We start from the raw sequence: 115,343 nt of genomic DNA, 5'->3' as shown, positions 1-115,343 counted from the left end.
GATGACACAGAAAAAAGAAGGATGTCCCGGATGTTGCAGGACAAGACGATAGAAATTGAACAGATTAAAAGTATAGATTTGGATGAACTAAAATTACAGCTTAAGCTGGCATTTGAGGAGCGGTTCGGAATTATCTTCAGAGAACCGGAAGAGGGCTTAATTTCCTTAACTGTTTAATAGTACGGTCAAAATCCTTCGGCACGGGTGCTTCTATAGTGACCTGCTCTTTCCGCCGAAAGTGATAAAAGCGAAGAGATTTTGCGTGGAGGGTTAATCGCGCGATTAAGGGCTTCTCAATTTCACCGGTCTTGATCTTATATGTTTTTTTAATAGAGGAAAGCTTGATACCTTCCGCATGTCCATACAATTCGTCCACCGCCAAAGGATGGCCTATGGCTTTGAAATGAACACGGATTTGATGGGTTCTGCCGGACAGAGGCACTGCTTCGACCAGAGTATAATTCAAATATTTTTCAATGACACGGTATTGCGTGACAGATTTTTTTCCATAAGCCGTATCGATTCTCATAGTTCCGGCCTTGCCGGAGTTCTCACCGATTGCAAGATCAATAACACCTTCCGCATCGTTCAACACACCCTGCACAAGAACCAAATATTTTTTTTGGACCTGATGGCCTTCAAACTGAAGGTTAAGTTCCTTATGCGCAACTGCATTTTTTGCAAATGCGATCACACCGCTCGTTTGCCGGTCGATGCGGTGAACGATAAACACATCTCCATACTTGCTTTTCAGGATATGATACAGATTAGGGATGGCTGGATCAAAACGGTCAGGCAGAGTTAGCGTACCTGCGTATTTATTTATTAAAATATAATCCTCGTCTTCTGATAGAATTTCAAAGGATTTATGCCGCTTTTCCATGCGCAGAACTTATAAAACGAGTTCTCTTATAACAAGCTAAAAAGAATCATTATTGAAAATATTGAAGGATTCAGTTATGTTGGTTCAATGATCGTGTTTTTAATCGTACAAGGATCTTACCTATGACCACTGCAGCCATACCCCATGTTACCATTTATACTGACGGTGCTTGCAAAGGCAATCCAGGTAAAGGTTCGTGGGCAGCCGTTCTTTTGTTTGAAAATGTGAACGGCAAGGTCAAAAAAGAAATTTCCGGAATTCAGATGCAAACAACCAATAACCAGATGGAATTGACCGCGGTGATCGAGGCTTTGCAGTGCTTGAAACAGCCGTGCAAGGTAACTTTGTACTCGGACAGCGCCTATATTGTGAACGCTTTCCGGCAGCGCTGGATCACGAATTGGCAGCGCAATGGCTGGAAAACGAAAACCAAAGAACCGGTAAAAAACAGAGAATTGTGGGAAAACTTGTTAAATCTCTGCGCCCGGCATGACGTGACCTTTGCAAAGGTAAAGGGACATGCCGGAGTTCATTATAATGAACGCGTAGATGAATTGGCCAACCTCGCACTGGAATAGATGTGTCTGTGATTCTTAACAAAATTAATTCGGCATTTGAATATTCGTTTGTATGGATTGTGCAGTTAATGCTGGGTCTGCTTTCCTACAGACGAATTTCGGACGCCGGAGCTTTAGCCGGACTTTTTTTTGAACACATTGGAATTCGTAAAAAAGTAGCGGTTGAAAACATTCTTCGAAGCAGCCTGCCTATCACATTAGACAAAGCATCACAACTCGTTTCAGACAGCTACAAACATTTGGGGCGAACTTTCTTTGAGCTTCTGGCATTGGACCGGATAGACCTAAAACAGGATCGAGATTATGAACTTATACTTCCGGACCGGTTTTACGATCGGATATTGTCAGGCGCTATTTTCGTTTCCGCGCATGTCGGAAATTGGGAATTGATGGGAAAGATTTTATTTGAAAAAAGAATTCCAATAGCCGTAATAGTTAAACATCAACAAAATGAAAAAATCGACCGGCTGATCAATCGCCAAAGAGAAAAAGCAGGCATGGTCGTAGTTTACGAAAATGAAATTATGAAACTCAGACGGCTTATTGAGGATAAATATTGTATAGCCCTGCTTTCCGATCAGGATTTTGGCGACAACACTGTTCCGGTTAATTTTTTGGGACAGCCGTGCTTCGCTACGGAAGGCCCCGTATATCTTGCGAATAAATTTAAGGTTCCTGTTTTTGTTTGTTTTGCAGTCAGGCAAAACAAATATTTTCACCGTTTTGAGGTCAAGGCGTTCGAGCTAAATACGTCGCTTTCCATGGACGGGCAAGTTCAATCCTATACGACAGAAATTGAAAAAATCGTTACGGCGCATCCTGAACAATGGCTTTGGCATCATAGGCGCTGGAAAGTTCATGCTTGATTTAAATTGGCGTATTCCGTATACTCTCATACGATACGCATATCAAGGTCAACACTATCCTAATCTCAGCATGTCACTAAAAAGACTTCCACAGACTGACAATGAATCGGTAACGGAGGAGACTGTATTGCCGCAAAGCGATAAAGTTGAAATACTTATTGTGGATGATGAAGAGAATGTACTTAAAGTCCTTAGCCGAATTCTTGCCGATGAATACATAGTATATGCCGCATCCAGCGGGAAAGACGCGCTTGAAATCCTGGAAGCGAATCAGAATATTTCGCTTATCGTATCCGACCAACGCATGCCTGTAATGTCCGGAACGGAATTTCTTAACCGTTCCATCAGCATCAAACCCGATTGTATCCGAATCATTCTCACCGGATATACGGACGTAAAAGATCTGATTGAATCAATCAACGCAGGACGCGTTTTCCAATACATTACTAAACCGTTCGAGCCTGATGACCTTCGAATCAGCATTAAACGTGGCGTAGATTTCTATTTCAAAAGCAAAGAGCTTGAAAAAGCGCACGCGGAGCTGAAGGAGACTTATCAATCTCTGAAGGATGCTCAGGAACATCTGATCCGTTCCGAAAAAATGTCCATGCTGGGGCAGCTTATGGGGAGCATTGCGCATGAGATTAGGAACCCGATCAATAACATTAACAATTCTACGAAACTACTGACATTTGAGTGGAATGACGTCAAAGAGATTCTGACTGAAGTTCAGGAAGTGGTTAGCGGGAAGCTTTCAGCGGAAGATCTAAGAAAGTCCTTTTCGGAAAGATCCGATGTTGAAGAGTTAATGCAGGAATTCGAGTCCGCCGTGACTATTATTAATCATTCCTGTGACCTGGTAACGGATATCATTGAAGACTTGCGCGGATTTTCAAGGTTGGATGATGCCGAGTTTGTTAAGACGGATTTGCATGCTCAGATTGAACGCGCATTGTCTTTGTTACATTCAAAATTCAAGCACAATGTTGAATTTGTCAAAAAATTCGGCACAATTCCCAATGTTATGGGCCTTCCCGGTCCTATTTCCCAGGTGATGATCAATATCATCAACAACGCCGCGCAATCGCGATCGAACGACGTTAAAGTTCAAATCAACACTTACATTGAAGGCGACGACGTGGTTGTAGACATTGCGGACAATGGGATGGGCATTTCCAAAGAAAATCTTGACAAGATTTTTGTTACCGGTTTTACAACAAAAGACGCGCATGAAGGCACCGGCTTGGGTTTACCTATCACACAAGAAATCATTAAAAAACACAACGGCAAGATAACGGTTGAGAGTGAAGTAGGGAAGGGTTCTTCGTTCAAATTATTTTTCCCGATCATGCAGCCCGCCTTATCAACCAAAAAATAGATTTCGTCCCGTCAGCTTATTTTTACTCATTTGTGAAATTTCAATGCACCGCCAATTTCTCCTGGAAAAATTAGCCTCCTATCGTGCGTCTAATGACGAAGAAAAAAAAATATTAAATGCGACGACACAATTTGTTAAGACGCATGCGAATTGTTTGGAACGACATTTACAAACAGGACATATCACCGCCGCAGCCTGGATCGTCAATGCGGATCGTACGCACGTACTGCTGACGCATCATCGGAAGTTACATAAGTGGCTTCAATTGGGAGGACATGCGGACGGGGATCCGGATGTTTTGCGCGTTGCGATTCGTGAAGCGCAGGAGGAGTCCGGCCTCGATGTCTTTGTTCCGGTATCGAAAGACATATTCGACATTGATATTCATGAAATTCCACCATTTAAAAGTGATCCTTTGCATTTACATTACGATATCCGTTTCATACTTGAGGCGGATATGCGAGGCACGGTAAAAGTAACTCACGAATCTCACGATGTTCAGTGGATACCGCTAAATAAAGTGCAAGATTACACAAGCGAAGCCTCAATAATGCGTATGATAAAGAAAACTTGTTTAAAGTGAGGTTAAGATGATAAGAGAAAATTGGAGCAGGAAGGGAATCGGATCGGAAATTAATTTCAGATGGCGCGGGAAAGAAGTAACGCGGATCGAAGGATTCAGCGATGCTGTTTTCGCATTTGCAATAACCCTGATCGTGGTTTCATTGGAAGTGCCAAAAACTTTTTCACAATTATTCGATACGATGCGCGGTTTTTTTGCATTTGGGCTTTGTTTTACCATACTTATTTGGATATGGTACTCACATTATAAATTCTTCAGGCGTTACGGACTGTCCGACATTTTTACGCTGACGCTCAACGCGTTTCTTCTATTTGTTGTGCTGTTCTATGTATTTCCCCTGAAGTTTGTTTTTTCCTACGTGATCAACGGCCTCCTTTTTCCAAATATGGCAGGACACCATGTGGTGGGCGCTTCCGAAGTTGGAACCATGATGTTGATCTACGGTTCCGGGTTCTTTTTAATTTTTATGATATTCGGCGCGTTGCATTGGCATGCTTATCGTTTGCGTGAATCTCTGGAGCTTAATGTGGTTGAAGTATTCATGACAAAATCTGCAATACAATCCTGTATTCTACTGATGTTAATTGCCATTGTATCGATACTGCTGGCTTGTTTTGAAAGTACTTTTATCAGCGGTTTTCTGGCCGGCATGACCTACGGATTGATTGGACCGACACTTGCCATTCACGGGTGGAGGCGAGGCAAGCGATTGAAGGCATTGATAAGATAGACTTTCGCCGCTGTACGATTTATCAAACCGACAAAATATACATAACATAACGGTGGCGTTAGAATTGCAAACCGGATGTTTGTATTCAACCAAACGTAAGAATTAATGCCTATTATTTGGTCAGATTACGTAGCGCCTCCGTTTTTTGGAAATACGCATATCCAGACAATATTTCCGTCACTATTTAGAAAAGTAAATGGTATTCATTACTTGCGGGAGCGCATCGCCACGCCTGACGATGACTTTCTCGATATTGACTGGTCGAGAATAGGCTCCAAATCGGTCGGAATTCTTTGCCATGGTTTGGAAGGCAGCACGGACAGGCATTATATACGCGGAATGGCCAAGGCGCTGAACGACAGCGGGCGTGATGCGCTTGCGGTAAATTTTCGCAGCTGCAGCGGCGAGCCGAATAAACAAGCCAGATCCTATCACAGCGGAATTTCCGAAGATGTGGAATGCGTTGTGCAACATATTATTCGGCAAAATAAATATGATGAAATGGTGTTGATCGGTTTTAGCCTTGGCGGCAATGTTATTCTGAAGTATCTGGGTGAACGGGGAAAACAAATTCATCCGATAATTAAAAAGGCGGTTTGTTATTCCGTTCTATGCGATCTCAAGGCAGGAGCTATTCGCATGGAGGCGCCCGATTGCAGAATTTATATGAAGCGATTTCTGAAAATGTTGCACGAAAAAATTAAAGCTAAAATGGAAATATTTCCAGGCCAACTGGATGATGATGGATATGATAAAATAAAAACATTTCGTCAATTTGATGATCGATATACGGCGCCGATGAATGGTTTTAGAGACGCTGAGGAATATTGGGCGAAATGCAGCTGTAAGCCATTTATTCCAAATATTGCCGTACCCACGTTACTTGTAAGCGCAAAGAATGACCCGTTTTTTGCTCCGCCTTGTTATCCTATAAACGAGGCAAATGGTAACCCGAATTTTTTTCTTGAAATACCTACATCCGGCGGGCATGTAGGATTTATCAGCTTCGGCCATAACGGAATCTATTGGTCGGAACGAAGAATGGTTGAATTCTTAGAATCAGATTTGGACTCATAAGAGGAGTGTTATTATGAATAGCCCAACAGAAAGTTCAGACAATTCATTTAAGGAATTTCTTGATTCAGAAAAGAGCGGCGGTATTATTTTGTTGGGCTGTGTGGTCATCGCGTTAATTATGGCGAATTCACCGCTTCAAGATTTATATTTTGGAGTACTTAAACACCGAATGGGAATCGTATTCGACGATTTTGTTCTAAAGAAATCCATAGAGCATTGGATCAATGACGGGTTAATGACGGTGTTTTTCTTTCTTGTCGGATTGGAAATTAAACGGGAAGTCATCAAGGGTGAACTGTCCTCTTTTCAGAAATCATCTCTGCCAATATCGGCTGCTTTGGGCGGTATGGCCATCCCGGCAACGATCTTTTATTTGTTAAATGACGGTGAAGAAACCGCACGCGGGTGGGCGATTCCTATGGCAACCGATATCGCATTTGCGTTGGGGATATTATCCCTGCTTGGCAACCGGGTTCCAAACTCGCTTAGGGTTTTTCTTGCTGCGCTGGCGATTGCCGATGATCTCGGCGCTATTATTGTCATCGCTATTTTTTATACAAGCCAGGTTCTTTGGACGAATGTATTCCTATCCGGTATTGTGTTTTTAGTGCTCCTTGTTCTCAACAGGGCGGGCGTGAGGAATCAGTGGGCCTATCTGGTTGCGGGAGCATTCTTATGGTATTTTGTTTACAAGTCAGGGGTTCATGCAACGGTTTCCGGTGTGTTAGCCGCCTTTGCAATTCCAGCTACGGGAAATACCGGCGAATCCCTGCTGGAAGAACTTGAACACTTGCTACACAAGCCGGTTAACTATTTTATAATGCCAATTTTTGCTTTGGCAAATACCGGGGTGATATTAGAAAGCCATTCGATGGATGGCCTTGGCTCGCCGTTATCCATGGGTATTCTTTTTGGACTTGCGATAGGAAAACCAGTAGGTGTTTTGATATTCTCGTGGATTTTAGTCTTAACGCGCATTTCGATACTGCCTGAGAACGCCAACTGGAGACACATAGTCGGGGCAGGGCTTTTGTCCGGCATCGGATTTACGATGTCTATTTTCATAGCTCTCCTCTCATTTCGGCAGCCCGAATATCAAACCATTGCCAAAATTTCCATATTGATCGCTTCCGTTGCTTCAGGCCTTGCCGGATTTGTGATTTTGCGCAGAACAAAAAGTATGGAGCCTAACTAGATACATTAACCCAATCACAGATAACAAGGAAATGCAATGAGCAAATCACTATTCAAAGGCAGCTTGCTGGGTGGATTAGTTTTGTTTGTTTGGAGTTTGCTTTCCCGGACGGTCATGCCAAGCGTGAAATGACAGGTGACTTAAACATCAAGAGATTGAAGTATCGGAATGCTGATTTGACTTTGAAACGCTTGCTCCGACCCAAGCATATCCTGCACAGTAATCTTGTTCAAAACTTTATCAACTGCGATTTGTACTGTTTGCCATAATGACCGCACGGAACAACTGGTGTTGTGTGTACACATTTTTTCAAATCCGGTATGTTTCTCGCAAAAATCAGATTCATAAAGCCTACCGCCCAGCACAGCTAATACTTCGCCAACGTGAATTTGATCGGCTGGACGTGATAAGGTGTAACCGCCTTCATGGCCGCGAGAACTGTCTACAAATCCACCGATGCGCAAGACGCGCAACAATTTTGCGGCATTCGCTTCGCTCAATCCTTCCGCCTGACTGATCTGAGGAATGGTCAAACCACCGGACGCATGATGGCGGGCTATTTGTATTAAGCAACGTAAACCGTATTCTTCTTGCGTGCTGAATTTCATACTTTTCGCTACTTTAATTGTTAAAGAATTTTCTCATAAGAATACAGGAAACAGAATTCAGAAGAATATTCTGAATTCTGCTGCAAGCTACATCATACCCAATTCCAGGCGCGCGACATCCGACATCATCGAAGGATTCCACGTTGGCTCCCACACGACCTCAACTTTTACGTCCGTGATACCCGGAACGTATTGTATCTTATTTTCCACTTCCGGGGGGAGAGACTCCGCGACGGGGCACATAGGCGAAGTCAACGTCATCTTAACATGTGCAAACCCCTTCTCATCGACCTTAACTTCGTAAATTAAACCCAGTTCATAAATATTGACGGGAATCTCAGGATCGAAACATGTCTTCAAAACTTCGATGACCTGTAACTCCATTCCGCTGTATGTCGTTTCTTTATCCATAATTTTCTACTCCGTCGTAACGATCTTATCTTTATTATCAAGCGCTGCCCTTAAAGTATGCCATGCGAGGCTTGCGCATTTGACGCGCGCAGGAAATTCCCGTACTCCCGAAAATACGGCTAATTTTCCTAATTCCTCAATTTGCTGTTCCTCATCCATCGGGGAAGTGACCAGCTTATGAAATTTTTCAAATAATTCATCCGCCTCTTTGACGGTTTTCCCTTTTAATACGGAGGTCATTAAAGATGCGGATGATTTTGAAATGGCGCATCCGTTTCCTTCAAAACTGATATCTCTGATGAACCCGTCCTCTAATTTCAAATACAAATGCAGATGATCTCCGCACAAGGGATTGAACCCTTCTTGTGAACAGGTAGGGTTTTCAATCTTGTGGTAATTACGCGGGTTCTTATTGTGATCAAGAATGATCTCCTGATAAAGTTCGTTTGTGTTCGACATTACTTGAATACCTCCATGACCTTGTGCAGGCCTTTAACGAGCGCATCAACATCCTCTTTGGTATTATAGAACGATAAGGACGCGCGGGATGTGGCGGGAATGCCGTAAAACTGCATGACGGGTTGTGCACAATGATGGCCTGTTCGGATAGCGATACCTTCCAGATCCAATAAGGTGCCGGCATCGTGGGGATGCACATTCTCCATCACAAAAGAGATCGCGCCGGCCTTTTCTTTTGCCGTACCGATAATTTTTAATTTGTTTATCGCGGACAACTTTTCCGTTGCATACGCCATCAGTTCAGTTTCATACTCCGCGATTTTGTGAATGCCGATGCGATTGATGTAATCTACGGCAGCGCCGAGTCCGATACCTCCGGCTATGTTAGGCGTACCCGCTTCAAATTTATTCGGCAATTCAGCATACGTGGTTTTCTCAAAACTCACGGTACGGATCATATCTCCACCGCCATGATATGGCGGCATGCTTTCCAATAATTGCTGCTTGCCGTAGAGAACGCCCACGCCGGTAGGGCCGTACATTTTATGGCCGGAAAAAACAAGAAAATCACAGTCTAAATCCCTAACGTCAACCGGCGCATGTGGAATGGATTGAGCCGCATCAAGCATGACCGGAATATTGCGCTCATGAGCAAGGCGAATGATTTCTTTAACTGGATTTACCGTTCCGAGAGCGTTTGAGATATGAACAACAGATACCAATTTTGTCTTTTCGTTCAGAAGTTTGACATATTCTTCCATGATTAATTCGCCGCTCTGGTTCATCGGTATGACGCGGAGAACTGCGCCGGTTTGTTCGCATAAAATCTGCCACGGTACAATATTCGAGTGATGTTCCATGGCGGAGATAATGATTTCATCACCCGCGCGGATAAATTTTCGCCCGTAGGCGCTGGACACGAGGTTGATAGCTTCAGTGGTGCCGCGAACAAATATAATTTCTTTATTATCTTTGGCATTGATGAACTGGCGGATCTTGCCGCGCGCTTTTTCATATTCGAAAGTCGCTACCTGGCTGAGGTAATGGGTTCCACGGTGAATATTGGCGTTTTGGGCGCGGTAATAATGATGTACGGCATCAATGACAAATAAAGGCTTTTGCGTCGTGGCGGCGTTATCAAGGTAGATAAGCGGTTTACCGTGGATACGTTCCGTCAGAATGGGAAAGTCCTGGCGGATCCTTTCAACATCCAGCGGCGAACTGACACTAACAGGTATTATTTTTTGTGCGACGCTCATAGAGGTTTGTGCTAATGTTCCAGACGATCTAATAACAGGCCGTCCAAATAAGTTCTGGTTGGTTCGTGGCCGATCCGGCTGACAATTTCTCCTGCAAATGCGTATGTCAGCATATTTTTTGCTTGTTCTTTTCCAATGCCGCGCGACCGTAAGTAAAATAACGATTCTTCTTCCAGGCGCCCAATCGTCGCACCGTGTGTACACTTAACATCATCTGCAAAAATCTCCAACTGCGGTTTTGTATTCATGACGGCATCCTGAGATAACAAAATATTCTTATTGGACTGCTTGGCGTCCGTTTTTTGCGCATCGGGATGAACAATGATCTTGCCGTTAAAAACGCCGCTTGACTTGCCGTCCAGAATGCCTTTATAGAGCTCGTGGCTGTTGCAATTGGGCTTAGCGTGATGAATAATCGTACGATTATCAACATGCTGCGTGCCATGGGCCAAATAGACTCCGTCCAATGTACTTTCAATACCTTCATCATCCAAGTGAACCTGTATGACATTACGAACAAGCGCTCCGCCGGAGGTAATCAGCCTGTGAGTAAAGCGGCTATTACGGTCTTGGTGAATTTCGGTTGAACCAATATGAAATGTTTTAGTGCTTTCCTGTTGTATCTTAACATACTCAACTCTTGCATCGGCGCCGACAGCGATATCCGTGAAACTATTCGTAAAAACAGATCCATCTACCAAGCTTGCAGAGTTTTCGACGATCGATACCTGAGAGTTTTTCCCGGTTGTAATAAGATGATACGGCTGGTTGAGGTATGGCTTATTATCGGATGCCGATAAGTGTAGAATATAAATAGGTTTTTCCAAAGCCGCATGGTCTCCAATTTCAATATAAACGCCATTCATTATAAATGCGGAATTCAAAGCGGTAAAAATATTCTTGTTTGTTTTAAGCCTGTCTTGTATTCTGGTTTGAATTTTGTCAGCATGCGCAGACAAAGCGTCGGACAAACGCGTAATTGTTATTCCTTTTGGTATAACACCTGTTTTAGACAATGCCTGAGAAAATTGTCCGTCGACAAAAATCAATTGCACCGCCATATCCGCAATCAAAAACGGCTCAATGACTTCCGATGTAATCTTGCTTACATCGTTACCTGACGATGATTCAAAGGCGCTATTCAGTATGGGCTCAATATTCGTATATTTCCAATCCTCGTTTTTTGAATTGGGAAAATCCAAGGCCATAAACTGGTCAAATGCCAGTTTCCTGAAATCATGAATCGGCAGGGATTTCTGGCCGTTCAGGCTTTCTTCAAATGAGCGAAACTGTTTTTGGTACCACTCCTTATTATTTGTGATCGCTGCCATTATACCGATGCTCCTTCGGTTTCCCGAGTCCAGTCATAACCTTTTTCTTCCAGTTGCAGAGCGAGTTCTTTTCCGCCCGATTTGACAATTTGCCCGTCGACGAGAACATGAACAAAATCCGGTATGATATAATTCAACAAGCGCTGATAATGGGTCACGACAATTGCGGCATTGTCTTTGGAACGCAGTTTATTAACGCCGTGGGATACGATCTTCAGCGCGTCGATATCAAGCCCGGAATCGGTTTCATCCAATATGGACAACTTGGGATTCAATACGGCCATTTGAAAAATTTCATTTCGTTTTTTTTCGCCGCCGGAAAACCCTTCATTCACCGGCCGTTTGAGAAGGTCTTCATCCATTTCAACCAATTTCATTTTTTGTTTTACCAGCGTCAGAAAATCCATTGCGTCAAGGGGCTCTTCTCCGCGGTATTTGCGGATCGCATTCAAAGCCGTTTTCAGGAAATACGTGTTATTAACGCCTGGAATTTCAACCGGATATTGAAACGCTAAAAAGACGCCTTCCGCCGCGCGGTCTTCCGGAGACATTTCCAAAAGGCTCTTACCGTTATAAGTCACTTCACCTTCGGTAATACGGTAGTCTTCCCGTCCGGCTAGAATTTGCGCCAGCGTGCTTTTGCCGGAACCGTTGGGGCCCATGATGGCGTGAATTTCACCCGCGTTAACCTTTAAATTGACGCCGTGCAGTATCTCGTTTCCGTTAACGGACGCATGAAGGTTTTTAATTTCTAACATTTGAAATGTTCCTTTGGTTTTAATCTTGAATAATGATGGGCCAATATTGAATTCCATCATTCCTTAAACCGGATGATATATCTATATTGAATTCATACTGTGGGTATCTTCGTATCAAATTCATTGCTTCACTTTGAGTTAATGATGCGTTCTTAAGTTCCACAGTCTTTAGCGAGGGCAATAAATTCATGTCCAGAACCGCTTGAATATCAATTTCGCCCCAAAAAAACCCAGCCAAAATTAAGTTACTGGTAAATTGTGCCTGTGGAGAGTGAAGGAAAAAGTCTAATCTCTTTGCAGAATTGAAAGACACAGACATATAACGAGACTTTATCGGACGAGAAAAAATATGTTGGTAGATTTTGTCATATACATCTATTTTATTTTGGTATTTTTTTAGATCGTAAGTCATACCTGATAATGGTTTTGTAATAATTTCTTCTTTTGGCAAAGGTCCGATAAAGACATCAAAATTCTCCCATCGGGCATCATCATACACCTTAGTTAGAGATTCGCTCAATTCTGCAATAAAACTCATCTCAAGGTGTTTCAATTTGGGCATTCGCTCCCAAGGGACATTAAAGTTTAAATTAAAGGATGAAATCAAAGCGGGGAATTGCTTCGAATATTTCTTCGGATTATCCGAAATTACCAGATTTAAGCCGTTTAACTTAACGATTTTTAGTTCGGGCATTTCTTCATCACATAAAATAGTCAAGATCTCGTTAGAAAGGGAGTTGTGGCTCAAATCAAGGCTTTGTATATGCGGCCCAATTTTCCAGGATCTAATAATCTCAACATATTCCTTCCATATGAGAGAGTTTGAGATTGTAAGTTCTTTTAATTGTTTTGTATTTTCCTGTGTAAAATTTTTATAAAAAGACTTTCCGAACCCACAATCAACAATGGTTAAAATTTCCAACTGATCAGCGAAGTGGTCAAATTTCGGTGACATCGCAGATTTAATTCCATAGAAAGAGAGCTTTTTGAGTTGTCCCTGTTTAAACAAATCTGAGAATTCTTGGAATGCAGAAGTTGACAGGTCACAATGATCGAAAACAACAGATGAAATTCGACCACGAAACTCAGCTTGGGACAACCATTCAAGTGATTTTTTATTAAATGTATGTTCAACGAATACCACTTCTAGAGGGTCAGTATTTACTTTAAGGCTTGGAAAATCTTTGTTGGAATAAACTGAAATAAATGATTGTGCCATCAAGTTTGGTGGCCCAAGGATGATTCCTAGTAATAAAAAATAAAAGAGTAGTCTCTTCATTGTTTTTTGTCCTGAATTCTTATTTAAATTTTGGCACATTAAACTTTGGGATATTCAATTGATGTAGATTATATTGTTGTAAAAAGGGATTGTTCCACCATGCAGGGTTTTCAGATGGGTATTGGATCGTAATACGATGAACCCTGGTGTCTAAATGATCTCGTACTGTTAATAGTTGATCCGGCCGAATACGTGTGTTTACAAGAAAAACATCTCCGGTTCGCAATGATGATAGAATCTCTGCATGATTCACTACTTCTTGCTCTCCGAACAATGGGCTGGCCAATAATACACTTAGTTTATCTTTGTTAGGATATGAAATTATAAAGCTATCTATGTCGGCAGTCTTTGAAAAAAAATGAGTTTCAAGCGAAAAAGCTCTCGCTACAATCGAAGATGTTTTTATTTTAGACTGATCTGTGGAGCAAAAAAAATAGCCAGGGTTTTTGAGATTCAGCATTTTGTTAAAAAACGTAGTTGAATCAACAATATTATTTCCTCCCATTTTTTTTTTAAAGGAAAATTTGAATGCAAAATCTGAAGTAATATCTTTGGAGCTATATGGTGTACTATTAATCACGACAACAGGAACATGTATTCGCTCAATGTTCTTAAAAAAATCTGTTCCAGAATTTGAGAATAAGTTCTTGCTATCCGTCTCATTGGCATCAGGTACAAAACATGAAAATTCCTTAAGGTTTTTGAATGCTCCATTTTTAACTGAAACCGGGTCCAGTTCTACATAATCCATATTCAATGAACTTAATTCCTGAAATGAATCTTTATGTAACATCAATGAATCAAGGAATGTTGAAGAAATGCCGGTACCGCTTAATTCCAAATGATTTAATTTAGGCCAATCTGTCTTGGTTAGAAAACTTGCAGACATGTTGAACGGTGTGTTTTTCAAAGACAGTGATTCCAAGTTATTCAAAAATTCTTTGCAGTTCTTTATTCGGTTAATAATTTCGAGATTACGTAGATCTTCCTTTTTCTTAACTCTTGCATCAGCCAGTTTAGAATTTATTGTCAGAGTTTTTTGATTTATCCAAAAGAACTTTTTTATGTGACCCGTATTTAAGTTTTCGATAACTTTTAAGAATTCATCAGGCCCCAATTTTTCTTCACTTCCTCCGAAATATACAGTTTCGAGAGAACCAGATTGACTTCTTAATAAATCCAAAAGATTCTTGAAATTAGAATCGGTCTTGCAATCTATGACGCGTATTCCGGAAAGTTCCATTTTGGGGGAATGCGTTACATACAACTTGAAAAAATTTGAAATATCAAGTTGGTCGTCAAGATATAAATGTCTGATTGTGTCTGATTTGTCGGTTAATGTATTCAGTCGATACGGGGTTGTATTGGTTTGTCCCCACGTAAGGCTGTTTGTCTGAATGATTAAAAGTAACATCATAGACATCGTTTTCATCATCCCACGCTTCCTTCCAAACTTACGCCGAGTAATTTCTGAGCTTCGACAGCAAACTCCATCGGCAGTTCTTTAAAAACCTCTTTACAAAACCCGTTGACGATCATATTGATCGCGTCTTCAGTGGAGATGCCGCGCTGATTGCAGTAGAAAATTTGGTCTTCACCTATTTTCGATGTCGATGCTTCATGTTCCACCTGCGATGTATTGTTTTTGATTTCAATGTAAGGGAAGGTATGTGCGCCGCATTTGTCGCCGAGCAGCATGGAGTCGCATTGTGAGAAATTACGGGCCCCTTCGGCGCCTTTCATGATTTTGACGAGGCCTCGATAGGTGTTTTGCCCTCGTCCGGCGGAAATACCTTTAGAGACAATAGTGCTTTTGGTATTCTTTCCAATGTGAATCATCTTTGTTCCGGTGTCAGCCTGTTGAAAGTGATTGGTCAGCGCAACTGAGTAGAATTCGCCAACCGAATTGTCGCCCATCAGGATACAGCTTGGGTATTTCCAAGTTATCGCAGAGCCTGTTTCGACCTGCGTCCATGAGATCTTGGAATTTACACCGGCGCATTTGCCGCGTTTGGTAACAAAATTATAGATGCCGCCTTTGCCTTCTTTATCGCCCGGATACCAGTTCTGAATCGTCGAGTATTTGATCTGCGCGTTGTCCAGAGCTACGAGCTCCACCACTGCGGCATGAAGCTGGTTTTCATCACGCATCGGGGCGGTGCAGCCTTCGAGATAACTGACATACGCGCCTTCTTCGGCGATAATCAAAGTTCGCTCGAATTGGCCTGTATTCGCCGCGTTGATACGGAAATAGGTAGACAACTCCATCGGGCAACGCACGCCTTTTGGGATATAACAGAAAGATCCGTCGCTAAAGACTGCGGAATTAAGCGCTGCAAAAAAATTGTCGGTTGTCGGAACTACCGAACCGAGATATTTTTGAATAAGATCCGGATGTTCATGAACCGCCTCAGAAAACGAGCAAAAAATAATGCCGAGCTCTTTTAGTTTTGATTTGTACGTGGTTGCCACGGACACGCTGTCGAAAACGGCATCTACCGCAACGCCACTCATAATTTCACGTTCGCGGATAGGGATGCCGAGTTTATCGTACATCTTCAAAATTTCCGGGTCAACTTCATCCAGGCTTTTTAATTCTTTTTTCTTTTTGGGAGCTGAGTAATAGATAATGTCCTGGTAATCAATCTTTGGAAAATGAAGATTCTGCCAATCGGGCTCGCCTTCCTCAAGTAACTTGAGCCAATGTCGAAATGCTTTTAATCGCCATTCAAGGAGAAATGGAGGTTCATTTTTCTTTGCGGAGATAAATCGGACCGTATCTTCGTTGAGGCCCTTGGGCGCTGAATCGGATTCGATATCGGTCACAAAGCCGTATTTATACTCTTTGTTAGCTATTTCTTCAATTGTGCTAACTTCTGTATTCATAAAAACTCCCTACGGACATTTTAGTCATTAAATTTTCTAACTGAAACTAAAGTAATCAATCTATACTATTTAGTCAAGATTAAAGTGTACTATTTAATCAAGATTGAAAAAATACAAAGACCTTTCCAGAATTCAATTTCCAACAACGGTTATGAAATTACGCTGACTGAGTTTGTTCGTCTAATAAATTTTCCGATGGATTTGAAACCACCGACGCCGCCTTCCATTTCGCGTTCCATAAGAAGATTGCGCTGCTGAACATCTGAATACGTATAGCGCCGCGGAAGAAAACAAACATTTGGTGTATGATGACTATCAGAAAAATTTTCAATATTCCGTTCGCTATCAGTGCGTTGTCTGCAAGTTTGTATAATGCGAACGCCAAAACAAGCATGATAAAATTAATAAGATAAACTAAGGCAACAGACGGAACATTCTTCATAACCCAAATAAAAGATGAAAAATACGTTTTTGTTACCGCTCCGGAATTCTCTGAAATCAAGCGGATCTTTGTAATATCGGAAGTCATGATCCAAACGGCTATCAAAGCTGCAGTAATAAGTACTGCGTAACCGCCGATCATCATAAAAGCGAACGAAACAAGGCTGAGCAATAGTGTCCAGAGAAATACACGGAAAATCCTGAAAAAGAATTTACCGCTAAAACCAAAGAATGAAGTCAGAAAACTTTCTTGATCCGACGAGTTTTCGGAAACGGTCTGAATGAGCTTACCAATAATGCCTCCGGTTAAGAAGATCGTCACAAGCAGAAACAGCAGTGCTGAACCAAAAAATAGCGCGTTTGTTGTTGGTATGATAGTGGGGAAATCATTAATCATCTCAAGAAGATAAGAAATGTTAAATTGATGCAGCCATTCTGAGGCAACCTGCCGACCTCCGAAAAAAGAATTTAAACTGCGGTGAAGTGTCCAAAACACCGGAAAAGCAAATATAATCGAAAGTGCCCACAATAGGCCCATCATCTTTTTTTGTTGCAGTGTGATCTTAAGCGATCGGGCAAAAATGCTGAATATCATGGTACTCTCCGTTTAAACAATCATAATTAAAGTTTGAAACATACTTTGAAGCCAAAAAAGAAACCGCACTGTATAACGGCTAATACCGGTCAATTCTGGCTCGACAACTTTTGTATTATTAGTCAGTTTAAGATCTAAAACGTTGATTCTATCAGGATCGACACATGCTGAAACGGCTTTCGTGTTCTTATCATACGTAAACTGTTTAGGGCTGTCTTTCCCATCCCACTTTTCAACGATGGAATCGCCGTTGGCAAATCGTATTAATATAGTTGTCGGGAAAAACGCCTCGCCGTTATTTCTCACAAAAATAACGGAACGATACATCTTTTCAGAATTGGTTTTCGTACTGTCGTTTTTGCTCTCTTTTTGATCTTCAACAAATATTTTCTCTTCACTGTCTCCAAACCAACCCATTTGATCATTGATCTCAAAAACGCGAAGACCACTTACTTCAAAATCGATCGTCTTATTGGTATACACAAATTGGTCAAAATACCAATTAAGATCCTGGCCGCTCACTTCATTAACTACGGCAATAAAATCTTTGGTCTGCGGATGCCTGAATTTCCAGCGCTCAAAATAGGCGCGCATAACCTTATTCATAGTCGCTTCACCGAGATAATTTTGCAAAGTTGTGAGCAGCAGAACCGGCTTGCTGTACGCAGCCGTTTGATAAAAGTTTTCCGGAATCTTCCATGCTTTCTCTCCGACGATGCCGTTCTTAGGTCTCGGAAGATAACTCATCCTATGGTAGGCGATGGATGAAAAGTTCAGACCAAAAATATTACCGTATCCGCCGGAAATTTTTCCTTCTTTTTCATATCGTTCCAATGCTCGATGCTCGGCATAAGTCGTGAACCCTTCGTCGAGCCAGGGCTCTTCAAATTCATTATTGGCAACCAAGCTCTGAAAATAGTTATGCGCAAACTCATGAAAGGTCACAATTTCCAGAATGTTAAGCCCGATGAAATCGTTTGTTCGCGCGCTGCCAAAAAAACTTCCTGTAGTGACCAGCGTGGGGTATTCCATACCGCCGGCCGTCATACCCTCTCCCACAGGTGGATCTACTATAGTAAGATTGGGATAGGGATATGTGCCGAACCACTCGTCAAAATAATTGAACATGGCTGTGGAAGCATTGAAATACCTGTCTTTATACACCTCACGCCCTGGCGCCAGAAGATAGGTTACCTCGACTTCACGTCCTGTCGAAGCGATTTTTACTTTTTGCCTTATTTCTGTGAATTTAGATGAGGCGGTCCAAACGGCATCGATCACATCTTCCTGATGGAACGTATAAACCGATAAACGGTCCGTTTCCTTCTTTCCAACAAGCACGGCATTGGCTCCGACTACATACTGTTTCGGAACGGTCAGCTCCATATCGTACACTCCGAAGTCGGCAAAGAATTCGGTTTGTGAGTGAAATTGGTGACAATTCCAGGCGCCGTTTCTCCAAACGCCGATTTTTGGAAACCATTGACCGATCAGAAAAAAATCGTCCTTCTCGTCGCTGAATCCGGTTCGCGCATAGACACGCGGCAGCTTCGATCGAAATTCACATACGATCTGAATACTTTGTGACGGTAAAATCGGATTTGATAAGGGAATTCGGATCACCGTTTGGTCGTCGGCATTGTCATCATCGGGATGAATGAATTCGATCTTAGGTGTAAGGTCTTCACCGTCAAGCATTTTCAGCGACAATACGTCGATAAATCCCCAATCCTCTTTTTCCAGCTTGATTTCGCCGGATCGGTGATGTCCGCCGCTTTCGCGTATAAATGTAGATTTCTCATTTTTGAATGCATTCAGATATAGATGAAATTGTAATTCTCGAATGGTATCATTTGATGCATTCCACCAATTCAGAACATAGGACGCATCCACGATCTTAGTTTCCGGAAATAATCGCGCTTTCATCTCGTAATTTGCGATACGCGGACTAAGTGGTTTATCAAATATCCTAGTTTGAGAAAAAGCCGTTGTTCCGGCTGCGAATATCATCATAAATAAAGAGCATGTTTTTACCATAAAAATCTCCGTTTAGCCCAGTTTATTATTCTTCGTATTGTTGGATTCTAGAGATATTTTAAACATTTCGGACAGCGTTACGAATTCAAATCCTCTTTGTTTCAGCGTGGGTATAATTTCTTTAAGCGCGTCGACGGTTTGACTACGGTCGACTACTTCCGTATTGCCTCCGTCATGTAATATGATAATAGATCCGGCCTGAGTGCGCGAAAGAATTCTTTTTACGATTTTGTCTTTACCCGGGCGATGCGGATCCCGCGGATAAACGTCACCGACAACAGTTCGATACCCGGATTCTTCTATTACATCCAATACCCGTTTGGAAAAGAGGCCCATCGGCGGCCTAAGAAATCGGGGATTCTGTCCATTAAGCCCGGAAAGTAGCTCATGCGTACTTTGAATTTCACGCTTAATTTCATCGTTAGATAACCGCACCAAAAGTTGGTGTGAATAAGTGTGGTTCGCTATTTCATGACCGGAATCAACTATAGACTGAGCTAAGTTGGGGTGATTAGACAGATGCTTACCGATAAGAAAAAAAGTGGCTTGAACAGAATATTCTCTTAGAATCGCTAATATTTGCGTTGTGTAAAGAGGGTGCGGCCCGTCATCAAAAGTCAGCGCGATTCTTTTTTCGTCCGTGTGATTTCTCCACACAACACGCTTGATGAGCAAACGTCCCAATCGTTCAATAGAGGCTTTATAACTCATGTCGCTTAGCGTAGATTGAATAAGTCCGCCATCAAAAAAATTATGGAATCGCGAACGGATGCTCATGGCTTTTTTTGGCCTTGTATGATTGCAACGTATTCGGTTTTCACCGTATTCATCTCATTAATCAAAATGCGGCGTTCACGTCGCATTTTGTTGATCAACCGGCGATTAGTAAATAAGACAAATGAAAAGCTTATAAGTTCCTGTTCTTCCCTGAGATCCTGCGTATAAGCCAGGGCAAATAATCCGGAGGTCGGAAGGCTTGTAAAATACGCCACAGCCCAAGAGGTTCCAAGAAAATAAAACACGGTAAACGTCTGGATCGTATAAAAGAATAAGAATGCAGGCCCACCGGCAAATAACAACGCGCTCAGAATCTTCGTGCGCTCATGCAGAAATTTTTTTGCCGCGTAAATGGCAATACCGTGAGGAACAAAATTGTTAACTATTCCATATAGTGCTATCGGTAAGCCCAGCAGCGCTAATATAAACTTCCTGGCGCTTCCTGCGAGAATCTTGGAGAAAACGGTTTTTTCCTGAAGCATCGCATCGCGCAGATTTAACCTCATGAGTTTTCGTTTATAGGCTGAAATGCGGTCCTGCATGGCCTGAACACGGCCGGGCTCACGTTTGTAGTAATAATCTACGCATTCGGCTATACGCTGAGTTATAATAAATTCTTCTACGTTATCCGATAAATGCGGAGGAATGAGAGAGGCATCGCCAATAAGCTCCTCTTTGAATATGAGTTCTACATCACGAACGAGATCGTCCAGTTCAATATGCTGCAGATTAACCGTGATCTGCTCAAGTTGGTTTTGAATTTCGTTAGTAAGCTGCTGAACGGCCTCCGTAGGATTATTCAGATTGAGATTGCTGTATGAACTAAGATCAATTGGTTTACCGATATTTACCAGCACACGGCTTCGAAACCGGCTTCGCGAAAAAAAATGTAATCCGATCGGAATAACTTTGACGCCCAATTGATAATTGTTTCGCGCTTCCGTTTCCAGGATAATGCGCGCGGCGCCGGTTTTGACCTTCTTAACCTGCCGGAGCATGTCGCTCGTGCCTTCCGGAAATATGCCGATAGTTTGTCCTTCTTCGAGCGCCTGGTAACACGCATCGAAGGAAGCCGTATTGTCCTGAAGTTTGTCCGAATGCTCGCCTTTTCGAACGACGGGAATAACGCCGCAGCTTCGGAGAAATCTATTCGCCAGCGGATGTTTAAACAGTCCTGAGTGGCCTATGTAATTAACTTTACGCTTGATTGCTACCCCGATAACGAAGGCATCCATGATCGAATTTGGATGATTGGCAACAAACACTATAGGCCCTAAATTGGGGATATTTTCGGCGTGCCGTATTTCAATTTTCCTGAAAAAAATGGCCATCACAATCTTACCGATAAGACGGATGAATCGGTAGAGAAAGGGCTTTGGTTCAGGTTTGAAGTTCATAAATACCTATCTTATTTAAAAAAATAACGGACACCGATTGCGCCATTAAATGTGAAATCGGTTTTCGGAATGAGAACAAAAACCGGAACTAACTCGATAAAAATATCAACGGGAGCGGTTGCAAACAAGTAATCCAGGCCTACCGGTCCTCGCATGCCTATAGCTTTTTTGTCGTGAAGCCCGATGAGCCCACCCATGCCAAAATAGACAGGGAGTTTTCCCGACTGAACAGTAATCAAATTGTATTTGTGAATCAAAAAATCTCCATGCACCTGTATGCCACCGTTCTTTCCCAAGTCCCATGCGGCTGCGGCATCAAAGGCAGTGTTTGGCGACATCCACAATTTCCCATTAATACCGGTCGGATCGCCAACAATGATACCAAGTCCAAACCCGTGGTCTTGAGCAGATAAGGAGCGAAGTGACAAAGAAATAAGACATATAAAACAAAAGGTTGACTTTAGCATGAAGAACTCCTGAATGCTTTATAAACAAATAAATTATATCTGCCTTGTTTTTCGAACTATATATTTTTCATAAAAAGAGTATTGAAACTTCATTATTTTTTCTCTATCTTGCAAGCGCTTCTTTAAATACCTGCCGAGGTGGTGAAATGGCAGACACGCTAGTTTCAGGTACTAGTGCCCGCAAGGGCGTAGGGGTTCAACTCCCCTCTTCGGCACAAAGAATTATGATTTTATATTAGTGAAATTAAGAAGGGAACAAAAAGTTCCCTTTTTCTATTTCAGCGTTTTGATCACAACAACGGTAATATCGTCGGATTGGGGAGCATTGCCTTCGAAATCTTTGACAGCCTGCGCGATGAATTCCGTGCATTCTTTTGCGGACAGGCCGGAATGGGTTTGAAGTAATTTTTCCAGGCGTGGTTCTTCGAATTGTTCCTCTTTTTCGTTCATGGCCTCTGTAACGCCGTCGGTGAACATCACGATTTTTTCATTCGGCTGAAGACGGATCGTTTCGAATTCATAAGGCACATCCGGCATAAGCCCCAGCAGAAGGCCGCCCTTGTCCAGTGTTTGCAAAGATCTATCTGCCTTGACCCAATAAGGCGGATTGTGGCCGGCATTAACGTAAGTAAATGTTCGATCCTTGATATTCAGAATACCGCCGAAAAAAGTGATGAATTTATCCGACGTCGTATTGGCATGAATAATATTATTCACTTTCGCTACCAGTTGATCGAACGCCTTGACTTCAGTGCTGAGCGCAAGCAAACTGGCCTGTACATTACTCATCAATAAGGAGGCGGGAATGCCTTTTCCTGACACGTCGGCGATAGCGACAATATAATTTTCCGCATCGACTTTGATGACATCAAAATAATCGCCACCGACCTGCTTTGAGGAAATATTAACGCCATAAACTTCGAATGTTTCCAGGTCGGGGAAAAACTCAGGCAATAGGCCGATCTGGATATTCCGCGCTACAAGAAGTTCCTCCTCCAGACGTTTTCTTTCCAATGAATCTTCGAATAGCCAGGCATTTTCAAGCGAGATCATAGCCTGGTTTCCAAGTGTATAAAGAAAATCCAGTTCTTCTTTAGTGTACGTTTTTTTTGAAATTCGTTGTCCTAATAGCAGAATTCCTTTCGTGCGATCCTGCGAAAGCATAGGCACGACTGCCATGACATCATGCCCTGACAATTCGGAGTTTAACTTATTTGTCTCGGCATCTTCAAGGGTATAGGGTTGAGTTATCTTAAACAAAAGTTCCAACGAAGTCTCTCCAATATCCATATTGGGAAAAGATCTTTTTTCTAATGTTTGCACGGTGTCATGGCGGCGCACGAAGATCACAAATTTATTTAACATCATTTCACCCATCAGGCCGTAGGATAACAAGCGCGCAATCTTTCCTGATTCAAGAGTTGCGTTGAGTTCCTTCCCGATGTCAAAAAGTGTGTTAAGTTCCTGGATTTTTTTATCCAGCCGGGCATTGACTGATCTTAGTTCTTCAAAAACAATACCGTTCTGAATACTGGTTGCGGCGATATTCGCGATAGAGGACAGAAATTCGATTTCGCTCTCAATATAATTTTTGCCGATAAGTTTTTTACCGAATGCCACGAGTCCCAGAACGTCGTTGCGCAGCATGATCGGAACGAATAATTTGATATCAAACTGTGTAAAAAACGAAAGCCACGGATATTGACTGTCTTTTAATTCTTCGATGAGAAAGGGTTTAAGCGGGAGTTCGGAAAGTGCGATTTTTTTTCCGATTAAGTCGCGTGCAAGGCCTTTGAGTGTGAATATTTCATATTGGTCGTCGCCGCGATGCAGAAGAAAAATCCCTTTATTGATCATCATTCTCCCCATCGGGGACAAGAGGATATTGTCCACGATCGAGGTCAAATTGAGCGACGAGTTCAATAACTGGCTTATTTCAAACAATGCAGAGAGCTCAAGCAGTTTCCGGTCGACGTCATCCTGAACTTCGCCTTTGATCAATGCTTGTTTATCGTGTTCTCTTTTTTCGAAATCGTCCATTACAACCGGTCTCTCCACTCGTTTTTAATCTTGTCCTTACGATCGCCCAGCTTCTTCTTCTGACGGCGGCTGATATAAATCATATATGTAAAAATAATTAGCCCAAAAAAGATGGCCACTATGTTAAGAATATCAGAAGTCATATTCAGGCTAAGTGGGATTCGACGTGGTCAATGACCGCTTTAGTTTTTGTGTCAACTTCATCCATGATCGTTGCGGCTTCGAGTCTTATTTTTTCGATGAAGCCTGTATCTTTAAGCGAGGTTAGATTAATTTTTACATTATAGTAGGCTCCACGGCATCCTGCGCGAAGCAAAAGTGCGGCGACGCCCGCATCGCTGAGAGCATTGGTGTTGCCGTTGTGGGCCACATAGTCGCTAAGATCAACCGCCTCGCGGCACACGTTCATCACGTCAAGTGGAACCATCGTAGCTTCTTTGGTGGCCGATTCAATGGCGGATGTACGCGCCGTTTTCTGTTCGTCCGTTTCTTTGGGCATGGCAAATGCGCTCATGACCAGATTAAACGCGTCGGTGTCTTTGTCGATGAGTGCGGTTAATTTGGATCTTAATTTTTCAGAATGATCGAGTGTCGATTTTATATCATTTTCAACCGCTGCGTATTTTTTCTTACCGATCGTCAAATGACTCACCATAGCAATCAAAGCTGTTGCCAACGCACCCGCCAATGCGGACACGCTGCCGCCGCCCGGAGCCGGGGAAGGGGAGGCTAATTCATTCAAAAATGCCGACACGTTCTTTGTAATAAGTGACATAAAACATTTCCCATTTAATTATTCTAAGGCAGATGAATTCATGTAAAACAGAGATAACTGCAAATTTTTAATTTTCTCTTTTTGAAGCTACAGTTTGATTCCGCAATAAGCCGTAACGATACCGAATGACATATCAAATACACGCACGTCTGTAAATCCGGATTGTTTCATTACATTTACGAAATCGCCGCGCTCCGGAAAATTCAACACGGAATGAGGTAAATAATGGTAAGCCTCCTTATCCGATGAGATCATCGACCCAATGCGGGGCAATACATACAAGAAATAGAATTGATACAGTTGCTTAATGACCGGCCATGTAGGCTTTGAAAACTCAAGAACGACTATCACTCCGGAATTGGTCAGCACACGCGCCATTTCATTCAATGTTTTTTGAATATCTTCCACGTTGCGGATACCAAACGCTATCGTAGCTGCATCCATTGATTCGTTTGGAAGGGGTAAATTTTCTCCTTCGCCGCACACCATGGCAATAGAATCTGCCACATCTTTTTTTATTATTTTTTTATTCCCAACCCTAAGCATGTTGAACGATAAATCAACTCCAACAACTTTTCGGGCGCCGCGTTTTACCGCCATGACGGCGATATCACCGGTACCGGTAGCAAGGTCAAGAAGGCGCGGGTTCATATTAAAATTGATCAGCTTTAGCGCCTGATGACGCCAATAAAAATCAATGCCCAAACTAAGGAAATGATTCAGAAAATCATAACGTGAGGCGACCTTGTCGAACATATTCTGCACGTATTTTTTCTTTTCGAACGGCGAAGGCAGGTAGGAAGATTCTGAACTGACTCTATCGGTGCTCAATATGGAAACCCTTTTTGCATAAGCAGTTACAACAGCAAAAAGGTAGTAAAGAAATTACTTTTTTGCCAACGAAAAAAACAAAGAGTAATGAGGCTGCATAATTCAGGCCGGTAAAAAAAATTTGAGCGCACTGCACAGATGTAAGTATTTTAAAAAGGACTGGCAACGCAGTTATTTTATGTCATCGAGCGTTTTGAATTCGTAGCCTTGTTTTCTGAGATCCTTGATTATGGAATCCATTGCCTCGGCATTATCTTTGGATACCGCATGCATAAGCACAATGACGCCGTCACGGGCGCCTTTTACTATTTTGTTGTAAGCAAATTCTTTTCCGCGTTGAAGATTCGTGTCCCAATCGTCATAGGCCAGGCTCCAGAATATAGTTCTGTAGCCTAAAGATGAAGCAACGGCGAGGCTGCGGCGGCTGAATTCACCGCTCGGCGGACGGAAGTAGATCATTTTTTTCTCAAACAAATCAAAAAAATCACGTTCCAGTCCTAGAATTTCATTTTTAGCATCCCGGGCGGATAACTGCGGTTGACTCAGGTGATTAGCCGAATGATTTCCAATAATATGGCCATCCTTGATCATTCGTTCCACGACTTCCGGAGCCTGCTTCAGATATCCTCCAGTAATAAAAAAAGCGGCCTTAACTTCGTTTGATTTCAAAATATCGAGAATTTTGGGAGTGTATCCGTTTTCGTATCCGCAATCGAATGTGAGATACATATTCTTACCCGGTTCCGTATTTTCATAGATTGCGTGATATTGGTTAAGCAGGTCTCTGATAGGTTGCGAAATATCCTGTTTACGCCAGGACCAGCCGAAAGGAATGCTCGGCAGTGAAGCCAGCTTTTTATCTTCTGCTAATTTCTGCGGGTCATCTTCCTTTTGATCTTTAGCATCTAAAGACTGAAGGTAATAAGCAAATGCATCAATACCCTGAACGATAGCGCCGGCGATCTCATTCTTATTTTTAAGCATTTTTTTTAGGTCGGCTTCATTACTGGCAAAACCCAATTCAATCAGGACGCCCGTATCCATTTCCCGCAGTACTTTGTAGTCACGTTCGATAATGCCGGTGATGTTTTGACCCTGACCGTGCATCTGCATGATCTGACCGAGCGTTCCGCGAATAAATTCCGCAAGTTTTCTGCTGCGGTAATTATGGTCTTCCTTAATGTATAGCTCAGTTCCGTGAACGGACGGATGTTCAAAATTATTCCAATGCAAGCTGACAAATAACACCTTTTTATTTACATCGGTACCGAACTTTCGCGCGCGCGCGGCGCGAGTGTGAATAGAAAGCGAGGAATCGTTGGCTGCCGTTTTTGTTAATTTGATGCCTTGATAACCCTCACTGATCAATTTTTTCTCGATTAATTGTGCGTATTCCCACACAATATCTTTTTCAAAATATTCGATGCCGTCCAGCGTTGCCGAAAATCCTTTATCAACGTATTTTGTTCCGCCGTGTCCTGGATCTAAAACGATGACGTAATGGTCATTAATGAATTTATTCGGCAGTTGAACACCGCGGCGAATAGTTCTACGTGCTTCAAGTAAGATATCCTGAATGGCTCCAGTGACCATATTATTCGTGTCCACTCCGACTTGTGTTTTAACGCTATCCTGAGTAATCCGTAGGCTATCCTGATCTAATTGCATCAAATGGCCGTACGCTTCGAGCGGATTAACCGCACTCGTTATGCATACCGATATGGCAAGCATTGCAATGGCTGTTTTTTTAATACCATAATTGTTCGATAAACGACTAATTGTAGAAGAGGGTTGGAGCATCTTGATTGTTAGCAATTTTGTTAATCTCAATTTTTACAAAAATTTCGTTAAACATAATTCATATTCGTTAGCAAATCAATTGAATTTTATTCTCTTGAAAGTTCAAAAATAAATGAACTAATTGTATTTGAATGTAGGCCATGCCAAATTTAAATCAAGGTACACCTTATGCCGGAACACAGAAATAAAAACGATATTCAGCGTCGATGGGATGCCCTAAACAAGATTCCATTTGGTAAACGCATATTTGATCTAATGATAAAACTTTATATCCCGTACACGGGAAGTATGTCGGCGCATGTTCAGGAATTAAGGCCAGGATATGCAAAGGTCTGCCTGCGCGACCGGAGGAAGGTAAGAAATCATCTGAATTCGGTTCATGCAGTAGCGCTTGCCAATTTGGCCGAATACACCGGTAATCTGGCGCTCGTGTGCGGCATGCCGGAAGATGCGCGTTTTATTGTTAAAAATATTTCTATCGACTATTTAAAAAAAGCCCGAGGCACCTTGACGGGCGAGTGCCAGGCGCCGATAGTCTCAAATAATCAGAAACAGGAGTTTTCAGTCTACGTGACAATTAAAGATTCCGAGGGCGATGTCGTGGTCAACGGAAAACTTCTGACGCTGATTGGCCCGATTAAAACTGATTCTAGATAGGATGAAATTATGGCTATCGATACTATTTTTACAAAACAGGCCGGTGTGCAGTTTCCCATTATGTGCGGAGCCATGTACCCGTGCAGTAACCCCGCACTCGTTGCCGCCGTTTCCGAAGCCGGCGGATTGGGTATTATTCAGCCTCTGTCATTGACGTACGTGCACGGTTACGATTATTTGGAAGGTCTTCGGTATATAAGACGATTAACAAAAAAGCCGCTTGCTCTGAATGCAACGGTTGAAAAATCGTCAAAGATATACGAAGACCGTATGCGGAAATGGATTGATATTGGAATCGAAGAGGGAATTCGTTTTTTTGACACGTCCCTGGGAAATCCAAAATGGATTGTTGAAAAAGCGCATGCGGTAGGGGGTGTCGTCTATCACAAGGTGACAGAACGAAAATGGGCACTGAAGGCAGTTGAAGCCGGTGTGGATGGTCTCATCGCGGTAAATGACCGTGCCGGCGGTCATGCGGGCAATCATGATCTGCGAAGGCTGTTGGACGAAATTCGCGATCTGGGACTTCCAGTGATCTGTGGCGGCGGTATAGGCGACGAAAATGATTTTGTGGAAGCTTTGAACATGGGATATTCCGGCGTGATGATGGCAACGCGATTTATTGCCTCGGAAGAATGTACGGCTCACGCCGATTATAAGAAAGCCATTATTAACGCGGATGAGGACGATATTGTTCACACGGAACGCGTTACGGGCGTTCCTTTGTCGGTGATACGTACGGAATACGTTGATAGGGTTGGAATTAAAGCGGGGTGGTTAGCGCGAACTTTGTTGAAGCACCGGCAGCTAAAAAAAATTATGCGCCTGATCTATGCGTTACGTTCACTTCGGCAACTAAAAAAATCTTCTCTGAACGGAAAAATGTCATCGAAAGATTATTATCAGGCTGGCAAAAGTGTGCACGGAATCCATTCCATAGAAAAAACAGAAAAAATTATTCAAGATTTTGTGAGAAAGGCATTGTTGACTAACAGTTGAATTGCCGAAAGTGGATTAAGTCGTTATTGAAGCCGAATACCGTGTTCATTGAATAAAAATAGACCAAAGCGGGTACCGATCCATTTATTGTTTTGCTGATCAACTAGTATTGCTGTGATTTGATTCGACGGCAATAGGGTATTAGCCATATCATAAACCGTCCAACGCTTTCCATCAAAATCAGCAATGCCCCCTTCATAAGTTCCAAGCCAGACATGTCCATTTCTATCAAATGCTAGATTCGTTACATCACTATTTGGAAGGCCGGAATTTAATGTGTTGTAATTTTTCCAGGATGTACCGCTGACCAGGTTTAATCCTCCGCCTTCACCAATCCATATACGATCGTCTTTATCAACCGCAATATCGAATATATAAGGGCTTTGCATTACCGTGTTAGTTGTATTATAAACCGTCCATTTCGATGCATGGTAGACGCCAACACCATTACCCCAAGTTCCAACCCATAACTTTCCACTTTTTGTTAAGGCAACTGATGTTACCGTATTGGATGGTAATTGTGAATTGTCGGTGTTGTAGTTTGTAAAATTCTCACCGTCAAAAAAGGCGACGCCATCAGAGGTTCCAATCCACATGTTCCCTTGCGTGTCAATGGCGATGTCGGAAATTGTATTACTTGGAATACCTGAATTTTCCATATCAAAAACACTCCAATGTACTCCATCAAATCTGACTAAAGCGCTGTTTCCGGCTCCAATCCATATGCATTGACTATCGTCTGCAGCAAGCGTTATAGCATGATTGTGAGGTAATCCTGAATTTTGCGTATCGTAAAGAGTCGTATCGGTATTGGATTTGTCAAAACGTACGAGTCCATAATCTGTTCCAATCCAAATATAGTCGCCAACTTCCAAAATGGAATAAACCTTTAATTGTTGCAATGGGTTTTGCCATTCAGGTTCACTTATCTTGGCGCTATCACAGGAATATCCTGCAACCAATAGAAATAGATACAACGTTGTGATTAATTTGTTCATATGATTTTGAATTAACGGAACTAGGCTACCTACGAGAGCGGAGTTGAAAAGTTGCCTGGGCGATCTTATAACCCAACGTATTCATGGTGCTCAGCATCTTCACAGGCCTTTGAACACGAGCGGCGGTGCGTTTTTTCACATGATTCACACAAAAAAAAGCGGACATGGCAGTCGAGGTGAGCGCAATTAACAAATCGGTCTGTAATGGTGCTGCAGTAATAACATTTTGAAATTAATTTTTCTTCTGCTGTGAAATTAGCACGAACGGCCATGCGTTCGTCAAACACATAACACTTCCCGTCAAATAGCCGGCCTCTAACGTCGGGATCTTTGGAGTAATTAACAATTCCGCCGTGAAGCTGGCACACGTCTTTGAATCCTTCCTTTAAAAGAAATCCGGAAAATTTTTCACAGCGAATTCCACCAGTACAATAGGTCAAGATTTTCTTATCTTTCAGTTCACTTAAATTCTTCCTGACCCACTCCGGAAATTCTTTAAAAGCCTCAACATTTGGGCGAATAGCTTTTTGGAAATGCCCTATGTCGTATTCGTAATCATTGCGGGCGTCAATGATGATTGCTTCCGGTTCCTGCATGGCCAGGTAAAATTCCTTTGGCTCTATATATTTTCCGGTTAGGTCGTTTGGGTCGATCGTGTCCAAACCAAAAGTAACAATTTCTTTGCGCGCTTTTACCGAAAGTTTTTTAAAAACGTGACCCTCCGATCCATCGATTTTGAATTCCATATCTGCAAAACGATGGTCATGGCGCATCAGGGCGATGTACGCATCGGTTTGCTGTATCGTGCCGGATAAAGTTCCGTTGATGCCTTCGGGAGCAACAATAATTCGTCCCAGGAGTTTTAATGAATTGCAAAAATCCAAATGTTCCCGTGCAAAAACATCCGGATTTTCGATTTTAACAAATTTATAATACAATAGAATACGGTACGTGCTCATAAAATTACTTTTTATAAGCTTTGATTATCTTTTGTTGTTCCAACGGACCGTCAGATGCATTGGTTTTTACGTTCTCAATTTTTTGCACGACATCATAACCTGCGACCACTTCACCGAAGATAGTATGTTTGTTATTTAGCCAGGTCGCCGGTGCCGTTGTGATAAAAAATTGGCTTCCGTTGGTTTTTGGTCCCGCATTGGCCATTGCAAATAAGCCTTGGCGATTAAAAGTAGCCGACGGACTGAATTCATCCTCGAAGGGTTTCCCCCAAACCGATTGTCCGCCGCGTCCTGTTCCAGTGGGGTCACCGCCTTGTATCATAAAATTTTTGATGACCCGATGAAAAATAATTCCATCGTAATACCCTTTTTCAACCAGCTTCTCAAAATTTTCGCTGGCCTTTGGAGCGATCTCCGGCATGAGTTTGACCTCAATAGTTCCTTGCGTAGTTTCTAAAACAATAGTCGTAGACATATTCTCTCCTTTTTGTTTGTTTAAGCGACCGCAATATACATGATATTGTGTAACCGAAAAAGTATTTTCTAAAAAAACTTCGTCATTTTCGAATAGAAGCATGCAACAATTTTTAATATATATCGTTCAATTATCCAACATGTAGAAAGGAAGAAAGAACATGGAAGAAAATACCAACCGGACTGAAATGCCGCACAAACTATTTAAATCGCGGCACGATAAGATGATTGACGGCGTTTGCGGCGGACTAGCGGAATATTTTGGAATGAGTTCCGCTCTCGTGCGCGTACTATTTGTGCTCTTTGGCTTTTTTGGCGGCACAGGTATTGTTGCCTATATTACAGCCATGATTCTTGTTCCTGCAAATCCTGACCATTCGCCGGCTCACAATTTATCTGAACAAGAAGCTCACGATATTCAAAACAAAAGAAATGTCAATTATAGCTTATTCTGGGGTATTGTATTGATTCTTCTTGGCGGAGTCCTGTTTTTGGACGTTCTGAACATTTTCGAGTTTAGGCGATTCTGGCGTCATTTTGACTGGGATTTTGTGGTTCCCGTTGCACTGATTGCCGTCGGTATATTCCTGATCGCCTCCCGATCCAAGTTAAGAACTTTTGAAGATAATGTAAAGGAAGCCGGTGCGTCATCTGAATTCAAAAGAAACTCACATGACAAGAAAATATGGGGTGTCTGCTCAGGGTTAGCCAATTACTCGCACATGGATGTATCTATTATACGCATCCTATGGGTTGTATTGACTTTCCTCACATTTCCGATAGGAATCCTCGCGTACCTACTTATTGCGATTTTAACATCGGATGAAAGTAACAATAGGATTTTCGGATCCAAAACAGTTAATCCCTAAAGGAAAAACGCTATGGAAACAAATGTAACGAATTCTGCCTCAGAAAATATTCAATCCGAAAATGCCGGAATGATCGTTCGAGAGAAAAACCCACATAAATATTTGATGCTTGGGTTATGGCTTATCGGACTTGGAACGGTTTGGCTTTTGTGGAATGCGCATCTGATCCGCTGGGCGGAAATCGAACGATTCGGATTTATCATTTTTGGGTTATTTTTATTGGCCAGAACTGTAGTTCTCAAGAAATATAATCTTTTTTGGGGCGGTACTTTCTTGCTTATTGGGTGTTTTCATGTGTATCTCGATAACGTCGGCGATTTTCGTATGCGCGAGCTTTGGCCGATGTACCTGTTGATCGCCGGAGGGATGTCTTTAGCCAATTTTATAGTTAATCTTAAACGGTGGTTTTCGCTCGTAGCCGGTTTGTTTTTGCTCGTATTTGGCGGCGTTTATATGTCGCAGACTTTTTTTATGATGCCCTATGAACTTATTATGTGGACGAAGTTATATTGGCCATTGACATTTGTTGTCGCCGGCCTTATACTTGTCGCAATAGCCATTATTAAAGGCCGCAGAATAACATAGAGGATGTATTTTGGAGTTAACAGGAAAACAAAAAAAATATTTACAAGGGCTCGGGAACAAAATAAAATCTACGGTTTCAGTCGGGAAATCCGGCGTGTCGGATAATACTTTTGTATCTGTTAACAACGCATTTAATACGAAAGAATTGATAAAAATAAAAATTCAAGACGGTTGTGAGGAAATAAAAGAAGACGTGGCTGTGAAGATTGAACGGGGGACGAATGCTGTTCTGGTTCAGATTATCGGCAGGACGTTATTATTTTTTAAACCCAATCGCGATAATCCAAAGATCGAGCTTCCTTGACTATCCTTCCAGTAATTTTTCTTCATCAATAATGATCTGCATGACGTCCGCTCCGGACTTGGAATCAATGAGTTTTTTTCTGAAAGCGGATTGATTCAAAAGGCGGGAAATACGGGACAGCATTTTGATATGAACGCTGGATGATTTTTCCGGCCCGACCAGCATAAAGACAATACGCACAGGTTTGCCGTCCAAGGCGTCAAAATTAACATCCTGCGGAGTAATGCCAAGCGCAACAACTAATTCCTGTACGCCCTGCGATTTTCCGTGAGGGATAGCAACAGAATTACCGATACCGGTACTCATCATTTGTTCCCGTTCCAACACGGCCTGCAATACCTTTTCACGGTCCATGATTTTTCCGGATGCGGTAAGCACGTCGATCATTTCCGTAATAATCTCCTTTTTCTCAAATTTTTGGAGCGGGATCTTGATCAATTTTTCGTTTAGAGCTTCGCCAAGTTTCATTAAACTATCCTTTAATTTTCGTCAAAATGGCTAAGAGACTTAAATGCTAAAACACGTTCATGTATTTGTTCAGGCGTCAATTGTTTCAGGGCGTTGATGCTAAAGTCCTGTACGCAAAACGAAGCCATGGCGCTTCCGTACACAACGGCTCTTTTCAGATTTGCTTCGTTTAGTTCGTTAGTTTTAGCGAGGTAGCCGACAAATCCACCGGCAAAAGTATCTCCGGCGCCGGTTGGATCAAATACTTCTTCGAGAGGGTAAGCTGGAACAACAAAATGTGATTCTTTAGTCACGATGGCCGCGCCGTATTCGCCTTTTTTAATAACGATAATTTTCGGGCCCATTTCAAAAATAATTTTAGCCGCTTTGACCAAATTGGTCTGATGCGCTAATTGCCTTGCCTCGGCGTCATTGATGATAAAAACATCTACTTTTTCCAACACTTTTCGCAATGCCTTTTGACTGCCTTCTATCCAGAAATTCATCGTATCCAGGGCGACCATTTTCGGCTTGTGAACCTGTTCCAATACACTGAGCTGCAATTCAGGCGCGATATTGCCTAAGAAAACAAATTGGGCGTCCTTGTATTTATCCGGGATGACCGGTTTGAAATTTTGGAAGACATTGAGATGCGTATAAATCGTGTCGCGCTGGTTGAGATCGTAATTATATCGCCCTGCCCAGCGAAAGGTTTCACCCGGTTCGACTTGTAACCCTGCAAAATCAACGTTGCGTGATTTTAGGAATTCTATCTCATGCATTGGATAATCATTGCCCACTACCGCAACCAGGTTGACCGGTGAAAAATAGCTTGCCGATGCGCTGAAATACGTGGCTGATCCGCCCACCGCGTCATCTACTTTACCGTATGGGGTCTCCACTGAGTCAAGTGCAACCGAGCCTACAACTAAAATTGACAATTTTCCTCCGGAATTAAATAAAACAGTTTTTTAAATCGGCGTGCAATGTAATACAACACCGTCCTAAAAGTCAACGTTTTTCAAAGCGTATCAATTTCCTCTTCTCGTGTCATGAATGCGGGAGCTGATACACCCAGAATATGGAGCCCCTTGGCGATAACTGCTTTTGTGGCCTGACACAATGCAAGGCGAGCGAGCGTCAGGTCATGATTAGAAGTTATCACACGAAGAGCATCATTCTTTTTTCCTGCCGTCTGATAGCGGTGATAAAGCCCGGCTAATTCTTCCAAATAGGTGGTCAGAGGATGCACTTCCAATACCAGCGCCAGCCGATGCGTTAGATCTGGAAATTCAAGCAGCTTTTGAATAATGTCTTTTTCTTCTTGCGCAGAAAGCAACGTCAGATTTGCCTGCACGGTTTCAGACGGATTGAATCCCTTCGACGAGGCCTTGCTTTCTATCGAGCAAATCCTTGCGTGCGCATTCTGAACATAGAAAACCGGGTTTTCCATCGTTGCTTTTGTGGCAAGCTCTAGGTCAAAATTCAAATGAGAATTGTGTCCCCGCATAATAAGAAAATAACGAAACACATCAGAACCCAGCGTATCAAGCAATTCATCAATCGTCACGTAATTTGCTTTGCGTTTGGACATTTTAAGAATCTCGCCTTCTTTAAGCAAAGTTACAAATTGGTGAATCAAGACACGTACATGGGACGTTTCGTATCCAAGCGCTTTGAGGCCGGCTAAAACATCAGGATATTCTGCAATATGGTCTGCTCCAAAAATATCAATAATAAAATCAAAACCGCGCTCAAACTTCGTCACATGATACGCCATATCAGGCAAGCGATACGTCGGCTCGCCTGTGGATTTTAATATGACCTTATCATTTTCTGCTTTGGAGCCGTGTTCATAGTCAAAAGTTGACGTCTTAAGCCAGAGCGCCCCATCTTTTTCATACGTTAATTGTTTTTTCTTAAAAGCCGTTACGAGCTTTTCAATATTTCCGTTTTTGTAAAGAGTATCTTCGTTGAAGTATACATCAAATTCAATATTAAGGCGTTTGAGAACTTTCTTAATTTCGTCAAAAAGAATTTCCTCCGCAACGCTTTTGAACGGGACAAAATCGAAATTCTTCCATGAGTCTTTGTGTTCATTTAATATGGCCTGAGCAATGTCTCTGATATATTCGCCTTCATAATGCTTTTCCGGAAATTCAATAGTAGCACCCAACAGCTCCAGGTAACGTATACGTACGGACTCACCGAGTTTTTTCATTTGCACACCGGCGTTATTAAAATAGTACTCGCGGGTGACAAGATAACCGGCATTGGACAGAATTCTTGCAATCACGTCGCCGAGAACGGCCTGCCTTCCGTGTCCTATGCTCAGTGGACCCGTGGGGTTGGCGCTGACAAACTCAACATTCACTTTTTTAGACAGACCAAAAGTATGCGCACCAAATTGATCGATATTTTTTTGAATGATGCCCAGTTGAGTGTAAAGGTAATTCGGATTGTAAAAAAAATTGATGAAGCCGCCTCCGGCTATTTCCGCTTTAGTTACTAATTCAGGGTTCAACTTCAAATTAGAAACAATTTGTTGAGCCAGTTCACGTGGATTGATATTTTGTTCCTTTGCCAACATCATGGCGATGTTGGTTGCCAGATGCCCGAACTTCACGTCCTTTGTACGGGTGAAAATAATGTCGCCGTCGAAGGTAATCGAAAGAGAAGTTAAAGCGTTTTTTAGTTGGTCAGAAAGATACGTTTTCATTTAAAAAAAATCTCCGCAGGGGCTTATTGAACTATTTTATTTTTTAAACAGGCTTCGATGAACATGTCAATATCACCGCCCAGAACCGCTTGCGTATTGCTCGTTTCTACGTCCGTCCTGTGATCTTTGACGAGATTGTACGGGTGCAGTACATAGGAACGAATTTGATTTCCCCATGCAATATCCATTTTGGTAGCCTCGATTTTATCCAATTTATCCTGCTCATTTTTTTTCTGCAGCAGATATATTTTTGAGATCAACAGTTTCATGGCTATTTCACGGTTCTTGAATTGAGATCTTTCGCTCTGACACGCCACGACGATGCCCGTTGGAATATGGGTGAATCGCACGGCTGTTTCAACTTTGTTGACATTCTGTCCGCCTTTTCCACCGGAGCGGTATGTGTCAACCCGGAGGTCCGACGGGTTGATTTCGATCTTTGTTTCAATTTCATCCATTTCCGGCATAGCGAATACGGAAGCGAAAGACGTGTGTCTACGCGCGTTAGAATCAAACGGTGATATTCTCACCAAACGATGTACGCCGCTTTCGCATTTTAGCAAGCCGTAAGCGAATTCACCGGTTATTTCCATGGTTACGCTCTTTATACCGGCGCCCTCCCCGTCAAGTATGTCAAGAATCCGTACGCCCATTCCCCGGTTTGATGCCCAGCGCTGATACATACGCATCAGCATCTCCGCCCAATCCTGAGATTCAGTCCCGCCCGCTCCTGGATGAATGGTCAATACAGCGGTTTTGGTGTCTTCCGGATTTGTAAAATAGGCGCGTAATTCCAGATTAGCCAATTCCTTGCCGAGTTCAATGAGCTCCAAGTCAATGGACTTTAGCGTGGCTTCATCGTTTTCTTCTTCAGCGATCTCAAGAAGCATGTGCAGATCTTCGCACTGCGTGTCGAGTTTTTTCCACCCGTCAACCCAGTTTTTTTCGATGGAAATATCCTGCATGATCTGTTGCGCTCGCTGATTATTATTCCAGAAATCGGGGACGGTAGTCTGCGCTTCTAAATTGGAGATCTTTTGCTCTCTTTGAGCGAGGTCAAAGAAACCTCCGAAGGTCGGAGAGTTTTTCGCGGGCTTGTTCGAGTCGAGCGGTAATGTCGGAGATTTCGATCATTTTTATTTCTTGGTTATGTGGTCTTTTAAGCGCCTGAAAATATCAAAATATTCAGCCAAAGTCAAAAAATAGTTGCGGCCACCTCGGAGATTTGACTACAAAAAAATAAAAAAGGCTGAGGAACGACCCTTCAGCCTTGAAGTTAGTAGAACTGCCAAATCTTTTCAGCCGAAGGCTGATGCGCCTCAGGCACAAAGATTTGCAGTTCTGTTTGAGATATTAAATATCAAAGTAAAGTGCAAACTCATATGGATGCGGCCGCAAGCGCAGCGCATTCACTTCCTGTTCGCGTTTATATTGGATCCATGTATCGATCACGTCAGTCGAAAACACTTCGCCTTTAAGTAAGAATTCATGGTCATTTTCAAGCGAGATCAGGGCTTCGTCAAGCGAGGCGCAGGTGGATGGAACTTTCGCCAATTCTTCCGGCTCAAGATCGTAAATGTTTTTGTCCAAAGGATCGCCCGGATGAATTTTATTTTGAATACCGTCAATTCCCGCCATCAACATAGCCGCAAATGCCAGATACGGGTTACACGACGGATCCGGGCATCGGTATTCGACTCGTTTGGCTTTTGGGCTGGACGAATACATTGGAATTCGAACAGCAGCGCTGCGGTTACTCTGTGAATAGGCAAGATTTACCGGCGCTTCAAATCCGGGCGTCAGGCGTTTATAGGAATTCGTAGTCGGATTTGCCAATGCGTTCAATGCTTTTGTGTGTTTGAGTATGCCCCCGATGAAATAAAGAGCCATTTCGCTAAGGCCTGCGTATTGATTTCCTGCGAAAAGCGGCTGTCCGTTTTTCCATAAACTCATGTGAACGTGCATGCCGCTTCCATTATCTCCGAAAATCGGCTTCGGCATGAAGGTTGCCGTTTTCCCGTGTTTGAATGCAACGTTCTTTACGATGTATTTGAAAAGCAGCAGCTTATCCGCGCTCGCTTTTAACGCATCAAACCTATAATCGATTTCGGCTTGACCGCCTGTGGCAACTTCATGGTGCTGGCGTTCGATTTTGATTCCGCATTCCTCCATCACCATCATCATTTCGTTTCGTATGTTTTGAAAACGATCGGTTGGCGGAACGGGAAAATAACCCTCTTTATTGCGCGTCTTGTAAGCAAGGTTAGGATGTTCGTCGCGCCCACGGTTCCAAATTCCCTCTACCGAATCCAGATAATAGAAGCCAAAATTTTGTCCCTGGTCGAAGCGTGCGTCATCGAAAATGAAAAATTCCGCTTCCGGCCCGAAAAAAGCAGTGTCCGCTATGCCGGTCGATTTTAAAAAATTTTCCGCAGCTACTGCAATACCGCGAGGACAACGGACAAAACGCTCTTTGGTTAGAGGTTCATGGATGTCTCCTGTCAAACTGAGGGTTGTGGGTGTTTGAAAAGGATCAATAAATGCTGTGCTTGGATCGGGAATTATGATCATATCGCTTTCATGAATGGCCTTCCAACCCCGTATGCTGGATCCGTCAAAACCTAATCCGTTTTCAAATACGTCGTCGGTGAGTTCATCCATAGGTACGGTAAAATGCTGCCATATACCAATAAAGTCTACGAATTTGAAGTCAACAACTTTGACCTCTTTCTTTTTTGCAAACTCCAACACTTTCTTGATCGCTTCACTGGACATGCGGGGTTCTCCTTTTTGTTAAGTAAATATGTATGTTTAGTTTAGTGTAAAAACTAAAAGCCCCTTTCCTGTATCGGAAAGGGGCTAAAATTCCTATGAAAAAAACTTTAAGCCTGAACTATGTTTGGATCGACCTTTTCTACGCTTGATAGAAAAGTCAAATCGCTTCTTCACCCGATTCTCCCGTTCTTATTCGTATGACATCCTCCAGTGAACTTACAAATATTTTTCCATCGCCGATTTGATCGGTTTTGGCTGCATCTAACATAATATCGATAATGTGATCAAGTTTGGAATTTTCAACAACGACTTCAATCTTAATCTTCGGTAGGAAATCTATCCGATACTCATTTCCTCTGTAGAGTTCAGAATGTCCTTTTTGCCGGCCAAAACCGCGGACCTCGGTGATGGTCATTCCCTTAACGCCTGCTTGTAAAAGAGCTTCTTTAACGTCGTCTAACTTAAACGGGCGAATGATCGCCTCAATCTTTTTCATTCATCTTCAGGAATAACAAATTATTGCCCGCCTTCGAGTTCCAGCTTAATTTTCTCAAGTTCCTTTTCGGCATTCAGTCGAACGGACTTCAATTTATCCAGCTGATTTGCGGCTTTCTGTGCGCCGCGCTCTTCTTCAACTAAGCGGTCAAGCAATCTTTTTCGACGTTGTTCCGTTGGAGCGGAAGAAAATCCCACAGGTAGAATATTGAAGCCTAGGTTGAATCCTAATCGCCAACTGTTGTAATTAGGTGCACCTTTTGTTATTATTGCTCCAGTATTACGATCACGAATTTCGCCAGGTTTTGTGACTCCTGTTGATTGGTCAAGCGGATAATAGGTTTTATCTGTTTTTCCAGTCATTAGAATATCAACGTAAACTCCAAAATTGACCCATGATCGCAAATTGTATTTCAAACCCGGGGTCACATACGTAAATGATTCACGACTGTACGCGTGTTTAACCGGCTTTGTCAGATAAGAGATGCCGTACGCATCAAGCATCAGTTGAACTTTATTTAACGGGAATAGGACTCCAAATCCGTATTGTAGACTTGTTGAATTGACATTGCTTTCGGTCAGGCTACTGGTTGTTGCATTTTTGATCGGGCTTACCACAGTTCCGTTATCGTTGTAATACCAAAAACCCAAATTAAAATTGATCAAATAAGCCTGATCTTTGTAGTAAGGATTGCCATACAAAGATGCCATAGTTAGTAATCCAAACTCTGCATTTCGGCTCTTGTAAACTTCAAAAGGTACGTTATTTTGGCCACCGGTTGGTATGCGCGATGAAATGGCCGCGCCCAATCCGATCTTGCCGTCCATAACTTCAAATGAACCACCCCGGACAGTCACGTATAAGTCACCCGGTGTCGTAGCCTGTTTTGATCCCAAACGTCGTATATTCAAGTCTTGATATGTTGCAATGGAGACCAATGCGTCAAAGTGATCCATAAAACCGTAAACGAACGTGAAGTTATTTGACGCGTGATACAGGTTGACGTTTTTTACCGTAGTTGCGAAGTTCCCGCTTTGTCCGGTGCTTGCAAAAATCCTTCCCTGATTTGACATGGTGAGAAACCCCGGTTCCATCGCAAATGCCGAATACGTATTAAACGTACCAAATTTTCCAGTGCCCAATCCATTTCCTATCTGCGCTGACAAAGGTGCCGTATTTACTGCGCCAATCAGAAACAGAATAAGACAACTTAATGAAAACTTTTGTAAATTTGCCACAACCATAATTCCTCCGATTAAAATCTTAAATCTTACGCTAAGGCCGTTCTTAAAGTTTGATATAGAACATAACCTCAAACTTGATGGGATGGTTTCAATAATGAAATTTTCTTAATGTTAAATAAAATAACAAATTGAATATGCTTTGTCAAGGTGTTTTTACAAAATAAATATATAGATATGCGCCCTCGCTTAACAACAAATTATACTCAAAACCAATAAATCGGTCGTCTTGAGTTGGTCGAATTTCTAGTGTAAAGCGCTCAGATGTCGGATTATTCCTATACCGATCCCATCGCCTATGTTTTTGGAAAGCATCGCATTATTAATCATGTCTTTATTTCCGTCACTGAAGCCGACCTCTACGAGTGCACCCAGCCCTCTGGATTGAACAACGGACTCCAATGCAGATGAGCCATTACGCTGCTCATTAAAAACTCCATGATAATACAAATCGATATGGTCGTGTAATCCTTTTGTAACCGTTATGGCCAATGCTTTGCATTTTTCAGAATTATGTTTACGTGAGCTTCTATAAAACCCACGTAAACCCTCTCCGGACGGGTCGCGATAAAAGTTGACGTGAACTGATACAAGCAGATCATCTGCGTTTATATCTTCGAGCCGTTCTACGGCGTCTTTAGTCTGCAGTACCTCAATGTCCCGCTCCCGGATTTCCTTTTGTAAAGAAAGAAATGCTGCGCAACTTTTTACAATGGCTTCACTATCTGCGGAACCTATGATTTCACGCCCATATACATCTTTGCCCTTGTTAAAACCGGCGCCGGCTTCAAGAAAGATTCGCATGAACAGGTACTCCTTTTTTTTGTTGGAAAACTTAGTCAGCTTTCCAACAAAATTCAAGTGAAATTACGCATTGGCTTGAAATTTATTTATAAATATTACATAGTAATTACATCGCCGCAGATTGAGAGATATTTGCTTGCTAAAAAAAGTATTAATCTCTATATTTAGAGTCTCAAACGGTTTGAGGACTGATATGTTAAAAATCAACATTGGTATTATTGGTGCCGGCAGTTTTGGGACAGCTATGGCAATTCATCTTGCGAAGAACGGTCATCCCGTGACTCTGTGGGCTTATGAAAATAATGTGGTGGATGCGGTTAACAGTATGCGGGAGAACACGACTTACTTACCGGGAATCACGCTTCCACAGAATATTTTGGCAACCACCTCGCTCAAGGATACCGTCGGTGGAAAGAAACTTGTATTGCAGGTCAATCCGTCGCACGCCACCCGTTCTGTAATGCAACAGGCCGTTCAATTCTCGGATAGCGACACTATTTTTTTGAATTGCACCAAAGGAATTGAAAACGATACATTACTGACGATGTCGGAATTGCTTTTAGAAATTCTGCCCCCGACTAATCACAATCAATTGGCTGTCTTATCAGGGCCCAGTTTTGCAAGGGAAGTGGCGATTGGTTTACCGACCGCAGTGACTGTAGCCTCCAAAAGCTTTGAAACCGCCAGATATTGTCAATCCATTCTTGCCAATGAGCGCTTTCGTGTTTATACCTCAGAGGACATTGTAGGATTGGAACTAGCCAGCGCCTTGAAAAATGTCATCGCGATAGCGGCAGGAATCAGCGATGGACTAGGGTACGGTCACAATACGAGAGCAGCCTTGATCACTAGAGGTATGGCTGAAATTCTCAGGCTTGGGAAAAAAATGGGCGCGAATGAAATGACTTTTTTAGGATTATCGGGTATGGGTGATCTTGTACTCACCTGCACGGGGGACTTGAGCAGAAACCGAAGTGTCGGAATCCAGTTGGGGCAAGGAAAGACTTTAGACGAAGTACTGACATCCATGAAGATGATCGCCGAGGGCGTCAAAACTGCAAAAGCTGCGTTTGCGTTATCGAAAAAATATGGCGTCGAAATGCCGATTATCGAACAGATTTATCTGGTTATCTTTGAAGGTAAGTCGCCAAAAAAAGCTGTTCATGATCTGATGACGCGTGAATCTAAATCAGAAAATTCCGGGTTACAATAGACTAATGCCCGAAAGGGGGAATATGCCGCAAGACAATCTGAGCCGTGAGTTCAAAGTGGACCTTATCAAGAATGTTTATAATAAAGAAGCGTTTGACGAGATCATTAATAAAGCAAGCACGTATGAGCTTTCAGATATTCAAGAATTTCTTTGGGATGCGGCATTATACGTCGGAAGAGACGAACAGGGAAATGCGTTGACTAGGGAATCCATCATCAAAAGGATGATGTCAACCACGGATTATTGGCGAAGCCAATTGTGCGGGGAACCGCTTGATACGTGTCGAGGACGTTCCTGTTTTGTTTCTCATCCAGTTTGCGCGGGAAATAAACTGAAAGGTCAGATTGAGGTCATACGCCAGTTTTTTGATCGTCGTAAACAGCGTGCAGACCAGGATGCGGACGGATTACTGATGCTTATGATGTATCATATTAATTCGCACAATTATGCCGCTGCAGGAATATATAACGTTGAACGAAAACCGAAAATCACTGTCGGATCGCGGATATTAGATGGAGACTCTTTACGAAATGTGATCCAGGCGATGAATGTTGCCGTTGCGCAAAATTATGAAAGCGATCCCATGTGCCGCCCCATCATTATCGGACAAGGGAGGCTGAATGTGCACGCAAGAAAAATCGTCGATAAAGACGCCAAAACGGAGCCGTGTATACTGGCATTAACCGTTCCGGAAAACGCTGAAGATGAAAATCTGGAAAAGGTAATAAAGAAAATTGAGAACGGAATATTACGCATCGGTATTTACCATAACTAAGAAGCAATTCAAATAACTGCATGGAAGTATTAGTTTCTAATCCCCTTATCGTTCAATCACAGCGAAAATCCAAATATTGCGAAACCGTGTTCTCTTATGCCCGTCGCAGAACACGGGAAGTTATGGTCGGCGACATTGGTATCGGCGGAACTAACCCGATTCGCATCCAATCGATGACCACAACGGACACTATGGATACGGCCGGGACGGTGAGGCAAGTGATCGAACTGTATGAAGCGGGGTGTGAGATTGTGCGCATTACGGCTCCGTCCATTCGAGATGCCGAAAACCTCAAAAACATCCGTGATGCGCTAAATCAGCAGAAAATCAGAGTCCCGTTGGTTGCTGATATTCATTTTACTCCGAATGCAGCAATGAAGGCAGCTGAATTCGTCGAAAAAGTGCGTATCAATCCCGGCAATTATGCCGACAAGAAAAAGTTTGCTGTGGTTGATTACTCGGATCATGACTACGAAAAAGAACTTGATCGTATCGAAGAAACTTTCAGGCCTCTGGTTTTGCGATGCAAGGAATACGGCATTGCAATGCGAATTGGCACCAATCACGGTTCTTTGTCAGATCGTATTATGAACCGTTACGGCGACACGCCGTTGGGAATGGTGGAATCGGCCCTGGAATTTGTTTCTATTTGCGAAAGATACGATTACAAAAACATAATTCTCTCCATGAAATCGTCTAACGTGCAGGTCATGATCGCTACGTATCGGTTGCTGGCATCGCGGATGGATGAACTCAAAATGGATTACCCTTTTCACCTTGGTGTGACGGAAGCCGGTGACGGCGAAGACGGGCGCATCAAGTCTGCCATTGGAATTGGCGCATTACTCGAAGACGGTTTAGGCGATACGATTCGTGTATCATTAACCGAAAACTCTGTTTTTGAAATTCCAGCAGCGCGCGCCATTGCAGGAAAATATAACAGCTATAATGAAAAGCCGTCTTTTAACCATACTGACGATCCGGATATTTGTGAAGCGCGCGGCCCATTTCAATACGGCCGACGATGGTCGCAAACGGTGGAACTGCCCCTGTTCAATTTGGGGGGTGTTCATCATGTGCGCGTAGAACTTCCGCTGCCGATGTCTATATCCCATACGGAAAAAGCATTCACCGCCGTTAAAAACATGTCTAAAGCCGGGATAGCGGATGCAGTGCGAGCCGAAATCGTGCGTGTCGAAATCAAAAGTTTGAATGATGTAGAATCGCTTCAGAATTTATATTCACTGATTCAAAATCACCATATTCCGGTTGCAATTTCTGCGCAGATTAAAAAGGACTTAGATATTGCAAAGAGTTCAATTTTACATTGCGACATATTACACTACACGCCTGGAGAAAACGTTCGATCGGAAATTATTGACATAATAAATTTATTGAAAGTTTTTGAGAAAAAGGCATTGCATCTCGAAGCAGCATCTCTCGACTCACACCCATCTCTCAGTCAGATAATGACAGTTGCAGATGAGGCCGTCGAATATATGCGGGTGTGTTCCGATGAGGATTTCAGTAACTGTTCAGTTTCAATGCCATGCGACGATACGATCTATGCTAACCGTATTCTGGCAGCAAAACTTCATGCCGCTGATCTTAAGTCGCCGATTAAGATTCACTATTCTGCAAAGAAAGGAATACCGACATTATTTGAGGCTTCCATCCAATTGGGATCGCTTCTTTGTGACGGAATAGGCGACTGCATTTATATTGAAGATCCTGACATGGAAGCGGACGACCTGATACGGCTCAATTATAATATACTTCAGGCAGCGCGCCTGCGCATATCCAAAACTGAATTTATCTCATGTCCCTCCTGCGGGCGCACGCTATTTGACCTGCAGGAAGTGACGGCTCGAATCAAATCCAAGACTGCACATCTTAAAGGCGTCAAAATTGCGATCATGGGTTGTATTGTCAATGGGCCAGGTGAGATGGCCGACGCCGATTTTGGTTATGTTGGCTCAAGCGCCGGAAAGATCAATCTCTACGTTGGAAAAGAGTTGGTTGAACGTAATATTGACATGGCGGCCGCAGATCAACGTCTGATTGAACTGATTAAAAGCGAGGGGATGTGGAATGACACGAAATGATTTGTTATTATTCACTAATTGACGGAGAAAGTTGTGCCAACTCAATTATGGGCGCCATGGCGCATGCGTTACATTAAGGCGGCGGATAAAAGCGAAGGCGAGGGCTGTATTTTCTGTTTCAAGCCGCAAGACGATACAGATAAAGAAAATTTGATTCTTTTTCGGTCTACGCATAATTTTGTCATGATGAATTTGTATCCTTACAACAACGGCCATCTTATGGTGGTGCCCTATCAGCATGCGCCCGATCTCAATTCACTGCCTCCGGAGACGTTGCTGGATTTTATGCAGACCACGCAAAAAAGTATTACCGCTCTGCGTGAATGTATGAAACCGGAAGGATTTAATTTAGGCGTGAATCTTGGCCGCACGGCCGGCGCCGGCATCGATGATCATGTGCATATGCATATCGTGCCTCGCTGGAATGGGGACACTAATTTTATGCCGGTGATCGGAGACGTTAAAGTCATGCCGGAATATATTTCTGCAACGTACGACCGGCTGTTTACCGAATTTGAAAAATTGAAATAAGGAGTGTGAATGTCCGATAATAACTGGGCACAAAAGTATCTTGATGAACTGAACGATAAACTGAAAATTTCACAGAATTCAGGCCAACAAAAAAAGCCTGAGCCGCCGAAAAATCAGTCCGATGCCGTTCACTTAAAAAATGTTCAGGTCAATAACGCCCAACCAAATAAAATTCAACCTAAAAACGTACAGGCCCAAACAAATCATCAGAACCATGACCGGTTTAAAAATCGAAAATTTAAAAAAGATAAATCAAAAGGGTCTGATCAAAACAGGAACAAGAGTTCCGAGTTTAAGCATCAAAAAAATTCTGACGCCGGAAAAAACCAATCGGCGTCCAGACCCTTACAATCTCATGTGCAGCCGCAGGCGACATTCAAAGTAAAAACGCTGAATGGTTTTGTTTCGTCAATCGAGAAATCAGAATATACTGTGACCGCAGAAAATAAAGATTATCTTTGCGCTGTGCAGGAATCTGTCCAGCGACAAGGCCCTATATATATCGGTGACCGCGTGCGAATTACCCTTCGTGCAGATGGCAGGGGATTGATCGATAAATATGAACCGCGGCAAAATTATGCAGCCGGTCCGTCGTCTAAAGGCCGGGAATCAATTCAGGCCGCCAATGTAAATCAGATATTTCTAGTTACCTCCGTGAAAGAACCGGTTCTGAGAACCGATTGGCTTGACACCCACTTAGCGGTATGTGAAAAAAGAGGATTCAAGCCTGTTATCTGTTGTTCCAAAATTGATCTGGCGGAGGACAATATGTTTCTCGAGCAAATGGATGTGTATAAACGAATGGGTTATCGTATCGTATATACTTCATCGGCTTTAGAATCAAGCCTTCAGGAAATCCGGATGATGTTAAAAAACAAGACGACTGTTTTCACCGGCCACACCGGCGTAGGGAAAACGACGCTGTTTCAATTACTGACCCGGCCGCAAAAAACGATGATTCCATCGGAGCCGGAAGACTTCAAGGCCATTTCCGATGATGATTATGTTGAAACGCAAAAAACTGTCTTCAGTAAAATAGACGGCGGCGGATTTGTAATCGACACTCCCGGCGTAAGAGAATATGAACCGGGCGGTATTGCGCCGAAGGACCTGAAAAAATATTTTAGGGATTTTAGGAATTATAACCTGCAGTGTGCTTCTTTGGAATGCAATCATATCGATGAAGCCGGATGTAAAGTTATCGACGCAGTTAAAAATGGGGATATATCAGAAGACCGTTATCAAAATTACCTGCGAATTATAGAAAATATTACTGCTTGAGTGATTATTTATCTCTAGCCGAAAAAGTCTTGCGATGGTCCCGGATACGTGGCGCCGGCCACGCCGAAGTGTATATTGAAAACGGCGAAGAGTTCTCAGTTCATGTCCGCAACGACTCAATTGAAAGCCTGAAACAATCCTCTTTCAAAGGGCTAGGATTGCGAGTGTTTCTCGGAAACAAGACCGGATTTTCATTTACAACCGATTTCTCAAAACCCGCCCTTGAATCCACCATAGACTCCGCTTGCTCATTGGCTGATTTGTCCGATGCAGATGAAAATAACGTTCTGCCGCGCGCGGTTCTGTCCCCATGCGACGACCTTGAACTTTTTGATCCTCATGTGCAGGATATGAGCCCTGATCAAAAGATTTTATTGGCAAAATCGCTTGAACAAAAAGTGTATGAGAATGATGCTCGGATCACACACACCGAGGGAGCCGGTTTTACTAACACGACTTCATCTATTCACGTTCTTAATTCAAAAGGTAGTTCAGGTTCGTATTCCATGACGTTGTCGCGGATATCGGTTTCGCCGGTAGCAGCCTGGGGCGGCGTTCGGACAAACGAAACCTGGTATAGTTATAGTCGATTTTTCGATAAACTGGATTCTACGGATAAAATAGCCGCCATAGCGGTAGAGCGAACCGTCCGATTATTAGGCGCAAGAAAAATTCAAACTACCCAAGCCGACGTAATTTTTGAACCGCCCTGCGGGGTTACATTTCTATCGTCTTTTTTTTCATTGATAAATGGCGATAACGTCAACCGTGAATTATCATTTTTGAAAGATGAGATAGAAAAACAAATCGCTCCGGATTTTTTAACTATCATTGATGACGGATCGTTACGAGGCAAGCTCGGCTCACGACCCTTCGACGGGGAAGGGGTCCCTACCTCACGACAGGTAATTGTGGAAAATGGCGTATTAAAGAAATTCATGTATGATACGAAAGCTGCGCTGAGAGCCGGTACAGAGTCAACAGGGCATGCCCATCGAAGGTATGATTCGGAGATCACGATCGGAGTAAATAATTTATTTATTGAAAAAGGCACTCAAACGCCCGAAGAAATTATTCAAAAAACCGGACGAGGCTTGTTAATTACAAAACTCATGGGATTCGGATTTGATCCGGTCAGCGGAGTTTTTTCATACGGAGCGTCAGGGCTGTGGATTGATAATGGATCACCGGTATACCCGGTTCATGAAGTCGTGGTGGCGTCTAACATGAAAGATATGCTGAAAAATATTATGTCAGTTGGAAATGATCTGGAGTTTCGCGGTCCTATGGCATGTCCAACCTTGAAGATCGCAGACATGACGATCAGTGGAAATTAATTGAGTTTACCGTGCATTTCATATAAAGCAATCTGCGAGCGGTTCTTTTTCTTATCGTTTTTGACCCGAATGGTAGTTCCTTCAGACAGAAATTTTCTGGCTTTGACATTATCGGACAGCTGAATCTGCAGAATATTCCAGATGTACTGCTGGTACTTCGGTTCTTTAATTGGGAAAAGTACTTCGATCCGTTGATTCAGATTACGTGGCATCCAGTCAGAACTGGCAAGGAAATATTCCGGCTGGTCATTATTCTGAAAATAGAAAATACGTGCATGTTCCAAAAACCGGTCAATAATGCTGATGACTTCGATATTGTCGCTGAGCCCTTTCACGCCCGGTTTTAAACAACAAATGCCTCGTATAATACATTTAATCGAAACGCCCGCCTGGCTTGCGCGGTATAACTCCAAAATGATCTGCTTGTCCACCAACGCGTTCATCTTGGCAATAATCAATGCCGGCTTCCCTTCCCTGGCATTAGCGATCTCGCGCCGAATACGCGAGATAAACGTCTCACGCAATTCCGTAGGCGCAATCTTAATGCGGTGAAATTTCGGAGGCGTGGAATAACCCGTAAGTACGTTAAATAAATTAGACAAATCTTCGCCAAACCGTGGATGCGCCGTGAAAAGCCCCATATCGCCGTAAATCTGCGACGTACGATCATTGTAATTACCGGTTCCGAGATGACAATATCGGCGGATCTTGTTCTTTTCCTGGCGCACAATCATGCAAACTTTGCAGTGCGTTTTCAAGCCGGACATCCCGTAAATCACATGCGCGCCGGCATCTTCGAGCTTACGCGCCCATTGAATATTTGCTTCTTCATCGAAACGCGCTTTTAGTTCAACTAGAACGGCAACTTGTTTACCTCGTTCTGCGGCGAGTTGAAGCGCTTGAGCAATCGGCGAATTAGCGGCGATACGGTATAACGTCATTTTGATCGCTAATACATGAGGATCTTCAGCCGCTTCCTGCAAAAAACGCGTGACGTAATTAAAACTTTGATACGGATGGTGAATGAGCACGTCGCTGTTTCGGATCACGCTGAACATATCCGTTCCGGTTTCGAATTCCGAAACCAATCGCGGAACGAATACGGGGTCCTTGAGATGCGGAATATCGAGTTGACTGTAGATAACCATCAGTTCGGAGAAACTTATGAATCCACGGGTCGGATACAGATCTTCTGGCTCTACATCTAATTCCTGAATCAAGTTTTTCAGTACCGGTTCTGATATATTCCTTTCAAACTGCAATCGAACTGCGGCGCCTTTTCTGCGATTTCGAAGAGTTTCGGAAATGGTCTTGATAAGATCCTCGGATGGATCCTCGTCATATTGCAGATCGGAATCACGTATCACGCGAATCGCATAACAGTTGAATACCTCGTAGCCTTTGAATAATTCATGAATGCATACCCGTATCAGGTCCTCAAGCGGGATGAACTGATAAGACCCTTCAGGCGAGGGCAGGCGCACAAACCGGGGAATAACTGAAACTGAAATTGGAATAATGGCTAAATTTGTTTTTGGAAGCTTGCTCTCGACTAACGATCTCATTTCCGCAATGAGACACAGGGTTCGGTTGGTCAGATGCGGAAAAGGATGACTGGGATCGATAGCCAATGGCGTCAGGATGGACATTACCGTATGTTTGAAATAATCGTCTGCAAAAATCAATTGATCGTTGTTAAGCTGATCCGGCTTCAGAATAAATACATTTTCTTTGTTGAGCAATGGCAGCAACGTGTCAAAAAAATAATCATGTTGAATTTCCGTCAGTTCATGGATTCGTCGTGACATAGCTTCCATGACCTCCCGGGGGAGCAAACCGTCGGGGCCTTTGCTTAACACATTTGCATCAATCTGACGCCGCACGCCCGCCACACGCACCATAAAGAATTCATCCAAATTAGTGCTGAAAATGGAAAGAAATTTAATTCGTTCCAGCAACGGTACGGTAGGGTCTTGGGCCTCCTCGAGTACGCGCCGGTTAAATTCGAGCCAACTCAGTTCGCGGTTGTTAAAATTCTCCGGCTTATCAAAAGTCTTAGGGCTCGGTAATCCGGTTTCTTTTTCACCGTCTGTTTTATCAAGAATTTGCTCGACAATCGTGTCGGTAGATTTGGAGGCAATCACAATACGGCTCGAGGTTAATGATTTGATTTCAAAACAATTAGTTTGAAAAAGTAATCAATTTTATATCGTATTTCAAGTAAGAAATGGCTTGTTTTTCAAGGCTTAGAGTGATATTTTTTGACGCGCATCAGACTAGGGAAAAAACAAATAAATTATTTCTTTTAGTGGTTTCGCCGAATATTATTCTCAGGACAACGTACGTTTTTCTTTCTGCAAAGGAAATGAATCATGTTCTTATTTAGATGGATTAAAAATCTGATCTTATTTGTCGTTTTCATGATCGCAGCGCTTGTCGTCATTATTTTTTTTCTGCCGAAAGAATATAACAGCGAAACCGGTATAGATGTTCGGGTGTCCCGGGAGGCTATTTTCGCCGAGGCTCAGAATCTCCGGCGATGGCACGTGATCGCTATGATGGGGGGTATTTCTTTTGATAATTTTGATATTCCTAAAGACATCAATTTGCAGGTTCAGATCCCGGGCGTCAACGTGGACACAATGCTGGCCGGGGTGCGCGATGCCACCCAATTGCTGAAAATGAATGTGGGTTTTGTGAAAGCAGATTCTCCGTCGCGCATAGTATATAAAGTTTCCGGAGGGCCATTGAACGGAATGGAGCCGGAGGTGCTTTTATTTGAATTGGATAAGAACAACACCAAAGTTACCATAAAAGAAAAATTTACTTTCAGCGGATTGTTGGGCGGCATCAAGGTGCTCAGTGTCAGGATCGGAATGAATAAACTAAATGTAAGCAGTCTGGAAAACTTAAAAAAACTCTGTGAGCAGTCTCAATAATCATGCTGGAATATTTTAAACGCAATACATCACGGCTTCAGATCGGCGGAATGGATTTTGAAGAGATGACACGTCTATATAAGACGCCGCTGTACGTCTATGACTCGGAGATTATTCGTGCCAAATTTCAGCGATTGCGCGAAGCGATGCCACCGCATGTACACATTTTTTATGCAATGAAGAGCAATCCGAATTTAGCCGTTATCAGAATACTCGCCGAGCTCGGATGCGGGTTTGACGTGGCGTCTATAGGTGAATTGACAGCCATAAAAAAATTGGCCATCGATGGAGCGCGCGTTGTTTTTACCGGGCCGGGGAAATCCGACGATGAGATTGTATTGGCAATACAACTTGGAATTTACTCGTTTAACTGTGAATCAGAAAATGAGATAATTAGAATAAACTCCGCCGCAAAGAAAGAGAATAAGAAGATAAAGATCGGACTGCGCGTCAATACCGATTATGCGATTAAGGAATCTATCAAAATGATAGGCGGGACTCAGGCCAAAAAATTCGGGATTGACGAGAACCAGATTTTCGACGTCATTGATCGCGTAAGGAAGCTTGAAAACGTCATCGTTGTGGGGATTCACGTTTTTAATGCCGCCCAGGTGTTGGATTATAAACAGCTCGCAGCTAATACCAAAAATATTCTACGGCTCGCATGTGATATCATGGATCATAAAAATCTATCGCTTGAGTATATCGATATTGGCGGAGGACTGGGAATACCGTATGCCGAAGGCGAGAAAGAACTTGACGTCATAGCATTGGGGCGAGAGTTTAGCGATCTGCATAAAGAAATTTCATCGCTGAGTACGGTGCGCTGGATCGTGGAACCCGGACGTTATCTTTCGGGCGAGTGCGGCGTGCTGTTGACAAATGTGGTAGATGTCAAAACCTCACGAGGCGTTAGATTTGTCATAACGGATGCAGGGATTAATAATTTTCTGCGCCCGGCTTTAATTCACCAGAATCACCCGGTGCGGGTTTCCAATAAATTTGACCATGAACCTGCAAACATATACCGTGTTGAAGGTCCATTGTGCACCAGCTTGGATTGTATAGGGATGGATGTAAAACTGCCCGATATTGAAGTAGGGGACACCATCGCGTTTTTTAACGCGGGCGCATATGGATTTTCGGAATCCATGCCGTACTTCCTCAGTCATCCGATTCCCGCAGAGGTAATGATTCGTGATCGCAAGGCAGTCCTCGTTCGGAGACGAATTGAACCCCAAGAATATATTGACCACTGTATAATTTAATATGCACATTTTGCAAAAAATTCAAATAATATAATACAAAGGATACGTCAGAATGGCCGAAGAAAAAAAGATTCAGGAAATTCAAATTAATTTCCCGCAAGAGAAACAGGGAGGCGCTTATGCCAACAATATGGTCGTAGCGCATTCTAAAGAAGAATTCATACTCGATTTTATGTTGGTAACACCGCCGACCGGTACGGTCAACGCGAGAGTGATCATGAGCCCGGGACATGTAAAACGCGTGATAGCTGCACTGGTCCAGAACATGCGTCATTACGAAGAACAATTTGGAAAGATAGAGGAAGCGAGCGAGCCAAAAAATCCATTTGGATTTCAAGCGTAATCGTCTGCCATGGTCAAAGTTATCGACATCCATATTCATATTCAACCCTGGTGGCAGCTGAAGCCTGCAATTCTGGAACGTATGGCATTGGGGAAAGAAAATTTTGATTTTCTTATGGACCTGATGAAAAGCCCGGCAAAGTTGATCGAATTAATGGATCGTGCAGGAATCGAGAAAGTCGGATTGATCAATTATGTCAGCCCTGATCTGATGGGTTTCGATGACAGCTCTAACGATTTCTCCGCTCAATATCAGAGTTTCGCACCCGATCGGTTTATTGCGTTTGGCTCCGTTCATCCTCGCTTTACAAAAGACGCTGACGCAGATATACATCGTCTGATTCATGAACTCGGTATACGGGCTATTAAAGTTCACCCGCCGCACCAGCTTTTTTATCCAAACGACTATCTGAACGGAATGAAGAATCTGGAAATCGTTTACCGGCGATGCGAAGAGTGGGGTATTCCGGTAATGGTTCATACAGGCACATCTTTTTTTTCTGGCGCGCGAATCAAATACGGCGATCCGATTTCTCTCGATGACGTCGCACTCGATTTTCCGAAACTGAAGATCATTATGGCACACGGCGGACGTCCCATATGGATGGACACGGCTTTTTATCTGATTCGGAGGCATAAAAACATGTATATGGATATTTCATCTATTCCGCCGAAAAAACTGTTAAGTGATTATTTTCCGCGGCTGGAGGCAATTGCAGATAAAGTGTTATTCGGAACGGATTGGCCCGGGCCGCAAGTGGAGGACATGAGAAAAAATGCGGATGAGTTTTTGTCTTTGCCGTTAGAAGAAGAAACAAAACTAAAAATCGTTCGAGAAAACGCATTGAAATTATTTTCAGTGTGAAACGCTATATGCAAAGAAAATCTTGCAGTGTTCTTTTTTTTCACAATTATTTCAGCCATATGTATTGTAAATTCAAATTATATTACATCAAAATATAGGCATGTTATTTGGATATTTACCGTTAACTCTCAGTCAAAAATAACCCAAAATAATTATTTACCAAAGGCCGATTTCGATTATATAAAGTTATTGAGTGAAAAGCGTTTCTACTTACAGAAGGATCTAACTTGGATGAAGAAAATATTACTCTCATTGTTTTTTGCGTTTTGTTTAAATCCTGTTCCGCCTATCGTATATTGCCAAACGGAGCACTCTCAGCCCGTAGTCGCGGTTCTGGATTTTAAAAACACAACCAAGAAATTCTACCTTGACGAACTTCAACGATCTTTTCCCGCTTTGTTAAAAACCGAATTATCTCAAAAAAAATCGTTATTCATCGCGGAGCGTCAGAAAATTGACGACATTTTGGCGGAGCAGGATTTTGTATTGAGCGATCTGTCGGAGGACAAGGATAAACAAACAAAAGTCGGCAACCTGATTGGCGCCGATTATATCATTACTGGAGATATTTCAGAGAATGGTAAGTTAATTCGGATTGATGTTGCGATCACTAAAATTTCTAATGGCCAAGTAGTCGGAGAAAAGGCGATAGCTCCATCGAAAGAACAAGCCGGCGTCATGGCAAAGATGCTTGCGCAGAATATTGTATTTCAGCTTACCGGTGAAGGTCGCAGGATGGAGAAAGTCCAATTGCGCGGTGCGCCAACCGGAACACTGCTTGTTACCAGCGTCGCACTCGGTGCAGCGACCCTCGTATCTTTTAGCAATAAAAAGAAATACGACAAAGATTACCGTGATGCCACAAGCCTCAAGAAAATTAATGATACCTATGCGAAGGCAAACAACTGGAATAAAGTCGCTTACGCCGCCGCCGGTGTCACGGCCATTGCGGTCGGGGCCTATGTCATGGCGCTGATAAAGAACAAGAATTCACAACTCGAAGTTCTTGCCGATGATAACACCGGAACGTCGTCGCCGTGGTCTCTGCAGCCCATGCTGGATATGAACGCCCGGAAAGTATCAGCCGGAATTAACCTGTCGATTCAATTTTAAGGAACGAATACATGAAAAAGTACCTGCTGCTGATATTCTTTATTACTACGATAGGCTGCGCGGATCTTCCTCGGGACAACACATTGGATCCGAAAAATCCAGACGCCGAAGCCGATCAGGTTGCCGTTGTTGAAAACTTCATTATGCATTACACCAATTTTGATTCGATCCCGAATGTAATTCAGTATTCGCAAGAGGCATCCTATGAATTAAAAGGCGACTTTGGCGGGAAAGTGTTGATTCTTGAATACCACATGACACCTTCAGATAATTCGCTTGAAGATTCGCTTTCATCGCCCGATATTGATTTTCGTTATACGACCGAATATCGCGGCAGCACTCCACGCGGTTTTCCTCATACCTTTTTTAACGGAAAACAAACGTGGATTCAAGGGGCTTCATCCAAAGCAACGGTCAAAGATCGGTATAAGCTTATCTTGGATTCGCTGACCTTAAAGAAAGTCAAGCTGTATTGCGAAGGGCAGACCAGCTTTAATGCGGATACGCTGACCGTTGGCGGCCAGATTGCAAGATATGGAGATTCGAATATTGAAAATCTCGTTGTTGAAATGGTTGTTATTGAGGATAAGGGAGACTATTTACATTACGTTGTAAGGGAAGCGCTTCTTCCCCAATCCATTACTTCAATTACTCCAAAAACGATTCACGATCTCATTCCACGGGCTTTTGTAATACCCGCCGGCTCCGATAGAAACTCATTTGCAGTCGTTATTCTCGTAAAGGATAATATTTCCAAAAAAATCCTACAAGCAGCTTTAGCTGAATAAAAAGGAATTTATTTATATGAAACGATTTTTGTTATCCACGCTTTTTTTTATCCTATTTTTGGGTTGCGATAACCTGAATTTGGGAAAAGACTCCGGTCAGAAGCCCATCATAGACAGAATTTTTGCGGATAGAACGACGATCCTGGTATCAGATACGGCTACAATTTATGTTGAAGCGAGAGACTTAAATGAGGAAAGCCTGGATTACATTTGGACCGCCTTGGATGGGGGAACGTTTGTGACCATAAACGGACTGGATTTAATCCGTTGGAAACCGCCTCTGACGCCCGGCTTTTATACCATTCGCTGCCGCGTCAATAATGAGTCAAAGGAAAGCGCAACAAAAGAGCTCGATATTCAGGTTTCCAACGTTACTAATCCGATCGTTCAGATTTTGAGTCCAGCCAACGACGATTTCATTCCTTCCAGCAATGGGACTGTAGCGATCCATGCAAGGGTTGCTAATGTAACATCCGGTTTGGTGGACAGCATGAAGTGTTTCGTTGATAATAGCTCAATTGGTAAAGTTACGAATAACGGAGACGCAACTTTTGATTGGGCGGTAACGGGACTTAACGGAGTCAAGTCGATTAAAGTTCAAGCCTGGACAAGGGCTTTAATCCCGAACACGACAACCACCGACTCAACCAAAATCAGCGTCTCAATCGAAGGAACAGTGAGCAAACGTAGACCCTAATGTGAAAAACTTAATTTTCCTGATGAATTACCCATTCTGCCCATGCAGAATGGGTTTTTTATTTGTTGTTAATATTCAATTTCGATACGGTGACTTTTATCAAAAATAGATTGACAATTCATAATCATTTCAATATATTTCGTTGCCTTTTTGAAAAACGGCAATGTTCTCTTAATGATTGATTTTATTGTGAATTTTGGCTTATGACGGAGTAAAAGGTCCGTTAATTTAAAAGAGAAAATATTGCAGAGCGCAAAAAAAACCTCTAATAAATACATCACACTTCTGGTGATGTTCGATGCCAGCTCTGATCCTAAAAGCTTTCGCATTCGAATGAGTCGGCTAAAGCTTTTAGCCGGTTTTTTAGCGATAGCGTTGCTCTTTTTCACAGGCTCTTTAATTTACTATTATGCATATTCTTATAAAATTTTTTATTACGACGACCTTCAGAAGAAGTATGATCAGCTAGTAGTTGATAATAAACGCATCAAGCTGATTGAAAGACAATACCGACTAGTCAAGCAGGAAAACGAGAAGATTCGAATGGTGTTCGGTCTTTTGGGCAACGTACAGGACTCTGTGGGTAACGGTCCTGGCAGAACAACGGTTGCCAACGAGAAAAATTTAGATCTGTATTCCTATGCTGACGACAATTTGTCCAGGAGCCAGATAAAGGGGATGGACCAGGAAAGGGCGATTCCTTCCGATTATTTAATGTATACGAAGATCATTCCTTCGCTTATGCCGGTCAACAGCCGTTTCATATCGCAGGGATTTTCTAAAGGGAATAAGATGAATGATTTATTTGGAAATAGCTCTCATTTAGGATACGACATCGTTGCGGAGGAAGGCGCGCCCGTTAAGGCCGCATCCGACGGATGGGTGGTCATGGCGGATTGGCTGAGCGACTATGGCAACACGGTCATTTTGTATCACGGTTTTGGTTTTTTTTCGATCTATAAACATGCTCAGTATTTATTGTGTCGCGAGGGCGGATTTGTAAAAGGCGGCGATATTATTGCGACCGTAGGAAAAACAGGGCAACTCGCGACGGGAACTCATCTACATTTTGAAATATGGAAAGACGGAATACCGCAGGACCCGGCAGAGTATATTCCGCAATTTCAGGATATTCTTAAGGTCTCAACCGTTCGTCACTAAGCAGAGAAAAATTATGGCAAAAGAAAATGAAATTCAATCGGGCACAAATCTGAATTTGATCGGACGCGGAACGGTAATCGTCGGCTCGATCACGGCATCCTCGAGTATTCGAATTGAAGGAGAGATCAAAGGAAAAGTCGTGTGCCACGATCTCGTGACGGTCGGATCCTCCGGAAATGTTGATGGTGATATTGATGCGAAAAATATCGTGATCGGCGGAAGAGTCAGCGGGAATATCTCGGCGCAGGATAAACTGGTGATGGAAGCTAAGTCCGGCGTTATGGGTGATCTTCGCGCGCGACGGCTCGTGGTTGATGAAGGCGCGAGCTTTGACGGTAAATGCTCAATGAAAGCAGTGAAAGAAAAACCGCTGATCATTACGGATAACCCGGCAACGGGTGAAATGAAGATCGTAAAAGGTTAGTTTTTGAATACGAACGATAAAAAGCCCCTGAAAAACTTTGCCGATTCGACACGTCAATTAGGCCCGTTCATGACATGGGGATGGCAGTTTGCTTTAACTTTAGGTTTTTTGTCGTGGTTTGGTCATTGGCTGGATGAAAAATTTGAGACCAAGGTTTTGTTTGTTTTAACGGGCGTTTTTTTAGGCCTCTTTGGCGGGTTCTATAATTTGTACAGAATTGTATCTAATTTACCTAAACCGGGTCGCGCGAAAAAAGAAAAAGACAGATTGTGAGTCAGAAATATTTCTTGCTGACGGTAATGACGATTACGTTGGTTGTGTTCTTCATCATGAATGCATTTCTAACCGAGAACAATGAAATCACGGTTGTGATAAGCGCCTGCGGCTTAGCTTTGGTGCACGTATTGTCCGGCTTTTACATGACGCGATGGGCATTTAATAAATCCATGAAGCTGTTTCTAAGTATAGTCATGGGCGGTATGGGAATTCGGATGCTGCTCGTGGGTATATTGATCGTCATCTTGGTCAAAGTTGTCGATATTGATATAAAATTGTTCATTGTCACATTTGGCATTTATTATCTCCTGTTTCAAATGGTGGAACTTTACTTTATTAATCGTGGTCTCCAGTTGAAGAAGGTGATGAAGAGCTGATGTCCATCCGGGAGCCGGCTCTGGCATAAAAACGGCCGCTTATTTATTGACCCGCATATGCGGAATTAAAACAGGAAAATAGAACGCATGCTATTGAATTTACTGCAAGATCCCCACGCCCCGCAAGAGGGCACTAAGGCTGCAGCTAAGGCAGTCGAAGAAACAGGAAAAGTTGACATTGGCGGAACGATTCTTCACCACATTACCAATTCGCACGAACTCGAATTACCGTTTTTTGGAGTAGTTAAACTCCCGCATTTTGACCCTATCCACATCGGGAGTATGACGATTGACTTGTCTCCGACCAAACACGTTGTAATGATGTGGATCGTAGCATTATTGCTGCTTTTGGTATTTACAGTTTTGGCAAGGCCAAAATTAATTCCAAAAGGGCTTTATAATTTTTTTGAATCTATCATCGTTTATATCCGCGAAGAAGTTGTTCGTCCGAATTTCGGCGAAAAAACCGATGCCTACGTTAATTATTTCCTAACGGTTTTCTTTTTCATATTGTTTGCCAACCTGCTGGGGTTGATTCCCTTCGGGTCAACTGCAACAGGCAATATTGCCGTGACCGCGACGCTGGCCGTTTGTACTTTTTTGGTCACCCAGTATTCTGCCGTAAAAGCGCAGGGTATTGTCGGATATTTCAGGCATTTGATGGGCGGCATAGACCAAATGGATATGAATATTGCGATGAAGGCGGTGCTGATTGTTATAATGGTTCCTGTCGAATTCATCGGACTTTTTACCAAACCCTTTGCTCTTTGTATCCGTCTTTTTGCGAACATGACTGCAGGCCACGTGGTGATCCTGTCGCTGATAGGATTGATCTTTGTTCTGAAATCCGTATTTGTGGGCATTTTCGTTTCCATTCCGATGGCGTTGTTTATTTACATGCTGGAAATTTTTGTTGCGTTCCTGCAGGCATATGTTTTCACGCTGTTGTCGGCGATCTTCATCGGCATGGCATTGCACAGCGGGCACGAAGAACATGCTGTGGAAGCTGAACATCATTAAGCAATTTTTTGAAATGAAATACATCGCAATTAAACTCATTCACTACATTATTTAACGGAGGAATTTCACATGGAAGCTATTGGATTAGGATATTTGGGTGCGGGTCTGGGCGCCGGTTTAGCAGTGTTGGGCGCGGGGCTTGGTATTGGTAAATTAGCCGCGTCGGCTCTTGAAGGCGCTGCACGTCAGCCGGAAGCAACAGGCGATCTCAGAACGACCATGATCATCGCGGCCGCTCTGATCGAAGGTGTAGCGCTTTTTGCAGAAGTTATTTGTATCCTTATGGCGTTGAAATAATCCGGATAATTATGATATAAGCGGTGGGAGGACGGATTCCCTCCCATCGCTTTAGGTATATCCGTATTTATTAAAAAATACTTTAAACGGAAGAATTATGAAAACATTGTTAATCACTTTTATGCTTTTGGAAGAAGGCGGGCATAAAGGCGGGTTGCTGGACATTGATCCGGGCCTCATCATATGGACACTCATCACTTTCGGATTACTTCTTGTTCTATTGGGTAAGTTTGCATGGAAGCCGATCATTACGACGTTGCAGGAACGGGAAACGAAGATCAAGAACTCTCTGGAGCAGGCGGAAAAAGCACGACGCGACGCCGAGGGACTCATCGCCAAGAACAATGAAATGCTGGCGCAGGCAGAACGTGAGGCGCAGGACATCGCGCGTAAGGCAAAAGAAAACGCTGAAAAACTTAAAAATGAAATAGCGGAACAGGCAAAGATCGAGGCAGTTAAACTTCTTCAAACTGCCAAAAAAGAAATCGATAACGAAAAAAATTCCGCCTTAGTGTTTTTGAAGAACGAAGTGGCCGCTATGGCGGTTCAGGCTGCCGGCAAGATCATCGGCGCTAATTTGGATGCTGAAAAACACAGAAAACTCGTGGACGATTTTATTAAAGAAATGCCAACAAGTAAGAATTAGTTGTGTCGGTTTAAACTGACCGGACGTTTTATACAGTGGAATGAAGGATATATGGATTCATGAAAAATAAAAAAACCGCGCATCGTTATGCGAATGCATTGCTGGGAATGGCAAATGACAAGAAATTGCTGGATAGAATTTATAATGATATACTTCATATTCATTCCGTTATCGGACAATCCGCTGACTTCAATACATTTTTGAAGAATCCGATCATTACTACGATTCAGAAGATAAATACTTTTAAAGCGCTTTTTGAGAAAACCTTATCCAAAGAGACGCTGGATTTTCTAGTCGTCTTATGCACTAAAGGCCGCGAGGATATTTTGGATGAGATCCTCGTAGATTTCATGGCGCTGCACGACGAACAATTGGGCATTATTAAGGCAGAAGTCGTGTCCGTTGTCGATCTCGATCCCAAACAAATCGAGATTCTGACGGGAAAGCTGGCCGCGTTTTCGGGTAAATCCCCTCATCTGAGTTTTCGCAAGGATCCTCAACTGATCGGCGGGTTCTTGGTTCGCCTCGGCGACACGGTGATCGACGGTTCCGTAAAGCGCCAATTGGAACGGCTCCGTGAGCAGTTCTCAGAATAAAACGGAAAGCAATCTAAAAAATTTATATATAAAACATACATCAATATAAGAGGATAGGTATTATGGCTGTATCAGTGAGACCGGATGAAGTTTCAAGCATATTGAAGCAACAGCTTTCTAAGTTCGAAAGAGAAATTGACACATATGAAACCGGCGTGGTATTACAGGTTGGCGATGGTATCGCGCGTATTTACGGTTTGTCTAACGCGATGTCGAGTGAACTTATAGAATTTCCTCACGGGATCATGGGCATGATCTTGAACCTGGAAGAAGACAATGTCGGCGCGGTACTTTTCGGCGAAACCGAAATGATCAAAGAAGGGGACATTGTTAAACGTACCGGTAAGATCGCAGAAGTTCCCGTCGGCGAAGAAATGCTCGGACGAGTCGTGAATGCGCTAGGACAACCGATTGACGGCAAAGGCCCGATTCATTCCAAACACACGTCGCTGATCGAACGAAAAGCGCTCGGAGTGATCGAAAGACAGTCGGTAAAGGAACCATTGGCCACCGGCATTAAAGCGATTGATTCGATGATCCCGATCGGAAGAGGCCAGCGTGAACTCATTATCGGCGACCGTCAGACGGGAAAGACCGCCGTTGCGGTGGACACGATCATCAATCAAAAGGGAAAAGACGTTTACTGTATTTACGTTGGTATCGGCCAGAAAGAATCGACGATCGCGAAAGTTGTAAAGATCCTGGAAGATGCCGGCGCGATGGAATATACCATTGTCGTTTCCTCGTCGGCATCGGAAGCGGCTCCATTGCAGTTCATTGCACCGTACAGCGGCGCAGCCATGGGTGAATTTTTCCGTGACAGCGGGCGCCACGCTTTGTGCGTCTATGATGATTTGTCCAAACATGCCGTGGCTTACCGCCAGGTCTCGCTTTTGCTCCGCCGTCCTCCGGGACGCGAAGCCTATCCGGGCGACGTTTTCTATCTGCATTCACGATTACTGGAACGTGCCGCGAAATTGAATGATAAGTTAGGCGGCGGTTCCCTGACTGCGTTGCCTATTATTGAAACGCAGGCGGGCGACGTTTCGGCCTACATTCCGACGAACGTGATCTCGATCACCGACGGGCAGATATTTCTGGAATCAAATTTGTTTTACTCCGGCGTACGTCCGGCAATCAACGTCGGTATTTCCGTGTCCCGCGTCGGCGGCAGCGCGCAGATCAAAGCAATGAAGCAGGTTGCCGGCCGGTTGCGATTGGAACTTGCGCAATACCGTGAACTGGAAGCGTTTGCAAAATTCGGTTCGGATCTTGACAAAACCACGCAACAGCAGTTACGCCGCGGAGCAAGACTGGTGGAGATTCTCAAACAAGGTCAGTATCAGCCGTATTCATTTGATAAGCAGATCGTGATCATTTTTGCCGCAACGAACGGGTTTTTAGATGAAATCCCGGTAGAAGAATGTAAACGATTCGAAAAAGAACTGCTTGAAAATATAGAACTGCGCCACAAAACGTTGACGGATCAAATCATGGCTAAAAAAGAATTAACAGACGATTTTCGTAGTCAACTGAATACGATCATCGGCGATTTCAAAAAGGCATTTAAAATCAAAGGAGTCTAATGAAAAATCTAATCACTATGGTCGTCGGCATTGCGCTTTTGACCTCAATCATTTCCTGCGGGCCTAAAGAAATTCCTGCGGACAGCATGGCGAAGATCATGATGAAGATGTTGGTTGATAAAAAAACCAGTACCAGTCAGAATCCGAAAGATATTGCCAATGACGTCGTTAGCCCGTACAGCAAAGCGGAAGGCTTCTCCGCAGACGATTTCAAATTCACTGCAGAGATGTATGATAAAGATATGGAAAAAGCCAAAGGGATCGGCGAAGCAATTAACAAAATCGCCAAAGAGGATCCTGAACTAGGCAAAGCATTTACTAAAGTGATGTTGGAAGAAGAATTAAAAGCCCAGGGAATGGATGCTGAATCCATTTCGAAGATGATGGGTGAGTTCGACAAAGAAATGGAGAAAAAAGAAGATACTAAATAACAGCAGTGTACTAAAGTAAAGGACGTTGCTATGAAATTGAAATGGATATTAACTAGCGTCATCGTTACGGCGATGATTGCGGGATCCGGGTGCAGCAAGCAGCCGAAAGAAGTTCCCATGGAAACTTATGTTAAGATCTGGTTCAAGGTCTTTTCCGACGACGCATTCATGAAAAAACATCAATCGCCGGCGGAAGCTACCAATGAAGAGCTCGAACCTTTTACAAAACCGTTTAATTATTCTCCGGATGATTTTAAATTTACTTACAAGCAGATCAATTCGAATCCCGATCTGAAGAAAAAGTTTGACGATCTGTCGCTTCAGTATTTAAGTGAAAAATCTTCGAATACCTTACGCGAGGGAGAGTCCATAAGAAACGCAGACAGCACTAAAAAGGAAACGCCCTAAACGTTATGAGTAAGAAGGTCATGTTCGGGCTGACAACCTTAATTATGTTATTAGGATGTCAATCAAAACAGAAAAATGCTCAGGAAATTCCATTGGATTCATTTGTGAAAATGTATGTGTCGGCGCTGCGTGAAGATAGTCTTATGAAGCAGTACCAAAAGCCGGAATCGTATCCCGAACCTGCGCTGGACTCGATCGGCAGAATGTACGGTTTTTCATCAATGGATTTCAAATATACTTATCGGGCTATCGCCGTTGATCCGGTTAAGAAAGTCGCGCTGGACAGTCTGTTGAAACAAGCGATTGAAGCCGAAGCGATGAAGAGTTTGAACGAGAAAGAAATTGAAAAAAATTAAAGGGAATTATGGCAACGTTACGTGAAATCAAACGACGCATTGTCAGTGTAAAAAGCACTCAAAAGATCACGAAAGCCATGAAGATGGTTGCGGCGGCCAAACTGCGCCGGGCTCAGGAAAATATCATTTCCGCAAGGCCCTATGCTTATACCTTGGGTTCGCTGATCCAACATCTTGCAAATTGCGAAGTTGCGAGGCTTAATCCGCTGATCAGCAAACGAGACGTCAAAAACGTGCTGCTGGTTGTCGTGACGGCCGACCGTTCTTTATGCGGGGCTTTTAACAGTACTATTATTCGTAAAGTCAACAGCCTGATGAGTAACGAATTTAAAACGTTTCACGATAAGGGGCGCCTTAAGTTGGTAACCGTTGGAAAAAAGGGTGACGAATTTTTTGTTAAGAGGCAATTTAAGGTGGCGGGCCGGTTTTACAATTTCTTCAACACCATGAGCATTAGCAATGCCGCAGATATTATCTCTTCTTGCGTAAAAGAATACAACGAAGAACGCGCCGATGAAGTGTACGTGGTGTACAACGAATTCAAGTCGGCGTTGCAGCAGAATTTGGTTCTCGAAAAGCTTTTGCCTGTGGAGCCGGAAAAAGTAGAAAGTAACGGTAACCAGTATAAGATAGAAACTGATTATATATACGAACCCTCTCAGTTTGAGATCATCAATACCCTGATCCCGAAACATCTTAACGTTCAGATGTGGCGTATATTGCTGGAATCTTTCGCGGCGGAAATGGGTGCGCGTATGACCGCGATGGATTCCGCAACCGAGAACGCCGGAGAAATGATAAGCACATTGTCTCTTAAATATAACCGCGCGCGACAAGCGGCGATTACCAAGGAAATCCTTGAAGTGGTCAGCGGAGCGGAGGCGTTGCAGAAGTAGATATATGCGAGCCTACGAAATACATGAAAAGATTTCAAAGGAAATGATTAAGAAAACAACCATACTCATTCTGTTCGCACTGTTAAATTTACACTCTCTTTTAGGCCAAGAGACAAATAGTGATTTATTTACTTTTGTAGTTCTTAACATTACGCCGGATGCGCGTTCTCACAGCTTAGGAAATACGGTTGCAATTGGTGATCAATGGAACAGCGGTTATTGGAATCCGGCAGGAGTTGGTTTTACGAGGGGCATGGCCCTTCAATACGATAATGTTGGCTATTTTGCGGGTATCTCAAGTCATAATTGGACGGCAGGATATACTCATAAGAAATTCGGGTCATTAGCCTTTACATATCGTAGAGTAAGTTTTGGTTCAATTAAAAAAACGACTGAAGAATTCCCTGAAGGAGGAATTGGCTCTTATGAGCCGCATGACGACGTTATTGCACTAAATTATGCTTTCAAAATATTTGACATGGTTTCTTTTGGTGTAACTATTAAGCGCTTTAGCAGTCAAATCGACAAAATTTCGGCGGAAGCTACATTGTATGATTTAGGTGTGATGGCAAAAGTTCCAATTGGGCGAGTTTTAGGGTGTAACAATATCTTGTATATTGGAACCAGCACCGGAAATAATTTGATAGGTAGTAATCCAAAGTATCATGGTAACGGCTCGCTTGTCATCGATTCTCAAAATGTGTTTTTCTCATTTACTTCTATAGCGTTTTTAGTTGAGAGAAATTATCGTATGGGGATTGGACATGGTTTCAGTTATACCAACAAAAACATTTTGAATGGTTCCGCAGAAGTATTTGAAATAGTAAACCATTTCTCCTATCAAGATTTTAGTACTGCGAACGTCTTTGTATCCGATCACTCATACAAGTCCGGGCGTGAGGAACTCATTTTCGGAACGGAAATCAATATGCTCGAAATAGCATCTGTACGATTTTCATCAAAAAATTTTATTAGAGGCAATGGAAAAGTATGGGGAGAAAGATATGGTTTTGGTATACAATTGCCTTCAAGACTTTTTATGAAATCTCATTATGAAATTACGCCAAAATTTGAATATTCAGAGCAACGGATGGGGGCTTTGGGGGATATTAACCGATGGAGTTTTGGTATAGATGTGAAATTGTAAACTTTAGTTTAAATTAAATAAATGAGGAAGCACAATGAATAAAGGAAAGATAGTTCAGATCATCGGACCTGTGGTGGACGTGGAATTCAGCGGAGGCACACTGCCGAAAATTATGAATGCCAATACGATCAAACGTCAGGACGGATCTTCGCTCGTGCTTGAAGTGCAGCAGCATTTGGGCGAAAACCGCGTTCGTACGGTTGCGATGGATACCACCGACGGTTTAGTTCGCGGCATGGAAGTGATCGACAAAGGCGAGCCTATTACGGTACCGGTCGGCCCTGAAGTGTTGGGCCGTTTGCTCAATATCATCGGAGATACCATTGATGGAGGAGAGCCTATTACAACAGGTAAAAAGTATCCGATCCATCGCGCGGCACCGAAACTGAGCGAATTAGCCACATCGAGCGAAATGTTTGAAACGGGCATTAAAGTGATCGATCTGATCGAACCCTACATGCGCGGAGGAAAAACCGGATTATTCGGCGGCGCAGGCGTTGGCAAGACGGTTATCATCCAGGAATTGATCAATAACATTGCCAAGCAGCACGGCGGATATTCTGTGTTTGCCGGCGTCGGTGAGCGTACGCGCGAAGGCAATGACCTTTATCATGAAATGAGAGAGTCGGGTGTTCTTGCGAAAACTGCGCTTGTTTTCGGCCAGATGAATGAACCGCCCGGCGCGCGTCAACGTGTGGGATTAACTGGCCTTACCATGGCGGAATATTTCCGCGATGAAGAAGGACGTGACGTGTTATTGTTTATTGATAATATTTTCCGATTCACGCAGGCCGGTTCGGAAGTGTCCGCGCTTCTCGGCCGTATGCCTTCTGCTGTAGGATACCAGCCGACTTTATCAACTGAAATGGGTGAATTGCAGGAACGCATTACAACGACGAAAAAAGGGTCGATCACTTCTATTCAAGCGATCTATGTTCCCGCCGACGATTTGACCGATCCCGCTCCGGCGACGGCTTTTGCCCACTTGGATGCAACGACGGTATTATCCCGCGCGATCTCGGAACTTGGAATTTATCCTGCCGTCGATCCTCTGGACTCGACTTCGCGTATTCTTGACCCGCATATTGTTGGCGAAGAACATTACAATGTTGCCAAACGCGTTCAGGAAATTCTACAGAAGTATAAAGATCTCATCGATATCATTGCGATTCTCGGTATGGACGAATTATCCGATGAAGATAAGATCGTCGTTGCGCGCGCCCGTAAAATCCAGCGCTTTTTGTCCCAGCCGTTCTTTGTTGCGGAACAATTTACCGGAACTCCCGGCCGTTATGTCAAAAAGGAAGACACGATCGCAGGCTTCAAAGCGATTGCAGACGGCCACATGGATGAATTGCCGGAACAGGCATTTTATATGGTGGGAACAATTGATGAGGCGGAAGAAAAGGCAAAGAAAATGCGCGCCTGATTTTTCGTTGGTGTCATGAGTTAACAGATTAATTGCAGGAATTTTATGGAAAAAACTTTTCATGTTCAGGTTATTACTCCGCAAAAAGTCGTTTTTGACGGAGAGGTCAGTGGAGTTGTTGCTCCCGGAACTGTAGGCAGTTTTGAGATTTTGAATAAACATACCGCGTTTATTTCATCAATTAAAATCGGTGAAATGCGATTGCGTCATGAAGACGGGTATGAAGAATATTACGCTGTCGGGGGAGGATTTCTGGATGTCCACGACAACAAAGTCATGGTATTGGCGGAAACGTGCGAACATTCTGCGGATATTGACGTCAATCGCGCCAAGCTGGCGCATGACCGCGCGCGAAAACGGCTGGAAGACCGGGCTAATTATGATATTGATCTGGTTAATCAGGCTTTGCAACGTGCGGCAAACCGTTTGGAAATTGCAGCCAAGCGGGCAACGCGTCCGTGACAGAAATTAAACCGAATAAGTGAATGACCCCATGATAGTATTTCATGGGGTTTTTCATTTAATGCGTTTCAACTGTCTTTGGGTGCACTTGAAGGAACTATTTGCTATTTCAACTTTAATTGATTTTCGATATGCCCAAGCGCGGTTATATTGACTGCATAAAAAAAAATCAAAATCAATTGGAGGAACCGTGCTATGAAAAAAACAAGTATGTTGTTGATTTTTTTGTTTACATGCACTCGGATTTATTCTCAGAACGAAAACGAGGGTGCGATGCTTTTGACTAAAGGTATTAAGACCATCGACCATGCTGTGAAACACTGGAATAAATCTGAGATGGATGAAGCGAAGGCTATTTTAGCGAAGGCGGTGGATGCTGCCCCAAAAGATTATCGATCTCTGTACTGGAATGCCTACGCCGATTACCAATTGGCAATATATTTTCTTTACGTTGATGAATCCACACGCGATGAGGACGCGGGTAAGCGCCATGTCGAAAACGCAATAAAGTCGCTTGAAAAAGCAATTAGCTTGCATAAGACAGATGCGGACAGTTATGCGTTGTTAGGATCGTTAACCGGAATGAAAATTCAGTTCAGCCCAATTTCCGGAATGTGGTTGGGTCCGAAGTCCAACGGTTTGTTTCAAAAAGCAGTTTCTGCGAATGACAAGAACCCGCGAGTATTTTATCTAATGGGTATCGGAACTATGAACACGCCATCTATGTTCGGCGGCGGAACGGATAAAGCGATCAGCCAGTTTGAAAAAGCATTGTCCTTATTCGAGAAGGAAAGCATGGAAACACCGGTAGATTCTTTATCGCCTCGATGGGGTTTGGAAGGATGTTATTCGTTTTTGGGGAATGCCTATGAGAAAAACAATGAGATTGAACGCGCAAGGATTTGTTATCAAAAAGCTTTGGAATTGAACCCGAATTCCAGTAGGGCTAAAATGGAACTGGTAAAATTAAAATTCAAATAATTTGTCGAATACCCTCGGTTAGTGAAAAGGAGAAAAAATGGAAAGAAGAAATTTTATTAAAATCGTCACTGTCAGCGGCGCCGCAGTAGCGTTTACCGGACTCGCCGCAGGTTGTAAGAGTGACAACGCGAATCCGGCGCATGAAGGATGGGATCCGGAGAAGTTAACCGAATCCTTTACCGACTTTCGACTAAAAATTTTAAGCTATGCTATGTTGGCCCCCAGCCCGCATAACAAACAACCGTGGAAAATCAAATTGGCCGATGATAACAAGATGCTGCTTTTCATTGATTCAGAACGGCTTTTGCCAATGACTGATATCTTTCACCGTCAAATATACATAAGTCAGGGAACTTTTCTTGAGATTCTTAGCCTTTCGTCAAATGCCTTGGGTTACGACGCACTGATTCAGTTTTTCACTGAAGGTACCGATAGTGTCGAAAATACAGGCAAATCGCCCGTGGCGGAAATTACATTTTCAAAATTGACGGTAGATAAAGACGTTCTTTTTGATTATATAACCAAACGGGTGACCAATCGATTGGTCTATGATGAACGCACTCCAGATGCAAGTCAGTTGCAGACCCTTGCAAGAATTTTTGGCGATGCGGAATGTACAATCCAATTCATAACGGATAAGAACACAACAAGTCAATTGGCCGATCTGATGACAGAGGCGATGAAGGTAGAAACGTATTTGGATCGGACGCATGCGGAGACGGTAGCGATGATTCGATTTACAGATGAAGAGTTAGTAAAATTTCGCGACGGATTTGGATATGAAAACATGGGGATTAGCGGGATGTCCAAGTTTCTCGCACAAACATTTGCCGGACGCGATAAAGCGTTTAGCGATTCATTTAAAGAAAAGACGGTATCGGTTACGCGCGACATGACTCATTCCGCGAATGTATTCGGAATTATCTTTTCTAAAGAAAATAACCGTATGGATCAGATACAGGTAGGCCGGAAATACGCGCGCCTTCATCTGACCGCTACTCAATTGGGTCTGGCCATGCATCCGATGACGCAAATCACGGAAGAATATGATGAGTTGGCATCTATCCGGAATAAATTTGCTGACATAACAGGACCCGGAAAAGGAACTGCGCAGATGGTTGTCAGAGTCGGTTTTGCCGACACAGTGCCGCATGCGCCGAGAAGGCCGCTAAAGGACTTGATCACAGTTTAAAGATAGTATAGAAAAACAACTCTTAAAAAGCGCCGAAGTTTGCTGATGGAACAGGAAAAGAAAATTATCATAAAAGTTCAAAATCTGTTTAAGTCGTATGGAAATATTGAAGCGGTAAAAGGCGTCAGCTTTAATGTATTTGAAGGCGAGATATTTGGGTTACTCGGCCCCAACGGCGCAGGCAAAACAACGACACTCGAGATCATGGAAACGCTGCGTGAGAAGACAAGCGGTGACATTTGGATCAACGGATTTAATGTTGATACGGATCAGAATCAAATTAAACAAAACATCGGCGTGCAGCTACAGGAATCCGGATTTTATCCAAATCTGAAACTTGTGGAAATGTTGGAACTTTTCGCCGGGTTATATAACGTCGATATTGATCCGGTACATCTGCTCACAAAAATGGGGCTGCAGGAAAAGGCCCATACAAGAGTTGATAAACTGTCCGGAGGGCAAAAACAAAGATTTTCCATTGCTACGACACTGGTCAACAATCCAAAATTGGTTTTTCTGGATGAGCCGACCGTTGGCCTGGATCCGCAGGCCCGGCGCAATTTATGGGAATTGATACGTGAAATTCAAAAGTGCGGTACGACCGTGGTATTGACAACGCACTATTTGGACGAGGCGGAGTTTTTGTGCGACCGTGTGGGTATCATGGATGAGGGGCAAATTATCAGAATTGATTCACCGGATGAAATGATTCATGATCTGATACGATCCGGGTTCAAACGCCATAAAGCAATGAAAGAGGCAAGTTTGGAAGATGTATTTTTGGAATTGACAGGCAAAAAACTAAGAGAAGACTGAGCATGACATCCGGTAAATATAGCCATACCATGGCGTTAAAAGCGTATGTGAAAGCAAGCCTGACCGCGATCAGCCGCAATCCGTCCAGCCTGGTCTTTGGATTTTTATTTCCTTTCATATTTATTTTAATTTTCGGATTTATCGGCAATCGATCATTCAGTCTGGATGTCGGCGTATCGTCGCACAGCAATAAATCCAATCCGATATTTGAAAAATTGTCTAAGATACGGACGTTGAAATTGATCAGCGATGTTTCCGATGACGTGTTGTTGCAAAAGTTGCAGAAGGGCCAGATCGAAGCAATCATTCTGATCAGCGCAGATGATAACGGAACAAGTAAAACGTATAGTCTTGGGATCACAACTTCGGATGCGTCATCTAATTCTCAGGCATTCATGGCCATGATGAATGGGATAGCAGCAGAAATGAATGTGGAAATGAGTGAAATCAAAAACCGCCCGATTACGGTTAAACAGGAAAGGATCGAAGGCCGAAAGTATAAAACCATTGATTTCATATTACCGGGGCAATTAGGATTTGTTATTCTGAGCACCGGCGTATTTGGAGCTGCGTATGTTCTGATAACGCTGAAACAGCGGCTCATCATCAAACGTCTGTTTGCTACGCCGGCGCGGCGCAGCACGATCCTCCTGGGAGAATCCATCAGCCGGCTTATTTTTGCAATGATCCAGGTCATCATTATCGTTCTCGTGGGAACCTATGCCTTCGGGTTTACGCTGATACACGGCTTGATCACATTACTGCCCATGTTGTTGGTTTGCGCTTTGGCGCTGCTTGTGTTTTTCGGTTTTGGCATGATCGTGTCCAATATTGCGAAAAATGAGCACGCCGTTCCGCCTATTTCAAATTTGATCGTCTTGCCCCAGTTTCTTCTTGCGGGAACATTTTTTAGCATTAACGTATTTCCGGATTGGCTTCAGCCGATTTGCAGAGTTCTGCCTTTGACTTATGTCAACGACGCCTTGCGGAAAATATCTTTTGAAGGGGCGGGATTACTTGATATCGGCGCCGAATTATCGGTTCTGGCCGGTTGGGGTGTGATCGTTTTTGCGATCAATATCAGAATATTTAAGTGGGAATAGGCGTAAGTCTTGAAATGAAAACAAATAAATTACTAAAAAGAATAATTACCGAGACGGGCCTCTATTTCATCATTACTGCCGTCTCCGCTTACTTGATAGGCAGTTTATATTCGCCAATAATTACTCCGGGGGCCTTCCTGCTGGCATTTCAAATTGCGTCGATTTTTTACGTAATTATGCGTTTTATGATGGGGTATGCCGCCGATAAAGTTGTACGAACATTCACTCCGACAGATATTGTCGCCTCGAGAAAAACTTTTGTTATTCAGATAAGCATCCGCGTGTTGTTTGGAATACTAAGCACACTTCTCGCTCTTTGGGTTGCAGAAACTTGGACCGGCATTATTTTTCTCGGCAAGGTAAAAACGGTGTATGTTCAGATGTTTATTGGTGTGATCATTACGATGGCTGTCACTATGAGTTTTTACGCCGCACGATTTTACAAAGCGATGCTTAAGACTATGACGGATGCTCAGGCTGCCAAACAAATGGCATTGAGGTCTGAACTTAAAGCATTGCAGGCGCAAGTTAATCCGCATTTTCTATTTAATACGCTTAATTCCATTTCGGCGCTTATTCCGACCGATCCCGGCAAAGCAGATTATATGATTCAGAAACTGGCCGATATTTTTCGATACGTACTGGTCGCATCCGAAAAGGAGACGGTGACTCTACAGGAAGAAATGCATTTTATTGACAACTACCTGGAAATAGAAAAAGTTCGGTTTGATGAGAAACTAAAAATTGAACACCGTATCGACCCTGAAACCCTGACGGAGCCATTGCCTAGTCTTATTTTACAGCCGATCGTTGAAAACGCTTTAAAACACGGCATTTCAAAGAATATCGACGGGGGAACCCTTACGCTTTCTACGGTGGCGGAAAACGGCAGATGGAGGATTATAATCGAAGATGACGGGGATGAGAATAGTATGAAAACCACGCCTGACGGCTTGGGCATTGGATTAAAAAATGTGAACGAGAGAATTATAAAAACGTACGGCGAGAATTATGGAGTTGAAGTTAAACGTGCGGAGGTCAAGGGGATGAAAGTTGTCGTAACGATGCCAAGAAATTCCAAATAATATTAGTATGCTTAAGACTATCATCATTGATGACGAAAAGCTGGCGCGTGAAAAACTAAAGCGGCTTTTTAAAGAACTCGCTGATCCGGACATGTCGGTATGCGACGAGGCGAAAAACGGAATTGAAGCCCTTGAAAAGATAGAATCTCAAAAACCTGATTTTGTCATACTGGACATTGAAATGCCGGGCTTGAACGGCTTCGAAGTTATTCGTCATTTGAAACACGTCCCGTGCGTTGTTTTTTCCACAGCGTATGATCATTATGCGATACGCGCATTTGAGATTCATGCCGTTGATTATCTCCTGAAACCTTATGACAAGGCCAGACTTGCAACCGCAATTGAACGAGTGAAAACCCGGCTGAAAAAGCCGGCTGAATCAGCAGAGGAAATTAAGAAACTGGTGATAAAAATACTGCAATCTAAAGATAATCCAAGTTACATTGAACGGCTGCCTTCTCGAATAGGGCAAAAAATAAAGCTGTTCAAAGTACAGGACATAAAGTGGTTTGATTCACAGCACAGTATTACTTTCGCATATATTGATAATCAGAAAATCGATGTGAAATATACTTTAGATGAATTGGAATCAAGACTTGATCCTAAACATTTTTTTAGGGTGCACCGTTCCACCATCGTCAATCTTAATAATGTCAGTGAGATTATCCCTTGGTTCAGCGGCAAGTATAAGTTGATACTGACAGACAAGGCCGGCACCGAACTCTTCGTCAGCCGTAACCGTGCGCAGGAATTGAAAGCACTATTGAATTGGTAATCAACTCACTGCACGCCTGAGTTTATTAAACACAAAAATAATACACAGCCAGATCGTCATTAAAGCTATAATAGTCGGGGCCGACGGGATATCCTGAGTAAATGACAGATATAATCCGGACGGTATGGATATTATAGCGATGAGAACTGACCACATAAATACCCTGCGCATCTTTTTCCGCAAAGGGTGAAAGAAAATCTATGACCTGATCGTATGTTTTTCCTAAAAAAATACTTTATAGAGAAGTTTAATATTCCAGCCTGGTTCCGGCATGATCGATCGTACGCGAGGCAAGAGCTGTATTCCGTATCGCCAATGTTATCCATCGATAATACAAACGTATGCAGAAAGGTTCCTCGTTGCAGATAATATTTCATGGCTAAAAGATATTAACCAGGAAAGGATATGACTTTAGTCCGGATTGGTTGAAGTGTTTCGGAAGTAAAAAAAGGGAATTGCCAATTGATTCTTGGCAATTCCCATTAAAGGAGATTAAAAAAGTAATTGATAGATTAACATTATATTACGGCCTGGCATGGGAGCGTAATCTTTAATAACCGACAAATGATCGTAATATAATTTATTAGTCAGGTTATCGATTCTTAAGGTTACCGTATTGACATACTTTTGAATGTAGAATTCCGTTCCAATATGCACATTAAGCAATGTATACCCATTCGTTGGAGATTCAAATGTCCGGTCAACCTTCTTTTGATCGAAAACCTTACGAACATCAAACCCGATGTGAAACCGTTTATATCGGTTTTCGGAGCGGAAAGTTACACGCAAAGGCGGGATTTGCGGCAACGGTTCGTTATCGCCCGTTCGTTCACCGCGGGTATAGTCGGCAGACAGGCCGAGGCTCATGTAGCGATTGACAGCGCCCGTGATACTACCCTCAATCCCCCAGACTTGCGCAGGGCCCTGGAGGAAGGCTCTTACAGGAAAAGTATTATTATCGGCATCCGTTTTTGTGTAGTTGAGGTCTCTTCTGAAGAAAATGTAATTGTCAAACGTATTAAAATAATATGTGCCTTCCACCTGTACATCATCGCTGTGATAGCGCAGCGTGGTTTCATACCCTATGCCGATTTCCGATTTTAAATTTCCGTTACCGCTGTCAAAACTTGCGGTGCCGGCATGGAAATTATAAGAAAACAGCTCTTCCGTAGTCGGGGCGCGGTAAGAACGGCTGACATTGGCCGCCCAAACAAAATTTTTATTAAAGCTGTAAAGAAATCCGCCTGATGATGATATTGTACTCAGGTTTTTTTTGTTAGGATATATGGACTCAAGGGTGTTGTCTGAAAAATCCCCGTTTCTCTTTAGTTTATAAAAATCATATCGAAGACCGGCCTGAAGTCTTAGTTTATCCGGCCATACGACATATTCTTCGACGCCAAAAATTCCGAAATTATTTGTTATCGATGGCGGTGCGATAGCTTCTTCTCCGATGGTTTTATAATTTTTATGTAAATAAGAGAGCCCGAAAGTTCCGCTAAAATTATAAGTCGCCTTATGAGAAAAAATAAGGTTGGATGAAAAGCTTTTATTGAAAAACTCAGTGCCGACTTCGCCCGTTTCTTCTAATTCTTTATGATTATAGTTTTCATATCCTCCGTTAAGTGAAACGGACTCAATAAAACCTGAGGGCTTATATTGCGCTGCAAAGTTATATTTTTTTGAATTGATCTTCAGGCGGATGGCTTCTTCGACCACGGGCAGTCCGTAAAGGTTATAATACTTTTCAAAACTGCCGCCGACATACCCTCTATCAAAGTGGTAGGCCGATCCGATGCTCCCATTATAAATCTTATTGCGTGTATTATCGAGGTGCTGCACGTTGTTATTGATAATATTTCCAGTTCCGTCTTTTTGATCGAATGACGGCACCTGGAGATTACCGGTACGGTTAATTCCAAGATCGCCGGTGAATGCCCAGGGACCGTTTCCATAACTCAAGGCTCCGTTAGATGTAAAAGCGTTGTTCACGGAAGCGGCGGAAGTTACGCCTTTAAAATGCACGCCGCTTTCGAATTGGGTAGGGATGGAAGCCGTCATGATATTCACTACTCCGCCAATAGCGCTGCTTCCATATAAAAGGCTCTGTGGCCCTTTGATGACTTCCAGTTTATCTACACTGGCTGGATTGACATTCATGGCGTGATCGGGGGCAGTGGACGACAGATCGCCTGTCCGTACGCCGTTAACCAACACCAATACTTTTTCATCACTAAATCCATGAATGACCGGTCTGGTGGCATTACTGCCGTTGGAACGGGCGCCGATACCAGGCTCGCCATCTAACATTTGTCCGATCGAGGTGGAAAGCCTGCTTGTGACCTCTTTTTCTTCAATCACGGTGGCGGCGTTGTAAGATTCAAAAGCATTTTTGTATGCTGCATGCGCCGTGACCACGACCGCTTCACCTTCTATCGGAGATACTTTTAACGAGATACTCAGTTCGATGGGGGAGTCCTGTATCGAAACCTCAATGATTTCAGTTTTATAACCGACATAACTGATGCGCATTTTATAGGAGCCGGAGGGCGCGGAAATATTAAAAAAACCGTCGGCATTGGTCGTTGCGCCGCGATTAGAACCGAGCAATTGTACATTAGCGCCTATAAGGGGTTCACCGGATTCTTTGTCAATGACCTTGCCGGTGATCATTACATCGCCTATAGATTCAGCAATGGCCATTGTTGGAAATAATAGTATCATTAAAATAAGTATTTTCATAAAGTCCCTTTACGAGTTTTCGAATAATAAAGGAAAGCAAATAAAGCGGACAAAAATTTTATAGCCGCTCGAGCCTGAAGGTTTTTTTTGGTGGATTTATGAAATAACGGGAGGAGCGCGCCCTGCGGCTTTTGAAAGATAAGGTTGAGAAGAAAAAATTACAAAATGGAAAAAGAGGTTATCGACTGATGTTTGATTGTCAAGCAGATTCCAAACGTATTGAAAATCAGATTGTTTTGTAGAAGTGAATTGACACGCGGCACAATGATCCGACAGATGAAGGTGTGCGGTGATATGCTTATCGCATGACGTATCGTGCAGCTCGTGAGTGGCGACATGGCGGGCATCCTGAACCGGCATTTGATGGTGATGAAAAACCGTAAAAGGAGCAGACAGCGCCAGCGTGACGTAAATAGATGTCAGACTAATTGCTGCTATTTTTTTCGCCGCGTGCATCATGCAAATTAACTTTTTAATAACCTATCTAAAATTTATTGTATGGCTTTCACGGAGCCGTCGGCATAAGAGATCTGCCATTTTTGAGCAGCATCTTTGTTGGCCGAATCTTTGCCCGGATGCAGTGTGATGATATAAGGATCGCGTTTGACGTTGGATTTGTCCGATAACTTCTGGCCGTAGGAGACAGGCCACGCAAATGCGATTTTTACAGGTTTTTCAACGGACATAACCACATCGGCTCTAATGATCACAACGTCTGTTTTAGCAAGTTCCGCAAGTTTTGCTTCGTGTTCTTTGACCAGTTGGTCGTAGTGCGTTTTCCCAAGATTATCCAATGTGGCGGTTGCGGTGAACGGGTCCAGTTTGGCAAGATCTTTGGAAATGTCCTGGGCGGTAACAGTATGGTTGAATAAAAAAATGGCGGCGGCGCAAATGCAAAACGATTTGAGCATGCTGTTTATCCTTTGTTGTTAATGACTACTTCACATTACATAAAAAGACAAATACAAACAAGCAAATTTTTAATGCCGGTGCAGATCTTTATGCATGATCTTACGCGTTTCACTAAGCCGTTCATCCGGCGGTAATTCACTGAGCGATTTATTCATTATTTCGTCATTCTCCGCGCGCAGTAATTTGGTTATATAATCGATCGCGCTGGGCGGAAATACGTTGCTCCGTTCATAAAACGCCCGTTTTTCATCGAGCAGCAGCGACGATGCCACACAGCTTCGCGGTATGGACGGCAATCTTTCCAATAAGCTCTTATCCTTAAAGATATTGCCTTTGACATAAAGTGACTCGGCTTTTTGCAACGATTCATTGTTGGTCAATCCCCATTCTGCGGCAAGTGTAATACCTGCAATCAAAAAATGAATCAGCGCGCTGCCGTCCGGCGTACGTAATTCGATGGTTTGCGCATTGGACAGAACTTCCGCCGCTTCCGATTCGTTCGGATTCAATTTACGGGCGAGATGGTGCATCTTGCCCCATCCGAGGGGAACTCGGATCATCGCGCTGCGATTGAGATCGCTCCAACATACACGCGTCGGCGCTTCTTGATCCGGTACCAGGCGCAGGTATGATGCGGCGGTTGTATTGCCGAATGCAGTCAACGTATCTGCATAAGTGCACAAACCGCCGATTATTTGTTTCGCTTCGGTGGACAATTCAGCCTGTCCGTTGCGCATGATATTTTTTCCGTTCTTGAGCAATTCCATGTGAACGTGCAGGCCGCTGCCTGCGACGCCTTCTTCGATCTTCGGGGCAAAGGTGGCCACACAGCCATTACGATGAGCTATATTGCGAATGAGCCAGCGCGCCAGAACCAAGTGGTCCGCCGCATCCGTGACGGGTCTGGGCAAAAATTCGATCTCAAGCTGTTCTCCTTGTCTTCCGCGAATCTCATCGGACTGGCTGAATACGTGTTCTACGTAGCCGACCTCGCTGTGCGCATATTTTACTGCGCCGGTGATCTGCGAAATGTGGCGCATCATTTCATTTAGAATAGGCCCGCACTTAATAAATGGCGCGGAAGCATGATATCCTTTTTGTTTTGAGGCGTGATACATAAACTCTTCATCGCGGCTTAAAAGATAAAACTCTAATTCGCCCATAGCGTGCAGTTCCACGCCGCAGTTTTTCTTAAATAATTCATACGCCGCGTGAAGCACGTTGTCCATGGCAAACGGCGCTGGATTGCCGTCGGGCCCGAGGTACCTGCAGATAAAATCCAGGCTATTTTCGTCAAACGGATTTAAGAAAGCCGTTTTGTATACCGGTACAACATAAAGATCGGACAAACCGGTATCCACCATTCCTTTAAATAATGAAGATCCATCCACGCGTTCGCCTTCTGCCAAAATGCGTTCTGCAATGCCGCGTCCGGTAACAGGTATTTTTAATTCTTTTAATTTACCGTCGAGAGCGGTGTAGTGAAATGTGATTCGTTCGATATTCTTATTTTCGATCACGTTGATCATATCGTTGCGGGTGAATTGATCCGGGGTTTTATCGAGAAACCTGCACAAAGGATTTGAGAGCGCGTAATACGTCATAATAGCTCCTGTTCAGTTTGAAATGACTATCGCTTCAACAAAAATAGTGAAATTATTATTAAGATGCTACGGGAAGAAGAAAATGGAAATTTCGCGGAGATGCGCTTCCGAGTGGTTACTTAGCCGGACACATACTTTTCAATCCATCGAGGATTAAACCATTGTCATTCTGTATGAATCTTTTTTCTTTACACCGTGCGACTTTTGATACAAAAAGATTCTTGCAGAATGACACAGCCGACATTTTGTGGTGACCGGGCAGTTAAGTTTCCGAAAATCAGTTTGAATTGAACACACGGAGTGATGCATAAAATTCAAAACGAAAACTTATTGGGAAATCAATTTCAATGTGAATAACAATTGTTTCATTTTCTGTTTGTTGGCCTCTTGCAACGGAACAAGCGGGAGACGGTAATTTTCTTCTATCAAGCCCATCAACGCGAGCGCGCATTTGACCGGAATCGGATTGGACTCAACGAAATTAAAGTTCATAAGTTCCAAATATTGATAATGAATTTCCCTGGCTTTCACAAAGTTTCCATCAAGCGCATATTTGACCATATCGCTCATGGCGCGCGGAATCTGGTTGGCTGCAACCGATATTACGCCATCGGCGCCCAAAGGCATCATGGGCAGAGTCAGGGCGTCGTCACCGGATAAAACTAAAAAATCTCTTGACCGTTGCTCTAAAATTTCCATAAATTGACCGAAGTTTGCCGAAGCTTCCTTTACACCTATAATGTTCTTTATTTCTGCTAATCGCAAAATGGTTTTTGGTTCCATATTTCCTCCCGTGCGTCCCGGCACATTGTATAAGATAGCGGGAATTGAGATCGATTCGGCAATCGCCTTGAAGTGTTGAAAATATCCCTCCTGAGTCGGTTTATTGTAATAGGGCCCTACGAGAAGAACGCCGTCAGCACCGAGATCCTGTGCCTGCTTCGAATAAGTGACTGAAGAGGCGGTCGAGTTGGTTCCGGTACCTGCTATAACCGGCACGCGTTTTTTAGTTTGATCGATCACGATTCGAATAACTTGTTTGCGCTCGTCAGCTTCCATAGTGGCGGATTCTCCTGTCGTTCCGCATGGAATGATAAAGTTTGTGCCGTTCTCGATCTGAAAATTGACCAATTTGCGCAACGCTTTTTCATCGATGTTGCCGTTTTTTGAAAAGGGCGTTACAATGGCAACGCCGCAACCGCGTAAGGAAGATGCATGTATCATGTCGCTTGATCCCTTTTTTTATGTGAATAATAAAAAACGAGAAGAAATTCAACCTTTCTTTTGCTAACGCAGTTCCCAGGAAAGAATTTTTATTTTTTTCTTGCATACATCAAAATAAACAATAAATTATGCGCCCTTAGCTTATGTTTCAAAGGAAGGATTTTTTATATGAAATTATTTATTGGGTTTATTCTGTCTCTATTAACGTGGTTTCCAGCGCAAAACCCGATGGATGTGGATGAAGCGACCCATGTGGAGATGATAATCAAGAGCCTGTCTTACGATTCCAAGATCAATGGCGGCACGGTTCTGGTTATTTCAAGGAGCGGCAGCAATGCTAATTCCAACAATGTAGCCTCTACGCTATCAGGGAAATCAATCAAGAAAGTTCCGGTCGAACTCTTTCAGCTTGAATTCGTTAGCATGAGCTCTCTGGACCCGATTGTCAACGGCCAGATTAAAGTTGATCTTGTGTACTTGTGCAACGATCTGACCAACGTGCAATTAGCTCAGCTAAATCAATTTTGCACAAAAAATAAAATTGTCAGCGCCACCGGCGTTGCTAAATTCGTTGAAGACGGGTATGCGTGTTTATCGGTGATCAAAGAGGAAGGCAAAGTTAAGCCGCTTGTCAATCTCGAAAAACTGAAAAGCCTGGATCATGCGTTCAGTTCGTCTTATCTGAAATTGTGTAAAATCCTATGATGTCTTTTGGATAATGATTCAATTTCAAAATAATCTCAAAAATACTCAAGCTCCGAACAAGTTCATATTGTCTGGAGCTTTTTTATTTAAATATATTCCACAAGAGCATGCCGGCGAACGCCAGCATCAACAGCCCTGTGACAGCGCGAGTAACGGTTTCCCATGCCGGGCTTGTGAATCGTGCGCCGAATTTTACAGAAATGGTCAAAACCAATCCCCACGCCGAGGCGCCGGTGACAACGGAGGTTGCCAGCAGCAATGATTCGCCGAGACTCATCGGATCGCCTGTCTGCGCTCCCATCACAGCGAGCCAGAATGCAAGATTCCACGGAGAGAGCATTGCCATAGTCCATCCCAGAAAAAAACCGCGGCGCGAGGATTGCTCCTTTTGATCAAACACAATCGGTTCGCCTCGTTTTTGTTTTTGCCACTGAACCCATGCGCCTTTCAGGAATATGTAGGCGAGATACAAAAGCAGGAGAAAACTGATGATGCCAAGGATCGGGCGTACATTTTCCTGATCGAGGAGTAATCCCACGCCCAGCGCCGTGGCAACAGCCCAGATGAAATCGCCGCAACAAGCTCCGAGTCCAACGGAATAAGCTCCCCAGAAACTACCGTTTAATCCGCGGCGAATCATTTCCGTATTGATCGGGCCAGGCGGCCAGGCCACGGACCAGCCTAAAGCGAGCCCCTTAAGAATAATCGATATGAAATCGTTAGTCATATTAGAAGATCTTTTGCTTTATGATTCGTAATTTTGAAACACAAGATTAGATAAGACCGCGATGACTCACTAGTAATGAAAATTATTTCAATACATCTCCCATCGTGTAAATCCCCTTTTTCCCTTGTATCCACTTGGCGGCGAATAAGGCGCCAAGCGCAAATCCGGAACGATTTCGCGCGGTATGCGTAAGTTCGATCGTATCTGCTGACGAGTCAAAACCAACGGTATGCGTGCCCGGAACGGAACCTATTCGGGTGGAAGTAATGTGCAGATGGTCTGCGTTGATTTTGCCTTTAGACGTATCTGAAAGAATAGATTTTTTGCGATCTATTTTTTCGATCATGATTTTGGCGATGCTTAGCGCAGTTCCGCTTGGGCTGTCGATCTTTTGATTATGATGCAGTTCGTGAACAAATGCATCGTAATCGGAAAAGTTATTCATCAGTTCGGCCGCATGCTCAACGATCTTGAAGAACATATTCACGCCAATCGAAAAATTTGACGTATAAATCAGCCCAGTGCCGGAATCCATTACGATGCGTTTTACCTCGTCAATATGTTCAAGCCAGTCTGTTGTGCCGACAACGGCATTCTTTCCGGCTTCCGCATAGAGTCGGATGTTGCTGACAACGGCTGACGGAACTGAAAAATCAATACAGACATCGGCATCTTGAATACCGTTGACAGTCACCGGTTTGTTTTCGTCAAATATCGCAGACACTGTAATTTGTTTTTCTTTTGCACAACGTTCGATTTCTTTTCCCATCTTGCCGTAACCGATTAATGCGATTTTCATTTGTGTACCTTTCACACCTGAGAAGCCAAAAAAAAACACTTTGAGAAGAAAAGCAGGTAAATCTTTTTCAGTTTATGTTGTGATTCATACCTTCTATTCGAAAATATCCGCAGGCAACGGACCGGAGAAAAATTCATCATGCAGGCGTTTCACAACTGCGTCAACATCCTTCTCGTCGATTACGAACGTTAAATTAATCTCGGACGCACCTTGGGAGACCATATTAATATTAATATCCCGGATCGCACCAAAAGTTCGCGCCGCAATGCCCGCCGTTTTGCGCATTTGTTCTCCTACCAGGCAAACGATGGCGCGTTTAGATTCAACTTGAACCTGTGAAAACGCGGACAGATCGCGAACGATGGACTCCAGATTTTCAAGGTTGTCAATGGTCAGTGAGACACTGACTTCGGTTGTTGATACGACGTCCACGGCCGTTTTGTGTTTTTTGAATATTTCGAAAATCGAATAAAGAAATCCATGCGCAAGAAGCATGCGCGAAGAAGTAATATTAAAAATAGTAATGTCTTTTTTGAAAGCGATCGATTTGATCACGCAGGAGGAACTTTGCGCTTCTTTTGATAAATGGAGTTTCGCGGCGATAAGCGTTCCGCCAAAATCCGGATTTTTGGTATTGTAAACGTGAACAGGAATATTTTTTTCTACCGCCGGAATGATCGTTGCCGGATGGAGCACTTTGGCGCCGAAATACGCCAATTCGGATGCTTCACGAAAGCTCATCTGTTTGACCCGCTTGGCGTGCGGTACGATGCGCGGATCGGTTGTTAATACGCCGTCCACGTCGGTCCAAATTTCAATATCCTCTGCGTCCATGGCAGCGCCAAGCAAAGCGGCGGAATAATCCGATCCGCCACGGCCAAGTGTTGTAGTAATGCCGGAGGAAGTCGAACCAATAAATCCCTGCGTTAAAACCACTTGCCATTCTTTGAAGAGGGGTGTAATAAGCGTTCTGCACTTATCGGCCAAAACAGGGATGTTAGGAATGGCGCTTGCATATTGTTCGTCGGTGATCATGACTTGCCGTGCGTCAAACCATTTCACCTCAAGTTCCGCTTCCTTCATCGCAGGAGCGATAACATTCGAGGACAAAAGTTCTCCCTGTGCGGCAAACATATCAAGCGAACGGTTTGTCAATTCCCCGATAAGCGACACGCCTTCGACTAAGTTAGCCAACTTGGTGATGATGTCATCAATCGATTTGTTGACATTGTCCAATTCGCCGCTATCCTTGATCAGGTCTTCGGCAATTTCAAGATGACGATTTCGGAGACTGTTTAATATCCCTACCGACTCTTCCTTTTTTCCTGCAACGGCGCAGCGCGCGGATTCGATCAACTGATTTGTTGCGCCGGCCACAGCGGAAACGACAACGATCGGCTGCTTGTGCAGTTTAGCCTTGACAATATTGATAACGGAACGAATGGATGCGACATCCTGAACCGATGTTCCGCCGAATTTTATAATGATCATGGAAATTAGTTCGTTTTATTAACCGCAGAAGTGCGGAGCCGCAAAGAAATATTTACTTAAAAATTATTTACAAATCGTTTGAAGCCGGGAATCCAATATTTTTTCCTATATTTTATTGTAGTCTACTTTGGTCATTTTCTCACGCGCCTCGGCGTCCAAGCGGTTTATAGCATTTGTTTCGCAGACAGTAACTCTGCATTTAGAATGGCTGCGCCGGCTGCGCCGCGAATCGTATTATGAACGAGGCAGGTAAATTTATAGTCCAACACTTCGCAGGAACGAATTCGTCCGACGGAAACGGCCATGCCCTTATCAAGATGAATGTCCAGCCGCGGTTGCGGACGATCGATGGCGTCATGAATAATGATCGGGCGTTCCGGCGCGAGGGGCAATTTCAAATCCTGCGGGACACCGTGGAAATTTCTTAAATAGTTTTTGATTTCCTCCTCGTTCGTTTTTGTCTTCAATTTAACTGATACCGACGCAAGATGTCCGTCTACTACCGGAACACGATTTACCGAGGGACTTATTTGAATTCCGGAATATTTGATACGTCCATTTTCCAGTTTTCCAAGAATTTTCAAAGGCTCTGTGCGGATCTTCTCTTCTTCCTCGCCGCCGATATAAGGAACGATATTTCCTAAAATGTCCAATGAAGCGACACCGGGATATCCTGCGCCGGAGACAGCCTGCATGGTCACGACGGTCATTTTTTCAACTCCGAAGTTTTTGTCGAGTACATGAATGACCGGTAAAAAAGACATGATTGAGCAATTGGAATTGGTAACGATAAAACCATTTTTGAATCCGCGATTCTTTTTCTGGATGTCAATCAGCGCGAGGTGGTCTGCATTAACTTCAGGATAAATCAGCGGTACATCCGCTTCCATGCGGTAGTTTTTTGAATTACTCACCACTGCATATCCGTTTTTTGCAAAAGCCATTTCGATCTCGCCCGCCACCGTCGAATCTAATCCGGAAAAGGCAATCCTTGCATCCATACCGGGTTCGCACTTTTGAATGACCATGTCTTGGATGGACTGGGGAATCGGCGTATCAAGTTTCCATGTTACAACGTCTTTATATTTTTTGCCTGCTGATTTATCAGAAGCCGCGATAGCGGCGATCTCAAAATACGGATGTCGGTCCAAAAGTTGAATGAATCTCTGGCCGACGGTTCCGGTAGCGCCGAGAATGACTACGTTGATCTTGCTCATGTTCCTCTGCTTTTTTAAGTGGGACAAAATAAACGATTCGCAAAGAAATGTCAACAGAAAGCTATGGCGTAAACTTGATTTTTGAAAAGTGATTGTCTACATTTCCCGCACAAAAAACATGCACCGTGATTTACCGTATTTTTTTTATGGGTCATCTGCCAATATATTTAGATCATCACGCCACGACGCCTTTGGACAAGAGAGTACTCGATGCGATGATGCCGTATCTGACCGATCGCTTCGGCAATGCGGCCAGCCGCAATCATGTTTTTGGATGGCAGGCTGAAGAAGCGGTGGAACTGGCCAGGGCGGATGTTGCCGAGCTGATCGGAGCCGACAAAAAAGAAATTATTTTTACCGGCGGCGCAACGGAATCGATTAATCTGGCATTGAAAGGAGTTGCAGAGGCTTACGCGTCCAAAGGCAATCACATCATCACCGCCGTCGCCGAACATAGATGCGTTCTGGATTCATGCAAACACCTTGAAAAGTCGGGCTTCGAAATTACCGTTCTGCCGGTTCGTAATGACGGCACGGTTGATCCGGAGCAAGTTCGCAGTGCAATTACTGACAGAACGATTTTGATTTCGGTCATGATGGCCAATAATGAAATCGGAAGTATAAACCCGATACAAAAAATCGGCGAGGTCGCGCGTGAGAAAAATATTCTTTTTCACAGCGATATCGTTCAAGCCGTGGGAAAAGTCAGTGTGGACGTCAATGAACTGAATTTGGATCTGGCATCTCTTTCAGCTCATAAATTTTATGGACCCAAAGGGGTTGGCGCATTATTCGTAAGGCAAAAAAATCCGCGCGTAAAACTTGTCGCGCAAATGGACGGAGGCGGGCATGAAAAGGAGATGCGTTCCGGTACGCTTAATGTGCCGGGGATTATCGGGCTGGGTAGAGCGGCGTTATTGTGTAAAGCGGAATTTGACAACAATTTTTGGCATTACTTCAATTTGAGAAATAAATTGTATGAAGCGGTCGTTACAGAACTTGACAGTATTCATTTGAACGGGCCGGAGATAGAAACTCCTGAAGTTTTAAAAAAAGTCGGTACAGCGAACGAAGCTTCAAAAAAGATCAAACGGCTGCCCAATAATCTGAATATAAGTTTCGAACAAACGAAATCCGAATCGATCATGATAGCGATGAAAGAAGTTGCCATGTCGTCGGGCTCCGCATGTACGAGCGCGTTGCCGGAACCGTCCCACGTGCTGCGCGCGATCGGGATCAGCGACGAACTCGCTAAAGCGTCGCTTCGTTTCGGGATCGGGCGAACCAATACGTTGGAGGAAATCGAATTCGTCGGGCGGCGTTTGGTGGACGTGGTAACAAAATTGCGATCGGAACCTCAGCATGCACACTCATCCTAACAGGAGGATAGAATGAATTTGAGCGATAAAAAACGCGCGCTAAAAATGTTTCAATACGGTTTATATATATTAACCGCGAAAGCAACCGATCCCAAAGAGTCCATGCCGTACGCCGCGGCAACGGTGACATGGGTGTCGCAGGCTTCGTTTGAACCGCCGCTCGTGATGGTGGGAATACGAAATGAAAGTTGGGCAAATGAAGCGGTTAAGCAGAGTAAAAGTTTCGCGCTGAACGTTTTGGGAAAAAACCAAAAGGCGATGGCGTCAAAATTTTTTAAAGAAGTTCATTTGGATGGGAACAAAATAAACGGCTGTGAATTTGAAGCAGGCGTGACGGGGGCGCCGCTGTTTCTGGAAGCAAACGCGGCTCTTGAATGTTCGGTCGAGGAGCGTATCAAAAAAGGCGATCATACGATCGTTATCGGGAAGATCGTGAACGCACGCCTTAATGAAACGGAAGATGAGCCGATGTTATTGCGTGATACGGGATGGAGTTATGGTGGATAAAACAATTATGAAATTTTTGATTCTGAATTTTAAATTACATGCCCTTTTCGCATTAATGATCTTAATTGGATGCGGGAATCAACGTGACAATGCAAGAAAGGAACTGGATCGCCTGGGCATTGAGTACAGTGAAAAATCTTTTCTGCATAGATTACGCAAGGGCGATGCGATTTTAACCAATCTTTTTTTGACATCGGGAATGAATCCCAATGCCCGGTTTTTACGTTCGTACGATTCAACTTCTCAAGGAGAACTCAACGAGCCTACGCCGTTGATGATTGCGGCTCGTGACGGGCATTCGAAATTAGTACGTCTGCTGCTGGCCAGAGGCGCCGATGTCAACGCCCTCGCCACCAACGGGCAGACTGCGCTGATGTATGCTGCCCGGTATGCGCCGGTGGATGTGATGGAATCGTTGATCAAGAAAGGCGCGAAGGTCAACGCAAAAGACGAGGACGGAAAGACTGCGCTTACGTTTGCGGTGCTATTTGACCGGGTTGAAATTATCAAATCTCTTCTGCAAAACGGTGGCGATGTCAACGCGCGAGATCGATTTCATTTCACGCCGCTGATGCAGGCGGCCATCAAAGGCAAAGCCAACATCATTACTGTTCTCCTCACAAATGGGGCTGATCTAACGGCAGCCAACGATCAGGGGCAAACCGTCCTAATGTTGGCAACAGAATATAACCGAATTGAGGCTGTACGGCTTCTGCTTATGAACGGCGCGGACATACGCTCTCGCGATAAAAAAAACCGTACTGCGCTCGATGTTGCTAAATCTAAGCAATACAAAACGATTATTGACCTATTTGCAGACGCTTCAGCGAAAAAATAATTTTTCAATTTAGAATGAAAATGAATCCTTTTTATCGAATTTATTATTTAATGTGCTTATCGGGTTGGCTCATAAATGGAAGAGAACCCTTCAGTCTGAGCGAAGTCGAAGACTGATTTTACTAAACTTGGTCATGGTTCGACTCCGCTCACCATGACGTTGTGAGTAAACCCGATAAGCACATTATTTAATCATCTTAATCACTTCCAACTTGTCATCTACCCATTTGAAGAGGTTCGCAATGAAACGTTTTCTTATTTTATTCTCTGCGCTGTGCATGTTCATTTTTTCATTTGAATTACACGCGCAATTCAATCCCGCTGATACGCTGGTTGCTTTCAATATTAAAAAAGAAGCTATAGAAAATTCCAAGGTGATGGAACTACTTAATGTACTGACCAATGTTATCGGGCCTCGGCTGACCAACTCCAAAGGCATGGCGGCAGCCAACGCGTGGTCGCAAAAGACGCTTGAGTCATACGGCCTTACAGCGCAGGTTGAGGCTTGGGGCGAATTTGGTCGCGGCTGGGATGTCAAATCGTTCCGCGCCGGCGTGACCGCGCCGTATGCTTTTCAGCTTATCGCGTATCCCAAAGCCTGGTCACCGGCAACAATCGGCGCCGTCAAAGGAAAAATCATTTATGTCAATGAAAAAAATTTAGAAGCCGTGAAAACGAAATATGACGGAAAATTGAAAAACGCCATAGTTCTGCTGGGTGAGAAGATCAAAGTAGAACCCTCATTCGAACCTGCCGCGAAACGCGTAACGGATGCTGAATTATTAGCCATGGCGAATGCATCCCAGAAAGACGAACCCAGGGGAAGTTATCGCGCGCAATTTAGGAATTCATCCTTTTATCCTGCCTACGTTGAACGCTCAAAAATTTTCACCTGGGTCAACGAGCAGCAGCCCGCATTGATCCTCGACGGCGGAACCAGCAGTTCGCGTATGCCGGGCAGAAATTCCGGAGTAGTAACGGTGCAAAGCGCCAATACACCGCTCCTTGATGAAGAGGATGTGTTCGGCCGGAAAAATCCAAAACCGTACGACGTGAAGCCGCCCTTCATCGCGCCGCAAGTCGTGATAGCGGCGGAACAATTTAATCAGCTTGCCGAACTCATTATCAACGGAAAAGACGTTAAGCTGGAATGTGACCTGCAGGTCGATTGGCAGAATAAAGACACCAAAGGATACAACACGATTGCAGAATGGGAAGGTAGCGACCTGAAAGACGAAATTGTGATGATCGGCGCGCACATGGATTCATGGCACGGCGCGACCGGCGCAACGGATAATGCGGCCGGCGTAGCGGTCATGATGGAAGCCGTCCGCATTTTAAAACAACTCGACATCAAGCCTCGCCGAACGATCCGCGTTGGTTTGTGGTCGGGGGAGGAACAGGGATTGTTAGGATCGAGAAATTATGTTGCAAAACATCTGAAGGATTCGATGTCAACAAAACCGGATTACGAAAAATTTAATGTATACTATAATCTGGACAACGGCGGAGGACAAATTCGCGGGATTCATATGCAGGGAAATGAAAAAGCTGCCGAAAATTTTCGTCAGTGGCTTGAACCGTTTCGCGCTTGGGACGCATCCACAATCTCTTTAAAGAAAACAGGGAGCACGGATCACGCTGCATTTGATGATGCGGGGCTGCCGGGCTTTCAGTTCATACAGGATCCGCTTGAATACGGTTCGAAAACCTGGCATACGAATATGGACATGCCCGACCACATCGTGGCGCAGGACATGCGGCGTAATGCGGCTATAGTCGCTTATTTTGTTTATCAAAGTGCGATGCAGGATGAGAGATTGCCGAGGAAATGACTTTCAAATTTAGATATAATCAGTAGAATTATTTTTCCAAATCTCTCGGTTCAAAATAAATACCGATCTTGATCGGTAAATATTGTGCATTTTTGCCGCTGATCAATCCCACGGCGTATTTGAATTCGGCAAATACGCCATATCGGTCTGAGATTTTATCAATAAAGCCCAGGCCGGCATGAATTCCGAGATCTTTGACCGTACCCCCCGAACTCAGACCGACACTGCTTTGATCCAACTGAAAGAGCCCAAGCCCGCTGATAACATACATACCCAGTCCCTCGCCTGGTCTTATACTGCCGGCTTTGAAATTCAACGAAACGGTGTACAAAGAAACATTACCGCCAACGATGTTTGAAGCACTCGTATTAAGTTTTGCTTTGTTCACTGGCATGGTATTGTATTCGAAATAAGGCTGGAGTGCGAGCGAAGTATTGATTAGGAATTCGGCGCCACCGCCTAAATTGAAACCGGGGCTCCAGTATTTTGTAAAGTTGCTGGGAGCGTACGGTATCGATATTCCTGAATTGAAAAAAATAGTCGGGCTCAGATGGTTCTGCGAAAAACTATTCTCGATCAGGAGGCTAGAGAATGCCAAATAAAAGCAAATAATTTTTTTCATGATCTTTTCTCCATTGCGATATTAAAATTCCATAGTTAAGCCGACGGCCACTTGTCTTGGCGGTTCCAGATTAAAATTGTCTTTAAGGTTTATGTTGTATTGGTTGAGTTCTCTTTCAGTCAAAGATACACCAGGTGTGGCAAGGAATGCATCGTCATTGGTAAGACCCGTTGAAGCAAAAACATTGGCTGCATTTTTTGCGTTCAGCACATTTGTGATCAGGACAAAGCCGGACATTTGATACTTTTGCCCTATCGCCAATTTCTTCATGATCTTCATATCGAGATTCTGCCGGTTGGGTATACGGCCGGAATTATGTCTGGCAATTGCACGGGGTTCCGGAACTCCAACAACGCCAAGTTTTGTTATTTGCGTTGGCGTATAGAGTGATCCGCCGGTTTCGGTATAAACAATGCAAAAAGTCATGTTCTCAAATGGTTGCATCTGTCCGATTGACGGGCCCTCATGTTTATTTAACTGGTATATAATGCTTGTGCTAAAATTTGATCCTTTCCAATAATTTGGATGCATTTTGAACCGTTCAGACGAATAACCCAACCAAGCTGCACGAAAACCTGAAGATTTTACTGAATAGTCCTGCATGTTTTCGACGATGCCCAAACGGAAAATCATCTGTAAGTTCTGTGTCATCCGGGATTCCATCTGAAAATCCCATCCGTCAATTTCATCTTCTTTGACATTTACCGAAGTATGCAAGGCGTTTGGAAATGAAGTTATCGGAACTACGACTATTGCATTTGACGCGTTTTTCCAAAAACGGGATATATTAAGTTTAAATATGTTTTTATACACATAATGGAGACCAAGTTCGTAAGATTCATTTTTGACCGGTTGCAAAGAGGAGTTACCCACAACCGTATTATATGGGGGAGCGACTGACATTCTTTCAAGAAAACCGCGCGAAACATAATATTGCTGGTAATTGGCCGTCTGATAATACAAACCGTAATTTCCCCTGAGAGAAATACCCTGCATAACTTCCACCGATACGCCAAAGCGCGGACTCATATAAGTTTGATTCTTTCCAGCTTTGAAGTCGTCTTCATTCAACATGCCATCATTACCGGTTGGATTGCCCAGGTTTTTCAGTTCCCGCGTGCCCGGATCAAAAATTTCATATCGAAAACCGCCGACAAAATGAAATATCTCATAATCAAAACGGTCATGCAGATAGATTGCTGTCACCGACGGAGTCTTGGCTCCGTCCATTCCGGACGTTCCTATCGGCCTAAGCCGATACTTGGAACCGGAGGTGTCAATCTCATATCCGTAAATATTATTGCCACCGCCCACTGGATAGCCGACGTCGAATATGCTTGCATACCGCACGGTGTGTTTTCTATGATCAATGCCAGTTTCAATGAAATGAGCTTTTTCATATCGCCATCCTAAAGCCAGGTTTAGTGAAGTATTATTGGACTCAGTTTTAAGATATGGAATGAAGCCACGGTTGATGTCATAAAGCAGATTATCGCCGTAATAGGTCGTGGAATTTGTGTTTCCTCTTGTTCTTTCACCTAACAAAAGAACCCCATCGCTCCCTTTATCAAACAAACTGCGCTCCATCAATTGATAATCCGTGGAATAATAGCCCAGGCTCGCCCGGACGAAGAGATCGGGATTGACGATCCATTTTCCTGAAAGCCCCAGGTTAAATGCAGATCGTTCCTGATGCGGCACGCGATCGGGCGCGAGAAGGTATTCCGCAAAAAAGATATTTCTTCTTCTGAAAGAGTGCATAGCCGTGGCATCGATCTGAATGGACGATGTTGGACTGAACGACATTGAGGCGTATATGTTTCTCACGCTTTGGGCATTGACATGAAGAACCCTTGGTCCTTTTCGGTGGTTTTTGAAAATAACCGTATCCATGATGGTTGGATCCGGGTTTTTAATGCCTCCGGTGGTCAAACGATATCGGGAAACGCCCAGATACGAAGGTTCCGCGTCATCGGTGACAGACAAATCAGCCGCAGCAAAAAATTTCAGACGCTTTGTGGCAACCGGGCCCGAAACAGTGAGACTGTACAAACGATTGCCATAGCTATTGGCTCCAAGCAATCCCGCCGCGGCATCTGTGGTGTATTGACCGGATGCGGAAATCCGGTTGCCCGCACGGCGTGGAGTAATATTAGCAATCCCAGAGGCGTAACTCCCGTAAGATGCGCCAAAACCTCCCGTCTGCACTGATACGTGATCTACCGCGTAGAAAGGCAGTTGAGTATACACATTTCCTGTGAATGGATCGTTTAGCATCATTCCGTCCATGTAGTAACCCAATTCGTTGTCCGCGCCGCCACGAACATGGAGATTATCACTGCCGGTAATGGCCGCCTCTCTATACTCGGCAAATCCCTCATTATTAACAGCGATTCCAAGTCCATAATAATAATTTCCGGTATAACCTGATCGTTCGTTACGATTGTAAATGGAGCCTGTGGTACTTAAGATGATATCATCGATTGATCGGACCGGCAATTTGGAAATCTCTGAGCGTGTCAGTGCGTTTATTGTAAACGGGCTTCTCGACTGGACATTGGGCTCTTGAAACATTGTAAATTGTGAATATCCGTCTGTCGTTAAAGGCAACAGCTCAAAGACCAACTCGGTAACCTGATCCGGAAATACTAAAGCCTCGATAATAGTATGATTTGTGTATGAGTTTGATGAACCGGTAACGTCATACGTTCCCGCATCGATTCCGATGAATGAAAACTCACCGGCGGAATTGGTTGTCGTCTCAAAATAAGTTCCTTCGATTTTTACAACCGCATTTGGCAACGCCTCCTGTGAATTTTTGTCGATGACTTTTCCCTTGAGCCGGCCGGTGACACCGGCGATAATTGGAGTGGCGCTGCTGAATACCAATTGGGTCATTATCACACAAATAAATAAAATATGCTTTTTCATAACATTCTCCTTGAGCAGTATCTGTAAGGGTTCAAAACTCGATCTTGCATCCCAGGTTTACCAGCCGGGGGTTGGAATAATACAAACTATTTTTCAGCAGATACTGATACTGCTGCTGCTGTCTTGTATTTAAAGTCTGTGCATCCGACGTCGCCAGATAGCCGTCGGTGTCAGCCTTTCCTGTTGCAGAGAAAACCTGTATCGGGTTTTTGCGGTCAAGCAGGTTCAGGATCTCGATATAGAGCGTGGCGCGGTAACGTTCTGTGATATTAAATGCTTTGGTGACTTTCAGATCTACGGTCATGGTTGAAGGCGTGGTTCTGGAATTTCTTTCACCGGTTTGGGTGGCCGTGGACGATCCTGCCAGCGCATAGCGCGTGACGGCGGTTGGCGTATACGGAAAACCGTTTGCCCAGTTAATCCACACGAATAGGCTTGTGTTTTGGAGGGGCCTTACGTCTCCGATTAGCGGGCCTTCGCCTTTGAGTAATTGTCCATCTGCAAAGAATTTCAGTGTGGTTCTCTGTTCGTGATCCGAGGAGGCATCGATCTGTTCTTGACCATCCATTAACCAGTCGGAGCGAAAACCGGAACCGCTTTCCGACGTGGCGGTATTAGAACGCAAAAACGTTGCAAAAGCGCCCATCGAAAAATTATCTGAGATCCGGTTTTCAACGCGTAAATTAAATCCAGTAACAATTGATGATGCGGAATTGTCTAACGTCCATAGAATATTTAAGGCCGGTTGTTGACCTTTCACGATCACATCAGTAACAGTGTTTCGAAAAAAAGCCGCATCAAAAATGACCTTGCTTGTATTGTAGGATACTCCGATTTCGATCGCTTCTGTTTTTTCGGGCTCGAGTGTCGGATTTGCTACATAATTCTTAAACGGCGGTGCGATAATGAGTCTTTCTACCATATTGCTGCTAACGAAATAATTTTCAAAAGCGGGTAGGTGATAGAACCATCCGTAACTAGATCGAACTGATAAATTCTTGCTGAATTCGGCCGATATGCCCAGTCGCGGGCTCCATTTAATATATGACTTACTCTCATTCAGTTTCTGACCAACCTGTAACGAAATAAATCCGAATTGTCGTGGATCCACAGATTTTACACCGTTAGAAAAATAGTCAACTCTCATGCCGCCTGAGAACGTGAACCGCTCGATAGTATATTTATCTTGAATGAAGAAAGCGGCAGTCTTGGGTGTCTTTGGCCCATCTATAAGGGCCTCCGGGTCATTCTTGTCTTGGTGTCTTACTGCGAATCTGTTCTGATCATCAATATATGCTCTATAACCATAAATATTATTTGCTCCACCAATCGGATTACCAATATCCGTGATATCAAGCAGGCGCTCCGTATGGCTTGAGAACTCGATGCCGCTTTCGATGAAGTGTTCTTTATTCCACTGCCAGTTGAAGTTGATTCCGCCAAACCATTCATCGGATTCACTTTTCTTGTAGCCAAGAAATCCGCGATCAATATCATAGATAAAATTGTCCGCATAGTAGGTTGTCGACCCGGTGTTGCCTCTTGTCGAGGCATTAAGAAACGTTATCGCCTTGTCACCCATTTCGAAAAATGATCTGGCGGCAATTTTGTCATCTTACGAATACATTCCGATATGACCTTCCAGAAACATAGAGGGGGAAAGAAAATATTTGCCGGTCAGATTGACTACATAGGTGGAACGTTCTTCACGAGGTACACCGCTGGGAGACAATAATATATGAGAACTGAATTGATTCCTTTTGATTGATGAAAAAAGCGTGGTCAGGTCAAATTGCATGACGGCATTCGGGGTGTAGGACACGTTCGCATAAAAATTGGTCAGGTCCGATGCATTGACCCTGTCCGGCCTTGCACCGCGTTTGTATTTCAGCCGGCCATTTTGATCGGTGACAAAGATAGCGGTATCGTTGATGACGGGGTCCGGATTGGATATACCGGTGGTGTTATATCGTATCACAGGATGACCGAATACGCCGGGTTCCGCATCCTCCGCGGCCGTATAATCGAGCGCCGCATAGAACCGGATCTGATCCGTGACCGGGCCGCCCAGCGAGAGGTTGTATACGCTGGTTCCATAGTCACTGGTAACCACTTCTCCGGAACCGGCAAGCGACTTGCCTCCCCGTTTCGAAACGATCTGTATCATACCGGTTCCAAATTGCCCGTATTTTGCTTCGTATCCGCCGGTTTGAACAGTCACCTGATCGATCGCGCCATAGGGAAGTGACAAAAAAGATGTGCCGGTATTGGCGTCCGTTAATCGCAATCCGTTGAGGAAAGTACCCGATTCCCTTGCCGCTCCGCCACGGAAAAAAAGCTCGTCAGTTCGCATATACCTCTCGCCAAGCGGCAAAGAGGTCGTGATGGCTCTTTGGTACACGCCTCCGGAGGATTGCAGAATAATGTCATTCAGGGAATGATGAGGCTGCCGGCTGAAGGTTTTTGAATCGACCAGTCTGCGCATATACGGGTCATCGGATTTGGATGAAACAGATTCTGCGTCGAGGACAATGAAGTGGCCATCATTTCCACGCGGAGAAAGTTCAAAAAGGATTTCATTACCCATATCGGGATAGACGGCGAATCCAGTCATGGATTGTCTTGCATATCCGTCAAGTTCTACACGAATGTCATACGTTCCCGCATCGATACAGATAAATGAAAATTCGCCGCCGGCATTCGACGTTGTTTCAAAAAAAGTGCCTTCGATCTTAACGACCGCACCGGGTAATGGCTGTCGTGAACCTTTGTCAATGACTTTGCCTTTGAGGCGTCCCGTCACTCCTGCCTGTGCGGATGAAATCATGCAAACGATCATTAAAATAGACGTGACTGCGGCAATTGAAAAGAGTAAAGTTTTTTTCATGCTTTTGCTCCATGATTAGACATGCGGGCTCTCATTTGGATTGGAAAGTGCGCTACGACCGTTAAAAATTACAATATTTCTTAATAAAAACAAAGAAAGATAAATAATTAACAACACTAAGAAAACGGTCGAATAAGCCCGACGAGAAAAAATTGAAATAAAATTTGACAATATGAGGCGAGTTATATAGATTAGCCGCCATTAAACAAGTTCTTACATTGTGAAAGATTGATCGAAGATTGAAATCCATCATTTCGTCCTACATTACTTTGACTAAGCCGACGATCATGCTGCTCGTGCTTTTTACGGGCGCAACGGCCTTGATTGTTGAAGGCAGCATGGTGCACGAACCGGGCAGATTTTTACTGGTGATGCTGGGATTGTATCTGACGGGCGGCTGCGCCAATGCGCTCAATCAGTACTTCGAACGTCATATAGATGCGAAAATGGAGCGTACGAAAAAACGCCGCCCTTTGCCCATGGGCGAGATCAGCTCAACCCATGCATTGATCTTTTCGATCACGATCGGCGTTACCGGCGTGTTGGTTTTTGCATTTGTGTTCAATTTACTCACCGCGATCCTGTCATTGTCAACGATCCTGTTTTACAGCCTATTTTACACTTTATATTTAAAACCCAATACACCGCAGAATATCGTGATCGGCGGCGCTGCCGGCGCGATGGCTCCGGTAGGCGCATGGGCTGCAGCAACCGGGACCATGGCCGTTGCGCCATGGCTCATGTTTGCGATCGTTTTTTTGTGGACGCCGCCTCATTTCTGGGCCTTGGCCTTGTTCTGTAAAGACGACTACGTTAAAGCCAAACTTCCGATGATGCCCGTCGTCAAAGGCGACGATAGCACGCTCCGCCAGATGTTTTTATATACATTGGCCTTGGTCGCGATCAGCCTGTCGCTGATCTATTTTTTTTCCGGCCTTTTTTACGGCCTGGCCGCCGTCGTGTTAGGATTCTTCTTTATTAAGAAGGCTTATCGCGTGATGATGAACAAATCTGAAAAACTAATTCGCGGTCTTTTTGGTTATTCCATTATATATCTTTTTGCGTTGTTCTTTGCCATGATCATCGACAGTTTTATAGGCGTAAAAATTTAGATTTGCTTCGAGTGAAATAAATATTCGATTTGTAAAAATATCTTGCATGTTTTACGGTCGGACAATATATTTTTACCCGTTTGATATTTGTTCTCCGCAAACGGCCTTGTCGAATTAAATTTTATTCAAACAAATATTCTTTTAAAAAAACGCCTTCCACATTGAACAGCATATTCAGCGCGCAGATTTTTTTTACACTCTGAAATGCGTGAGAATTAATTTTTTGTAAAAGTTGTAACTTTAAGGAGATAGAACGTGCCTCAAATATTTCCAAAATCAGCGAATAAGCTGCCCTTGATCTCGCTTGTGGCTGTTCTGGTAGTGGGCGGCGCGCTGACCGGCTTTTTCTGGTATTTTGCTTCGCCTAAGTTTACCGACGTCGGTTATCGTCCGAATCAGCCCGTGCCCTACAGCCATAAACTGCACGCCGGCGATCTCGGCATGGATTGCCGTTATTGTCACGTCGGAGTAGAGACTTCGGCTACAGCCATGGTGCCGCCGACCGCGACGTGTATGAATTGCCACAATCTGATTCTTACCCAGAGCGAGAAACTTTTGCCGGTGCGAGAGAGTTGGACCAGCGGCGTTCCGATTGAATGGGTGAAAGTGCACAAGACGCCGGACTACGCGTATTTTAATCACAGCATTCACGTCAACCGCGGGATCGGCTGTGAGTCCTGCCACGGCAATGTCGCCCAAATGGAAATAGTCGAGCAGAAACAACCGCTCAGTATGGGATGGTGTTTAGATTGTCATCGTAACCCGGATATGTCGCTGCGTGATCTGAGTAAGGTCAAGATCACCGATATGAACTGGACCCCGCCGACAGATCAACTCGCTTTTGCTCAAAAAATTAAAAAAGAAAAAAATATTGCTCCACCGGAGGATTGTTCCGCATGCCATCGATAAACAAAAAAAATATGATCGTTCAGAACGGCAAAGAATACTGGCGCAGTTTAGACCAACTCGCCGATACGCCGGAATTTAAAGAATTTGTAGAACGCGAATTTCCGGAAAACGCTTCGGAAATGACCAATAACGTAACGCGCCGTAATTTTCTCGGGCTCATGGGCGCCTCGATCGCTCTTGCCGGATTAGCGGGCTGCCGCCGTCCCGTTGAAAAGATCATTCCCTATGTGATCAAACCGGAAGAAATCATACCGGGTATTGCGGAATGGTATGCCACTGCGATGCCGATGGGACTGAATGCATACGGCGTCTTAGCTAAAAGCCATGAAGGCCACCCGACGAAGATCGAAGGAAATGAAAAACATCCTTCCTCTCTCGGTTCATCCAATTCTTTCATGCAGTCGGCCATACTTGGATTGTACGACCCGGATCGTTCGAAATTCGTCTTACAAAACAATGAAGATAAAACGTGGTATGATTTTGTCACGTTCTGGCGCGATTTATATAATCAATACAAAACCTCCGAAGGCGAGGGATTGGCCTTATTGAGCGAATCATGGTCGTCGCCGAGTCTGGCGCTTCTTCAGGCTCAATTCAAAAAAACATTTCCGAAAGCGACATGGGTTACGTATGAACCGGTCAGCGATGAAAATATTTACGAAGGCGTCAAAGCGGCTACCGGAAAATATTACCAGCCGTTATATTCCTACAATAAAGCCCAAGTAATTCTATCCTTAGATTCCGATTTTCTTTATACCGGTTCTGACAATGTCACGGCTGCGAGAGGATTTGCAGACGGACGCCGCATCAAAACTGAAAACGATGCGATGAATCGCCTGTACGTTGTTGAAAGTGTTTTTTCAATCACCGGCGGTATGGCAGATCACCGTTTGCGGATGCAAAGCCGTCAGATCGGCGCATTTACTGCCGCATTGGCGAAGGAACTTACGACACAAGGCGTTGATGTCGAAGGTGCTGCAGGATTGGCGGGCGGAAATTTTGATATGAAATGGCTGAGCGCCGTGGCAAAAGACCTGATCCAATCGCGCGGCAAGTCGCTCGTTGTAGCGGGCGCGCGTCAGCCGGCTTCCGTTCATGCGCTGGTTTACGCGATCAATTCCGCCCTCGGCAATATCGGAAACGCCGTCAGCTATCGTGAAATGAAAGACGCTGCGCTGCCGGATCGCGCCGCTTTTACCGCGCTCGTCAAAAAAATGCACGACAGCAATGTATCGACCTTGGTGATCATGGGCGGTAATCCCGTCTATAATGCGCCCGCAGATCTGGACTTTGAATCGGCCATGGGAAAAGTCGGGAATACAATTCACTTAAGCGCGTACATGGATGAAACGTCATCGCTGGCCAAGTGGCATATTCCTCAGGCGCATTTTCTTGAAAGCTGGGGCGATGTGCGTTCTACCGACGGATCTTTGAGTATTATTCAACCGTTGATCGAACCGCTGTTCGGCGGCAAGACGGCGTTGGAGTTTTTGAATCTGGTTGCCGCAAGTAAAGACGATCGTGGATACGATATTGTGCGGGAGAACTGGAAAAACGTAATAAAAGGAGATTACGAAAAATCATGGCGCCTGGTGCTGCATGATGGGATTTTGGCGAACAGTTCTTTGCCGCTCAGCACGCCGAAAATAGACAGTAAATCCTATACAAATTATCTTTCATCTAATCCTTTTGCTTCCGACTCTGCTACAAAAGATAATTTAGAAATTGTTTTTCAGTCATCGTCTGCGACGTTTGACGGGCGATTTGCCAATAACGGCTGGCTGCAGGAACTGCCCGATCCCGTTACGAAGATCACGTGGGACAATGTGGCGATGGTCAGCTTTGCGACAGCTAAAGAACTGGGATTAAGTAATCAGGTGATCAAAGGCGAAAATAAGCAGCCGGTGATCACCTTGCAATATAACGGACGCGAACTTGAAATGCCGGTATGGGTTCAACCCGGCCATGCTGATAATTCGGTCACGGTGACATTAGGCTACGGACGTTCTGCCGCGGGGCGCGTGGGTAATGGAGTCGGTACTAATGTTTATGCTTTAAGAACATCTGCGGCGCAGGATTTCGGGCTTGGATTGCAGATTTCGAAAACGGGAAAATGGTATGCTATCGGAACCGTGCAGGATCATGGCGGGTTTGATACGGAAGCGCTGGCGGCGGCAGAAATTGCGCGCCGTGTTCCGACGATCTTGCGTGAAGGAACTTTGAATGAATATCAGAAAAATCCAAATTTCGTTACTGACATAGCTGAGATGAATGCGGAATTGATCGACAAAGAAAGCAAAAAGAAAAACCCGCAATTGCCTGATCCTATATCGATTTACAATGCGCATAATTATGCTGAAGGTTATCAATGGGGCATGTCCATTGATCTCAATGCGTGTATCGGATGTAACGCCTGTACGATCGCATGTCAGAGCGAAAACAATATTCCGATTGTCGGTAAATCGCAGATACTCAAAGGACGCGAAATGCACTGGATGCGTATGGACCGATATTACAGCGGCGATGTGGAGCAGCCGGAAATAGCGTTTCAGCCTATCGGATGCCAGCACTGTGAAACGGCGCCTTGCGAACAGGTTTGCCCCGTAGCGGCAACAGTTCACGACAGCGAGGGCCTTAACGTCATGGTATACAACCGCTGCGTCGGTACGCGTTATTGCGCGAACAACTGTCCGTACAAAGTTCGCCGTTTCAACTTTCTTGAATTTAACCCGGGTACCAGCGGGTTCAATCAGGTGGACGGCCCGGAAATTCTTAAAATGTCGAAGAATCCGGACGTGTCCGTTCGTATGCGCGGCGTGATGGAAAAGTGTACGTATTGCGTCCAGCGAATCAGCGGTGCGCGCATTACCGCAAAGAAAGAAAATCGCCAGATCAAGGACGGCGAAGTCATATCGGCCTGTCAGCAAAGCTGCCCGACGCAGGCGATTGTATTTGGTAACATTAACGATCCGAGCAGTAAAGTTGCCGAGATCAAAAAACTGAACCGCCAGTATCAATTGCTGGCTGAACTCAATACGCGTCCGCGCACATCGTATCTGGCGAAACTGCGAAATCCGAATCCTGAGTTAGAAGAACATAAAAACGCTTAGCCGCTGTAAAAATTAATTAATGTCACGATTACAAATTAAACTGAAAAACCTGTGAGTGTAGCAACAACAAATCAACCTGAACCTTTCGTCGACGAAGCTCCGTTAATTACGGGCAATCCGACATTTAAGGGCATATCAAATCAGATCAGCGAAGTCGTTGAGAACAAACCGCCGAAACCCTGGTATATGGCGTTTCTGGTTGCCAGTTCAGGCCTGCTTCTGCTCTTGGTTTCCGTCACCTATTTGATCTTTGAGGGCACCGGTATCTGGGGCATAAATAATCCGGTCGGCTGGGGCTTGGCGATTGTAAACTTCGTGTTTTGGGTTGGTATCGGCCACGCAGGCACGCTGATCTCGGCAATCCTTTTTTTGCTGCGCCAAAGATGGCGCACGTCGATCAACCGATTTGCCGAAGCGATGACCATTTTTGCCGTTATTTGCGCTTTGCTCTTTCCCGGAATTCACGTTGGCCGTATTTGGGTGACGTATTGGTTTGCTCCCGTACCTAATCAAATGGGTATGTGGCCAAATTTCCGCAGCCCATTGCTTTGGGACTTTTTTGCGGTGGGAACGTATTTTACCGTTTCATTATTATTCTGGTATGTTGGTTTAATACCCGATCTTGCCACGTTGCGCGATCGCGCGAAAACGCGCACGCGACAGATCATTTTCGGAATATTATCGCTCGGATGGCGCGGCGGAAACAGGCAGTGGAAGCATTATGAAATGGCGTACATGATTTTAGCCGGGCTTTCAACACCGCTTGTGTTGTCCGTTCACAGTATCGTGTCTACGGATTTCGCTACGAGTATCGTTCCCGGATGGCATACGACGATATTCCCGCCGTATTTCGTAGCCGGCGCGATCTTTTCCGGATTTGCCATGGTGATGACGCTGGCCATCATTGCGCGTAAGATATACAAACTCGAAAATATTATTACGATCTACCATCTTGAAAATATGAACAAGGTTATGCTGGTGACGGGGATGATGGTAGGTTATGCCTACAGTTGTGAATTTTTCATCGCATGGTACAGCGGTAACGGTTACGAACGATTCGCATTTATCAACCGCGCTTTCGGCCCGTTCTGGTGGTCGTACTTCAGTATGATCTTTTGTAATGTGGTAGTGCCGCAAATATTTTGGTTCAAAAAATTACGTACGAGTATTCCGGTCATGTTCATTGCGACCATATTCATCAATATCGGCATGTGGTTCGAGCGGTTTGTGATTATCGTGACGTTGTCCCGTGATTATTTGCCTTCGAGTTGGGATTATTATCGTCCGACGGCATGGGATTGGATGACGTTTATCGGCTCATTTGGACTATTTTTTGTGTTATTCTTACTGTTCTTGAGGTTTTTACCTATGATTGCGATGGCGGAGGTAAAAGGAATTCTGCCGCAAGCGGATCCGCATCATAATAACGGTAAACATTAAACAGCTGCAATTTTAAAATAATAAGGTTTTGTCATGAGTGAAACTAAGCCAAAAGAAGAGAAAAAGGTATCGATCGTGCTGGCGGAATTTGCCGATCCGGGATCGCTCCTGCAGGCTGCCGTGAAAACGCGTGAAGCCGGATACAAAGCGTATGACTGTCACTCGCCATTTCCCGTGCACGGTATGGACGGCGCGATGGGGCTGTCGCGTTCACCATTAGCAAAAATCGTATTTTTCTGCGCGATGTCGGCGGTGTGCGGGATGATCGCGTTAACGTATTATGTCAGCGTCGTTGCTTATCCGCTGGTGATTTCCGGGAAACCTTTTTTCAGTTATATCGCGTATGCGCCGCCGATTTTTGCGATCGGTGTTTTGACCGGCGCGTTAACATCCGTGTTCGGTATGCTGGCTTTGAATAAATTGCCCATGCCGTATCATCCGCTGTTCAATTCAACCGGTTTTGCGCGGGTAACGGATGACGGTTTTTTTGTAACCGTTCAGTCAAACGATCCGCAATACGACGAACAAAAAGTTAAATCGTTTTTGACGTCCATCGGCGGCAAGAATGTTGAAGTCATTCAAGGATAATTTAATCACCTATAAATCAAACTATTTATGAATCACCAAAGATTCCGGAAATTTTTATGGATCGCGTTCGCGGTAACGGTTAGTGCCTGCCAGGGCCGTCCTTCGGATCAGCCGCCGATCCATTTGAATCCTAATATGGATCATCAGCCCAAGTTCAAGCCGCAGTCGTATTCTAACTTTTATGAAAATAATTCGACTATGCGGATACCGGTTGCAGGAACCGTTGCGCGTGGGAATTTGCGCGGCGATGCGGCGTATTACACCGGCAAGGACGAGAAGGGCAATTTGGTCGCTGTCTCACCGGTTAAGACGGATTTAGCTTTGCTCAAACGCGGGCAGGAACGCTACGAAATTTTTTGTTCTCCATGTCACGGTGCGGCCGGCGATGGTCGCGGGATAGTCGTTCAGCGAGGTTACCTGCCGCCGCCGTCATACCACACGGACGTTTTGCGTAAAAATCCGGACGGACACTTTTTTGACGCCATGACCAACGGCATTCGTAACATGGCCTCCTATAAGAACCAGGTTTCCGTGAATGACCGATGGGCCATCGTCGCCTACATACGCGCCTTACAGCGCAGCCAAAACGCCGGTCTTGAAGACGTTCCACAAGAAATGCGAAAGGACCTTAAGTAAAAAATCATGAAGATCAATACTGAAACTTTTAAACTGACAGAACCCGGTTCATTCGGCAGAAATGCGTTGATCGTGGGAGCGGCCGGCCTCGCGTTGAGCGCGGCGGGATATGTTATGGATTCAAAACAGTTTTTTCATTCTTATCTTGTTGCATTCACATTTTGGACTTCGATCGGCTTAGGCGGGTTGTTTTTTACTTTGCTGAATCATCTCGTCGGTTCGGAATGGAGTATTGTTTTGCGCCGCATTTCAGAGACCATTATGGTAACGCTGCCCATCATGCTTGTGTTTTTTGTTCCGATCATATTTGGTTTTCACGATCTGTATCACTGGAGCCATGCCGACGTAGTGGACGCGGATCCAATTTTGAAAGCAAAAGCCGGTTATCTGAATCCGATGTTTTTTGTAATTCGTACGGTGATCTATTTTGCTATCTGGTTCATATTCGGCCGTATGTTATATAATATGTCGATCAAGCAGGACGGCGGCGATCAGTCTAATAGCGAACGCATGCGCCGCATCAGCGCGCCCGGCATGATCCTTTTTGCATTTACAGCGACCTATGCCGCATTCGACTGGCTCATGTCGCTTCAGCCGCACTGGTTCTCTACAATATTCGGCGTGTGGTATTTTGCGGGCGGACTTTTGACTGCTTTGGCATTTATCAACTTGTTTGCGCAGGTCCTGAGAAAGAACGAAGTTCTGAATAATCAGATCACGATCGAACACTATCACGATATCGGAAAACTAAAATTTGCGTTTACGATATTTTGGGCTTATATCGCGTTCTCCCAATTCTTTCTCATCTGGTATGCGAATATTCCAGAGGAAACTATTTTTTATCTTGATCGTTGGGAAGGCTCATGGCAGAGCGTGAGTCTCATGCTGATCTACGGACATTTGATGCTTCCGTTCCTTTGGCTGATCCCGCGCGCGACCAAACGCAGCTTGCCTGCCATGGCATTTATCGGCGTGTGGCTCCTGCTTATGCATTGGGTCGATCTCTACTGGTCCGTATTTCCTAATTTACATGAACACGGTTTCCAGTTATCCTGGATGGATCTCACAACGATGCTGGGTATTGGCGGTATTTTTATCTGGGCGATGTGGGTTCGTTTTTCAAAGAACGCATTGATCCCGGTTAAAGATCCAAAACTCGATAAATCGCTGCACTTTGCAAACCCATAGGAATTATATATGAACGAATCAAACAAATTCGGGCACGAACGTCAAGGAGAACACGCCGAACAATTAGGCGCAGAGCACGGCGGAGTGGATTATGAACGCAGGGACGCAAATCCGCGTAAAATCATGATCGCCACCGTTTCTCTTCTCTCTGTCGTTGTTGTATTGATTATCGGACTGGCGGAACTTTTCACCATGGTAACGGAGAACCAAATTAAAGAAGCGGTTCTTAAGCCCGAGTCAGCGCCGTTGCGTGAATTAAGATCTAAAGAACGGGAAATTCTGAATAATTATAAAATAATTGATGCTGCAAAAGGCGTATACCAAATTCCGATTACGCGCGCGATGGACTTAGTTGCCGAAGAAGCGTATCAAAACGCGCAAAAAAAAGATTCTAAACCGGCAAAGACTAACGCCGGAAATTAGCAAAGATATTAAGTGTTTCGATTCAGTTTGACATCGTGGATACTCGCGATTGTTCTTTTACAATGTGGACGGATTGAACTTCGGGCGCAGGTGATTATGGACCGGCAGCCTGTGAGCGGGATCGATGTTATCGAACATCTAAGCGATACCATTCCGCTTGATCTCGAATTTACCGACGATGAAGGCAAGAAAACAGTACTGGGCGATTATTTTCATCAGGGCAAACCGGTTGTGATTGTGTTAGCCTATTATAATTGCCCGATGTTATGCACGCTGGTGCTGAACGGCGTCGCGGATGCGGTAAAGCAGAACAATTGGACTCCGGGTGAAGATTACCGTATCGTCACGATCAGCATTGATTCTTCGGAGACGGCTGAGTTGGCCGGCCTGAAAAGGAAACGGTATCTTGAATATCTCGCCAAACCGGAAGCGGATGCCGGTTGGCGGTTTCACGTCGGCGACCATACACAGATCGTACGTTTGGCAGATGCATTGGGCTTTAAGTTTTTCTATGATGCAGACCGAAAAGAATTTGCGCATCCGGCGGTAGTTTTTATTTTGGGTGAAGACGGAAAAATTTCCCGTTACCTGTATGGCATTCAGTTTAATGACCGCGATTTCAGATTAGCATTGGTAGAAGCGTCCGAGGGCAAGGTTGGAAATACGCTGGATCGATTGCTTCTGTATTGTTTTCATTACGATCCTGCGTCGAAAGGTTACGTCGTCATGGCGATGAACGTCATGAAACTGGGCGGATTGGCAACTATGTTGATATTGGGATTGTTTCTTGCCGTGATGTGGAAAAGAGACCGTACATCAAAAAAAGAATAATTAAGATTTTTTTCATATAACATTGTTATTCGATTATTAAAGGAAAGTTCAAAGAACATGAATGAGAGCAGTTCGTTTTGGATGCCTCAGGCCAATTCTACTTACGCGGGCGATATTGATGCGCTTTTTTATTTCATCTATTATTGCTCTGTATTTTTCCTGGCGCTCGTTACAGCTGGGATTATTTATTTTTCCCTAAAGCACAAACGACGTAAACAGGAAATGACATCCGGCGCTACGCACAACAACACATTGGAATTTGTGTGGACGATCATTCCGGCTATTCTATCCTTTACGGTATTTGGCTGGGCTTTTCAGGATTACATTCACATGACCGTTGTTCCGAAGGATGCTTTGGAGATCAAAGTAACCGGACAAAAATGGTTCTGGTCGTTTGAATATCCGGAAGGCGGCACGTCGGTAAATGAGTTGGTCATACCCGTCGGCAAACCGATCAAACTCTTGCAGTCGTCGAAAGACGTGATCCACAGCTTGTTTCTTCCGGAATTCAGGACGAAACGCGATGTATTACCCAATCGTTATTCTGTCAACTGGATTGAAGCGGTAAGTACGGGCGAATTTGAAATTTTTTGCGCCGAGTATTGCGGAACCAAACATTCGGAAATGATCGGCAAGGTGCGCGTACTGACGGAATTAGAATTTAATAAATGGCTGGAGACCAATAGCGCAAGCGGCGAAGGCATGACGCCGGAATTATACGGTGAAAAACTGTACGCTTCGAAGGCATGTATCACCTGCCACAGTCTTGACGGGAAGCCGGGAACGGGCCCCAGCTGGAAAGGTATCTACGGCCATGAGGTTAAGATGGCCGACGGTTCCACGGTTGAGGTGGATGAGAACTATATACGTGAATCCATATTGAATCCGCAGGCGCGTATCGTAGCCGGATTCCAGCCTGTGATGCCCACGTACCAGGGAATCTTAAAGGACCGGGAGATTGACGCCATTATTTCGTATATCAAAACATTAAAATAAATTTTAACAAAAGGTAAATTTATGGCTACCGCTTCGCAATCTTATGCCGAAGTAAATTATCTGAATGATCCCAAAGGCTTGAAGTCCTGGCTATTGACGCTGGATCACAAGCGCATCGGCTTGATGTATTTATTTGCCATCATGACGATGTTTTTGATGGGCGGCGTTTTTGCCATTTTGTTGCGGCTGGAACTCATGACGCCGGCTCGTGATTATTTTGATCCGGATACGTACAATAAACTCTTTACACTGCATGGTGCGATCATGGTGTTTCTTTTTATCATTCCTTCGATTCCCGCAGCCATCGGAAATATTATTCTGCCTTTACAGTTGGGCGCGAAAGACGTCGCGTTTCCGCGGCTTAATCTAGCCAGCTGGTACGTATATGTTACAGGCGCCATTTTCGCACTGTATTCAATGATCAGCGGGGCTGTAGATACCGGATGGACATTCTATACGCCGTACAGCACGACGACCAATACGTCCGTCATTTCTATGACGCTGGCCGTATTTATTCTGGGTTTTTCTTCGATCTTTACAGGACTTAATTTTATCGTCACGATTCACAAATTACGCGCTCCCGGGATGACTTGGTTCCGCCTGCCATTGATGGTCTGGGGATTATATGCCACTGCGATCATTCAGGTTCTCGCGACACCGGTGCTCGCAATTACCTTGGTGCTATTAATGCTGGAACGCAGTTTAGGCATTGGCATATTTGATCCTGCCATGGGAGGCGATCCGGTTTTATTTCAGCATTTTTTCTGGTTTTATTCCCATCCGGCGGTTTATATCATGATCCTGCCCGGTATGGCGATTATCAGTGAACTGGTAGCGGCCTTTTCTCATAAACAAATTTTCGGTTATCGTTTTGTCGGATTTTCAAGCCTTGCAATAGCTTTGACGGGCTTCCTGGTTTGGGGCCATCACATGTTCACCTCCGGCCAATCAGAATTTTCAGCTGTCGTTTTTTCATTTATTACCTTCCTGGTGGGTATACCTTCAGGCATCAAAATATTTAATTGGCTAGTCACTATGCATAGAGGCTCCATCAGTTTTCAGGCGCCGATGCTATGGACATTTTCTTTCTTGTTTCTGTTTACGATCGGCGGATTAACCGGTATTTTTCTTGGCGCCATTTCGCTCGATCAGCATTTACACGATACATATTTTGTTGTTGCGCATTTTCATTACGTGATGATGGGAGGAACGGTCATGGCTCTGATGGGAGGTATTCATTACTGGTGGCCAAAAATATGGGGACGAATGTACAATGAAGCCTGGGCGCGTTTCTCGGTTATTTTTGTTTTTGTCGGATTCAATCTGACTTTTTTCACACAGTTCATTTTGGGGACCCAGGGCATGCCGAGACGCTATTTCAGTTACGTTGAACGTTTTCAGACACTGCACCAGATGTCCACGATCGGTACATGGCTTATCGGTTTAGGCTTCCTTATCATGGCAATCTATCTGATTTACGCCATATTCAAAGGGCCTGTTGCAGGCAATAATCCCTGGGGCGCTCTGACTTTAGAGTGGACCACGCCGTCGCCGCCGCCGGCTCATAATTTTGATCGTCAGCCGATCGCAGTTCACGGTCCCTATGATTACGACTCTATGATGGCCGAAATAACCTATAGCGGAACTCCGGGTTATGTGGGCAGTAAAGAGGAAACTAAAACAGAAGTAAAGTAGAATTTTAAATAGAATACCTTAAGAGGAAGCAATTTCATGAATCATGCTGCTGAACATCCAACCCATCTTGCGCATCACTTCGCGGATATGGAGCAACAAAAAGAATCGGCTAAATTAGGCATGTGGTTCTTTTTGTTAACCGAAGTGTTGACGTTTGGCGGGTTATTTTGCGCGTATGCGGTTTACCGGGCGTGGTATCCCGAGATGTTTTCAAATGCGCACCGTGAACTGAATGTATTGATGGGAACGATCAATACGGTTGTACTGATCACCAGTTCACTCACGATGGCGCTCGCGATCCGCTCAATGCAGATCGACCGTAAGAATCAAACCATGTGGTATCTATTTTTTACGTTCCTGCTGGCCGGCACGTTCATGGTGATCAAATATTTCGAATATACTCACAAGATCCATGTCGGACAATTGCCTGGAAAGTTTTATTCCTTTGAAGGAATTGAAGGTTCGAACCCGCATATATTCTTCAGTATTTATTTCATGATGACCGGGTTGCACGGCATACACGTTTTGGGGGGGATGTGCCTTATAGCCTGGCTGATGTACAAAACAAAAAAGAACACTTTTTCGCCGGAATATTATACGCCGATCGAAATGACAGGATTATTCTGGCATCTCGTTGACCTCATTTGGATATTTTTATTTCCACTATTTTACCTTATAGGATAATTATCATGAGCACCGACACATCAGCCAAACATCAACCGCATGTTCTGCCCGTAAGCACGTATCTCGGCGTTGGCGCCGCGCTGCTGGTTTTGACCGCGATAACGGTCTGGGTTGCGCAATTTCATTTCGGAGAATGGAATCTTATCGTCGCGATGGCGGTCGCCGTAACGAAAGCAATTCTGGTTGCGCTCATCTTCATGCACCTTTTGTGGGACAATAAAGTTTACATGGTCATTTTTTTGAGTTCGATCTTATTTTTGGGCATATTTATTGTTCTGACCATGTTTGATACGCTGCGGCGGGATGACATTTATGACTACGTTGAAAAACCGATCAATCCGAATGCTATTATTTATCAAACCGATTCGACCAAAACGTCCGCCGCACCCGATTCAACGGCCGTTCCATCCGGAACTGCACATTAGTTATTATCAAACCGTTTCTTACATTCTTTCATATAATTTCGGTACCGGAGCCAACAGGCTCCGAATGCCGAAATTTGTTTTCTATAATATTAATTAATACCTTTTAAGTAACATGAATGATAAAAAAATAAAATGGGTTTTCATCGGTCTTCCCGCGGTATTATTATTAATGATCGTTGGTGCCTGGGGAATTCATAAAATCAAATCTTCAAACTCCGGTATTCCGGTGTTTGGTAAGGTAACATCGTTTTCATTTACCGAAAGAAACGCCGAACCGTTTGGCTCGAATGAGCTATCCGGAAAAGTAAGTATCGTTAATTTTTTCTTTACCACTTGTGAGGGTCCCTGCCCTAGGATGAACGCACGGGTTGCAGAACTTTATAAATATTTCTCAGCTGCAGCAAGCGTTCAGTTTGTTTCTATTTCTGTGGATCCCGTACGTGATTCGCTTCAGGCGCTCGGGGACTATGCTGCGCGGTTTGGTGTGAATGACCGGCGATGGCTTTTTTTGAGAGCGCCGATAGACGATGTGAAGTCGTTATCTGAAAATGTTTTTATGCTGGCGGGCGGGGACATGCCGAGTTTGCACAGTACTAAGTTGATCCTGGTAGACGAACAAAACAGCATTCGCGGGTATTATAGCAGCGATGATCCGAAAGATTTACAATTATTAAAAAAGCATATTCTAGTATTAGTTGAGGATTAACAATGGCCTTCACTGATCTGCCGACGTTAAACGCGTTCTTAAACCTTGTCTGTTCCATGTTATTGATTGCGGGGTTCATTCAGATAAAAAATGGAAACCGCGATTTACACAAGAAAATCATGATTGGCGCATTGATCACTTCCGCTTTATTCCTGACGTCATATGTGTTTTACCACTATCAGGTCGGTTCCGTCTCTTATCCGTATCATGACTGGACGCGGCCTCTTTATTTCTTCATACTAATTCCGCATGTGATTCTGGCCGCACTGATGGGTCCGTTTATTTTAACGGCAGTGTGGTTTGCATTTCGAAATGATTTCGATCGGCATAAAAAGGTTGTGCGTTGGGTATGGCCTGTGTGGATATTTGTGTCGGCGAGCGGCGTGGCGGTTTATTTAATGCTCTATCGCTTGTAATTCATTAAAAATTAGATCTGCATGCGGTTTTTTATATCGTTGTAGTTGTTTACGATAAACTCCTTGTATCCCGCGTAAGGTTCTGAGAAACGCATCTTCAACTTATTCTGCGTGGAATCCATCAGATCGGCCAACATTTGTTTCTGTTCATTGACTAAGGTGCTGAAATTCTGCTCTTCCCGGTTATATGCCTTTCCTTCCTCATCCCACTTTTTTAATTGAAGATTCAGCAGATAGTCATATCCTTTTTCAGAAGCAAATATTCCGATAAGGGAATGCGCTTCCATCGGCGCGCTGTTAAGCGGATGATGAATAGTATCTTTATAACGGTCCATGATCTCGTCCACAGAGTCACGATTGCGGCTGCAACGTTTTTGCAGAATGGTTTCAAAACTTTTCTTGTAGGATTCTGCCGCCAGATCGACACGCCCTGTCAGAAAGAACAGAGTTCCCAAATGGCTAAAAGTAACGGCCAGTTTTTCGGTTTCCACATTGTAAAATGTTTCATCCTCCATGTCAGGAATTAAAACCGTCGTTGAAAACGAAAAGACTTTATGAATATTTTCTTTTTCTTTCTGGAAAAAACTAAAATCCACTTTGCCGCGTGAATATCGTTCGGCTTTTAATAGTGAATCGCACCACTCATACCCGATTGTGATGGCCGTCTGATAATCCATAAATTCATTGCTGAGATCGTCGGCTTCCAGTATTCGGTCGAGATGATGCAAGCAATCTTCATATTTTTGCGCGCGAATAAGAAAAAAAACTAATTTGGGCAGCAAATACGCGATAAGGTCGATATTGACCAGGCGTTCCACCAACGATTCGATATTCTGAATTTGTTCGGCTTCGTCATGTTCTTGTATCCGATTAACCAGCCGCTCAGCCGTAATGCGCATGGCATCCTCGATCTGAGACCGGATTGCGTCCTTAACCTTTGATCCGTCGCCCAGCATCTTGAATAGTTCTACAGCCCGTTCACAATACACGCTGGCATGGCCGTAATCGGTTTCTTCTATGGCATCCACGCTTGCCTGGCATAAATTGTATATCAATAAAGTGAGGAGCCTGTCAGATTGAGCTTCATGTTTCTCAAATAGCTTCGTGAGATGCGCAACATTGAGTTTGAACTCCACTGTCGACTGATTCTGCAACTGCCGGTATATCAAAGTAATAAGAAGTAGAAATACAACCCGAGGGTCTTTTATCAAGTTGACAACATATTCCCTCAGAAATTGATCGATTGCCTCGTCAATGTTTTCGGGAAGGGCTTCTCTGTGAGCTTCGGTCCTGCTTTGAAGAAAACGATTTTTGATATCCAGAAATTTTGTAAAATAAGCCGTGAGCGGATTGCTGAGTTTTTTTGCTTTGAGATGCGGGGCGTTGTAAATTTCCTCAATGACCCTTCGGTTGGTTTCAAATGTGGCCAGCAATTCCTGTGAAACCGAAAGATCTTTACCTTCCTTCAGAATAGACTGAATCAGAACGTAAATTTCAGAAATGCACTGCCATGGTGATTTATTGGCCTGCATTCCCGATTCGGCAAGAAATTCGATAATCGCCCGGAGCTCGAAGTTTTTTCTGCGTTCGTTGTCTTTGTCTGAGGCCGAATCGTGCATAAAGTTGATGTTTAGTTAGTGTAAAAATATTCCTGACATGACGGTACGACGTACATACTTTTACTGTCTGTCTGACGATGGAAATAAATGATTAAAAGAAATGGTATTAAATTTTATGAATAAATCCGTGCGATTGCAAGATAAAATTCTGTCATGTCAAAAAGGCGTCTATGCGTTCCGCTAAAGTAAAATCATATTCGGTGATGCCGTTTGCATCGTGCGTATAGAGTTCGATAATAACGGAGTTGTAGACGTTGGACCAGTTTGGATGGTGATTCAGTGATTCCGCCAGTAAGGCAACGCCGGTCATGAAACCGAAAGCTTTGACAAAATCGGGGAATCGGAATTCTTTACGCAATTTCCCGTCATGGAATTGCCAGTTCTTGAGATTGGCTATACGGGACAAAATGTCTTTTTCGTCTAATTTTCTACGATCAGGCATACAATCCTTCTTTATAAAAAAACCTCCGATGCCGAAGCACGGGAGGTTTGGTTGAAGTTTATTCGATTGTGATCTCTCGCTCAGTTTTATTATAGGAGCCCTCTGCAGGTTTTCCATCCTTATCTACGAGTTCCAATGCAAATGTGTATTTACCGGGGGTTAAACCCGTAACAAAATACGGTTTCCATTCGGTGAACACGGTTTCATGCTGTCCGTTGATGGTTAGTTTGACTTTATATCCATCGGGACTCAGGTCGCAGCCTGATACCCAAAAATCGACCATGATGCGTTTTCCATCCTCGCTTTTGTAAGTGCCTTTGGGGCGGCTGTAAGTTAATAGCGGCTTTTTAAAGTCAACCGGCGCAGCGCCTACCTTTTTCTCGGCATAGAAAGTGATCGCATCCCAACCCTGCGCTCCTTTAAGGCTTTCGTGATAAGAGCGGCTCGGAAACACGCGCAGAGTATGAACGCCCGGCGATAATTCACCCGGAATCTCAAAAGGTTTTCCGACTTCATAACAAGCTTCATAGGCTTTATTATCCAGAATTATGTGAATGTGTTGGCCTTGGGATGAATTGGCGATTTCTTTGGCGCGGGCAGTTTCGGTTTGTTTGCCAAGGTCGTAACCGGTTACGTCTAATGTAACGCCCAGTTTTTTATCTTTGATAATTTCACCGTCTTTAGGATAAGTGATTTTCACGGTCGGAGTTTCTTTTTCATCGGTGCGCTCACCCGGAGTAATCTTGATCTCCGTTAGTTTTTGGCTTTCTTCTTTTTTGGATTCTGTCTTTTTTGTACCGCATGAAATAAGAACGGCGAGAGATAAAATCCATATAATGTGTTTCATGTTAGCTCCTTTTTTTGATGTTAAATAGAATCTAAATTAGCGGTGCCCATGAGAGCGTCTATGACATCTTTGGCTGAGTAACCCGAGTTCCCGGCTTTCAAAAACCGGCCAATGTTGGCAAGATCGTTGCCCGCAGTTACAAGCGGCGGTTCGACGTATCCGTTTTTTCGGCGCTGGGGGATTCCGGCAGCGGCCATAAGATTATTGCACAAACACGTTCTGCCGACCGTTTCTTCTAACCGTCCGCCTTTGCGTACATAATCTTCTACAGGCTCGGCCGGACAACGATAAACAAGGGATCCGTCTTCTTTCTTGAAAAGCGTTCGGAGCATACTGATGTCACACAATCTGGTGCGGGCATTATATACATT

The 115,343-nt window shown here is 43.9% G+C and carries 117 protein-coding genes and 1 tRNA gene (1 of these 118 running past the window's edge); 69 read left to right on the top strand and 49 right to left on the bottom strand.

Annotated elements, in window-relative coordinates:
- Positions 1-177: the end of a lipoate--protein ligase family protein gene (locus F9K33_02735; protein ID KAB2881138.1), read on the top strand. Its footprint begins 573 nt before the window's first position; only the last 177 of its 750 coding nucleotides appear in the window; the start codon falls outside the window, past its left edge; the stop codon is at positions 175-177.
- Here F9K33_02735 and F9K33_02730 read toward each other — a convergent pair.
- The gene (locus tag F9K33_02730; GenBank protein KAB2881137.1) at positions 137-883 is read right to left on the bottom strand and encodes an RluA family pseudouridine synthase; all 747 of its coding nucleotides are present in this window, start codon (positions 881-883) and stop codon (positions 137-139) included. The genes F9K33_02735 and F9K33_02730 overlap by 41 nt on opposite strands.
- 122 nt (positions 884-1,005) lie before the next feature.
- On the opposite strand from F9K33_02730, the gene rnhA reads away from it, so the two are divergent.
- The 7 genes from rnhA to nhaA all read left to right on the top strand — a co-directional run bounded on the left by rnhA (position 1,006) and on the right by nhaA (position 7,290).
- On the top strand, positions 1,006-1,461 hold the full coding sequence (rnhA, locus tag F9K33_02725; GenBank protein ID KAB2881136.1) for a ribonuclease HI: 456 nt from the start codon (positions 1,006-1,008) through the stop codon (positions 1,459-1,461).
- A gap of 2 nt (positions 1,462-1,463) precedes the next feature.
- Positions 1,464-2,327 carry a lysophospholipid acyltransferase family protein gene (locus F9K33_02720; GenBank protein ID KAB2881135.1) on the top strand — a complete coding sequence of 288 codons (864 nt, stop codon included), beginning with the start codon at positions 1,464-1,466 and terminating at the stop codon, positions 2,325-2,327.
- Entirely contained in the window at positions 2,320-3,705 is a 1,386-nt protein-coding gene (locus F9K33_02715; GenBank protein ID KAB2881134.1) for a response regulator, read from the top strand. The genes F9K33_02720 and F9K33_02715 overlap by 8 nt, the downstream gene beginning before the upstream one ends.
- Before the next feature lie 43 nt (positions 3,706-3,748).
- Positions 3,749-4,288 (top strand): NUDIX hydrolase, encoded by a 540-nt coding sequence (locus tag F9K33_02710; GenBank protein ID KAB2881133.1) that lies wholly within the window; start codon positions 3,749-3,751, stop codon positions 4,286-4,288.
- Positions 4,289-4,295: 7 nt separating this feature from the next.
- Positions 4,296-5,018, top strand: coding sequence for a DUF1211 domain-containing protein (locus F9K33_02705; GenBank protein ID KAB2881132.1), 723 nt, complete (start codon positions 4,296-4,298; stop codon positions 5,016-5,018).
- A gap of 105 nt (positions 5,019-5,123) precedes the next feature.
- Positions 5,124-6,095, top strand: a complete 972-nt coding sequence (locus tag F9K33_02700; GenBank protein ID KAB2881131.1) for an alpha/beta fold hydrolase — start codon at positions 5,124-5,126, stop codon at positions 6,093-6,095.
- 13 nt (positions 6,096-6,108) lie between these two features.
- Entirely contained in the window at positions 6,109-7,290 is a 1,182-nt protein-coding gene (gene nhaA / locus F9K33_02695) for a Na+/H+ antiporter NhaA (protein ID KAB2881130.1), read from the top strand.
- 140 nt (positions 7,291-7,430) lie between these two features.
- Here nhaA and F9K33_02690 read toward each other — a convergent pair whose 3' ends face one another.
- The 14 genes from F9K33_02690 to F9K33_02625 form a co-directional block, all read right to left on the bottom strand.
- The gene (locus tag F9K33_02690; GenBank protein KAB2881129.1) at positions 7,431-7,898 is read right to left on the bottom strand and encodes an Rrf2 family transcriptional regulator; all 468 of its coding nucleotides are present in this window, start codon (positions 7,896-7,898) and stop codon (positions 7,431-7,433) included.
- Between the two features lie 87 nt (positions 7,899-7,985).
- Complete coding sequence (locus F9K33_02685) at positions 7,986-8,309, bottom strand: DUF59 domain-containing protein (GenBank protein KAB2881128.1); 324 nt, start codon at positions 8,307-8,309, stop codon at positions 7,986-7,988.
- A 6-nt stretch (positions 8,310-8,315) separates the two neighbouring features.
- Entirely contained in the window at positions 8,316-8,768 is a 453-nt protein-coding gene (locus tag F9K33_02680) for an SUF system NifU family Fe-S cluster assembly protein (protein ID KAB2881127.1), read from the bottom strand.
- On the bottom strand, positions 8,768-10,027 hold the full coding sequence (locus tag F9K33_02675; GenBank protein ID KAB2881126.1) for a cysteine desulfurase: 1,260 nt from the start codon (positions 10,025-10,027) through the stop codon (positions 8,768-8,770). The genes F9K33_02680 and F9K33_02675 overlap by 1 nt, the downstream gene beginning before the upstream one ends.
- 11 nt (positions 10,028-10,038) lie before the next feature.
- A complete protein-coding gene (gene sufD, locus F9K33_02670; protein KAB2881125.1) occupies positions 10,039-11,358 on the bottom strand; it encodes a Fe-S cluster assembly protein SufD in 1,320 nt (439 codons plus the stop codon).
- Complete coding sequence (sufC, locus tag F9K33_02665; GenBank protein KAB2881124.1) at positions 11,358-12,116, bottom strand: Fe-S cluster assembly ATPase SufC; 759 nt, start codon at positions 12,114-12,116, stop codon at positions 11,358-11,360. The genes sufD and sufC overlap by 1 nt, the downstream gene beginning before the upstream one ends.
- A 19-nt stretch (positions 12,117-12,135) precedes the next feature.
- Complete coding sequence (locus F9K33_02660) at positions 12,136-13,395, bottom strand: hypothetical protein (protein ID KAB2881123.1); 1,260 nt, start codon at positions 13,393-13,395, stop codon at positions 12,136-12,138.
- Positions 13,396-13,414: 19 nt separating this feature from the next.
- Positions 13,415-14,830 (bottom strand): hypothetical protein, encoded by a 1,416-nt coding sequence (locus F9K33_02655; GenBank protein KAB2881122.1) that lies wholly within the window; start codon positions 14,828-14,830, stop codon positions 13,415-13,417.
- A complete protein-coding gene (sufB, locus tag F9K33_02650; protein ID KAB2881121.1) occupies positions 14,827-16,281 on the bottom strand; it encodes a Fe-S cluster assembly protein SufB in 1,455 nt (484 codons plus the stop codon). Before sufB ends, F9K33_02655 begins: the two co-directional genes overlap by 4 nt.
- Before the next feature lie 157 nt (positions 16,282-16,438).
- Positions 16,439-17,317 carry a hypothetical protein gene (locus F9K33_02645; protein ID KAB2881120.1) on the bottom strand — a complete coding sequence of 293 codons (879 nt, stop codon included), beginning with the start codon at positions 17,315-17,317 and terminating at the stop codon, positions 16,439-16,441.
- Positions 17,318-17,329: 12 nt separating this feature from the next.
- On the bottom strand, positions 17,330-19,354 hold the full coding sequence (locus tag F9K33_02640; GenBank protein ID KAB2881119.1) for a M1 family metallopeptidase: 2,025 nt from the start codon (positions 19,352-19,354) through the stop codon (positions 17,330-17,332).
- Positions 19,355-19,366: 12 nt separating this feature from the next.
- Complete coding sequence (locus F9K33_02635; GenBank protein KAB2881118.1) at positions 19,367-20,131, bottom strand: polysaccharide deacetylase family protein; 765 nt, start codon at positions 20,129-20,131, stop codon at positions 19,367-19,369.
- Positions 20,128-21,528, bottom strand: coding sequence for a hypothetical protein (locus tag F9K33_02630; GenBank protein KAB2881117.1), 1,401 nt, complete (start codon positions 21,526-21,528; stop codon positions 20,128-20,130). The genes F9K33_02635 and F9K33_02630 overlap by 4 nt, the downstream gene beginning before the upstream one ends.
- Before the next feature lie 11 nt (positions 21,529-21,539).
- Positions 21,540-21,995: a hypothetical protein gene (locus tag F9K33_02625; GenBank protein KAB2881116.1), complete on the bottom strand. Its 456-nt coding sequence runs from the start codon at positions 21,993-21,995 to the stop codon at positions 21,540-21,542.
- A gap of 132 nt (positions 21,996-22,127) precedes the next feature.
- Between F9K33_02625 and F9K33_02620 the strand changes: the two genes are divergently transcribed.
- Positions 22,128-22,210: transfer RNA gene (locus tag F9K33_02620), tRNA-Leu, on the top strand.
- A gap of 58 nt (positions 22,211-22,268) precedes the next feature.
- Here the strand turns inward: F9K33_02620 and F9K33_02615 are convergent.
- The 4 genes from F9K33_02615 to F9K33_02600 all read right to left on the bottom strand — a co-directional run bounded on the left by F9K33_02615 (position 22,269) and on the right by F9K33_02600 (position 27,441).
- Complete coding sequence (locus tag F9K33_02615; protein ID KAB2881115.1) at positions 22,269-24,035, bottom strand: SpoIIE family protein phosphatase; 1,767 nt, start codon at positions 24,033-24,035, stop codon at positions 22,269-22,271.
- Between the two features lie 145 nt (positions 24,036-24,180).
- Positions 24,181-24,810, bottom strand: coding sequence for a cyclodeaminase/cyclohydrolase family protein (locus F9K33_02610; GenBank protein KAB2881114.1), 630 nt, complete (start codon positions 24,808-24,810; stop codon positions 24,181-24,183).
- An 87-nt stretch (positions 24,811-24,897) separates the two neighbouring features.
- A complete protein-coding gene (gene ubiE, locus F9K33_02605; protein ID KAB2881113.1) occupies positions 24,898-25,641 on the bottom strand; it encodes a bifunctional demethylmenaquinone methyltransferase/2-methoxy-6-polyprenyl-1,4-benzoquinol methylase UbiE in 744 nt (247 codons plus the stop codon).
- A gap of 171 nt (positions 25,642-25,812) precedes the next feature.
- On the bottom strand, positions 25,813-27,441 hold the full coding sequence (locus tag F9K33_02600) for a polysaccharide deacetylase family protein (GenBank protein KAB2881112.1): 1,629 nt from the start codon (positions 27,439-27,441) through the stop codon (positions 25,813-25,815).
- 153 nt (positions 27,442-27,594) lie between these two features.
- Between F9K33_02600 and F9K33_02595 the strand changes: the two genes are divergently transcribed.
- Positions 27,595-28,098, top strand: a complete 504-nt coding sequence (locus F9K33_02595) for a DUF4442 domain-containing protein (GenBank protein ID KAB2881111.1) — start codon at positions 27,595-27,597, stop codon at positions 28,096-28,098.
- Between the two features lie 9 nt (positions 28,099-28,107).
- On the top strand, positions 28,108-29,097 hold the full coding sequence (locus tag F9K33_02590) for a nitronate monooxygenase (GenBank protein ID KAB2881110.1): 990 nt from the start codon (positions 28,108-28,110) through the stop codon (positions 29,095-29,097).
- Positions 29,098-29,120: 23 nt separating this feature from the next.
- On the opposite strand, the gene F9K33_02585 is transcribed toward F9K33_02590, so the two are convergent.
- The 3 genes from F9K33_02585 to F9K33_02575 form a co-directional block, all read right to left on the bottom strand.
- On the bottom strand, positions 29,121-30,095 hold the full coding sequence (locus F9K33_02585) for a hypothetical protein (GenBank protein ID KAB2881109.1): 975 nt from the start codon (positions 30,093-30,095) through the stop codon (positions 29,121-29,123).
- A 65-nt stretch (positions 30,096-30,160) separates the two neighbouring features.
- Positions 30,161-31,054 carry a rhodanese-related sulfurtransferase gene (locus F9K33_02580; GenBank protein ID KAB2881108.1) on the bottom strand — a complete coding sequence of 298 codons (894 nt, stop codon included), beginning with the start codon at positions 31,052-31,054 and terminating at the stop codon, positions 30,161-30,163.
- A gap of 4 nt (positions 31,055-31,058) precedes the next feature.
- Positions 31,059-31,529: a peptidylprolyl isomerase gene (locus F9K33_02575; protein KAB2881107.1), complete on the bottom strand. Its 471-nt coding sequence runs from the start codon at positions 31,527-31,529 to the stop codon at positions 31,059-31,061.
- Positions 31,530-31,689: 160 nt separating this feature from the next.
- Between F9K33_02575 and F9K33_02570 the strand changes: the two genes are divergently transcribed.
- The 3 genes from F9K33_02570 to yhbY are packed head-to-tail and all read left to right on the top strand — an operon-like array spanning position 31,690 to position 33,286.
- Positions 31,690-32,397 carry a PspC domain-containing protein gene (locus tag F9K33_02570; GenBank protein KAB2881106.1) on the top strand — a complete coding sequence of 236 codons (708 nt, stop codon included), beginning with the start codon at positions 31,690-31,692 and terminating at the stop codon, positions 32,395-32,397.
- Between the two features lie 12 nt (positions 32,398-32,409).
- The gene (locus F9K33_02565) at positions 32,410-32,982 is read left to right on the top strand and encodes a hypothetical protein (GenBank protein ID KAB2881105.1); all 573 of its coding nucleotides are present in this window, start codon (positions 32,410-32,412) and stop codon (positions 32,980-32,982) included.
- A 7-nt stretch (positions 32,983-32,989) separates the two neighbouring features.
- A complete protein-coding gene (gene yhbY, locus F9K33_02560) occupies positions 32,990-33,286 on the top strand; it encodes a ribosome assembly RNA-binding protein YhbY (GenBank protein ID KAB2881104.1) in 297 nt (98 codons plus the stop codon).
- Here yhbY and F9K33_02555 read toward each other — a convergent pair whose 3' ends face one another.
- The 8 genes from F9K33_02555 to F9K33_02520 all read right to left on the bottom strand — a co-directional run bounded on the left by F9K33_02555 (position 33,287) and on the right by F9K33_02520 (position 41,768).
- Complete coding sequence (locus F9K33_02555) at positions 33,287-33,754, bottom strand: PTS sugar transporter subunit IIA (protein KAB2881103.1); 468 nt, start codon at positions 33,752-33,754, stop codon at positions 33,287-33,289. It abuts the gene before it with no gap.
- 11 nt (positions 33,755-33,765) lie between these two features.
- Complete coding sequence (locus F9K33_02550) at positions 33,766-34,674, bottom strand: sugar kinase (GenBank protein KAB2881102.1); 909 nt, start codon at positions 34,672-34,674, stop codon at positions 33,766-33,768.
- 80 nt (positions 34,675-34,754) lie between these two features.
- Entirely contained in the window at positions 34,755-36,452 is a 1,698-nt protein-coding gene (locus F9K33_02545) for an arginine--tRNA ligase (GenBank protein KAB2881101.1), read from the bottom strand.
- Between the two features lie 23 nt (positions 36,453-36,475).
- Positions 36,476-37,586, bottom strand: a protein-coding gene (gene prfB / locus F9K33_02540; protein KAB2881100.1) for a peptide chain release factor 2 whose coding sequence is annotated in 2 segments (ribosomal slippage) — positions 36,476-37,519 and positions 37,521-37,586 — 1,110 coding nt in all. Because the reading frame shifts where the segments join, the coding sequence is not laid out codon by codon here.
- Between the two features lie 219 nt (positions 37,587-37,805).
- Positions 37,806-39,227, bottom strand: a complete 1,422-nt coding sequence (glnA, locus tag F9K33_02535; protein ID KAB2881099.1) for a type I glutamate--ammonia ligase — start codon at positions 39,225-39,227, stop codon at positions 37,806-37,808.
- A gap of 157 nt (positions 39,228-39,384) precedes the next feature.
- Entirely contained in the window at positions 39,385-39,723 is a 339-nt protein-coding gene (locus F9K33_02530; protein KAB2881098.1) for a P-II family nitrogen regulator, read from the bottom strand.
- Positions 39,724-39,743: 20 nt separating this feature from the next.
- Positions 39,744-40,961, bottom strand: coding sequence for a hypothetical protein (locus F9K33_02525; protein ID KAB2881097.1), 1,218 nt, complete (start codon positions 40,959-40,961; stop codon positions 39,744-39,746).
- A 249-nt stretch (positions 40,962-41,210) separates the two neighbouring features.
- Positions 41,211-41,768: a hypothetical protein gene (locus tag F9K33_02520; protein ID KAB2881096.1), complete on the bottom strand. Its 558-nt coding sequence runs from the start codon at positions 41,766-41,768 to the stop codon at positions 41,211-41,213.
- A 193-nt stretch (positions 41,769-41,961) separates the two neighbouring features.
- Here F9K33_02520 and F9K33_02515 point away from each other — a divergent pair, with 193 nt between their 5' ends.
- The 6 genes from F9K33_02515 to F9K33_02490 all read left to right on the top strand — a co-directional run bounded on the left by F9K33_02515 (position 41,962) and on the right by F9K33_02490 (position 49,010).
- A complete protein-coding gene (locus F9K33_02515; GenBank protein KAB2881095.1) occupies positions 41,962-42,981 on the top strand; it encodes an NAD(P)H-dependent glycerol-3-phosphate dehydrogenase in 1,020 nt (339 codons plus the stop codon).
- A 22-nt stretch (positions 42,982-43,003) separates the two neighbouring features.
- Entirely contained in the window at positions 43,004-43,756 is a 753-nt protein-coding gene (locus tag F9K33_02510; GenBank protein ID KAB2881094.1) for a hypothetical protein, read from the top strand.
- A 20-nt stretch (positions 43,757-43,776) separates the two neighbouring features.
- Entirely contained in the window at positions 43,777-45,861 is a 2,085-nt protein-coding gene (gene ispG / locus F9K33_02505) for a (E)-4-hydroxy-3-methylbut-2-enyl-diphosphate synthase (protein ID KAB2881093.1), read from the top strand.
- Between the two features lie 63 nt (positions 45,862-45,924).
- Positions 45,925-46,392, top strand: a complete 468-nt coding sequence (locus F9K33_02500) for an HIT domain-containing protein (GenBank protein ID KAB2881153.1) — start codon at positions 45,925-45,927, stop codon at positions 46,390-46,392.
- Positions 46,393-46,401: 9 nt separating this feature from the next.
- Positions 46,402-47,673 (top strand): ribosome small subunit-dependent GTPase A, encoded by a 1,272-nt coding sequence (rsgA, locus tag F9K33_02495; GenBank protein ID KAB2881092.1) that lies wholly within the window; start codon positions 46,402-46,404, stop codon positions 47,671-47,673.
- Complete coding sequence (locus tag F9K33_02490; GenBank protein KAB2881091.1) at positions 47,619-49,010, top strand: TldD/PmbA family protein; 1,392 nt, start codon at positions 47,619-47,621, stop codon at positions 49,008-49,010. The genes rsgA and F9K33_02490 overlap by 55 nt, the downstream gene beginning before the upstream one ends.
- Here F9K33_02490 and ppk1 read toward each other — a convergent pair.
- Positions 49,007-51,181, bottom strand: a complete 2,175-nt coding sequence (ppk1, locus tag F9K33_02485) for a polyphosphate kinase 1 (GenBank protein ID KAB2881090.1) — start codon at positions 51,179-51,181, stop codon at positions 49,007-49,009. The two genes, F9K33_02490 and ppk1, sit on opposite strands and share 4 nt — an antisense overlap.
- A gap of 201 nt (positions 51,182-51,382) precedes the next feature.
- Here ppk1 and F9K33_02480 point away from each other — a divergent pair, with 201 nt between their 5' ends.
- The 29 genes from F9K33_02480 (at position 51,383) to F9K33_02340 (ending at position 74,486) form a co-directional block, all read left to right on the top strand.
- Complete coding sequence (locus F9K33_02480; protein ID KAB2881089.1) at positions 51,383-51,949, top strand: hypothetical protein; 567 nt, start codon at positions 51,383-51,385, stop codon at positions 51,947-51,949.
- A 2-nt stretch (positions 51,950-51,951) separates the two neighbouring features.
- Positions 51,952-53,217: a diaminopimelate decarboxylase gene (gene lysA, locus F9K33_02475; protein KAB2881088.1), complete on the top strand. Its 1,266-nt coding sequence runs from the start codon at positions 51,952-51,954 to the stop codon at positions 53,215-53,217.
- 52 nt (positions 53,218-53,269) lie between these two features.
- Positions 53,270-53,560 (top strand): DUF3467 domain-containing protein, encoded by a 291-nt coding sequence (locus F9K33_02470; protein ID KAB2881087.1) that lies wholly within the window; start codon positions 53,270-53,272, stop codon positions 53,558-53,560.
- Between the two features lie 9 nt (positions 53,561-53,569).
- Positions 53,570-54,424 carry an amidohydrolase gene (locus F9K33_02465; protein KAB2881086.1) on the top strand — a complete coding sequence of 285 codons (855 nt, stop codon included), beginning with the start codon at positions 53,570-53,572 and terminating at the stop codon, positions 54,422-54,424.
- Between the two features lie 231 nt (positions 54,425-54,655).
- Positions 54,656-55,537 (top strand): hypothetical protein, encoded by an 882-nt coding sequence (locus F9K33_02460; protein KAB2881085.1) that lies wholly within the window; start codon positions 54,656-54,658, stop codon positions 55,535-55,537.
- 11 nt (positions 55,538-55,548) lie between these two features.
- A complete protein-coding gene (locus tag F9K33_02455) occupies positions 55,549-56,325 on the top strand; it encodes a hypothetical protein (protein KAB2881084.1) in 777 nt (258 codons plus the stop codon).
- Positions 56,326-56,341: 16 nt separating this feature from the next.
- Positions 56,342-57,022, top strand: a complete 681-nt coding sequence (locus tag F9K33_02450) for a hypothetical protein (protein ID KAB2881083.1) — start codon at positions 56,342-56,344, stop codon at positions 57,020-57,022.
- Between the two features lie 243 nt (positions 57,023-57,265).
- The gene (locus F9K33_02445) at positions 57,266-58,183 is read left to right on the top strand and encodes a M23 family metallopeptidase (protein ID KAB2881082.1); all 918 of its coding nucleotides are present in this window, start codon (positions 57,266-57,268) and stop codon (positions 58,181-58,183) included.
- Between the two features lie 13 nt (positions 58,184-58,196).
- On the top strand, positions 58,197-58,607 hold the full coding sequence (locus tag F9K33_02440) for a polymer-forming cytoskeletal protein (protein ID KAB2881081.1): 411 nt from the start codon (positions 58,197-58,199) through the stop codon (positions 58,605-58,607).
- A gap of 3 nt (positions 58,608-58,610) precedes the next feature.
- Positions 58,611-58,880: an AtpZ/AtpI family protein gene (locus F9K33_02435; protein ID KAB2881080.1), complete on the top strand. Its 270-nt coding sequence runs from the start codon at positions 58,611-58,613 to the stop codon at positions 58,878-58,880.
- Positions 58,877-59,260, top strand: a complete 384-nt coding sequence (locus F9K33_02430; GenBank protein ID KAB2881079.1) for a hypothetical protein — start codon at positions 58,877-58,879, stop codon at positions 59,258-59,260. The genes F9K33_02435 and F9K33_02430 overlap by 4 nt, the downstream gene beginning before the upstream one ends.
- Before the next feature lie 87 nt (positions 59,261-59,347).
- Positions 59,348-60,280, top strand: coding sequence for a F0F1 ATP synthase subunit A (gene atpB, locus F9K33_02425; protein ID KAB2881078.1), 933 nt, complete (start codon positions 59,348-59,350; stop codon positions 60,278-60,280).
- A 69-nt stretch (positions 60,281-60,349) separates the two neighbouring features.
- Positions 60,350-60,577 (top strand): ATP synthase F0 subunit C, encoded by a 228-nt coding sequence (gene atpE, locus F9K33_02420; protein ID KAB2881077.1) that lies wholly within the window; start codon positions 60,350-60,352, stop codon positions 60,575-60,577.
- A 97-nt stretch (positions 60,578-60,674) separates the two neighbouring features.
- Complete coding sequence (atpF, locus tag F9K33_02415; protein KAB2881076.1) at positions 60,675-61,223, top strand: F0F1 ATP synthase subunit B; 549 nt, start codon at positions 60,675-60,677, stop codon at positions 61,221-61,223.
- A 59-nt stretch (positions 61,224-61,282) separates the two neighbouring features.
- Positions 61,283-61,819 (top strand): ATP synthase F1 subunit delta, encoded by a 537-nt coding sequence (atpH, locus tag F9K33_02410; protein KAB2881075.1) that lies wholly within the window; start codon positions 61,283-61,285, stop codon positions 61,817-61,819.
- A gap of 62 nt (positions 61,820-61,881) precedes the next feature.
- Complete coding sequence (locus F9K33_02405) at positions 61,882-63,405, top strand: F0F1 ATP synthase subunit alpha (GenBank protein ID KAB2881074.1); 1,524 nt, start codon at positions 61,882-61,884, stop codon at positions 63,403-63,405.
- Positions 63,405-63,836 (top strand): hypothetical protein, encoded by a 432-nt coding sequence (locus F9K33_02400; protein ID KAB2881073.1) that lies wholly within the window; start codon positions 63,405-63,407, stop codon positions 63,834-63,836. Before F9K33_02405 ends, F9K33_02400 begins: the two co-directional genes overlap by 1 nt.
- A 30-nt stretch (positions 63,837-63,866) precedes the next feature.
- Positions 63,867-64,244: a hypothetical protein gene (locus F9K33_02395; GenBank protein KAB2881072.1), complete on the top strand. Its 378-nt coding sequence runs from the start codon at positions 63,867-63,869 to the stop codon at positions 64,242-64,244.
- A 5-nt stretch (positions 64,245-64,249) separates the two neighbouring features.
- On the top strand, positions 64,250-64,600 hold the full coding sequence (locus tag F9K33_02390) for a hypothetical protein (protein KAB2881071.1): 351 nt from the start codon (positions 64,250-64,252) through the stop codon (positions 64,598-64,600).
- Positions 64,601-64,608: 8 nt separating this feature from the next.
- A complete protein-coding gene (gene atpG, locus F9K33_02385; protein KAB2881070.1) occupies positions 64,609-65,496 on the top strand; it encodes an ATP synthase F1 subunit gamma in 888 nt (295 codons plus the stop codon).
- A 4-nt stretch (positions 65,497-65,500) separates the two neighbouring features.
- Complete coding sequence (locus tag F9K33_02380) at positions 65,501-66,643, top strand: hypothetical protein (protein KAB2881069.1); 1,143 nt, start codon at positions 65,501-65,503, stop codon at positions 66,641-66,643.
- A 34-nt stretch (positions 66,644-66,677) separates the two neighbouring features.
- Entirely contained in the window at positions 66,678-68,072 is a 1,395-nt protein-coding gene (atpD, locus tag F9K33_02375) for a F0F1 ATP synthase subunit beta (GenBank protein KAB2881068.1), read from the top strand.
- Between the two features lie 45 nt (positions 68,073-68,117).
- Positions 68,118-68,534: a F0F1 ATP synthase subunit epsilon gene (locus F9K33_02370; GenBank protein KAB2881067.1), complete on the top strand. Its 417-nt coding sequence runs from the start codon at positions 68,118-68,120 to the stop codon at positions 68,532-68,534.
- A gap of 195 nt (positions 68,535-68,729) precedes the next feature.
- Complete coding sequence (locus F9K33_02365; GenBank protein ID KAB2881066.1) at positions 68,730-69,515, top strand: tetratricopeptide repeat protein; 786 nt, start codon at positions 68,730-68,732, stop codon at positions 69,513-69,515.
- Between the two features lie 37 nt (positions 69,516-69,552).
- A complete protein-coding gene (locus F9K33_02360; protein ID KAB2881065.1) occupies positions 69,553-70,707 on the top strand; it encodes a hypothetical protein in 1,155 nt (384 codons plus the stop codon).
- A 45-nt stretch (positions 70,708-70,752) separates the two neighbouring features.
- Positions 70,753-71,523, top strand: coding sequence for an ABC transporter ATP-binding protein (locus F9K33_02355; GenBank protein ID KAB2881064.1), 771 nt, complete (start codon positions 70,753-70,755; stop codon positions 71,521-71,523).
- A gap of 2 nt (positions 71,524-71,525) precedes the next feature.
- Positions 71,526-72,626, top strand: coding sequence for an ABC transporter permease (locus F9K33_02350; protein KAB2881063.1), 1,101 nt, complete (start codon positions 71,526-71,528; stop codon positions 72,624-72,626).
- 14 nt (positions 72,627-72,640) lie between these two features.
- Positions 72,641-73,711 (top strand): hypothetical protein, encoded by a 1,071-nt coding sequence (locus tag F9K33_02345; GenBank protein KAB2881062.1) that lies wholly within the window; start codon positions 72,641-72,643, stop codon positions 73,709-73,711.
- A 7-nt stretch (positions 73,712-73,718) separates the two neighbouring features.
- On the top strand, positions 73,719-74,486 hold the full coding sequence (locus F9K33_02340) for a response regulator transcription factor (protein ID KAB2881061.1): 768 nt from the start codon (positions 73,719-73,721) through the stop codon (positions 74,484-74,486).
- On the opposite strand, the gene F9K33_02335 is transcribed toward F9K33_02340, so the two are convergent.
- From F9K33_02335 to F9K33_02310, 6 genes are all read right to left on the bottom strand, one after another.
- Complete coding sequence (locus F9K33_02335) at positions 74,487-74,657, bottom strand: hypothetical protein (protein ID KAB2881060.1); 171 nt, start codon at positions 74,655-74,657, stop codon at positions 74,487-74,489. It lies immediately after the preceding gene.
- Positions 74,658-74,978: 321 nt separating this feature from the next.
- Complete coding sequence (locus tag F9K33_02330; protein KAB2881059.1) at positions 74,979-77,228, bottom strand: TonB-dependent receptor; 2,250 nt, start codon at positions 77,226-77,228, stop codon at positions 74,979-74,981.
- Positions 77,229-77,324: 96 nt separating this feature from the next.
- A complete protein-coding gene (locus F9K33_02325; GenBank protein ID KAB2881058.1) occupies positions 77,325-77,687 on the bottom strand; it encodes a hypothetical protein in 363 nt (120 codons plus the stop codon).
- A gap of 32 nt (positions 77,688-77,719) precedes the next feature.
- Positions 77,720-78,139: a hypothetical protein gene (locus F9K33_02320; protein KAB2881057.1), complete on the bottom strand. Its 420-nt coding sequence runs from the start codon at positions 78,137-78,139 to the stop codon at positions 77,720-77,722.
- A 69-nt stretch (positions 78,140-78,208) separates the two neighbouring features.
- Positions 78,209-79,744 (bottom strand): glutamine synthetase, encoded by a 1,536-nt coding sequence (locus F9K33_02315; protein KAB2881056.1) that lies wholly within the window; start codon positions 79,742-79,744, stop codon positions 78,209-78,211.
- A gap of 327 nt (positions 79,745-80,071) precedes the next feature.
- Positions 80,072-80,968: a 4-hydroxy-tetrahydrodipicolinate synthase gene (locus F9K33_02310; GenBank protein KAB2881055.1), complete on the bottom strand. Its 897-nt coding sequence runs from the start codon at positions 80,966-80,968 to the stop codon at positions 80,072-80,074.
- Between the two features lie 168 nt (positions 80,969-81,136).
- Between F9K33_02310 and F9K33_02305 the strand changes: the two genes are divergently transcribed.
- Entirely contained in the window at positions 81,137-81,673 is a 537-nt protein-coding gene (locus tag F9K33_02305; GenBank protein KAB2881054.1) for a DUF4154 domain-containing protein, read from the top strand.
- Between the two features lie 82 nt (positions 81,674-81,755).
- Here F9K33_02305 and F9K33_02300 read toward each other — a convergent pair whose 3' ends face one another.
- The 4 genes from F9K33_02300 to asd form a co-directional block, all read right to left on the bottom strand.
- On the bottom strand, positions 81,756-82,400 hold the full coding sequence (locus tag F9K33_02300) for a hypothetical protein (protein ID KAB2881053.1): 645 nt from the start codon (positions 82,398-82,400) through the stop codon (positions 81,756-81,758).
- A gap of 82 nt (positions 82,401-82,482) precedes the next feature.
- Complete coding sequence (gene dapB, locus F9K33_02295) at positions 82,483-83,199, bottom strand: 4-hydroxy-tetrahydrodipicolinate reductase (GenBank protein ID KAB2881052.1); 717 nt, start codon at positions 83,197-83,199, stop codon at positions 82,483-82,485.
- Between the two features lie 93 nt (positions 83,200-83,292).
- Complete coding sequence (gene lysC / locus F9K33_02290; GenBank protein KAB2881051.1) at positions 83,293-84,690, bottom strand: lysine-sensitive aspartokinase 3; 1,398 nt, start codon at positions 84,688-84,690, stop codon at positions 83,293-83,295.
- Between the two features lie 164 nt (positions 84,691-84,854).
- Positions 84,855-85,907, bottom strand: coding sequence for an aspartate-semialdehyde dehydrogenase (asd, locus tag F9K33_02285; protein ID KAB2881050.1), 1,053 nt, complete (start codon positions 85,905-85,907; stop codon positions 84,855-84,857).
- A gap of 146 nt (positions 85,908-86,053) precedes the next feature.
- Here asd and F9K33_02280 point away from each other — a divergent pair, with 146 nt between their 5' ends.
- From F9K33_02280 to F9K33_02265, 4 genes are all read left to right on the top strand, one after another.
- The gene (locus F9K33_02280) at positions 86,054-87,286 is read left to right on the top strand and encodes an aminotransferase class V-fold PLP-dependent enzyme (GenBank protein ID KAB2881049.1); all 1,233 of its coding nucleotides are present in this window, start codon (positions 86,054-86,056) and stop codon (positions 87,284-87,286) included.
- 12 nt (positions 87,287-87,298) lie between these two features.
- Entirely contained in the window at positions 87,299-87,793 is a 495-nt protein-coding gene (locus tag F9K33_02275; protein KAB2881048.1) for a flavin reductase, read from the top strand.
- The gene (locus tag F9K33_02270) at positions 87,735-88,631 is read left to right on the top strand and encodes an ankyrin repeat domain-containing protein (protein ID KAB2881047.1); all 897 of its coding nucleotides are present in this window, start codon (positions 87,735-87,737) and stop codon (positions 88,629-88,631) included. The genes F9K33_02275 and F9K33_02270 overlap by 59 nt, the downstream gene beginning before the upstream one ends.
- Before the next feature lie 241 nt (positions 88,632-88,872).
- Positions 88,873-90,465 carry a M20/M25/M40 family metallo-hydrolase gene (locus F9K33_02265; GenBank protein ID KAB2881046.1) on the top strand — a complete coding sequence of 531 codons (1,593 nt, stop codon included), beginning with the start codon at positions 88,873-88,875 and terminating at the stop codon, positions 90,463-90,465.
- Positions 90,466-90,493: 28 nt separating this feature from the next.
- Here F9K33_02265 and F9K33_02260 read toward each other — a convergent pair whose 3' ends face one another.
- From F9K33_02260 to F9K33_02245, 4 genes are read right to left on the bottom strand one after another with little or no spacing between them, the layout of a single operon-like run.
- Positions 90,494-91,087, bottom strand: coding sequence for a porin family protein (locus F9K33_02260; protein KAB2881045.1), 594 nt, complete (start codon positions 91,085-91,087; stop codon positions 90,494-90,496).
- A 21-nt stretch (positions 91,088-91,108) separates the two neighbouring features.
- Entirely contained in the window at positions 91,109-94,018 is a 2,910-nt protein-coding gene (locus tag F9K33_02255) for a TonB-dependent receptor (GenBank protein KAB2881044.1), read from the bottom strand.
- 31 nt (positions 94,019-94,049) lie between these two features.
- On the bottom strand, positions 94,050-95,600 hold the full coding sequence (locus F9K33_02250) for a TonB-dependent receptor (protein KAB2881043.1): 1,551 nt from the start codon (positions 95,598-95,600) through the stop codon (positions 94,050-94,052).
- 33 nt (positions 95,601-95,633) lie between these two features.
- The gene (locus F9K33_02245) at positions 95,634-96,905 is read right to left on the bottom strand and encodes a TonB-dependent receptor (GenBank protein KAB2881042.1); all 1,272 of its coding nucleotides are present in this window, start codon (positions 96,903-96,905) and stop codon (positions 95,634-95,636) included.
- 227 nt (positions 96,906-97,132) lie between these two features.
- Between F9K33_02245 and F9K33_02240 the strand changes: the two genes are divergently transcribed.
- The 15 genes from F9K33_02240 to F9K33_02170 all read left to right on the top strand — a co-directional run bounded on the left by F9K33_02240 (position 97,133) and on the right by F9K33_02170 (position 112,064).
- Positions 97,133-98,017: a protoheme IX farnesyltransferase gene (locus tag F9K33_02240; protein KAB2881041.1), complete on the top strand. Its 885-nt coding sequence runs from the start codon at positions 97,133-97,135 to the stop codon at positions 98,015-98,017.
- A 255-nt stretch (positions 98,018-98,272) separates the two neighbouring features.
- Positions 98,273-98,926, top strand: a complete 654-nt coding sequence (locus tag F9K33_02235) for a cytochrome C (protein KAB2881040.1) — start codon at positions 98,273-98,275, stop codon at positions 98,924-98,926.
- Complete coding sequence (locus tag F9K33_02230; protein KAB2881039.1) at positions 98,914-102,036, top strand: 4Fe-4S dicluster domain-containing protein; 3,123 nt, start codon at positions 98,914-98,916, stop codon at positions 102,034-102,036. Before F9K33_02235 ends, F9K33_02230 begins: the two co-directional genes overlap by 13 nt.
- A gap of 51 nt (positions 102,037-102,087) precedes the next feature.
- Positions 102,088-103,476: a hydrogenase gene (locus tag F9K33_02225; GenBank protein ID KAB2881038.1), complete on the top strand. Its 1,389-nt coding sequence runs from the start codon at positions 102,088-102,090 to the stop codon at positions 103,474-103,476.
- A 33-nt stretch (positions 103,477-103,509) separates the two neighbouring features.
- The gene (locus F9K33_02220; GenBank protein ID KAB2881037.1) at positions 103,510-104,064 is read left to right on the top strand and encodes a DUF3341 domain-containing protein; all 555 of its coding nucleotides are present in this window, start codon (positions 103,510-103,512) and stop codon (positions 104,062-104,064) included.
- A gap of 27 nt (positions 104,065-104,091) precedes the next feature.
- On the top strand, positions 104,092-104,700 hold the full coding sequence (locus F9K33_02215; GenBank protein KAB2881036.1) for a cytochrome c: 609 nt from the start codon (positions 104,092-104,094) through the stop codon (positions 104,698-104,700).
- A gap of 6 nt (positions 104,701-104,706) precedes the next feature.
- The gene (locus F9K33_02210) at positions 104,707-105,888 is read left to right on the top strand and encodes a hypothetical protein (protein KAB2881035.1); all 1,182 of its coding nucleotides are present in this window, start codon (positions 104,707-104,709) and stop codon (positions 105,886-105,888) included.
- 9 nt (positions 105,889-105,897) lie between these two features.
- Positions 105,898-106,311 carry a hypothetical protein gene (locus tag F9K33_02205; protein ID KAB2881034.1) on the top strand — a complete coding sequence of 138 codons (414 nt, stop codon included), beginning with the start codon at positions 105,898-105,900 and terminating at the stop codon, positions 106,309-106,311.
- Positions 106,312-106,407: 96 nt separating this feature from the next.
- Positions 106,408-107,142: an SCO family protein gene (locus F9K33_02200; GenBank protein ID KAB2881033.1), complete on the top strand. Its 735-nt coding sequence runs from the start codon at positions 106,408-106,410 to the stop codon at positions 107,140-107,142.
- Between the two features lie 57 nt (positions 107,143-107,199).
- Positions 107,200-108,138, top strand: a complete 939-nt coding sequence (coxB, locus tag F9K33_02195; GenBank protein ID KAB2881032.1) for a cytochrome c oxidase subunit II — start codon at positions 107,200-107,202, stop codon at positions 108,136-108,138.
- Positions 108,139-108,159: 21 nt separating this feature from the next.
- Entirely contained in the window at positions 108,160-109,833 is a 1,674-nt protein-coding gene (gene ctaD / locus F9K33_02190; GenBank protein KAB2881031.1) for a cytochrome c oxidase subunit I, read from the top strand.
- A gap of 36 nt (positions 109,834-109,869) precedes the next feature.
- Positions 109,870-110,517 carry a cytochrome c oxidase subunit 3 family protein gene (locus F9K33_02185; protein KAB2881030.1) on the top strand — a complete coding sequence of 216 codons (648 nt, stop codon included), beginning with the start codon at positions 109,870-109,872 and terminating at the stop codon, positions 110,515-110,517.
- 5 nt (positions 110,518-110,522) lie between these two features.
- On the top strand, positions 110,523-110,942 hold the full coding sequence (locus tag F9K33_02180; GenBank protein ID KAB2881029.1) for a hypothetical protein: 420 nt from the start codon (positions 110,523-110,525) through the stop codon (positions 110,940-110,942).
- Positions 110,943-111,054: 112 nt separating this feature from the next.
- Positions 111,055-111,648, top strand: a complete 594-nt coding sequence (locus F9K33_02175) for an SCO family protein (GenBank protein ID KAB2881028.1) — start codon at positions 111,055-111,057, stop codon at positions 111,646-111,648.
- 2 nt (positions 111,649-111,650) lie between these two features.
- Positions 111,651-112,064 (top strand): DUF420 domain-containing protein, encoded by a 414-nt coding sequence (locus F9K33_02170; protein ID KAB2881027.1) that lies wholly within the window; start codon positions 111,651-111,653, stop codon positions 112,062-112,064.
- An 11-nt stretch (positions 112,065-112,075) separates the two neighbouring features.
- On the opposite strand, the gene F9K33_02165 is transcribed toward F9K33_02170, so the two are convergent.
- The 4 genes from F9K33_02165 to F9K33_02150 all read right to left on the bottom strand — a co-directional run bounded on the left by F9K33_02165 (position 112,076) and on the right by F9K33_02150 (position 115,304).
- The gene (locus tag F9K33_02165) at positions 112,076-113,683 is read right to left on the bottom strand and encodes a hypothetical protein (GenBank protein ID KAB2881026.1); all 1,608 of its coding nucleotides are present in this window, start codon (positions 113,681-113,683) and stop codon (positions 112,076-112,078) included.
- A gap of 151 nt (positions 113,684-113,834) precedes the next feature.
- Complete coding sequence (locus F9K33_02160; protein KAB2881025.1) at positions 113,835-114,125, bottom strand: 4a-hydroxytetrahydrobiopterin dehydratase; 291 nt, start codon at positions 114,123-114,125, stop codon at positions 113,835-113,837.
- Between the two features lie 58 nt (positions 114,126-114,183).
- Positions 114,184-114,972, bottom strand: coding sequence for a hypothetical protein (locus tag F9K33_02155; GenBank protein ID KAB2881024.1), 789 nt, complete (start codon positions 114,970-114,972; stop codon positions 114,184-114,186).
- Positions 114,973-114,992: 20 nt separating this feature from the next.
- Complete coding sequence (locus F9K33_02150) at positions 114,993-115,304, bottom strand: hypothetical protein (GenBank protein KAB2881023.1); 312 nt, start codon at positions 115,302-115,304, stop codon at positions 114,993-114,995.
- Between the last annotated feature and the right edge of the window lie 39 nt (positions 115,305-115,343).

The sequence above is a fragment of the bacterium genome, from assembly GCA_008933615.1.
Taxonomy (GTDB): domain Bacteria; phylum CLD3; class CLD3; order SB21; family SB21; genus SB21.
This window is presented reverse-complemented; position numbering and strand designations above follow the sequence as displayed.

Bases quoted from the DNA above. Each gene is read 5' to 3' on its own strand.
- F9K33_02730 (KAB2881137.1), bottom strand. From the start codon at position 883: ATGGAAAAGCGGCATAAATCCTTTGAAATTCTATCAGAAGACGAGGAT.
- rnhA (KAB2881136.1), top strand. From the start codon at position 1,006: ATGACCACTGCAGCCATACCCCATGTTACCATTTATACTGACGGTGCT.
- F9K33_02715 (KAB2881134.1), top strand. From the start codon at position 2,320: ATGCTTGATTTAAATTGGCGTATTCCGTATACTCTCATACGATACGCA.
- F9K33_02710 (KAB2881133.1), top strand. From the start codon at position 3,749: ATGCACCGCCAATTTCTCCTGGAAAAATTAGCCTCCTATCGTGCGTCT.
- F9K33_02705 (KAB2881132.1), top strand. From the start codon at position 4,296: ATGATAAGAGAAAATTGGAGCAGGAAGGGAATCGGATCGGAAATTAAT.
- F9K33_02700 (KAB2881131.1), top strand. From the start codon at position 5,124: ATGCCTATTATTTGGTCAGATTACGTAGCGCCTCCGTTTTTTGGAAAT.
- nhaA (KAB2881130.1), top strand. From the start codon at position 6,109: ATGAATAGCCCAACAGAAAGTTCAGACAATTCATTTAAGGAATTTCTT.
- F9K33_02690 (KAB2881129.1), bottom strand. From the start codon at position 7,898: ATGAAATTCAGCACGCAAGAAGAATACGGTTTACGTTGCTTAATACAA.
- F9K33_02685 (KAB2881128.1), bottom strand. From the start codon at position 8,309: ATGGATAAAGAAACGACATACAGCGGAATGGAGTTACAGGTCATCGAA.
- F9K33_02680 (KAB2881127.1), bottom strand. From the start codon at position 8,768: ATGTCGAACACAAACGAACTTTATCAGGAGATCATTCTTGATCACAAT.
- F9K33_02675 (KAB2881126.1), bottom strand. From the start codon at position 10,027: ATGAGCGTCGCACAAAAAATAATACCTGTTAGTGTCAGTTCGCCGCTG.
- sufD (KAB2881125.1), bottom strand. From the start codon at position 11,358: ATGGCAGCGATCACAAATAATAAGGAGTGGTACCAAAAACAGTTTCGC.
- sufC (KAB2881124.1), bottom strand. From the start codon at position 12,116: ATGTTAGAAATTAAAAACCTTCATGCGTCCGTTAACGGAAACGAGATA.
- F9K33_02660 (KAB2881123.1), bottom strand. From the start codon at position 13,395: ATGAAGAGACTACTCTTTTATTTTTTATTACTAGGAATCATCCTTGGG.
- F9K33_02655 (KAB2881122.1), bottom strand. From the start codon at position 14,830: ATGATGAAAACGATGTCTATGATGTTACTTTTAATCATTCAGACAAAC.
- sufB (KAB2881121.1), bottom strand. From the start codon at position 16,281: ATGAATACAGAAGTTAGCACAATTGAAGAAATAGCTAACAAAGAGTAT.
- F9K33_02645 (KAB2881120.1), bottom strand. From the start codon at position 17,317: ATGATATTCAGCATTTTTGCCCGATCGCTTAAGATCACACTGCAACAA.
- F9K33_02640 (KAB2881119.1), bottom strand. From the start codon at position 19,354: ATGGTAAAAACATGCTCTTTATTTATGATGATATTCGCAGCCGGAACA.
- F9K33_02635 (KAB2881118.1), bottom strand. From the start codon at position 20,131: ATGAGCATCCGTTCGCGATTCCATAATTTTTTTGATGGCGGACTTATT.
- F9K33_02630 (KAB2881117.1), bottom strand. From the start codon at position 21,528: ATGAACTTCAAACCTGAACCAAAGCCCTTTCTCTACCGATTCATCCGT.
- F9K33_02625 (KAB2881116.1), bottom strand. From the start codon at position 21,995: ATGCTAAAGTCAACCTTTTGTTTTATATGTCTTATTTCTTTGTCACTT.
- F9K33_02615 (KAB2881115.1), bottom strand. From the start codon at position 24,035: ATGGACGATTTCGAAAAAAGAGAACACGATAAACAAGCATTGATCAAA.
- F9K33_02610 (KAB2881114.1), bottom strand. From the start codon at position 24,810: ATGTCACTTATTACAAAGAACGTGTCGGCATTTTTGAATGAATTAGCC.
- F9K33_02600 (KAB2881112.1), bottom strand. From the start codon at position 27,441: ATGCTCCAACCCTCTTCTACAATTAGTCGTTTATCGAACAATTATGGT.
- F9K33_02590 (KAB2881110.1), top strand. From the start codon at position 28,108: ATGGCTATCGATACTATTTTTACAAAACAGGCCGGTGTGCAGTTTCCC.
- F9K33_02585 (KAB2881109.1), bottom strand. From the start codon at position 30,095: ATGAACAAATTAATCACAACGTTGTATCTATTTCTATTGGTTGCAGGA.
- F9K33_02580 (KAB2881108.1), bottom strand. From the start codon at position 31,054: ATGAGCACGTACCGTATTCTATTGTATTATAAATTTGTTAAAATCGAA.
- F9K33_02575 (KAB2881107.1), bottom strand. From the start codon at position 31,529: ATGTCTACGACTATTGTTTTAGAAACTACGCAAGGAACTATTGAGGTC.
- F9K33_02570 (KAB2881106.1), top strand. From the start codon at position 31,690: ATGGAAGAAAATACCAACCGGACTGAAATGCCGCACAAACTATTTAAA.
- F9K33_02565 (KAB2881105.1), top strand. From the start codon at position 32,410: ATGGAAACAAATGTAACGAATTCTGCCTCAGAAAATATTCAATCCGAA.
- F9K33_02555 (KAB2881103.1), bottom strand. From the start codon at position 33,754: ATGAAACTTGGCGAAGCTCTAAACGAAAAATTGATCAAGATCCCGCTC.
- F9K33_02545 (KAB2881101.1), bottom strand. From the start codon at position 36,452: ATGAAAACGTATCTTTCTGACCAACTAAAAAACGCTTTAACTTCTCTT.
- glnA (KAB2881099.1), bottom strand. From the start codon at position 39,227: ATGTCCAGTGAAGCGATCAAGAAAGTGTTGGAGTTTGCAAAAAAGAAA.
- F9K33_02530 (KAB2881098.1), bottom strand. From the start codon at position 39,723: ATGAAAAAGATTGAGGCGATCATTCGCCCGTTTAAGTTAGACGACGTT.
- F9K33_02520 (KAB2881096.1), bottom strand. From the start codon at position 41,768: ATGCGAATCTTTCTTGAAGCCGGCGCCGGTTTTAACAAGGGCAAAGAT.
- F9K33_02515 (KAB2881095.1), top strand. From the start codon at position 41,962: ATGTTAAAAATCAACATTGGTATTATTGGTGCCGGCAGTTTTGGGACA.
- F9K33_02510 (KAB2881094.1), top strand. From the start codon at position 43,004: ATGCCGCAAGACAATCTGAGCCGTGAGTTCAAAGTGGACCTTATCAAG.
- ispG (KAB2881093.1), top strand. From the start codon at position 43,777: ATGGAAGTATTAGTTTCTAATCCCCTTATCGTTCAATCACAGCGAAAA.
- F9K33_02500 (KAB2881153.1), top strand. From the start codon at position 45,925: ATGCGTTACATTAAGGCGGCGGATAAAAGCGAAGGCGAGGGCTGTATT.
- rsgA (KAB2881092.1), top strand. From the start codon at position 46,402: ATGTCCGATAATAACTGGGCACAAAAGTATCTTGATGAACTGAACGAT.
- F9K33_02480 (KAB2881089.1), top strand. From the start codon at position 51,383: ATGTTCTTATTTAGATGGATTAAAAATCTGATCTTATTTGTCGTTTTC.
- lysA (KAB2881088.1), top strand. From the start codon at position 51,952: ATGCTGGAATATTTTAAACGCAATACATCACGGCTTCAGATCGGCGGA.
- F9K33_02470 (KAB2881087.1), top strand. From the start codon at position 53,270: ATGGCCGAAGAAAAAAAGATTCAGGAAATTCAAATTAATTTCCCGCAA.
- F9K33_02465 (KAB2881086.1), top strand. From the start codon at position 53,570: ATGGTCAAAGTTATCGACATCCATATTCATATTCAACCCTGGTGGCAG.
- F9K33_02460 (KAB2881085.1), top strand. From the start codon at position 54,656: ATGAAGAAAATATTACTCTCATTGTTTTTTGCGTTTTGTTTAAATCCT.
- F9K33_02455 (KAB2881084.1), top strand. From the start codon at position 55,549: ATGAAAAAGTACCTGCTGCTGATATTCTTTATTACTACGATAGGCTGC.
- F9K33_02450 (KAB2881083.1), top strand. From the start codon at position 56,342: ATGAAACGATTTTTGTTATCCACGCTTTTTTTTATCCTATTTTTGGGT.
- F9K33_02440 (KAB2881081.1), top strand. From the start codon at position 58,197: ATGGCAAAAGAAAATGAAATTCAATCGGGCACAAATCTGAATTTGATC.
- atpB (KAB2881078.1), top strand. From the start codon at position 59,348: ATGCTATTGAATTTACTGCAAGATCCCCACGCCCCGCAAGAGGGCACT.
- atpE (KAB2881077.1), top strand. From the start codon at position 60,350: ATGGAAGCTATTGGATTAGGATATTTGGGTGCGGGTCTGGGCGCCGGT.
- atpF (KAB2881076.1), top strand. From the start codon at position 60,675: ATGAAAACATTGTTAATCACTTTTATGCTTTTGGAAGAAGGCGGGCAT.
- atpH (KAB2881075.1), top strand. From the start codon at position 61,283: ATGAAAAATAAAAAAACCGCGCATCGTTATGCGAATGCATTGCTGGGA.
- F9K33_02405 (KAB2881074.1), top strand. From the start codon at position 61,882: ATGGCTGTATCAGTGAGACCGGATGAAGTTTCAAGCATATTGAAGCAA.
- F9K33_02400 (KAB2881073.1), top strand. From the start codon at position 63,405: ATGAAAAATCTAATCACTATGGTCGTCGGCATTGCGCTTTTGACCTCA.
- F9K33_02395 (KAB2881072.1), top strand. From the start codon at position 63,867: ATGAAATTGAAATGGATATTAACTAGCGTCATCGTTACGGCGATGATT.
- F9K33_02390 (KAB2881071.1), top strand. From the start codon at position 64,250: ATGAGTAAGAAGGTCATGTTCGGGCTGACAACCTTAATTATGTTATTA.
- atpG (KAB2881070.1), top strand. From the start codon at position 64,609: ATGGCAACGTTACGTGAAATCAAACGACGCATTGTCAGTGTAAAAAGC.
- F9K33_02380 (KAB2881069.1), top strand. From the start codon at position 65,501: ATGCGAGCCTACGAAATACATGAAAAGATTTCAAAGGAAATGATTAAG.
- atpD (KAB2881068.1), top strand. From the start codon at position 66,678: ATGAATAAAGGAAAGATAGTTCAGATCATCGGACCTGTGGTGGACGTG.
- F9K33_02370 (KAB2881067.1), top strand. From the start codon at position 68,118: ATGGAAAAAACTTTTCATGTTCAGGTTATTACTCCGCAAAAAGTCGTT.
- F9K33_02365 (KAB2881066.1), top strand. From the start codon at position 68,730: ATGAAAAAAACAAGTATGTTGTTGATTTTTTTGTTTACATGCACTCGG.
- F9K33_02360 (KAB2881065.1), top strand. From the start codon at position 69,553: ATGGAAAGAAGAAATTTTATTAAAATCGTCACTGTCAGCGGCGCCGCA.
- F9K33_02355 (KAB2881064.1), top strand. From the start codon at position 70,753: ATGGAACAGGAAAAGAAAATTATCATAAAAGTTCAAAATCTGTTTAAG.
- F9K33_02350 (KAB2881063.1), top strand. From the start codon at position 71,526: ATGACATCCGGTAAATATAGCCATACCATGGCGTTAAAAGCGTATGTG.
- F9K33_02345 (KAB2881062.1), top strand. From the start codon at position 72,641: ATGAAAACAAATAAATTACTAAAAAGAATAATTACCGAGACGGGCCTC.
- F9K33_02340 (KAB2881061.1), top strand. From the start codon at position 73,719: ATGCTTAAGACTATCATCATTGATGACGAAAAGCTGGCGCGTGAAAAA.
- F9K33_02335 (KAB2881060.1), bottom strand. From the start codon at position 74,657: ATGCGCAGGGTATTTATGTGGTCAGTTCTCATCGCTATAATATCCATA.
- F9K33_02330 (KAB2881059.1), bottom strand. From the start codon at position 77,228: ATGAAAATACTTATTTTAATGATACTATTATTTCCAACAATGGCCATT.
- F9K33_02325 (KAB2881058.1), bottom strand. From the start codon at position 77,687: ATGATGCACGCGGCGAAAAAAATAGCAGCAATTAGTCTGACATCTATT.
- F9K33_02320 (KAB2881057.1), bottom strand. From the start codon at position 78,139: ATGCTCAAATCGTTTTGCATTTGCGCCGCCGCCATTTTTTTATTCAAC.
- F9K33_02315 (KAB2881056.1), bottom strand. From the start codon at position 79,744: ATGACGTATTACGCGCTCTCAAATCCTTTGTGCAGGTTTCTCGATAAA.
- F9K33_02310 (KAB2881055.1), bottom strand. From the start codon at position 80,968: ATGATACATGCATCTTCCTTACGCGGTTGCGGCGTTGCCATTGTAACG.
- F9K33_02305 (KAB2881054.1), top strand. From the start codon at position 81,137: ATGAAATTATTTATTGGGTTTATTCTGTCTCTATTAACGTGGTTTCCA.
- F9K33_02300 (KAB2881053.1), bottom strand. From the start codon at position 82,400: ATGACTAACGATTTCATATCGATTATTCTTAAGGGGCTCGCTTTAGGC.
- dapB (KAB2881052.1), bottom strand. From the start codon at position 83,199: ATGAAAATCGCATTAATCGGTTACGGCAAGATGGGAAAAGAAATCGAA.
- lysC (KAB2881051.1), bottom strand. From the start codon at position 84,690: ATGATCATTATAAAATTCGGCGGAACATCGGTTCAGGATGTCGCATCC.
- asd (KAB2881050.1), bottom strand. From the start codon at position 85,907: ATGAGCAAGATCAACGTAGTCATTCTCGGCGCTACCGGAACCGTCGGC.
- F9K33_02280 (KAB2881049.1), top strand. From the start codon at position 86,054: ATGGGTCATCTGCCAATATATTTAGATCATCACGCCACGACGCCTTTG.
- F9K33_02275 (KAB2881048.1), top strand. From the start codon at position 87,299: ATGAATTTGAGCGATAAAAAACGCGCGCTAAAAATGTTTCAATACGGT.
- F9K33_02270 (KAB2881047.1), top strand. From the start codon at position 87,735: ATGAAACGGAAGATGAGCCGATGTTATTGCGTGATACGGGATGGAGTT.
- F9K33_02265 (KAB2881046.1), top strand. From the start codon at position 88,873: ATGAAACGTTTTCTTATTTTATTCTCTGCGCTGTGCATGTTCATTTTT.
- F9K33_02260 (KAB2881045.1), bottom strand. From the start codon at position 91,087: ATGAAAAAAATTATTTGCTTTTATTTGGCATTCTCTAGCCTCCTGATC.
- F9K33_02255 (KAB2881044.1), bottom strand. From the start codon at position 94,018: ATGAAAAAGCATATTTTATTTATTTGTGTGATAATGACCCAATTGGTA.
- F9K33_02250 (KAB2881043.1), bottom strand. From the start codon at position 95,600: ATGGGTGACAAGGCGATAACGTTTCTTAATGCCTCGACAAGAGGCAAC.
- F9K33_02245 (KAB2881042.1), bottom strand. From the start codon at position 96,905: ATGAAAAAAACTTTACTCTTTTCAATTGCCGCAGTCACGTCTATTTTA.
- F9K33_02230 (KAB2881039.1), top strand. From the start codon at position 98,914: ATGCCATCGATAAACAAAAAAAATATGATCGTTCAGAACGGCAAAGAA.
- F9K33_02220 (KAB2881037.1), top strand. From the start codon at position 103,510: ATGAGTGAAACTAAGCCAAAAGAAGAGAAAAAGGTATCGATCGTGCTG.
- F9K33_02215 (KAB2881036.1), top strand. From the start codon at position 104,092: ATGAATCACCAAAGATTCCGGAAATTTTTATGGATCGCGTTCGCGGTA.
- F9K33_02210 (KAB2881035.1), top strand. From the start codon at position 104,707: ATGAAGATCAATACTGAAACTTTTAAACTGACAGAACCCGGTTCATTC.
- F9K33_02205 (KAB2881034.1), top strand. From the start codon at position 105,898: ATGAACGAATCAAACAAATTCGGGCACGAACGTCAAGGAGAACACGCC.
- F9K33_02200 (KAB2881033.1), top strand. From the start codon at position 106,408: ATGGACCGGCAGCCTGTGAGCGGGATCGATGTTATCGAACATCTAAGC.
- coxB (KAB2881032.1), top strand. From the start codon at position 107,200: ATGAATGAGAGCAGTTCGTTTTGGATGCCTCAGGCCAATTCTACTTAC.
- ctaD (KAB2881031.1), top strand. From the start codon at position 108,160: ATGGCTACCGCTTCGCAATCTTATGCCGAAGTAAATTATCTGAATGAT.
- F9K33_02185 (KAB2881030.1), top strand. From the start codon at position 109,870: ATGAATCATGCTGCTGAACATCCAACCCATCTTGCGCATCACTTCGCG.
- F9K33_02180 (KAB2881029.1), top strand. From the start codon at position 110,523: ATGAGCACCGACACATCAGCCAAACATCAACCGCATGTTCTGCCCGTA.
- F9K33_02175 (KAB2881028.1), top strand. From the start codon at position 111,055: ATGAATGATAAAAAAATAAAATGGGTTTTCATCGGTCTTCCCGCGGTA.
- F9K33_02170 (KAB2881027.1), top strand. From the start codon at position 111,651: ATGGCCTTCACTGATCTGCCGACGTTAAACGCGTTCTTAAACCTTGTC.
- F9K33_02165 (KAB2881026.1), bottom strand. From the start codon at position 113,683: ATGCACGATTCGGCCTCAGACAAAGACAACGAACGCAGAAAAAACTTC.
- F9K33_02160 (KAB2881025.1), bottom strand. From the start codon at position 114,125: ATGCCTGATCGTAGAAAATTAGACGAAAAAGACATTTTGTCCCGTATA.
- F9K33_02155 (KAB2881024.1), bottom strand. From the start codon at position 114,972: ATGAAACACATTATATGGATTTTATCTCTCGCCGTTCTTATTTCATGC.
- F9K33_02150 (KAB2881023.1), bottom strand. From the start codon at position 115,304: ATGCTCCGAACGCTTTTCAAGAAAGAAGACGGATCCCTTGTTTATCGT.